The following is a 115,343-nucleotide window of genomic DNA, read 5'->3' as shown; positions in this document are numbered from 1 at the left end:
CGCAGGATGTCATTGGTCAATTAAAGGATCAGAAAAACCCTGAGTTCGAAATTGGAACGGACCTTGCTGTTTATTACTACAATTTAAACACAGAGAAGAAGCCATTTACTAATGTAAAGATTCGAAAGGCATTATCAATGGCAATTGATCGTGAAACGATTGTGGAACATGTGGCTCAAGGTGGTCAAAAAGCTGCATATTCAATAGTACCTCCAGGAATTCCTGATGTATCAGGTGATTACCAAGAAAATACAGGAGAACTATTTGAAGCAAATATTGAAGAAGCGAAAAAGCTGATGGAAGAGGGACTTGCTGAAGAAGGCCTTGATAAGTTTCCTGCTGTAACGTTAACCTACAACACGTCAGACGGACATAAGATGATAGCAGAGGCTGTTCAAGAAATGTGGCGAAAAAATCTTGGAGTGGAAATTACATTGGAAAACGTTGAGTTCCAAGTCAAACTTGATCGGGAAAAAGCTGGAGATTATGAAATTTCCAGAGCGGGTTGGGTTGGTGACTATGTAGACCCGATGACATTCATGGATCTATGGGTAACAGATGGACCATATAACGATGCAAACTGGGGCAATTCTGAATACGATAAGCTAGTGAACTTAGCGAAAACAACAATGAATCAAGAAGAACGAATGAAAGCCATGCATGATGCAGAAAAAATCTTAATGGATGAAATGCCGGTTATCCCAGTTTATTTCTATACAAAACCATTTACTGTAAAACCACATGTAACTGGCATCTTCACACCAATTAATAGTTATCCACAGTTCATTTATGCAGATATAAAAAACTAGGTATCTAGGAAATCGAGGTATGCTGGAATCCAGCATACCCGATTTTTACTTGCAAATGATGTGCTGACGACTACGTTGCCATAGGACATGGCCATTAGTAGTAGACGATCCATTAAAAAAGGGGGATAACATGCTTAAATATATTGGAAAACGGATAGTCCTTGCAGTTGTTACCCTTTGGGTGATTATCACACTAACATTCATCTTAATGCACAGTATTCCTGGGAACCCATTTGCCCAAGAAGGAACAATGCCAGCGGCTGTCTATAATAATCTTCAAAGCTATTATAATTTGGACAAACCTTTACTCGTACAATATGGTCTATATTTACTTTCTATTTTACAGTTTGATTTTGGACCTTCTTACAAATCTTCCACACTTACAGTGAATGACTTGATCGTGAATGGTTTCCCTGTTTCCTTGCATTTAGGTACACAAGCCTTATTGATTGCAATTCCACTAGGATTGCTATTTGGAATCATTGCAGCACTTTATCGTAATAGATGGCCTGATTATTCCTCGATGATTCTAGCAATTATAGGGATTTCTGTACCAAACTTTATTCTGGCTACGTTTCTTATCAATTACTTAGCAGTTGAATTACGTTGGTTTCCAGTTGCAACTTGGAAATCTTGGTCACATACTGTGCTGCCGACTCTTTCACTTGCGATGATGCCAATGGCGTTTATCGCGAGGTTAATGAGATCAAGCATGCTAGAGGTGATGAGTCAGGACTTTATTTTAACTGCAAAAGCCAAGGGACTTAAAAAAGGTGCAATTATTTTGAAACATGCGATTCGAAATGCAATTTTGCCGGTTGTTACAATTGTTGGGATACTAATAGCCAATATAGTAACTGGGAGCTTTATTATTGAAAAAATCTTTGGTATCCCAGGAATGGGAGAAATGTTTGTAACGAGTATTTTTAATCGAGATTATCCAGTCATTCTCGGTTCGACGATTTTTTATTCTGCTATCCTCATTCTTTTTATTCTCATTGTTGATATCGCCTATACGTGGATTGATCCAAGAATTAAAGTAACGGGGGAGAGCAAATGAAAAATCGACCAAATCTTACAGAAGATATGTTTGCACCTGTTGAACAGAAATATGCGGAAGCAGAAAAAATTGCTAGACCTAGCATTTCCTATTGGAGAGATGTGTGGAATCGCCTCAAGGAAAACAAATTAGCCATGCTTGGTCTCATCATCATTCTCATTATTGGAATCTTGGCGATTATCGGACCTTATTTAAACGGATACACGTATTATGAACAGGATTTTACAAAGAAGAATCTCCGTCCGAATGCGGAGCATTGGTTTGGGACAGATGCATCTGGAAGAGATTTGTTTACACGTGCATGGTATGGTGCGAGGATTTCGTTATTTATTGGGCTAATGGCAGCTCTCATTGATTTTGTAGCGGGGATTATTTACGGAGGCATTTCCGGTATTCGTGGAGGTAGAACCGATAATATTATGATGAGAATTGCGGAAGTCCTCTATGCCATCCCATACTTATTAATGGTTATTTTAGTGATGATTGTCCTTGAAAGAGGAATTTGGGCCATTATTATTGCGATGTCAATAACAGGTTGGATTCCGATGGCAAGGCTAGTACGAGGGCAAGTACTCCAGCTGAAGGAATACGAATATGTTCAAGCAGCAAATGCAATGGGAGCAAAAACCTCGTGGATTTTACGCAGACATATGATACCAAATACGATGGGGCCGATTTTAGTCAATGTGACATTAACTGTTCCAACTGCGATTTTTGCAGAAGCGACACTTAGCTTTTTAGGTCTTGGAATCCCAGCTCCACAGGCAAGCTGGGGAACGATGGCAAATGATGCATTAGGTAGTATATTAATCGGGAATTTCTATCAATTATTTTTCCCAGCGTTTCTCATCTCGCTGACAATGTTTGCTTTTAATGTGTTCGGAGATGGATTAAGAGATGCACTCGATCCGAAATTACGGAAATAGATTGACGAAAGGGATGAGTAGTAGATGGAAAATATATTAGATATTAATGATTTGCATGTTTCATTTGACACAAGTGCTGGGAAGGTAAAGGCGGTTAGAGGTGTTTCGTTTTCAGTGGAAAAAGGGGAAGCAATCGCCATTGTGGGGGAATCAGGCTGTGGAAAAAGTGTGACGGCCAAATCAATCATGCGACTTCTTCCATCCCCACAAGCAAAAATTGAAAAAGGCTCGATCATGTTAAATGGGGAAAATATTGTCCAAAAATCAGAAAAAGCGATGGAAAAAATAAGAGGAAATGAGGTAGGAATGATATTTCAGGATCCGATGACATCGTTAAACCCTACCACAAAGATTGGGATTCAAATCGCGGAAGGCATTATTCGGCATAGGAAGATATCAAAAAAGGAAGTGCTTGAGTATGCGATAAAAATGCTTGAATTGGTTGGAATTCCACAACCTGAGAAGCGCATTCATCAATATCCTCATGAATTTTCTGGTGGGATGAGACAGCGAGTTATGATTGCAATAGCTCTTGCTTGTAGGCCGAAACTTTTAATAGCGGATGAACCTACTACTGCACTTGACGTTACCATCCAGGCGCAAATTTTGCAGCTAATGAAGGAACTGCAGGAGAAAACAGATACTTCCATTATTTTAATTACGCATGACCTTGGTGTGGTAGCAGAAATGTGTAGTAAGGTTGTTGTCATGTACGCAGGTGAAATCGTGGAAACAGGTAGTGTTGAAGATATTTTCTCAAAACCGACTCATCCCTATACGAAGGGATTGTTAAAATCAGTACCACGTCTAGATATGGATAAGCATGAAAAACTCTCAACCATCACTGGTACTCCTCCGGATTTACTTGACCCACCAAAGGGCTGCTCATTTTATCCAAGATGTGAGATGGCAATGAAAGTTTGTGCAGAACATAAACCGGAATTTGAGGGAGTTAGCCCGACGCAGTACAGCGCTTGTTGGCTAAATCATCCGATGGCTAAAAACCGGATGCATTTCGTCTAAGGAGGAGGTTTGAAAGTGGCCGTAAAAACACAAAAGTTGATCGAAGTGAAAAATGTAAAGAAATACTTTCCGATTCAAAAGAAACCGCTAAAGGCGGTAGATGATTTAAATTTAATCATAAATAAAGGGGAAACAGTTGGATTGGTAGGTGAAAGTGGCTGCGGAAAATCAACTGCTGGAAAAACCATTATACGCTTAATGGAGCCTACAGCAGGTGAGGTCCTTTTTGAAGGGAAAAATATTTATGAGTTTAATCAAAGGCAAATGAAGGAATTACGCAAGAATATGCAAATTATATTCCAAGATCCATATGCTTCATTAAATCCAAGGATGAAAATTGAGGATATTGTTGGGGAGCCACTTGATATTCATCATCTCGCTAAAGGTAAAAAAAGAAAAGAACGGGTGCATGAACTTTTAAAGTTAGTCGGACTTCGTCCAGAACATGCCAATCGATTCCCGCATGAATTTAGTGGAGGCCAAAGGCAGCGAATAGGAATTGCAAGGGCATTGGCGGTTCATCCAAAATTTATTGTTTGTGATGAACCAATTTCGGCTTTAGATGTATCCATTCAGGCTCAAATCGTTAATCTATTAAAGAGCTTACAGGAAAAAATGGATTTAACCTATTTATTTATTGCCCATGATTTATCAATGGTTAAATATATATCAGACCGAATCCTTGTGATGTACTTAGGAAACATGGTCGAACTTTCTGATAGCGGATCCCTATATGATGAACCACTCCACCCGTACACACAAGCTTTACTATCCGCGGTTCCAATCCCAGATCCATCCGTAAAACGGGAGCGAATTGTACTAGAAGGAGAGGTTCCTACTCCATTATCTCCACCATCAGGTTGTGTGTTTCGAACAAGATGTAAGTATGCAATGGAACGCTGTGCAATTGAAGTTCCAAAATGGCAGGAAGTCAAGCCGGCTCACTTCACAGCGTGCCATATATATGATAAATAATACGTCGGTTTTACAAATATAGGCAGAAAGTGGTATAATATTTACCTAAAGAGATAAATTATATAGTAATACTTATTATAAGGAGTTTCTCAGGGAAACCTAGCGCTTCAAAATGCGCTCATAGAACTACTTTTTATAATAAGTTTTTTTATTATTTAGCTATTATGTTTTTTGTAACGTTTCGTGCCAACCAAAACAAAGGAGATGATTTGAATGGCTTTTGGAAGAAGACCAGTCGAAGAAATTGTTACTGAGGAAACGAAGGTGTGGGAATGCACATCTGAGGAATGTAATGGATGGGTACGAGATAATTTTAAAAGTACTACTGAACCAAACTGCCCATTGTGTGGTTCTGAAATGGAAACAAATACAAGATTATTACAGGTTGTAAATAACCATAATAAAAGCTTTTTAGCATAAGATTATTACTTGTTTTCCTCCATTAAATTTTTTTAAAAAATAGAAACAACTTTTTTGTTATAAAAAGTTTTTTCTATGGACATAATAATTCATGCATTACCTTGCAACAATATTTTTGTTGCATTACATAGGAGGAAACATAATGGCACAAGGAAAAGTAAAATGGTTTAACAGTGAAAAAGGCTTTGGATTTATCGAAGTTGAAGGTGGAGACGATGTATTCGTACACTTTTCAGCAATCCAAGGTGAAGGGTTCAAAACGTTAGAAGAAGGTCAAGAAGTTACTTTTGATATCGAAGAAGGTAGCAGAGGACCACAAGCTGCTAATGTTCAAAAAGCGTAATGAACCAAATATAAACCGATTAAAACAGATTCTATTTTAGAATCTGTTTTTTTGTGATAGTAAGAAGTGACATGAAAAAAACCCCCTGAGCAAAAAGTCAGGGGGTTTTTATTTAATTTGTAGTGGCCTTTACTGGAGCTGCTTTTTCAAGAGTTGGCATACCCTTTCCACTTACATCTACTCGTTTAATAAACAATGCTAAAACTAAAGCAACAATATTAATACCTAATGCCACAAGGAAGGAATAATTGATTCCCGCAAGTAATGCTTGTTGACCAATAAGTGCTTGTGTTGTTTCAGTAATTGTAGTTGGATCCATATTTGCTACTAAACTTTCTCCTTCAGATTTAGCAACACTATTCATAATTGTCACTAATACTGCAGTTCCAATAGAGCCAGAAACTTGTTGAGCAGTATTGTTGATCGCAGTCCCATGTGGATATAGGTGTGCTGGTAGCTGATTTAATCCGTTTGTCATAATCGGCATCATGACCATTGACATTCCAAACATACGAAGAGTGTATGCTGTAATGATGTAGGAGTATGAAGAATCAATCTGTAACTGTGTTAATAAATAGGTGGATACTGCTGTAATGATAAGGCCACAAATTGATAGAATCCGTGGACCAAATTTATCAAATAACTTACCAGTGATAGGTGACATAATTCCCATAACAATGGCGCCAGGGAGCATCATTAACCCAGATTCGAATGGCGATATTCCACGAACACTTTGTACATATGCAGGGGTTAGAATCATTCCAGAGAACATCGCTACCGCGTTCACCATGGCAATCACAGAAGCTAGTGTAAACATTGGGTATTTATAGGCTCTTAAATCGAGAATTGGTTTATCTAATCTTAATTGACGTAAAATAAATAAAATTAACGAAATCCCACCTATAAATAATGATGTCAAAACAAGTGAATCCGTCCATCCATCATTGCTTACAGAACTGAATCCGTATAATAATCCACCAAAACCAAGTGTTGATAGGATAACGGAAAGGTGGTCGATAGTTGCATTTTTATTAATTTCCATCACGTTTTTAGATTTCCAAATTGCAAGTACCAAACTGATTATAGCAAGAGGTAAGATCATTTCAAATAATACGCGCCAATCATAATGTTCGACAATATACCCTGACAAAGTTGGACCGATTGCGGGTGCCGTAATCATAACCAAACCGAAAACACCCATTGCAGTACCACGTTTTTCAAGTGGGAAACTTACCAGCATGATATTCATCAATAGTGGACCCATGACGGAAGAGCCTGCTGCTTGAACCATACGTCCAGCAATTAATACTCCAAAGTTTGGAGCGAAAGCAGCCATAGCAGTCCCAATTGTAAAAATGAGCATGGATGTAATAAATAAGCTTCGGTTCGAAAACCTTGTAATTAAATAAGCAGATGCTGGAATTAACACACCGCTAACAAGCATATACCCTGTTGCAAGCCATTGTACGGTTGAGTAATTTTCAATATGCAAATCAACCATAATAGATGGTAAAGCAACATTTAATAATGAGTTATTTAAAAATGAAACAAATGCCCCAACAAAAAGTAAAGCTAACATCAAATAAGGAGGCTTTTTTTCTTGTAATGTTGAATCCATAAATTTATCCCCTCGGTTTCATACGTTGAATTGTTACTTGAATGATTTTATACCACAAGTTCAATTTGTGCAATATTTTTATACTTAAGGTATAATATTCTTGTGAAAGAAAATAAAATGGTTTCATGGAATATAAAGGAAATTGATGGAGGACATATGAATAACCGTAGGCGACGAGTAGCAGATGTAGCTCTGAAATTATTTGTTGAAAATGGATTTCAACAAACATCAATACAAGATATTATTGAACATGCAAATATTTCAAAAGGTACCTTTTATAATTATTTTTCGAATAAAAATGATTGTATTGCAGAAATATTAGAAGGATTGCGTTATGATGCCAGCCAAATTCGAATGGAGATGCAGGTTGGAAAGGATGAAACAGACCGCGCAGTATTAATAGATCAGATTTCGATATTAACACAATTAAATAAGGAACGGAATCTTAATACTATTTTTGAATCGATATTAAACTCAAACGAAGTTGAGCTTAAAAAAATGGTGATGCATCATCGTATTCATGAATTGGAATGGTTAGCGGGAAGATTTGTAGAAGTCTATGGCGAAGAAGTTCGGGAATATGGGTTTGAACTTTCTATTCTTTTTTACGGAATGATGCATTATATCATCTTTACAATCAAAATTACGAATAGTGAACAATCGATTCATCGCATTGTCGAAGTTGTGTTGACGTATTTAGAAGCAATTATTCCAGTAATGAAGGAAAAGGGAAGTTCCTTGCTTGATCCCACATCACTCCATTTTTTACAAGCGAGAATTGATCGAAAAGTGCTTTCACTTGAAGAGCTTTTAGATTTAGCAAAGAATTTAGAGAAGGAAGCCACATTCACAACAGACCAGCAAGATCTTTATGATACGATTGTGTCAGAATTGCAGCGAGACCGTATTCGCAAGAGTGTGTTGCAGCCCTTAACAAAACCATTTCAGCAATCTTTTGTACAAACAGAAATGGAAACTCAAGTAAATACATTTACCAATTTTCTTTGGTATTTTATAAGAATGCATTAATACTATGAAGTGAAAAGGGGTGTTTATGATTACGAAAAGAGAATTAGGTTGGAACTTTGATAACAGTTATGTACAGTTGCCAACAGAATTATTTGCAAAGACCACTCCAACACCTGTTCGTGATCCAGAGATCGTTATCTTAAATAAACAATTGGCTGAATCACTCGGTTTGGATGTACAGGGGTTACTGGAAGATGGGGTCGAAATCTTCGCTGGAAACCAAACTCCTAATGGTTCTATACCAATTGCCCAGGCCTATGCTGGTCACCAATTTGGACATTTTACGATGCTAGGAGACGGTCGTGCTGTGTTGCTAGGTGAACAGATTACACCGGATGGTGCTCGCTATGATATACAGCTGAAGGGGGCAGGTCGTACACCATATTCACGAGGTGGAGATGGTCGTGCAGCAATTGGACCGATGTTACGTGAGTATATCATTAGTGAAGCTATGCATGGTTTAAGAATTCCGACCACTAGAAGCTTAGCAGTTGTCACGACAGGTGAGCCGATTTATCGGGAAACAGTTTTACCGGGTGCAATCCTAACTCGTGTTGCTTCAAGCCATATTCGGGTAGGCACATTTCAATTTATTTCAGGACTTGGAAAAAAGGATGAACTACGGAAATTGACGGATTATACGATTGAACGTCATTACCCTGAGATTAAGGGGGAGGAACACCGTTATCTTGCATTTTTGCGTGAAGTGATTAAACGTCAAGCAGCCTTAATTGCGAAATGGCAGCTTGTCGGTTTTGTACACGGTGTTATGAATACAGATAATATGGCAATAAGCGGAGAAACCATAGATTATGGACCGTGTGCATTTATCGATACATATGATCCAAAAAAGGTGTTTAGTTCTATTGACACTGGAGGGCGTTATGCCTATGGAAACCAACCATATATCGGTGGTTGGAATCTTGCTCGCTTTGCTGAAAGCTTATTACCTTTACTTCATGAAAATGAGGAAGAAGCACTTCAATTAGCACAGGAAAAAATAACGAAATACAACGGAATGTATCGGGAAAATTGGCTGAACGGAATGAGAGAAAAGCTTGGCTTATTCAATCAAGAGGAAGAGGATAAGGAACTTATTGAAGAAATCCTAGAGTTGATGGAAAAAAGTCAAGCAGATTATACAAATATGTTTATCGCTTTAACCTTCGATAAGCTAGATAGCCTTTCAATTTGTAGCACGGATAGTTTTAAAAATTGGCATCAAAAATGGAAAGAAAGACAAAAACGACAAAAGGAAACAGAAAAAGATATAAAGATTCTTATGATGACATCTAATCCTGCTGTCATACCGAGAAACCATCGCGTTGAAGAAGCACTTGAGAGGGCTGCAGATGGAGACTACAGTGTCATGGAAAAGCTTTTAGAAGTACTAAAAGATCCTTTTGCACACTCTGAGGAGCAGGCGGAATACGCAAAACTACCGGAACCATCAAATACTCCATATCGAACTTTTTGTGGAACGTAATAAAATTTTGAGCATGCCCTGTAAGGGTGTGCTTTTTTGTAGACTAAAAATACCAACTGCATATTTAGGTGAAATCACTTCAAAAACGAACGTTTATTCTGTACAATATAGGTAGAAAATCTGAGGTGATTTTTAATGAAGTTTCGGAAAAATATCCATGAATTAATGGATTTTATAAAAGAAAACCCACAATACGCAAATAACATCGTCCACTGGCATACGATTGAGGCTACTCCCGCCAAAACAATGGACATACCGGAATCTATTGATTATAGATTAAGAGAAGCATTGGATAAAAGGGGGATCCATCAGTTATATACCCATCAGCATTCTGCCTATGAAACAACACAAAGTGGGCAGAATTTCGTTGCCGTAACCCCGACAGCGTCGGGAAAAACACTCTGTTACAATTTGCCTGTCTTACAAACAATCGTTGAAAATGATCAAGCACGTGCACTCTATTTGTTTCCTACAAAAGCATTAGCTCAGGATCAAAAAAGTGAACTGAATGAAATCATTGAGGAAATGGGAGTTGCGATTAACAGCTATACATATGATGGAGACACACCTGCAAACATCCGTCAAAAGGTAAGAAAAGCTGGCCATATTGTCATTACGAACCCAGATATGTTGCATTCGGCTATTCTACCTCATCATACAAAATGGGTATCATTGTTTGAAAATCTAAAATATGTTGTGATTGATGAGCTTCATACATATCGAGGTGTATTCGGAAGTCATGTTGCCAATGTCATAAGACGATTGAAGCGAATATGCGAGTTTTATGGAAGTAGCCCGATTTTTATGTGTACATCAGCGACAATTGCGAACCCCAAGGAACTTGCTGAAAATTTGACCGGAACCAAAATGGAATTAATCGAAAACAACGGTGCACCAACAGGTAGAAAGCATTTTGTTTTTTACAATCCACCAATTGTGAATAAACCGCTTAATATTCGTAGAAGTGCAACACTTGAGGTTAGAAAACTAGCTAGTGAATTTTTAAAGAATAAAATCCAGACGATTATCTTTGCACGAAGCAGGGTGAGAGTGGAAATTATTTTAACCTATTTGCAGGAACTCGTGAAACATAAGCTCGGACCAAAAGCAATCCGAGGTTATCGTGGAGGGTATTTGCCGAAACAACGTCGTGAGATTGAACATGGTCTTCGTAATGGTGATATTTACGGGGTTGTTAGTACAAATGCACTTGAACTAGGTGTTGACATTGGACAACTTCAGGTTTGTATTATGACCGGGTACCCTGGAACGATTGCAAGTAGCTGGCAGCAGGCAGGTCGAGCAGGTCGACGCCAAGGAGAAGCAGTCATCTTCATGGTTGCAAGTTCTAATCCACTTGATCAATATATGATTCAAAACCCAGAGTACTTTTTTAGTAGAAATCCTGAAACAGCTCGAATTAACCCAAATAATCTCGTCATTTTAATTGATCATATTAAGTGTGCAGCTTATGAATTGCCATTTAAAGCGGGGGATACATTTGGTGACCTTAATCTAGAAGATATTTTAGAATTTTTAACAGAGGAGAGGGTCCTTCATCAAAATGGGGATAAATGGTACTGGATGAATGATTCCTTCCCTGCCCACAATATTAGCCTACGCTCAGCTTCACAAGAGAATGTGGTGATTATTGATCAAACGGATGTTGCGGCAGTGAAAGTGATTGGGGAAATGGATCGGTTTAGTGCAATGACATTACTTCATGATGAAGCGATTTACTTGCACCAAGGTGTACAATACCAAGTTGAAAAGTTAGATTGGGAAGAAAAGAAAGCCTTCGTGAGAGAGGTAGATGTTGATTATTTTACAGATGCAAATTTAGCTGTAAATCTTCGGGTTTTAGAGGTAGATAAGGAACGCTCAAATGAATCAATCGAAATTGGCTATGGAGATGTATCTGTTCAAGCGATGGCAACTATATTTAAAAAGATAAAATTTGAAACCCATGAGAACATCGGGTCAGGACCGATTCATCTACCTGAAGAGGAACTTCATACATCCTCTACATGGATAAGTTTAAAAAAATCACAGTTGGAGGGATTGAGTGACGAGCGAATTGAGGAAGGCTTAATAGGTGTTTCGAATGTGTTAAGGCATGTTGCTCCGCTTATGACAATGTGCGACCCATCCGATTTACATGTTGTTCCACAGGTGAAAGCCGTACACAATGAGCAGCCAACAATCTTTTTATACGACCGTTATCCAGGTGGAATTGGCTTAAGTGAAAAAGTCTATGATTCAATGGAAAATCTTCTAAATGAAGCTGAAGAATTAATTCGAAAATGTTCTTGTGAATCAGGATGTCCTTCATGCATTGGGACAGACGTGGTCCAGAATAAAGCAAAAACGGACGCACTAACCTTAATTTCAAAGCTGAAACAGGGAAAGTATGCAATTTAGTAGAGGAGTTTCATTATGTCGATTAAAGGGAAATTAAACCGACTGAAAAAACATATTGTAAAAGAAGATAAAGGTAAATCGGAAATTGTCGAATCTTCAGTTTCTGTAGAAGAAATTCCTTTTCTTGATAAATGGAATGAATTCGGAGCAGAACCCTTTTATTTTGATGGAACATACTGCATGGTACGAAAAGTAGAATTTCCTCTTAATTATCAACATGGTTTATATTCGTTCTCTAAATTAAACGATGTGATCGACATGTGGAATTCATCTTTAATAAAGCACCCATTGTCCTCAAAGGGGCATCAGCTCTCCGACTTGTTTTTCTTTGACACGGAAACAACTGGTTTAGGTGGGGGGACAGGCAATACAATCTTCTTATTAGGACATGCAAGGGTTCAGAATGATAAAGTTATTCTCACTCAACATTTTTTACCCAATCCTGGAGCTGAGGTTGCCCTATACCAAAGTTTTCTGTCAAGTGTTGACTATACAACTCTAGTCACATATAACGGAAAATCATTTGATTGGCCACAGGTGAAAACAAGGCATACATTAATTAGGGATGCACTGCCTAACTTACCTGATTTTGGACATTTTGATTTGTATCATGCAGCTAGAAGGCTTTGGAAAAATAAACTTGATTCTGTCAGATTAGCTAATGTTGAGAAGGAAATTCTTGAGATCAAACGTGAAGGTGATGTCCCGGGATATTTAGCACCGATTCTTTATTTTGATTTTGTGGAAAATCAGGTACCAGATGGAATCTTTGGCATCATGCGGCACAATGAAATTGATATTTTATCGTTATTGACTCTTTATATTCATTTATCAGGTGCTGTGATTTTGAACGAAAAAAACAAGTATATCTCTGATAAATACGAAGTTGCAAGGTGGCTTGAGGCATTAGGGGAGACCAGTAAGGCACAGGAATTGTATCAGCAAGTAGTTGATGTAGATTCGGAAAAGGAAACGAAGGCAAAGCTTGCCCTGGCTTTTCTTTCCAAAAAGGAAAAAAAGCTTGTGGAAGCAATGCGTCTATTTATGGAAGTATATGAAATTGGGGAGGATCAGGATGCGATTGCAGCAAGTATAGAGCTTGCGAAATATTATGAGCATCATGAGAAAGATTTTGAAACTGCATGGGACTTTGCTAATAGTGGATATTGGAGATGGAAAGAATCAAGAATTTCAGGTAATAAGACAAAAAATGCGAAAATAGAGGCTGAGTTTGAGAAGCGAATCGCCAGAATAAGCGGGAAACTTCGGAAAAGTTAAAAAATATTACCCGGGTAAGCGCAAAATTAGCGGTTTTTCGCGTTTTTTATGTCGATTTCATGAAAACTTGAATGCTTCCTTCATTTGTCATTGTAGAACAATGTAATACCATGTAAAATAGTGTTTTGTGTAAAGGAAATATTATTTTAGATGGAGCGAGAATAGAATGTATAAGAAAATCTTATTTCTATACTTTTTTGTTTTAGTATTAATTGTCCTTATATTAACCGGAATTAAAGACGGCTCATATGCCATTTTTTAATAAAAATAGGTGTTTTAAAAGGAGGATGAAGAGGACCGCGTCAACAAAAACGCCACATCCTGTGGCATTGTCGAACTAGCACGTCCTGTTCGTCGAAATTTCAAGGCGGTACAGCTTTGAGTACCGGAGCGAGGCAATTGCTTGAGTTAACATCCTTGCAGCCTTGCGCTGAGGAATTGACATCCTAGAATAAACTGGTAGACGCAAGCGCAGAACCTAGTTATTCACCATGTTCTCGAAGCAATGTTCTTAGAAATTCGATGCGTTATATTCAAAGCATTTTTTAAACATCCACCAAAAAATAGGTGTTTTGATTAGTACATGACTCTACTTTCTTTCATAGGCTATTACTGTAAGAACAGATGAAGGAAAGGAGATAGATAAAATGTATTGTCCAACAAATGTAATGCAACCTATTGTACACCCAACGAATTGCTGTGTTCAACACCACTGCTGTAAAACAATTGTTCCACACATTCATCCTTCACATACGCAACATATAAATCATCATATGTATCAACATATGCATTATTTCCCACACACAGAATCTGTTGCGACTGAAGTAACAAATCAACATTTCAATTGTGGAGCAATGCCACCTGGACCATTTATTGGCCGGTAAATCATTATCTTAATTTAAAAACGTAACAAATAAAACTTACAAAAGCACAACAGGAACTGTAATGGTTCCTGTTTTACATATGGAAATCTGAGGCTAATATCATTAGAAAAAGGAGTCTTGACATGATAAAGGTTGTTGCAATTACGGGCTATAAACCGTTTGAGCTTGGAATTTTTGGACAAGACCATCCTGGAGTCCACTATATCAAACTAGCCCTTAAAAATGCGCTTCTCCCCTTAATTGAGGATGGACTTGAATGGGTCATCATTAGTGGGCAACTAGGTGTCGAACTTTGGGCTGCCGAAATCACATTTGAGCTTCAAGAGGAATACCCAGAGCTTAAGCTTGCAGTCATTACTCCATTCCTGGAGCAAGACGAAAAATGGAACGAAACAAATAGAGAATACTACCAAATGATATTGTCGCAAGCTAATTACGTAAACAGCATTACAAACCGGAAATATGATAATCCATCACAATTTCGATTGAAAAATGCTTTCTTTCTAGACAAAAGTGATGCTTTCATAATACTATATGATGAGGAAAAGGATGGGAGTCCGCGTTATATTTATGCAGATGCGAAAAAAAAGTGCGAAAATGATGATTATCAGCTAATTACAATTAACGCATATGATCTCCAAGTCATCGTTGAAGAAGAACATTACGCCAATAATGGATATTGAAAAATTCTGCTTTTGTAATTTAAATTGACAATACGTGAAATTTTTGAAAAAATAGATTTAGGAATAATGGGGAAAGTGTATCGAGGTGAAACGAATGTTATCTGATAAAATAAAATTAACTACAACACAGATACTTGAAAAAGAATTTAAATCAGCCATGAAAGGCTATAAACAAGAAGAAGTTGATAAATTTTTAGATGTGATCATCAAGGACTATGAAACTTTTTATCAAGAAATTGAAGAACTTCAACAAGAAAACCTTCGATTAAAGCGTCAGCTAGAGGAGTCCTATAAGAAACAACCACAGGCGCAAACGGGTACAACTAATTTTGATATTCTAAAACGATTATCAAACCTTGAAAAACATGTATTTGGTAGTAAGCTGTATGATTGAGGCCCACATGATGTGGCGTTTTTAAACTATCTTGCTTAAATCCAGCTTTCACGGGTATTTAATCCCCACCAAAGTGTAAGTTGAAGAAATTACCAATGCGTTACCACTTGCAATTGTAATGTTTTTTTACTATAATATTTTTTGCACACATTAATAACGTTCGGGTAATCGCTGCAGGGAGACCTGCAGAGGAAAGTCCATGCTCGCACGGGCTGAGATGTCCGTAGTGTTCGTGCCTAGCGAAATGATAAGCTAGGGTAGCGAGGAGTTAATCTTTGCTAACGGCAGGAAAAAAACCTAAGTCCATCTGGATATGGTTTGACTACCTATAAAGTGCCACAGTGACGAAGTCTTGTAAGAAATTACAAGAGTGGAACGAGGTAAACCCCACGAGCGAGAAACCCAAATTATGGTAGGGGCACTTTCTCTCTTGGAAATGAACAAGGAGAAGGACAGACACTTTATCGTCTGTAGATAGATGATTACCACCGGAGTACGAGGTATTCGTTTTACCGATTGAAGTACGATGGAACAAAACATGGCTTACAGAACGTTATTAATTAAACGATACTTACATGATGAATAAAGAAGCAAAGCTCTTCATGATGAAGAGCTTTTTGTTTGCACACAAAACCATTTTAGTTGCAAATCTTGCATTACGAGTTGAGATTCTTTATTCTTTTACTATATAAATGATTGTACATAGTTAGGGTGAACGTGAATGGGTAAAGTAACACTTATTGCTACAGCAGCAATGGGGATTGAATCAATTGTTGCAAAAGAAGTACGAGATTTAGGCTATGAATGTACGGTTGAAAACGGGAAGGTTACGTTTGTTGCTGATGAACAAGCCATCTGCCGTAGTAATCTTTGGCTTAGAACAGCAGACCGTATCAAGCTAAAAGTTGGAGAATTTAAAGCAACAACCTTTGATGAATTATTCGAAAAAACAAAGGCCCTTAATTGGGGTGATTTAATCCCAGAAAATGCAGAGTTTCCGGTTATCGGGAAGTCAGTAAAGTCCAAGCTTTTTAGTGTTTCAGATTGTCAAAGCATTGTAAAAAAAGCAGTTGTTGACAGCCTGAAGAAGCATTACCGCAAAACATCAGGCTGGTTTGAGGAAACGGGTCCATTATTCCGAATAGAGGTAGCTTTACTTAAAGACGTCGTAACTCTCACAATCGACTGTTCAGGAGTCGGACTTCATAAACGAGGGTATCGGGTCGACCAAGGGGAGGCACCTTTAAAAGAAACACTAGCTGCAACTTTAGTCATGCTGACGAACTGGACACCGGAAAGACCTTTTATTGATCCGTTTTGTGGTTCTGGAACGATACCAATAGAAGCTGCTTTAATCGGACAAAATATTGCTCCTGGATTTAACCGTGATTTTGTGTCTGAGGATTGGGAGTGGATCGGTAAAAAGCGTTGGAATGAAGCACGCCAAGAGGTAGAGGATTTAGCCAAGTATGATCAGCCTCTTGATATTAGCGGCTTTGATCTTGACCACCGAATGATTCAAATAGCAAAGAATAATGCCGAGGAAGCAGGTCTTTCAGATTTGATCCAGTTTAAACAAATGCAGGTTCGGGATTTTACAACAACTAAAGAGTATGGTGTAATCGTTGGAAATCCTCCATATGGGGAAAGATTGGGTGAAAAAAAGGCTGTTGAAGAGATGTATCGTGGTATGGGGGAAGCCCTTCGTCCCTATGATACATGGTCAGTCTATATGCTAACCTCACATCCTGAATTTGAACAATTATATGGGAAGCCAGCTACGAAAAAGCGTAAGTTGTTTAACGGATTTATTCGAACCGACTACTATCAGTATTGGGGTAAGAGACCGCCAAGAGAACGTTAATATCATTACAATTTAGGATTTCATGAATAGTTCAACTCCAAAGGTCATATACTTTATTGGTGTCTACAAATTTTCCAGGAGTGAATGAGTAATGAACTACCTAGATTTTAAAAAAATTCAAGATGCGTTGAATGATACATATCGCACTCTTCAAAATGAGATAGGAGAAGAGCTGGATTCGCTTAAATCCATTGTTCAAGCAAAAAATGACCTACTCCATGCAATGTCTCATTCAACTTCCATTGATGTTGATTTTTTACGATATAAAAGTGAATGAACGAATATCACAAGAAAACTCGCTACGGCGGGTTTTCTTGTTTTCGTGTTGACTTAGCTCCTACACTAGTAGATAATTAAAAATTGGCGCATACCTTGGTTTTGGGGGTTTTACAGATGATTGGAGAAGGGTTACCCTTTCAAATATCCAGAAATGAAAATTTCTTTGATAAATTAAATGAATGGATTGGCGATGTGTTTTACGACATCCTTCCGGAAAAAGGCTTTGATCTTCGTGATGAGCAAATATATATGGCATTTCAGCTTGAAAAAGCATTTAAGGAAAAATCAATTGTATTCGCAGAAGCCGGTGTAGGTACTGGTAAAACAATTGTTTATCTGTTGTATGCCATTTGTTATGCGAGATATATGAGAAAGCCAGCGATTATCTCATGTGCAGATGAGTCGTTAATTGAACAACTTGTGAAGCCTGAAGGAGACATTGCAAAAATCGCTGACGCATTAAACTTGAATATTGATGTTCGTCTTGCAAAGGCACAGGATCAATATCTTTGTCTGCAAAAGTTAGATCGTGCTACACGTCGAACAACAAATGAGAAAATTTCACAAATTTATAATGAGTTACCAGATTTTGTTCATAGTCATTCGACTATGCAAACATTCCATCATTACGGGGATCGAAAAACATATTCTGAGCTTACGGATGAGGAATGGAAAAGTGTCGCATGGGATAACTTTCAGGATTGTTTTTCATGTGATTTGCGCCATCGTTGTGGTCTCACGTTATCTAGAGAGCATTATCGTAAGGCTGTTGATTTAATTATCTGCTCTCATGATTTTTATATGGAGCATGTGTGGACAATGGAAGCCAGAAAAAGAGAAGGGCAGCTTCCCTTTTTACCAGAAAGTAGCTGTGTTGTCTTTGATGAAGGTCATTTGCTAGAATTCTCTGCGCAAAAAGCATTAACCTATCGTGTTCAGGAAACGACTTTAGAAGGTCTGTTAACAAGGTTATTAGAAAATGATGTCCGTGAAGAATTTGCTCAATTAATTGAAGATGCAATTGAACAAAATGATCAGTTTTATCGACTTCTTCGAATGAATAGTCATGAAGTTGAAGGGTCTACACGTATGGATATTGTGCCAGATGTGGATTTACTGGCTATTTCAAATAAACTACTTCAGATGATTGTTGAGATTGGCAATAATCTTGTGTTTGAAGCAGAGACGTACACGATTGATCAATACGAATTACATATAGTCGATGAATATTTAGATCAAATGGAATTTTCATTAAAACTTTTCGGTGAAGAAAATAATGCTGTTTGTTGGGGAGAGGCAGATGGTGAAAGCTACACATTAGTCATTATGCCACAAGCAGTGGAAACTATTTTAGCTGAAAAAGTGTTTTCGAAAAGCATCCCGTTTGTATTTTCTTCGGCTACTTTATCTGAAAATAAATCCTTTGATTATATTGCCAAGAGTTTAGGAATCAGGAACTATCAATCGTTTTCGGTTGAATCACCATTTGATTATGAAAATCAAATGAAGATTCAGATGCCTGTGTTTCACACTCGAGAGAATCTGTTTCGTTCAAAATTTGATTTTGCATGGGATGAAATTGAAAAGTCAGAGGGTCGGACACTTCTGTTATTTAAATCGACGGAAGAGCTACAAATGTTTAAAGAGAACTGCAACTCGGGAAAATATCTAATTCTGTTTGAAGGGGATCAAGAAATCAGTGGACTTGTGTCCACGTTCCAAAATGATGAACATAGCATCCTTTGTTCCACTTCTTTATGGGAAGGGCTTGATATTCCTGGACCTTCCTTATCGAATGTCATCATTTGGTCATTGCCATTCCCACCAAATGATCCTGTTTTTCAATCAAAAAGAAAAAGAGCCGAATCACCATTTGAGAAGATCGACCTTCCATATATGTTATTAAGACTAAGGCAAGGCATTGGTCGTTTGATTCGTTCAAGTGAAGATGCAGGAACTGTCATTATTTTTGTAGAAGATAATACAAGTAACCTAGTCATTGACAACATAAAAAATGTTCTACCGACAAAGGTTGATACAAAATAGAGGGGGAGAACGAAAAGTGTCAGAACAACTACAACAAACTGAACAAGCGTTTCTTGATTTAGTTAAGAAGATGACAAGCTATAGTGAGGCAATTGGGGTTATGTATTGGGATTTGCGTACAGGTGCTCCGAAAAAGGGAGTGGAGCAGCGATCGGAAGTAATCGGTATGCTTTCATCAGAGGTTTTTGCTATGTCAACTTCTGCCGAAATGGAGGCCTATTTAAAAGAATTAACGACTCCAGAAGCACAAAAACAGCTTGGTGACATTACGAAAAAAGTCGTGGAAGAATGTAAAAAAGATTTTGAACGAAACAAAAAAATTCCAGCAGATGAATTCCGTGAATATGTCATCTTGCAATCAAAAGCAGAATCCGTTTGGGAAGATGCGAAAGAAAAATCTGATTTTGAAATGTTCCGTCCGTATTTAGAAAAACTTGTCAACTTTACGAAAAAATTTATTGGCTACTGGGGATACGAGGGCAACAAGTACAATACATTGCTTGATATGTACGAACCAGGCGTAACAGTGGAGGTAGTGGACCAAGTATTTGCTCAATTACGAGAAAAAATCGTTCCACTTGTTAAAGCCGTCACTGAGTCACAAAATAAGCCGGAAACGTCATTTTTATTTAAGGAATTTCCAAAGGAAAAGCAACGTGACTTTAGCCTTCAGATTCTTAAGAAAATGGGTTATGACTTTGAGGCTGGTCGCCTAGATGAAACAGTTCACCCATTCGCAACCGGATTAAATCCAGGGGATGTACGTGTAACGACAAATTATGTGGAAAATGACTTCAGAACAGCTGTTTTTGGTACCATTCATGAAGGTGGGCATGCCCTTTATGAGCAAAACATTTCTCCGGATTTGGTTGGGACAAACCTTGCAGAAGGAACTTCAATGGGAATCCATGAATCTCAGTCCTTATTCTATGAAAACATTGTCGGTCGCAGTCTACCTCTTTGGAAAAATAACTTTGAGTTATTGAAAGAATATGCAAGCGGTCAGTTTGATCAAGTTTCAGTTGAAGACTTTTACCGTGCAATCAATGAATCGAAGCCATCATTTATTCGAATCGAGGCGGATGAATTAACCTATCCATTGCATATCATGGTCCGTTATGAAATTGAAAAAAGCCTTTTTAATGATGAGATTGAAGTAAAGGACCTGCCAGAAATTTGGAATGCAAAATATGAAGAGTATTTGGGTATTCGTCCTGATAATGATGCAAAAGGTGTCTTACAAGATGTCCACTGGGCAGGTGGGAGCTTTGGCTATTTCCCGTCTTATGCACTTGGATACATGTATGCCGCTCAATTTAAGATTGCCATGTTAAAGGATATTCCAAATTTTGATGAACTGGTAGAAGAGGGGAACCTAACTCCAATTAAAGAATGGTTAACAAAACATATTCATCAATATGGAAAGCTTAAGAAGCCATTGGAAATCATCCAAGACGTAACAGGTGAGGGATTAAACGCAAACTATTTAATCCAGTACTTAGAAGAAAAATATCGTGCGATTTACAAATTGTAGAATAAAAAAGCTACGCAACATAAGTTGCGTAGCTTTTTTACTTATAGTAAATGTTTAAATGGTTTAGCTCCAGGAGGTGCATTTTGAATCATATCAACAAATGGAATGGTATATGCGATTAAGATTAATACTGCTAGGACACCAACCCAAAGCTTCCAGTTTTCTAGAATCATAGGTGTTTTTTCTGCCTCTTCTGCCACTTCACCTACAGGGAACTCTGTTTCCCCTTTTGGTGCAAAGAAAGCTAAATTAACAAAAATAACAAGGACTAGGATGATACCTATAAAGAGAATAGAACCACCAATTGCTTGTGCAATTTGATATGGTACCCAATCTGCTGCTTGTGCGGAATCTCCATAAGTGGAGAATGCAGAACGTCTAGGTGCACCAAGTAATCCAGCAAAGTGCATAGCTGTTGACATGAATGTCATACCAATTGTCCATACGATTGTTTGAACAACTGCCAGCTTGTTCATCGCTTTTGTCAATACACGTCCAGTTAGATGTGGAATTAACCAGTAGGCAATTCCAAAGAATGTTAACAGAACGGTTGTTGCAACGGTTAAGTGGAAGTGTCCTGTTACCCATATTGTATTATGAATCACTTGGTTCATCTGGTGACTTGCGTTGATAATACCTCCTGCACCAGCAGGGATAAAGAATAACATACCAACGAATGGTGCTAGGAAACGAGCGTCTCCCCAAGGAAGCTTTCTAAACCAACCAAATAATCCTGTTGCTCCTTTTGATCTTCCGTATAGTTCGAACGATGCAAACAATGAGAATGCAGTCATTAATGACGGAATAACAACCATGAAAGTTAAAACAACTTGTAAGTATTTCCAGTTTGGATCAATACCAGGTTCTGTCAACTGATGGTGGAATCCAACCGGTATTGAGAAAAGTAAGAACAAAATAAAAGATAATCTTGCAAGTGCATCAGAAAAGATTTTACCTCCGATAACCTTTGGAATAACAACGTACCATGCCATGTATGCTGGTAATAACCAGAAGTATACAAGCGGGTGGCCGAAATACCAGAATAATGTTCTACTGATAAGGACGTCGATTGTTTCAACCCAACCAAATGACCATGGAATAAATTGAATAAGCACGGATGCAGCAACACCAAGTGTTGCAACCAACCATAAAATCATTGTCATGATAGCCATGAAACTTAATAAAGGTGTAACTTTACCTGGATTTGCTTTTTTCCATTTACCAAAATGGGAGAACATTGCAAATCCACCAATCCAACTACCTACTACTACAAGCGCAAGTCCAATATAAAAGAATGGGTGTGCTTGTAGGGGAGCATAAAATGTATAAAGAACAGATGCTTCACCTAAAAGAATGGTAGTTGCTGTGGAAGCAGTACCGATAGTCATTGTCCAAAAACCAATCCATCCTGCTAAACGGCCCTTTGCTGAAAGGGTGCCTGCTGTTTTACTAATGCTCGCAAATAAGAATCCAATTATAAAAAATGTAGTAAGAACAAGTCCTAATAATACTCCGTGAACAGTTAATAATTGATAATAGCCAATTCCTGCAGGTAATGTAAATTTACCTGAACGTACAAGTGTCTGAAGTAATCCAGCCGTTCCACCTAAAAATAAAGCGATAAAGGCTACATAAAAGTGTGCCATTGCTAGTTTTGCATCTTTTTTGTCTACCTTGACATTTGAATTTACCATTATTCGGTCACCTCAACTTTTGCCATCATTAAGTGGTGCCCAGCTCCACAATATTCATTACATAACACTAAAAATTCGCCTGTTTTAGAAAATGTTTGTGTATAGCTGCTCACATATCCAGGTTCAACCATCATGTTGACGTTTGTACCGGCAATTGCAAATCCGTGAACAACATCTTTTGTTGCTACATTAATTGTTACCTCTGCATCTTTTGGAATTTGGATGGTGTTAGGTGTGTAAGCAAATGCTTCAGCAACAAGGTTTAATTCATATTTGTTTCCTTCAATATGAACGAGTCCAGGATTGTCAAATGGTGCTGTTTCAGAAACCTTTTCTGGATCAATTGTTTTAATGCTACTTGCTGGTTGATGGCCCATTGCGAACGCACCAACACCAACAACTCCTAGAAATACAAATAGGATTCCAATACCAAAAATGAGCCATATTTTTTCATATTTATGCAAATGCATGGCTTCTTCCCCTTTCAAATTTCACATTCTTTTTCTATATTTTTTTCATATAATAGTACAAGTCACTCAAATGAAAGACTTGCCTCGCTTTCTTAGTAGAAAGTGTTATTACACCCGATCTAAGAACAAGAAAAAGACAGCTAGCCAAGATAAAATTAAGAAAAGTCCAAGTAATAATACAGATGCCAATGTCCCTTTTAAAGAAGTTTTTTCATCTTCAATTTTAGTTTTTTGGTTTGTCTTCGTAAGCTCTGTCTTAGCCATTCATCACGACCCCCTTATGCAACGTTTTACATTTTCATCATACAAAACAATTTGTTAAAATCTAGACGATTTTGAGCATTTCACAAATTGTTCATTCCTAATCTAATCACTATATTAATAGTGAAAACTTAGTAAAACAGTGATTTTTATCACATTCGGGTAGGAAAATATTTGAATAATTTGTGACAAACGCAATAACAGTCTTGGAAACGCAAACATATTCTATAGGAAAAAGGATGTGTACAAATGATTAGATACTATTGTTCAAGATGTCATTCCCTCTTACTAAATAACAAAGAAAGATGTTTCAAATGCGGGAATGCAGTAATCACTCAGATCAATATAAATGTACAGAAGAACGATCAGAAGTCCACATAATCATTATTTTTGAATAGTGATATTTTTCTTGGTAATCAAACAGTCATTATATTGCTAAACTAACTTTCTTGGTGACAAAGTGAAAAAAATTTAGATTTGTAATCACATAGATTGCTCCTTCGCCATAGTCTAAAGATAGGCGAATGTCTACAAGGAGGTAAGCAGTTTATATGGCAAAAATAAAAAATTATTATGCAGGTACTAATTCAAGTGTAGGTTTTTTCTCGTTGTATGATGAAGCATTGAAAGGCTTGGAAACTCTTTATATTTTAAAAGGGGGACCAGGTACAGGTAAATCTACCTTCATGAGAAAAATCGGTCTTATATTCATGGATAAAGGCTATGACCTTGAATACTTACATTGTTCTTCAGATAATCACTCTATAGATGGAATTGTGATTCCAGAACGTAAATTAGGATTTGTAGACGGAACGGCACCACATGTTATTGAGCCTAGATACCCCGGAGTTGTCGAAAAGGTAATAGACCTTGGTCAATACCGTAATGATGAATACTTAATGCAATATAAGAATGAAATCATCGAATTAACGGATGATATCTCGCAGAACTTTGAAAATGCTTATAAGACGTTTGCAGAAGCAAAGAAAGTTCATTTAAAGCGTGAGGATATTTATGTCTCTTCCATGAGTTTTAAAAAGGCGGATGCAGTTCTTCAAAATTTAATTGATACAATTTTTAGCAAGCCTTTTGAGGCGGAGGAAAACCCGACTATTCGGAAGCGATTTTTTGGAGCAGCAACACCAAAGGGTGCAGTGAATTTTATCGATAATATTACAGAAGAATATGAAAAACGTTATATCATCAAAGGAAGACCAGGAAGCGGGAAGTCAACATTGATGAAAAAGGTAGGAAAGCATGCCGAACAACATGGTTTATCGGTGGAGTATTTCCATTGTGCATTCGATCCGAAAAGCATTGACATGATTATTATTCCACAACTAAGCGTGTCAATTGTAGATGGGACTGCTCCGCATGTTGTCGACCCATTCCGCGAACATGATGAAGTGGTCGATATGTTTGCATTATGCATGGATCCAAAAATCGAGAACACGTTCAAACAGGAAATTGAAGAGTTAAACCTCGAATATAAAAATAAGATGACAATTGGTACAAATTTTTTAAGTGAAGCGAAACGACTTCACGACAGGCTTGAGGAATACTACAAAGCGGCAATGGATTTCGAAGCAATCGACAACAAACGAGAGGAACTCGTCAAGACATTATTATAGTTTAAGGTTCTCTTTTTAAAAGATTGTTGCTATAGGATAAAACAATACTTTAGATTGAAGCGGAAGGTGGCGACTCCTCGAAAATGCATTCTCATTTCCTTCGTGCGGTGCAAATTCAAGGGAGAATTTTCAAAATGAAGCGGAAATCATTTGTGTCCAAAAACAACAAAGTTTGCGAAACAGCCTAGATTGAAGACTATTGTAAACCAAAATTTTACTAGTGAATGTTTGAAAAATTTGAGTTATACTATTAAGGCACAACAACAAAACAACTCCTTTGAAACGTGAGCTTTCCCGTAAACTGGGAAGGCTTTTTTTACGCCTATTTTTGTTATTGCATACTTATTCTAAAACTGGAAAAAGTAACCTAGAGATGACCTATAGAGAAAGGGTGTGCTCCATGCCTAAAGTGATTTCGATAGGTATATGCAATCCACCAAATAAAATCGATCAAATGAAGACAACTGAATTTATTAGAGACCTCTTTTATGAGCATTTTCCAGATATTGATCGGCTCATTAAGGTATTTGCTAATAGTGAAATTGAGGAGAGATATTTCAGTGAATCATTGGAATGGTATGGGAAAGAGCATAGCTTTGAGGAAAAAAATGATATATATATTGAAAAGGCTATTACATATGGTACAGAAGCAATTCACAACTGTTTATCAAATCAACAGTTGCTTGCGAAAAAGATAAACCCTGAAGAAATTGAAGCCATTTTCTTTATTTCAAGCTCAGGCATTTCAACCCCAAGTATTGAAGCGAGAATCATGAATAAGATGGAATTCCTGCCACATACGAAGCGAATTCCAATTTGGGGGCTAGGGTGTGCTGGAGGAGCATCTGGCTTAGCGAGGGCGTTTGATTATTGTAAAGCATATCCGAAAGCAAAAGTACTTGTACTTGCTGTAGAGCTTTGCAGCTTAACCTTTCAAAAAAATGATTTTTCAAAGAGCAATTTAATCGGGACCTCATTATTTGCGGATGGTACGGCATGTGTTTGTATTGGCGGCGATGAGGTGGAATATCATGGGGCAACTGCTGTTTTTCCGTCCTTTGTTTCCTCCCGATCGACCTTAATGGCAAATTCAGAGGATGTAATGGGCTGGGATATTAAAAATTCAGGACTTCACGTCATTTTTTCAAAAGATATTCCGAGCATTGTGAAGTCATGGTTGAAGGGAAACGTAGACGAATTTTTACATGGTAATCTGCTTAACATAACTGAAATAAAGCATTTTATTGCCCATCCAGGTGGGAAGAAGGTCTTGGATGCATATGAGGCATCCCTTGATATCCCGAGTTCAATGACAGTCATTGCAAGAGAAGTGTTGCGCAGGCAAGGGAATATGTCTTCTGTTACAGTGCTTTATGTCTTAAAGGAGTTTATGGAGAAACAGCTGGGAAAAGAAGGAGATTATGGGCTAGTTACTGCGTTAGGACCTGGGTTTAGCTCTGAATTAGTCCTGTTACAATGGAGGAAATAGAATGGTATTTTGGATTTTTATTGGACTAGTAATTGCTCAGAGACTGATTGAAATGCGGATTGCGAAACGTAATGAAAAATGGATATTATCACAGGGAGGGTATGAGGTTGGTCACGGTCATTATAAATACATTGTCCTCATGCATGTTTTATTTTTTGGGTCTTTGATCGCTGAAGTTGTATATGGAGAAAAAGAATTATCGGTGTTGTATCCGATTTTATTTTTCTTATTTGCATTAACTCAGCTTGGAAGAGTATGGGCGCTTCATTCTCTTGGAATGTATTGGAATACGAAAATTATGATTTTGCAGGGAAGCCAGGTCCAGTCTAAGGGTCCGTATAAATATGTCAAGCACCCGAATTATATCATTGTCGCCCTTGAGTTTATTTTAATACCGATGTTATTTCAGGCATATTTTACCGGTATGCTCTTTTCGATACTTAACTTTGTGATGATGTCTATTCGCATTCCAGTTGAAGAACGAGCATTAAGTGTCCATGAGGAATATCAACAGATAGGAATAACCCGAAGCAGAATTATTCCAAATGTCCTGAAACCAATAAAAAAAGATTGAAAAGAAAGAAAACTGTTGATACACTAAATTGTAGATGAAAATAATTATCACTTTCAGTTGAAAGCTGGTGAAAAGATGCTTACATTATTTGTATCTCTAACAATTGGAATATATGGGTTTATCATGTATCACGTCTTACATCATGTTGCAAACCCAAAGCAAAGCCAACAAAAACATCATCATTCCATTCATGCGACCAGGTGAATACCTGGTTCTTTTTATGCCGAAAAATGGTTTCTTAATATTCTGCTTTGTCAAAAGCCAGGGTGTAGAGTAAAATACATATATATACACTATTATGCATCGCTCAATAAGGGGATTAAAAATGATTCAAACACAACAAACTAATCAGATTACAAAGGAAGACCTAGAAAAACGACTATCTTCCTTATATGATATTTTTGAAAAAAACAATGACCAAGAAAGTCGTTCAAAAATCATTCACCTGCTAAAAAAACTCAATAACAGTGAATATATGATTGGTTTTTCTGGTCATTTCTCAGCCGGGAAATCGAGCATGATTAACGAACTCATTGGGGAGAGTTTACTACCATCAAGCCCAATCCCGACTAGTGCAAACCTTGTAAAAGTAAAGCAGGGGCGTGAATATGCACGCGTCTATTATCGTGACGGAAAAATCATCGAATACCCGCATCCCTATGACTATGACGTAATCAAGTCGTACGCGAAAGACGGGGAAGCAATCGAATCGATTGAAATCAGTCATGACATTAAGAAACTACCAGAGCAAGTCATCATCATGGATACGCCAGGGATTGACTCAACCGATGATGCCCATCGTGTATCAACAGAATCAGCATTACATTTAGCAGATATACTCTTTTACGTGATGGACTATAATCATGTTCTTTCCGAGTTAAATTTTCAATTTACAAAGGAATTGACGGATCGAAATAAGACAGTTTACTTATTTGTAAACCAAGTCGATAAACATAAAGAAACTGAATTACCTTTTGCTTCCTTTAAACAAGGGGTGGAAGAGGCATTCCAAAACTGGAATGTGGCATACTCAGACATTTTTTACACGACATTGAAGGAGCCAGATCACGAGCATAATCAGTTCGAACAAGTTCAGCAGCTTCTTCATGAAAAAATGGCTAATAAAGATCAGCTTTTATTAGAAGGTGTTTTCCATTCAGCAAGACAGATTATTCTTGAGCATATTGCATTTTTAGATGATCAAAATGCCGTGGAACTTGAAGATACAAAAGAAAAGCTTCGTTCATTATCAGCGGCTGAGCGGGATATGATTCCTGATCGAATTGAAGAATTGAACCATCGATTAACCAGTTTTGCTAAGGAACGCGAAAAAATTGAAACTGAGTTTATAGAAGAAATTGAAACGATTTTATCAAATGCTATTCTTATGCCGTTCCAAACGCGTGATCTTGCCAAACGCTTTGTTGAATCTGTTCAAGCGGATTTTAAAGTGGGGTTATTATTTTCCAAAAATAAAACGGAAAAAGAACGTGAGGAGCGATTACAAGCTTTCTTTCATGATGTTAAAGAGAAAATGTCCACTCAATTAGAATGGCATTTGAAGGACTTTGTTGGGAGATATGTTGAAAGTTTACGACTTACGAAACAACCAACTGGCAACGAGCTAGCAACTGAGTTGACTCCCGACGAGCTAAAAAATTTGGTCAAACCAGGTGCACGTGTAACAGGAGAATATATATTAACCTATACAGATGATGTTGGAAATTATATTAAAAGAAAATATAAACAAAAAGCGGTTACACTATTACACGATATTTTCGAACAATTGAAGGCTGGTACTGCCAAAGATGAAACGCATTTAAAAAACGAATTAAAACAATATGAGGTTTATTCGGAGGCATTTGCAACATTAAAGAAATTTGAGGTGAAACGTGTAGAGGCCCAAACGTTACTTGAAAACATCATAGACGGTAAAGTTACAGTCAATAGTTCTGAATCCGTTGAAAACTTACTTTCACGATTTACCGAACGTGTAGAGGTTTCCTCCACGGAAGAAATCCTTCATGAGCTAAAGAATCGAAAGGAAGAAGTGTCCCAGGTTGAAAAAAAACCGGACCAAGAGCAAAAAGAAAAGAAAGGTTCGTCTGACCAGGCGATTCATCATTTAGAAAATGCACATGAACTAATCAAGCCAATCACCGGTCTTTCGGTTCTTGCGAAGGACATTCAGGATAAGGCACATCGTTTAAAGCATAAACATTTTACCGTTGCATTATTTGGTGCGTTTAGTGCTGGGAAGTCGTCATTTGCAAATGCATTAATGGGGAAACACGCGCTTCCCGTTTCACCAAATCCAACGACAGCAACCATTAATAAAATTACGTTCCCAACCGAAGAGCACAAGCATGGGACTGTACTAGTTAAAATTAAATCAACAAAACAATTATTAGACGATATCAACCATTCCTTACACATTTTTGGTGAACAAGCTGAAAACCTAGATGAAAGTTTAGAGAAGATCAACTCATCAATAAGTAATATCGAAAAAATTGATGCGAAAGAAAAACCACATTTTTCATTCTTAAAAGCGGTAGTTGCTGGTTTTGAAAATATATCTGTTCATTTAGATCAAATATTAACAACAGACATGGATGGCTTTAATGAATATGTTGCAAAGGAAGAAAAGGCATGTTTTGTGGAATGGATTGAGCTCTACTATGATTGTCCATTAACACAGCAAGGTATTACATTGGTAGATACACCAGGGGCTGATTCAATTAACGCACGCCACACTGGGGTTGCTTTTGAATATATCAAAAATGCGGATGCAATTCTATTTGTGACATATTATAACCATGCCTTTTCAAAAGCAGACCGTGAGTTTTTAATTCAGCTTGGGCGTGTCAAGGACACCTTCAGTATGGATAAAATGTTCTTCGTTATCAATGCAGCCGATTTGGCGAATACGATTGATGAGTTAGAAGATGTAAAAGAGTATGTAGGGTCACAGCTTATGAGTTACGGCATTCGTTTTCCGCGACTTTATACGGTGTCAAGCCGAGCTGCTTTACTTGAGAAGCTTAATGTAGTTAGTGATAAGGATCTGGGTATCCTTCAATCATCTGGTATTCAACGATTTGAAACGGATTTTCATTCATTTGTCATTGATGAACTAACAGAGGTTGCTGTGAATGAAGGATATGTAGATATCCAGCGTGCAACAGCTATTATTAATTCGTATATTCAGTCCGCGAAGGAAGACAAGGATATTAAGCGTTCTAAGCTAGAGAAAGCGAAAGATCAGCATGCCAAAATGAAGACTATTGTTACGAGTGTTGATTACAACGATGCATTTGGAGTTGTTGAGCAGGAGGTAAAAGAACTGACCTTTTATATAAAGCAAAGAGTCTTTCTTCGTATTTCGGATATGTTCAAGGAAGCGTTTAATCCGTCATCACTTAGAGAGGATGGACGTGATTTAAAAAATGCCCTACAATCTTGTTTAGTGGAATTTTTGGAATCAGTCGGTTTTGATTTGGCCCAAGAAATGCGTGCCACTTCATTAAGAATTGAATCCTTTATTTCAAAGCGACTTCATGGGCAGCTTGGTAGTTTTAATGAGCAAATAAAATCAATAAATTCAAATATGAGTATCTCAGAGTCCGTTAAACTCGATTTTGAATCGATTGAATTTAAAAATGGTCTTGCGAATGAAGAACTCTCTCGTTATAAAAGGGCACTTGGACTGTTTAAAAATCCAAAATCATTTTTCGAGAAAAATGAGAAAAAGCAAATGCAAGATGAACTTGAAGTATTGTTGGATGCGCCTATAAGTTCTTATCTTGAAGAAAATCAGGCAAATCTTGTTGCCTTTTACAAGCAACAATTTAATAATGGGCTACAAGTACTTCAAAAAAATGCTCTAATGGAAATTCACGAATATTTTGATGGGGTCACAAAGATCTTATCTGAAGATATTGATATCGAAAGTTTAGAACAAGTCCATAAAACGTTAAAAGGCTATTATACAGAACATATGGGGTGATCGATTTTGACTGAATCAAAATCAAAGTATCATGCATGTGCAACCTGTATGAATTTCGTTGCTGAACGAAAAGATGGTATAATGACATACAGATGTGTACGCTTAGGCTATGATACAAAACCAGAATATCAATTTAATTGCTGGGAACCTAAACCCCATATTGTAAAACTAATGAAGAGAGAACATCGGAGGAGAAATAATGTCAAACGTCCATGAAGCAATCACTAAACATTCAAATGCACAGCACGAAATCGTGAAAACCTTTGTCGGCCTTGAGCAAAGAAGAGAACTGTTCATTGACGAGGCAGTTGCTTTAGCGAAGCAAAACAAAGAGTTCACTGTAGATAAGATTAATCAAGTGACACTCGAAATGAATAAACTTGCTCAAAAAGGAATCGTTCCACTACGTAAGCTAGTAACAGTTGATATGGTGAAGGAATATGCGTTCCGAAAATAATACATGCATTCTAGGTTAATACTAACCACAATGCTCTTATAAAGGAGATATGCATGTTGAAAAAGGAAAGATCGCGATCTATGAAAAAAAATGGTCGGAAAAAAATGAAACGTCACCGCGTAAATTTCCTTCCTATGCTGAGATAGAAGCTGAAAAAATGAAGAGTAATTAAGAAAAATAAGTCCTCTATTCATGGAGGGCTTTTTCTTTGCTTGGAAGGAAGATACAAACAAATCCATGGTGAATATATGGTATAATTACATTTATGAGGATTTTTAACAGGGAGGATATGCTGATGAAAAATCAGATTATGTTAATAGATGGAATGGCATTATTGTTTCGATCTTTTTACGCTACTGCAATGAGTGGTTATTTTATGGTAAATAGTAAAGGAATTCCGACTAATGGTATTCATGGTTTCGTAAAACATATGATGACAGCAGTCAATACGTACAAGCCTTCGCATGTCATTTGCTGCTGGGATATGGGAAGCTCCACATTTCGGACTGAAATGTACAGTGAATATAAAGGAAATCGCGGTGCACCACCAGAAGAGTTGATTCCCCAATTTGATCTTGTAAAAGATGTAGTTGAATCATTTGACATTCCGAATGTGGGGCTCACTGGTTATGAGGCCGACGATTGTATCGGTACGCTTGCTCAACAATATAGCCAGGACTCTGATGTAATTATTCTGACTGGTGACCAAGACATTCTGCAGCTACTTGATGAGAATATTACAGTTCTAATTATGAAAAAAGGAATCGGAAATTACGCGGAGTACACTAGTGAAAACTTTTTAGAGGAAAAAGGTATCCGCCCGCATCAAATGGTAGATCTTAAAGCTTTAATGGGTGATTCAAGCGATAATTATCCTGGTGTTCGAGGAATCGGTGAGAAAACGGCACTAAAACTTCTTCAGCAATTTGAAACCATTGAAGGTATACTGGAAAATCTTGAGACTTTAACAAAAGGTCAAAAGACCAAGATTAAAGAAGATTTGGACATGCTTCATTTATCTCGAAAATTAGCGAGAATCCATTGTGAAGTTCCGATTAATTGCTCACTTGAGGATGCGCTAATCCAAATTGATCGTGAAAAAGTATATGAAAAGTTTACCGAGCTTGAATTTAAGGGCTTGGATCAATTTATAAGCTAAGGGTACTCGTGTGAGTGCTCTTTTTTTATTAAAGTAATGTTTGGTTTGTAAAATTCAACTTGGTCTATGGTCGTTATTCTCATTCTATGAGCGATAAATATGATCCTATGGCTGTTATTTTATTTCTATGGTCGTTATCAGTACTATTATGGGGCGTAAGGGATGTTATGTAAACTTTAAGTAAAAACAAGGATGCCCCGCAATGACACCGGCACAGGACATCCCAGACAACCATTATATCTTTGTATTCTTTTTCTTTGCTCTGTTTTCTAGCTCGCTTTTTGGTTCCATAGAGAATTCTGTATCTTCATTATAACCTTGTGGATTCACGCCTTTTGGAGCTTTTCCGCGGTTGTTTGCTTTTTTCGCCATGACATGTCACCTCCATTTCGTATTATTTCCATCCTATTTTGGATTATGTCTTTGTATAGAAAAGGGAGAGAACTAAGAAACTAACCATGAGGTGAGAAGCGTGAACAAAGGAATCTTGACCGCATTACTTACAATTGGACTTGCTCAGTTTTTAAAAATCCCAATTAAGAAAGTGAAAACGAATAAATGGGATTGGGGCACTTTTTTTGAAACGGGTGGAATGCCAAGTTCACACTCAGCGGGTGTTTCGTCATTAGCTACCTTTATTGCATTAAAAAGAGGGATTCCCACCATTGATTTTGCGTTATCCACGGTATTTGGTTTAATCGTGATGTATGATGCACAAGGAATTCGCCGGCAATCTGGTGAACTAACAATAAAAGTGAACGAACTAGACGAAGAACTGGAACGATTAGCAGGTCAAAAGGACCATCATTACCACGATCAAAAGGAAAAAAAGTTGAAGGAAAGACTTGGTCATCAGCCAGAAGAAGTAATTGGTGGTGCCTTATTTGGAATGATTACAGGAACAATAGCCCATTTTTTAACAAAAAAGTCATAGAATTTCGACAAAAAATGCGGTACTATTAGATTAGATTCTGTATTTTTTGTTGGGGATGGAGAATATTGTTTAAATTAGAAAATCGTGTGAAAGAATATTTGCAGTTTTTAGCTCAAAAAGGCTTTAATCTAGGAGAAGACGCAGTGGGGTTTATTTCATTTGGGCAGCATTATACGGGAGCAACGGATGAAATTGTAAATGTTGCAATCGAAATAACCTTAAAAGCACAGAAGGAATTTGACGGTAGCTTTTTCATCTCTTTATTAGAGATGTTGAAAGAAAATCAAATTCAAAATCGCAAACAAGCCTATCAATTTGTGGAAGAACGAAATATTATGTCATAAAACCCTTGGAGCTATGTAGTCCAAGGGTTTCCTTCACGCTTCGTTTTTCCTGATAGCCTGTCTTGCTAACTCATCAGCAACCTTATTTTGTGCACTTGGAATCCATTTTAGAAAAAAGAGATCTAATTCTTTTGATAATTGTAATGCCTTTTCGAGCAAGGGTACAAATTTTTTATTTTTCACATATTCCTTTTCAACCGCTCGGTCAACGAGCTGGGAATCCGTTCGAAAGGAAACGACTTTGTAGTCATTTTGGATACAAATTTCTAGCCCCTTAAGTAAGGCGTAATACTCAGCTTCGTGGTTAGTCATGATACCAAGTGGAATCGAATGTTTTTCGACAACACCATTTCCTTTAATAAAAATGCCGGCACCAGATGGACCGGGGTCCCCAGCACTTGCACCATCGATATACACTTCAATCATAAGATGCCTCCAAATAAATGAATAAGTAAATAGTATCACTAAAAAGGCATTACTGTGAAGACGTGAAAAAAGAATGCCTCTCAAGACATCCTTGTTATTTAAATTATGCTTCTTTATTTTTATGAAATGTACGAGCGATATAGATAAAAGGTGTATCTATTAAGGCCACTAACCACTTAATAAAATAAGTCGTTACGAAAATTTGGATCCAAACGTCAAATGGATACACTCCAATAAACGCAATACTTGTGAAGATTAATGTATCTAGTAGCTGACTAATCATTGTACTCCCGTTATTTCGAATCCAAAGTTGGTTATCCTTTGGAAATCGTGCTTTAATTTTTGAGTAAATAATAACATCGGAATATTGACTAATTAGAAATGCAAGCAGACTTCCCAATGCAATCCGTGGAAGCAGTCCAAAAATGGTTTCCAAAGAGCCTTGTGCAAAATCCACTTCGTGCGGATTAAAAGCAAGTACAAATTGCATGATGATTGTCATTGCAATCAGTGTGAAAAAGCCAAGCCACACACCTTTTTTCGCTTCTTCTTTACCGTATTTTTCATTTAAAATATCGGTAATCAAGAAGCTTGTTCCATACATAATATTACCGAGAGTAGCTGTTAGTCCAAATAATTCAACCGTTTTAACAACCTGTAGATTGGCTGCGACCGTTGAAAAACCAATCCAGACAAATAATCCGGGTTTGCCAAAAAGTCGGTAAATCGCCAGGACTAAAATAAAATTGACAATCGCAAAAATAAACCAAAGTACTTCATTATACATAGTATTCCTCCTATAGTTTTGATAACGCGGGAGTTCACGAACCGCGAAAGGGCGCATTAAATTGTCAAAGGTTTATTATAGTACGATGTGAATGAAAGTGGAAGTACCTTAGCAAATGGAAAAAGTGTATAATGAGTAAAAAATTAGGAAAAATGAAGATACGTTCCATAAGAGAGGATGAGCGTGATGAAACTTAAGTTGGAATGGACATATAAAACGCCAAAGAATCAAGTCATCACCTTGATGTCTGATGAGGTTACTGCTGAAGATGCATTACGAATAGCGGAAGACTTTGAGCGAACAGGACGTACGAAGGATCTTGTCTTTTATGATGAGCGACATACAAAGTGGACAAAAAAAGAACTAATCAAGCTGATCAAAGAAATTGAAACTGAACCTCAAGATATTGTGGCTTATTTTGATGGGGGATATGATATACAATCAGGTAAGGCCGGTTTAGGCGCTGCCATTTATTATACGCAAAATAAAAAAACATATCGTGTCAGAGTTAATGAATTGTTTGAAGAGATGGAATCAAATAATGAAGCAGAGTATGCTGCATTTTGGTTGATGCTTAATACTTTGGAGGAATTAGGCGTACACCACACTACAGTGACGTTTAAAGGGGATTCCCAAGTTGTGTTAAATCAACTTTCTGGCGAGTGGCCATGCTTTGAAGAAAACCTGAATAGATGGCTCGATCGAATTGAGGAGAAAATTCAAAGAATAGGGATTGAAGCTAATTACCATCCAATTGGACGTAAGCAAAATACAGAAGCAGATCGACTAGCTACCCAAGCATTAGAAGGGACATTCGTTTCCAGTAAATTTGAAATAAAAGGGTAAGTAATTAAGCCTACCTGTCATACTCATAAAATAAGTGAAACCTGATGGATACTGATGATTGTTAAAATGAAGAGAAGTGAACCTGATTAAAATAGGAGTTGAATGGTATGAAACGGAAAGAACTTATTTTGGAAGTTGGTGAAATGCTTGACACTTATTGCCAAGATTGTTTCGTAAGAGAATATTTTCGGAAGGAATATGGTAAACGGTATGCGCAAAATTTCTGTATAAAAAATTGTACAGTGGGTCAAAAGCTGAAGGAGTATGGGGAAAAATTATCATAATAAAGAAGGGCTCTTTCAGATAAAGAGCCCCAAAAAAGGCTGATAAAAAATCAGCCTTGGTTTCACATTCTTCAAATAAAATGTAAGAATTGAATTATAGCTTTACAACGTTAGCAGCTTGAGGTCCGCGATTTCCTTCTACTACATCAAATGAAACTTCTTGACCTTCTTCTAGAGATTTGTAACCTTCACCTTGGATAGCTGTGAAGTGTACGAATACATCGTCTCCACCTTCAACTTCGATGAAGCCAAATCCTTTTTCGTTGTTAAACCATTTAACTTTACCGTTTTGCATTATGCTTTTCCTCCTAAACCTTCGGCACAACCGTGCAGCGTGAAAATTTTTTATCAGATAGCCACTCATTTATGTATCTTTAACAATAATAATATTATAAAAAAAATACTAAACTTCTAGCTAAATGATGCTTATAATATACAACCAAAATCGTGTTAAGTCAAGGGAATAGAGGGGTTTTTACGTATTCTTGGAAAAAATTTCTGCTAAATATATATGCGCTTACAAAGGTTGGTTAATATTTTTGTATTTTCAAATAATTATTGTGGTATTTCCAGTTTTTGATATAATAATAGAAACAAGGCTTAGTTGGGGAGTCGTACAAAATGAAGAACGATCAAACAAAAATCACTGTTATTCAGCCTGAAGAATTTGATAGTATTATCGATGGTCTTGATAACGGCTACAATGGTGAACTTTCAATTAAACAACCCGTATCAATCATCACTGGGAAGCTAGAGGAAGCGATTGACCAGGTAGAAGATATTTTTTATTTTGTAAAAAGACATACGATGCTACCGCTTGCTGAGATTAAACAGACTGTTATCCCAATTATCCAAACTGCGTCCGAAATTCCGCAATTTTTTTATTTGTTTTACCAGCTTCAATCTGCAGATGATTATACATACCGACATAATATCGGAGTGGGTGTCATTGCGACGTTAATAGGAAAATGGCTTTCATTGTCCGATGAGGATTTATCAGCACTCACCATCGCAGCGACCTTGCACGACATTGGTAAAACAAAAATCCCCACCGAAATCTTAAATAAACCTGGCAAATTAACGAAAGATGAATATGAAATTGTAAAAAAACATACGATGTATGGCTATGAAATTTTAAAAAACACGGATGGAATTAGCCATGAAATAAGCCTAGTTGCCCTCCAGCATCATGAAAGGGAGGATGGGAAAGGATATCCTTTCGGTTTAAAGGGTTCCAAAATCAGTTATTTATCCAAAATTGTAGCAGTAGCAGATGTCTTTCATGCTATGTCATCAAATCGGGTCTATCATGATGCAACACCATTCTATCAGGTCATCAAACAAATGAATGACGATATGTTCGGTAAGCTTGATCCGACCATTTTAGTCCCATTTTTACAGCAAATTATGAATGCATTAATTGGTCATCATGTATTGCTAACAGATGGTCAAATAGGAAAAATTAAGTATATTAATCCATATGATTTATTAAATCCATTAGTTGAGGTATCCAATACGATAATCGATTTATCTGTTCAAAAAACAATTCAAATCGAACGCGTTTTAGCAGATTAGATGGAGGTTATTAAAATGTTCCGATACAATTATAATGGTAAAGAACTCATTATCCGGTTTACCTCACAAACAAAAAATATGAATCTCAATAAGGATGATTTGTATAATAAAATCATTTCCATTTGTGATAAAATTTTGGACGCTGATCATGGAACCTCTTTTATTGTGGAGGATGATGAAGGTCGCTTTGCTGTAGGAACTGTACAGCACGGGGAATTAACGGTCATATCCATCCATCATCTTGTCGAACAAACACAAATGTATTTTCAGAGAAGAGAAGCTAAAAAACCATCATGAATGGTTTTTTAGCCCGTTAAGCTCCTCAATCCAGCTCCATATTCTCCCACAAAATCTTTATTCCACTATACAATTGAATTTTGATACAATTAAATGATTAGTACGATTGAAAAGAGGATAATTATGAAAGTGATAATCGCGGAAAAACCTGATCAAGCGATGAAGCTTGCTGCTCCTTTTAGGAGTAAGAAATCTCAAGGGTTTATTGAGGTTGCACCCAATCCCCTATTTCCAAAAGGGGCTTATTTTACATGGGCAGTCGGCCATATTTGTGAGTTGTTACCCCCAGAAGAATATAATCCTGCGTGGAAAACCTGGCGAATTGAAACCCTCCCTATCATTCCAGACCATTTCTTATATCGGGTCATGAGATCCAAATCTAAGCAATTTACGATTATCAAAAATCTTCTTCGAAAACCAGAAGTTACAGAAATCATTCATGCCGGTGACGCTGGTCGTGAAGGGGAATTGATTATACGAAACATTATCGAGATGGCTAAGGTAACAAAGCCATTGAAGCGTTTATGGATTTCTTCCTTAACGGAAAAGGCAGTGAGGGAAGGTTTTCAAAATCTCTTGTTAGAGCAGGATACAAGAAATCTCTACTATGAAGCAAAAGCACGTGCATGCGCTGATTGGATTGTCGGCATGAATGCTTCAAGAGTTTATACCTTATTGTTAAAACAAAAAGGAATTTCTGACGTATTTTCCGCTGGAAGAGTTCAAACCCCGACGTTGGCGTTAATTGTTAAACGAGAAAAAGAAATTGCAAACTTTAAGTCTCAAGCTTTTTGGGAGGTTTTTGCGGACTTTCAAATCGCTGGCAAACAATTTGAAGGAAAATGGATGAAGGATAACGAGCCACGCGTTTCTACTAAGGAAATGGCAGAGAAAATTGCAGCGTTTTGTAGAAATAAGCCTGCAGAAATAGCTGAAGTGGAAATCGAAAAGAAGGAATATCAACCACCTTTATTGTTTAATTTGTCAAGTCTTCAAGCAACGGCAAACAAGGCATTTAAATTTTCGCCGAAGAAAACATTAGATGTGGCACAAAGTCTTTATACGAAAGGAATTATTTCGTATCCGCGTTCCGATTCGAGCTATATTACAAAAGGAGAGGCTCAAACCATTCCTGATATCTTTTCAAAGCTTCAAAAACTAGAAGATTATCAAGCTTATTTTCCAACTCCAATCACATCCATTTATAATAATTTTCGCTATGTGAATGAGAAGAAGGTAACAGATCACTATGCCATTATTCCAACGGAGCAGGTTCCAGATTCTAATAAGCTATCAGGTGATGAGAAGAAGATTTATGACCTCATTGTAAAGCGTTTAATTGCTGCTCATTATCAGCCGGCCATTTTCAACTATACAACTGTTAAAACGTTGGTGGACAAGCGTGCTGAATTCATTACAAAGGGAAAGGTGATGATCCAGGAAGGGTGGAGAAAAGTCCTATTTGAAGAAGATGGAAAGGACAAGGATGTTATCCTGCCGCCACTTGAAAAAGGTGAATCCGGTGTGGTTGAAAAAAGCTACACAAAAGAGGGCAAAACTCAACCACCAAAGCGATATACAGAAGGGCAACTCATTACACTGATGAAAACGGCTGGTAAGCATATTGAGAATGATGAATTGGAGAAGATTTTGGCCAAAACGGAAGGACTTGGGACAGAAGCAACACGTGCAGGCATTATCACCATGCTAAAAGACCGGAATTACATTAAGGTTGAGAAGAACCAAGTATTTGCAATGGAAAAAGGTATTCTTTTAATTGATGTAATTGGTGATAAAATCCTTGCGTCTCCTGAAATGACAGCAAAATGGGAACAGCGCCTCCATGAAATAGGACAAGGACAAGCTTCACCAGCATCCTTTATGCTTCAGACAAAAAAGCTTTCTCAAAAGATTATCAACGATGCGAAGGAACAAAGTGGAGAATGGGACCTTTCAAATGTGAATGTGGAAAATGTGAGCTCTCCAAAAAGCAAATATAAGAAAAAAGAAATCGGTACAGTGGTAGGAACCTGTAAGAAATGTGGAGGTAATGTGATTAATAAAGGCAAATTCTATGGCTGTGCAAACTATAAAACAAATGGATGCCAATTCACTATTTCAGGGAAGATTTTAGGGAAAACGATTTCGAACACAAATGCCGGAAAGCTTCTTTCAGGGAATAAGACAAATCTCATAAAAGGCTTTAAAAAGGACAATAAAACCTTTGACGCATATTTGAAATGGAATGAGCAAACTCAGAAAATAGAATTTGAGTTTCCGGCAAAAGTGCCAAATGGGAACTAAAGAATATTCAGTCGATAAGTGCATGTCGACTGAATATTTTTAAATTTTCTTGAAATTATTTACTATTAATTATACAATAAAAATGAAATACTGATACGTACACGTACAAGAATGGATGGATGAATGTTGTTATTTGTGACAGAAATGCCAATTGAGGCAAGAGAAAAAATGTTATTTGCGGGATTAAAGCTGTTTACCGAAGCGGGGTACCAAAAGACATCTGTGCTTGAAATTGTGGAAATGGCAAGAGTTTCAAAGACAACCTTCTATCAGCATTTTAAAAGTAAAGAGGATCTTATGGTTGCCTTGTTTGAACAACTGGGCGATGAAATGGCCGAGGAAGTAAAGCATGCCATTTTACAGGAAGAAAGAATGACATACAAGGCATTTGCAGGGATTAATCGCTATATCCAAATTTGCTTTGAAAACAAAAATGTTGCTCAAATTTTACTAGTGGAATCCGTTGGTGTATCGCGGAATGTGGAATTAGTTAGGCAACGGTCACACCAAGTGTTTGCTACTATCATTTTACAGACTGTAGAAACGGAGCTCCCAACAACTGTTACCCAAAAAGAAATGAGAATTGTTGCCCAGGCTATGGTTGGGGCGATCAATGAAGTTATTATGCAGTTCTTTTTTGAAACAAAAGAGGAAGAATTTCATTTTGGAGAAATATCTCGTTTGCTCAACCGCATTGTCATTTCTGCGTTCGTAAATCTGGGATTGCAGGAATAAGATTTTTTTGAATGGCGGATACGATTGCGTACTCGTTTTCTAGATCGTAATTTACTAGGTTTTTAGAGGAGGTTAGCAGTATGATAAATGAAATGGATAATGATAGGTTACCAGAATTAATGGAAAAAATTGAAAAGGTCATTAATCAAAACCCAGGTCCAATTGATGGTGTGAATGTTATTTATCAATTCAATATTACTGGGGATGAAGAAGGGACATTCCAACTCCAACTAGCAGAGGGTAAAGCGAAAGTATCTGAAGAGGTGGAAGGTGCAAATTGTACCTTAGTTTTATCGCTCGAAAACTTTAGAAAATTTTTAGTAGGAAAGCTAAATGGGACTGCAGCTTTCATGACAGGAAAACTAAAAATAAAAGGGGATATTGGCAAAGCCATTAAGTTAGAGGGGATTTTACGCGAATATAATCTAAAAGAATATTTATAAGCATCTTCCTTAAGTATTGCCTCTGGCTTAATTTTGGAAAGGAGTGAAAGTATGAAGCATGTTTTAATGACTGGTTTTCCGGGCTTTTTAGCAACAAGACTGCTACATGCATTGATGCAAAAATACGAAAGTGCTCATTTTGTATTATTGGTTCATCCAAGCCAAGTTGAATTAGCAAATGAGAGAATTAAAGGTTTAGATAAGGTTGAAGTAATACTAGGGGATATCACCGAAGAAACACTTGGTTTTTCTGAGGAGGATAGTGATCTACTTCGTGAAAAATTAACCCATGTTTTTCATCTAGCTGCTATATATGATTTGGCTGTACCACAACTGATCGCGGAAAAAGTAAATGTCGAGGGGACAAAAAATATTAATCAGTTCGTTCAATCATTACAACATTTGGAAAGATATGTGTATTTTAGTACGGCATATGTATCGGGAAACCGTACTGGCCTGATTAGAGAAACTGAACTTCAAATGGGTCAGCAATTTAAAAATCACTATGAAGAAACAAAATACAAGGCAGAGGTACTTGTTCAGGAGCTTAAGGATGTTCCTTATACCATTATTCGACCTGGAATTACAGTAGGAAACTCCGAAACCGGTGAGACGTCGAAATTCGATGGACTTTATTTTATCATGCGGATTTTAGACAGGATCCGCTTTATGCCAATTCCTTACTTAGGGAAGGGGGATGTCTTATTTAATGTTGTACCGTACGACTACCTGATTAATGCTACGGTTCATTTATCAGAGGCAGAAGAAGCAGAAAGGAAAACCTTTCATCTGACAGATCCGAACCCTCATCAAGCACGAGATTTGTACCGAATGATTTGTGAGGAACTACTTGGCAAAAAGCCAACATGGACGATTTCTCCAACACTAGTAGAACTTGGTCTCTCTTTGTCCTTTATGAGGAAATTCTTTGGAGTAGAGAAGGAAGCGGTTGAATATTTTAGATGTCCAACGCAGTATGACGCAAGTGAAGCGAGAAAAGTTCTTGAAAAAGGCGGATTGACCTGCCCTGATTTCAAAGATTATGTAAGAAACATCGTAACGTATTATAAGCAGCACCGTCTTGATCAAAATAAAAAAATACATATTACGTAATCACAATGAGGCTGGTGTCTCATTGTTTTTCTTTGTTATAATGATTGGTAGATATTGGGGAGGGCGGATAGGATGACTAATTTCAAATGGCATGAAGAGGCGGAAAAGCAGTGGGATGATCGTGCGGATTTTTGGAGCAAACAAAGCAAAGCAATGTGGAATTCGGGGAGCCGTTCCACGATTATCCCGTTTTTCACAAAATTCCTTCAGAACGATACTTTACTATTAGATGCGGGATGTGGTGACGGTTTCGGGTCATTTTTACTTGCTGAGCGTGGCTATCAGGTGATAGGTACGGACATTTCAGCTGAAATGATCGAAAAAGCAAATAAACGAAGCACGTCTAACGGTCTTTCATTTGTACAAGGTGATTTAAGTGCACTTCCTTTTGAGGATGGAACTTTTTCAGGGGTTATGGCCATTAACTCAATTGAGTGGACAGAGGATCCACTACAGGCGATTAATGAAATCAAGCGAGTGACAAACCCAGGTGGTATTTTTTGTGCGGGACTGTTGGGTCCAACAGCAGGTCCTCGGCAACATGCTTATTCACGCTTGTACGGTAAAAAAGTCATCCAAAACACGATGATGCCATGGGAATTTGAACAATTGGTTTCAGAAAATGGCTGGACGGTTGTCGATGGTCAACCGGTATATAAAGATGCTGTAAACAAAGAGATGATAAAGGGGCTGCCAAGGGAGCTTAAACAGGCGTTGTCATTTATGTGGGTGTTTATTTTAAAGAAGAAGTAAAAAAGGTATCTCGACCGTGAGATACCTCCAGACTGTTGACAAACGCTCGCATACTTCGTTGCTTGCCTCTCTCGTCCGCTCATGAAGGCAACTTCTATTCGCGTCTTCGACCGGCTGCGCGCCTTGTCTGACAAGCGTTTTCAAGACAGTCTGGGGAGAGTAATTTTCATCTAGATATCCTGTAAAAAAACGTGTAGACAAAGTCAGTACTGACTTTGTCTACACTCTGAAGGTATCTCGACCATGAGATACCTCTTTTTTATTCCCAGTCATATGGTGTTTCCTGATAGACATAATAATTAAGCCAGTTTGCAAATAGCAGGTATGAATGCGATCTCCAGCTATGAACAGGTGGATTGGCCGGGTCATTATTAGGAAAATAATTAACTGGGATTATTACTTTTCCTTTTGCAAGGTCGCGTTCAAATTCCTCTTTTAATGTGTTGACATCATATTCAGGGTGTCCTGTTAGGAAAATTTGCTTGCCATCATTTGAGGTAACTAAACACACTCCTGCCTCATCAGAAACTGACAACAAGGTTAATCCTTCTGTTTTTTTAATTTCTTCAAGTGTAACTTCTGTAAACCGGGAATGTGGGACAAAATAGAAATCATCAAAACCACGAACAAGTTTAACATCCTTATTTACCAAGCGGTGGTGAAATACACCTGTACATTTTTCAGGTAGAGGATATTTCTTAACCCCATAATGATAAAAAAGTCCTGCTTGTGCTCCCCAGCAAATATGTAGGGTCGAAGTCACATTTGTTTTTGTCCATTCCATGATTTCTTTGAGTTCTTCCCAATAATTCACATCCTCAAAAGAAAGGTGCTCGATGGGGGCACCTGTAATGATCATTCCATCAAACTTTCTGTGCTTGATGCTAGAAAATGATGTGTAAAATTTATCAAGATGATTTTTTCCAGTGTTTTTGGCGACATGAGTTTCTGGAAATAAAAGCGTAATATTCAACTGCAATGGGGAATTTCCTAGAAGTCTAAGGAGCTGAGTTTCTGTTCGTTCTTTTTCAGGCATAATGTTTAAGATTACTATATTAAGTGGACGAATATCTTGGCTATAAGCACGGTCTTCATCCATCACAAATATATTTTCAGATTCCAACACTTCTTTTGCTGGAAGGTCTTGAGGTATATTAATTGGCAATCCTATCATCCCCCTATTTCTTGTATATTGTCTAGCTCCAGCGACTAGCCCATCTCTGGTCTAGCCAAGCCGTCAAGAAGGATAAATGGCATCCTTCTCGCCGGCTTTTCTTATGCTTGTCGGACTTGCACAGGACAAGGAAAGCTTCGACAGCCTAATCATCGCACGAAGAAAATGCTTTGCACTTTCGAGGAAGTGCTTACATTGACGTTTACCACAGGACGTGGCAGTAGTTAGTCGATGTTCCTTATTTAAGTCACTTGCGCATTTCTATTATAATTGAAATTTTACAACAATTCGCACATGAATATCAATTAAAATATCTTTATTTGTTTTACGTGATAACGGAAATGGATTAAAATAGAGGTTTTCCTTTCTACTTACATACTGAATAATGTAAGATAGAGTTGATAAGGTAAGATCTATACGAATAAGTCATGGGGGTAATGTACATGGGATTTTCAACGAAGTATAAGTCTGATATAGAAATTGCTCAAGAGGCTGAGTTAAAGCCGATAAAGGAGATTGTGCAGCAACTTGATTTACTTGATGAAGAAGTGGAACCCTATGGTCATTACAAAGCAAAAATTTCGTTGGATGTGATGAAGCGCCTAGAAAAGAAAAAGGATGGCAAAGTCATTCTCGTAACATCAATTAATCCTACACCAGCTGGTGAAGGGAAGTCGACCGTTACGGTTGGACTTGGACAAGGTCTTGCAAAGCTTGGGAAAAATGCGATGATCGCAATGCGAGAACCATCACTCGGGCCAACAATGGGAATTAAAGGTGGAGCAACAGGTGGTGGGTATTCACAGGTAATTCCAATGGAGGAAATTAATCTTCATTTTACCGGTGATTTTCACGCGATTACGACAGCAAATAACACATTGTCCGCCTTACTTGATAACCATATCCACCAAGGAAATGAGCTTCAAATTGATGTAAGACGTGTTACTTGGAAACGAGTTGTAGATTTAAATGACCGTGCTTTACGTAACGTGATTGTTGGGCTTGGCGGTCCGACGCAAGGTGTTCCTCGAGAGGACGGGTTTGATATTACTGTTGCATCTGAGATTATGGCTATTTTCTGCCTTGCAACAGATTTACAGGATCTGAAGAAGAGGTTATCTAAAATAGTAGTAGGCTATGATATACATAAACAACCGGTCACAGCTAGTGACCTTGGTGCAGAAGGGGCACTTACGCTTTTATTAAAGGATGCAATTAAACCGAATTTAGTTCAAACACTTGAACACACACCTGCATTAATCCATGGTGGACCATTCGCCAATATCGCTCACGGCTGTAATTCTGTTATTGCCACTAAAATGGCGGCAAAATTAGCCGATTATGTATTAACAGAGGGTGGATTTGGTGCAGACCTTGGTGCTGAGAAGTTTCTCGACATTAAAGCAAGATATGCAGATATTAAGCCAGAGGCGGTTGTCATTGTTGCGACAAATCGCGCTTTGAAAATGCACGGTGGTGTTGCAAAGGAAAATCTCAAAGAAGAGAATGTCGATGCTTTATCTAAGGGCTTAGAGAACTTGCAAAAGCATATTGAGACAGTTCAGGCTTTTGGTTTGCCGTTTGTAGTCGCAATCAATCGCTTTGTTACTGATACAGAAAAAGAAGTAGAGAAAATTGAAACGTGGTGTGAGGAACATTCATATCCGGTTGCCCTTACAGAGGTTTGGGAAAAGGGTGGTGAAGGTGGAATTGAGCTTGCAAAAAAAGTTCTTGAAGTCATTGAAACAGGAGAAAATCATTTTGCACCGATATATGATCTATCTTCTTCAATTGAAGATAAAGTAAAAACGATTGCAAAGACGGTTTATGGGGCGAAGGATGTGGAGTTTTCTTCTAAGGCGAAAAAGCAAATACTCGATTTCGAGAAATTCGGTTGGGGCAATCTCCCAATCTGTATGGCGAAAACTCAGTATTCACTTTCCGATGACCCAACCTTACTAGGACGTCCAACTGATTTCACCATTACTATCCGTGAATTCCGACCATCTATTGGGGCTGGTTTTATCGTTGCTTTAACCGGTGATGTCATGACCATGCCAGGACTTCCAAAAAAACCAGCTGCCCTCAACATGGGTGTGACTGAAGACGGAAAGGCAGTCGGGTTGTTTTAACTTTTTGCTTTGGGATGAATCTCTAATGCCGGCTGGAAAAATAGCCAAGTCTTTATTTAAGGGGTTCGTCCCGCTTTTTTCGAAAAAGGAAGGTATGCACATGTTTGATCCAACTGTATTTGAAAACTTAAAGGTCGTCATCGAAGGTGCCCTTTATGATTTAGATTTAGAAGGAAAGATCGTGATTATCGATCGTCAAGACCAGGTCGATTTGGCAAAAATGGGAAGGCACTATCACATTGCATTCAAAGACAAAACAATTGACCAAATCCAAGCCTATATGGATTTGACAATGGACCTCGATAATCTAGTTGCTGAACTTAGAAATAAGAATCGAAACCCAGGGTGTGTCCTTGTAATAGGATTTAATTTTAATTTGGAGTCATTGGACGTTTGTCCTTTGGCCCAACAAGTACTTGCCACCATCTGGGGTGAAACAAGAGGGATTCGACAGGAAATTTCGTTCATGTATGGTTCAAAAAATCAATATACGGTCAATAATAAAATTATTTTTCACCGATTAATACATGAAGACCAAATTGATGACTTACTTGAAATGATTGACTATATCATTGATTCCATTCATCAACTTCATAAAGCGATCATATAAGGGGCGAATCATGCCTCTTTTTTCTACGCCAAAAGGATTAAGTTTTCAGATAATTCATCTATTTCTATAATATTGTTTTGTGATATATAGTAAAATAGTTATAGCATATTTACAAGGAGGCGAATTTATGGGTAAAATTGCATGGGTTACTGATAGTACAGCATTTTTAGATGAAGAGCTTTCAAATCATAAGGATATATATGTCATCCCAATGACCATCTTCTTTGATGAGGAAGAATACCTTGATGGGGTTACGATTACGCCGACACAGTTTTTTGAACGGCTAAAAACGGCTAAGACCATTCCAAAGACATCACAGCCTTCCATTGGAAGCTTTGTGGAATTATATAATAGTCTTGAAGATAAATATGATGAAATAATCTCTGTTCATATCTCTGAAAAATTAAGTGGGACCGTTTCGTCTGCAAGACAAGCAGCAGAATTAGTAAATATCCCTGTTACGGTAATCGATTCGAAAATTTTAACCTATCCAATGACAAAATTAATAAAAGAAGGCATGAAGCTTATACAGAATGGTGGAACATCGGCGGAAGTTGAAAAGCTTATTGTCAATTTAGCACAGAAACTAGAAACATATGTGATCATCGGCAGTTTAGAGCAATTGCATCGAAGTGGGCGAATGAACACAGCCCAATATTTTCTTGGCAGTATGCTGCAAATAAAGCCGGTCATACAGATTATGGATGGGGCTCTGTCAGTTAAAGAAAAAGTGCGTTCTGAAAATAAAGCAACGAGTAAAATAGTTGGTTATCTAAAAGATGCAGTCGAGCGTGATCAATTGGATGAGATTTATATTTTATACGGCTTGGACAATTCCAAGACAAAGGAATGGAAAGAAATGATAAGAGAATTTGCACCAGACCATATTTCAATCGAGGCTTACCCACTCGGGGTAGCTATAGGGGTACATGCTGGTGAAAATACAATTGGAATCAGCTGGATGAATAAGTAATCATATCAAATATGAGTTCAAGAAGGAGGATGAAAAGGACCGAGAAGTTCAAGGCGGTGCAGCTTTGAGTACCGGAGCGAGGCAACTGCTTGAGTTAACATCCTTGCAGCCTTGCGCTGAGGAATTGACCTCCCAGAATAAACTAGTAGACGCAAGCGCATAACCCAGATATTCACCATGTTTTCGGAGCAATGTTCGCAGAAATTGATGTGTCATTTTTACCGGACTTATTGAACAATCTATTTAACAAGTACGTATTGCACCTCGTTATGAGACAGGGTAGCAATGGCAGCAATTTTATAGCCAATGCTTAAGAATTGGGAGATTGTTTCCGCGCAATTTGGATGTGGCGGCTCTGTTGGAGCATGAAGACTCTTATAAAGCTGTAAAAATTGATTGGTAACGGGATTACAATAAACCAATACAACATGACGTCCATACCATGCAGTTCCAATTTCCCGATATCTATTATTTGAATGATACATATATATTAACCACCTTTCATCTAAAGTTGGAGTTTCTCCAGCTTTTTTATTTTATGCAAAGGTTTATAGGTACGCGACAGATTAGCGGGGCATTTTATGTTACAATGGATACGATATTGATGTCGGTGGAGGATAAAATGAAGCAGCAACAAATGATTGAAAAAACGACTACTTTTGTTAAACATATTTTGCAGCATGATAGCAGTGGCCATGACTGGTATCATATTGAACGCGTCAGAAAGGCTGCTATACAAATTGCAGAAAAAGAACAAGCAAATGTATTTATCGTCGAAATGGCGGCATTACTACATGATGTCGCAGACGAGAAATTAAATGATTCAGAGGAAGAAGGACTCAGGAAGGTTCGTGATTGGTTAACTTCCTTACCTATATCAGAAATTGAACAAGAAGAGATCATTGAAATTATTTCGACTATGTCCTTTAAGGGAGGCAACCGGCCACCAATGAAAACCATTGAGGGACAGGTTGTCCAGGACGCTGATCGTTTGGACGCAATCGGTGCAATAGGGATTGCGCGAACCTTTGCGTACGCAGGAGCACACGGTGATCTTATCTATGATCCTAATCTACCATATCGGGAAGTCATGACAAAGGAAGAATACCGAAATGGAAAATCAACAGCAGTCAATCATTTTTATGAGAAATTATTAAAATTAAAGGATACTCTTAATACGAATGCAGCAAAAGAAGCAGCCCAAGAACGTCATGATTTCATGACTGCGTTTCTTGATCAATTTTATAAAGAATGGAATGGACAGTTATGAGGCTTTTAACCGTTGAAAATTTATCAAAAAGCTATGCCGAAAAAACATTGTTTGAAGATATCTCCTTTAGCATTACAGATAATGAACGAATTGGCATCATCGGTGTCAATGGAACAGGTAAATCAACGCTTTTAAAAATCATCGCAGGTATGGAAGAGGCTGACCGTGGGGAAATTACTCACTCGAAGGGATACACAATCAGCTATTTACCGCAACAGCCTGATTTTTCAATCGGAAATACCGTCCTCGACCAAGTCTTTCAAGGCAATACACCACTCCTTCGGTTATTAAAAGAATATGAAGAAGCGATGCTTCGAATCGAAAAGGAACCGATGAGCACAACGAATCAGGAAAGACTATATGATCTCCAGCAAAAAATGGATGCAGCAAATGCGTGGGAAGCCAATTCAAACGCAAAGGCAGTCTTATCAAAGCTAGGGATAACGGATTTTTCTCAGGATGTAATGGAACTTTCAGGGGGACAAAAGAAGCGTGTGGCACTAGCCCAAAGCTTAATTGAGGTACCGGACTTACTGATTCTAGATGAGCCGACAAACCATTTGGATTACGACACGATTAAATGGCTTGAGGATTATCTAGCTAAATACAATGGAGCATTATTAGTTGTTACCCATGATCGGTACTTTTTAGACCGAGTGACAAATCGAATTATCGAACTAGATGATGGTAATCTTTATACCTATACAGGAAACTATAGTAGCTTTTTAGAGGCAAAAGCGCTTCGGATTGAGCAGGAGCAGGCCTCTGAATTAAAGCGTCAAAATTTATACAGACGTGAGCTTGCTTGGATTCGTCGTGGGGCTAAGGCCAGAGCAACCAAGCAAAAAGCACGGATTCAACGATTTGAAGAAATTGAGAATGGGAAAAAGACAGTGAATACCGAAACACTGGATATTTCAGTTGGCGGCAGTAGGCTCGGTAAAAAGGTCATTGAGCTAAAAAATGTGTCAAAAAGCTTTAATGGAATGAAAATTTTGGAGGATGTGAATTTGCTCGTTAAGCCAGGTGACCGAATTGGAATTGTGGGTCGAAATGGAAGCGGGAAATCCACATTATTAAATATCATTGCGGGTAGAATTCCAGTGGATGAAGGCGAGATCGAAATTGGACAAACGGTTAAACTTGCCTATTATACACAGGAAAGCATGGATATGGATGTTAATAAACGAATGATTGAATATATCAAAGAAACGGCTGAAATGATTCATACCCTTGATGGAAAAATGATTTCAGCAGCTCAAATGCTAGAGCGTTTCTTATTTCCTATGCACACTCATGGAACACCGATTCGGAAGCTATCTGGTGGAGAAAGAAGACGGCTGTACTTGTTGAAAATCATTATGGGTGAGCCCAATGTATTATTATTGGATGAGCCGACAAATGATTTAGATACTCAAACATTAACCGTGCTTGAGGACTATTTGGAGGAGTTCCCAGGTGTGGTAATCACGGTCTCACATGATCGCTACTTCTTGGATAAGGTAACAGACCAGCTCTTGGTTTTTGGAGAGGGACATAAGATTACAACCTTTTTTGGAGATTACTCGGATTATCTTGAGAAAAATACAGCAGAAGCGGCTCAAGCCGTACAAAAAGTAAAGGTTGAAAAAGCATCATCCCAGGAGGCGCCGAAACCAAAGAAAAAGAAGCTTTCCTACAAGGATCAGCTTGAATGGGATGAGATTGAAGGGAAAATTGAAGCCCAAGAAGAGAAGGTTGCTGCACTGGTGAAAGAAATTGAAGCAGCAGGAAGTGACTACCAAAAAGCTCAGCAGGCAATGGATGAGCATGCGAAGGAATCTGAGGTGCTTGACCAGTTAATGGAAAGATGGGCAGAACTATCAGAAATGGTAAGTGAATAAGGAGAGTGGCCCGGCATATAACCGGGCCTTTTTGCTTTATAGTCGTTTCGCGCCCAAATATCGCGATTGCCAGTAGGAAATCGTCATATCATCAATACTCACACCATCCGTTGAATCTGCGTGAATAAATTTATTGTTTCCGAGGTAAATGCCTGCATGTGATGGGCCAGGCTTATACGTTTGAAAAAAGACAATATCACCAACGCTAGGTGCAGACACACTTGCCCCCTGGCTCCAAATGCCTGGAACTGTTCGTGAGATGTTTACCCCTTTTTGAGCATAAACAAATTGTAAAAAGCCACTGCAATCGAAGCCATTTGGTGAAGTGCCTCCCCAGACATAAGGAACCCCCATATAATTCATTGCTATTGAAATTACACTTGCATCTACAGGTGGCGCATCAATTGGTTCTGCTTGTGCCTCAGTGGTTTCTGGATTGTTTGTCCTTGGCTGAGCCGTCACAACTGTTGCTTTTTTGATAGTGAGACCCCTTACATTTTTGTTTTTCATAATATGGTCTATCGTTTCTTCGGTTGCTAGCCCATTTGCTTCTAAATTAAACTTTTTTTGGTAAGCCTTTACACTTGCCTCGGTGACTGATTCAAATTTCCCATCTATCAAACCGCTATAAAATCGTAGTCTTTGTAATTTGGTTTGTAGCTGTTTTACGGCAGGCCCCTCGTCACCAATTGTGTAGAAAGCTGGCTTTGGCTGTAGGATTACTTCGTTCAGTTTTTCTAGTGTTGTTTCTCCGGCAATTCCATCGGTCTTTAAATCATATAATTCTTGAAATCTTTTAACGGCTTCTTGAGTTGATGCACCATAATGACCATCGATTGTTTCATAGTAAAAATTTAATTTATGTAACTCAAATTGAAGAAAGCGAACTGGGTAACCGGTGTGACCGTAGCGTAATTCCTGTTTTGTATCAAATTGATAGTTTTTGTCTATTAAAGGGTCTAGGTTTTGCTTTTCTGATGCATCTGCTGCAAGTGGGGCGCCAAAGAAAAATCCAGCCGCAAGTGACGTTATGACAATAGCTTCGCGGGTTCCATAGCGTTTTTTCATTGAAGTACCTCCTTGATGTTTGCAAAAAGCAAAAATAATGTAGTTTTCGAAAGGTTTGTTGGATAAAAATGCTATGGAAGAGATGTATACCTTAACTAAAGAAAAGACGTATTGCGTTTTCAATCCTTATCCTAACAAAAGCGAAAACAACTCATACATGAACACAATTTTATATTATTTTGATAAATAAGCTATTATGACAAAAATGCTGATATTTAGTACATAAGCGCTAAAATAAGACAAGTTGGATTATTAGCAAAAACATTGATGTTTCAAGGGGTTATAGGGTTTTAAAGAAATTCAATGAATTCATCAAAAGGGATCTATTAGACTGAACTATCGTAAGCTCTCGTAATGGATAATTGGTAATTGCGTGTGCTACAATTACGGTAGTTGATTTCGTAGGAGAAGGAGCGGTAGATATGAAAATAAAATCAATTGAACCAACACCTAGTCCGAATACAATGAAGATTATATTAGACGAGGAACTACCAAAGGGAAAAAGCAATAATTATAAAAAGGAAAACATTGATCAAGCACCACCACTAATTAAAGAGATTATGGGTATCGAAGGCATTAAAGGTGTTTATCATGTTGCGGACTTTTTAGCAGTTGAAAGAAATGCAAGATATGACTGGCAGGAGCTTTTACCAAATGTACGTAGAGTTTTTGGAGAAGATGTGACAGAAGGGGAAAAAGAAGGACCGAAGCTTGATGAACATTTTGGAGAAGTAAAGGTTTTTGTACAAATGTATAAAGGACTCCCAATGCAGGTTAAGCTTCATGATGGTGAACAAGAGTTCCGTTTTGGATTACCTGACGTGTTCAGGGAAAGCTTGCTACGTGCCCAAGAGGTTTCAGGAAACGTTGTGTTGGAACGCGAATGGAAGGAACAAGGCGTGCGCTATGGCAATCATGATGAAATTGGAAAGGAAGTTGTTGAAGAGCTTGCGGCTGCCTATCCAAAAGAACGACTCGATCGTATTGTAAAGCAAATTTCGGAACAAACATCAGCACCAACTATCCAAAAACGTCAATCCTATAAGGTAACATTGGAGATGTTGGATGATCCTGATTGGACAAACCGCTATGCAAGGTTAGAGCAAATGGATCCGGAAGAAGATGATGTTTCTGTACTTGCGAAAGCCTTAAAAGATGAAAAACCTTCAATCCGTCGGTTAGCAACTGTTTATTTAGGTATGATCGAAAAGCCGCTCGTATTACCATTTTTGTATGAGGCATTAAAGGATAAGTCCGTTACAGTCAGAAGAACAGCAGGAGACTGTTTATCAGATATCGGCGACCCTGCTTCAATTGGTCCGATGTGTGAGGCTTTGAAAGATTCAAGTAAGCTTGTAAGATGGCGTGCTGCTATGTTTTTATACGAGGTTGGCGATGAAACCGCACTTGATGCACTAAAAGCAGCGGAAAACGAGCCTGAATTTGAAGTAAAGATGCAAATCAAGCTGGCCATCGAAAGAATCGAAGGTGGCGAGGAAGCAAAGGGCTCTGTTTGGAAGCAAATGACGGAAAGCAGGAATAATTAAAAGGTTATTGAGTAAATTTTAATTTAAAGAAACGGCATTAGTTGGTGTTTGAAAATTGATTTTGCAAGTTCAAAATAGTATGCTTGTTTTATTGAAATAAGAGGGAGGGATTCAATATGTCAATGGCATATGATGAATATATGAAGCAAATCGTAAAGCCGATGCGCCAAGAGTTAGTAGTAGCGGGCTTTGAAGAGCTTCAAACAGAAGAAGAAGTTGAAAACTTCATGGAGAAAGCGGAAGGTACAACACTTGTTGTTGTGAACTCTGTATGTGGTTGTGCGGCTGGACTTGCAAGACCTGCTGTAACACAAGCAATTCTAAATAACGAGAAAAAGCCGGATCATCTTGTAACTGTATTTGCTGGTCAAGATAAAGATGCAACTGCAAAGATGAGAGAGTATTTTGAGGGCTATGAGCCATCTTCTCCATCAATGGCTTTGTTAAGAGGCAAGGAAGTTGTACACTTCATTCCACGTCATGAAATTGAAACAAATTCAATGGAAGGCATTATGGAAAACATAACTTCTGCATTAAATGAGCATTGCTAAAAGATGTATTTAAAAGTCTGATGAAAAGATGTCAATATGACATCTTTTTTTGTGCAAATAGGTGATTGATATGATTGTATCAACTGCAGGACGAACGAATGATGAAATGGTGAGATTGGCTAAAAATGTTGCGGCTGAACTTTCAGTTCCTTATATTCAAAGAAATAAACAATCGATCCATAAACTTCAAGAACAAGCAGAAGACGATATTCTTGTTGTTGGGAAAAATCGAATTGAAATTCATCCTAGGCAGGGAGCCGAACCACTATTCTTTCATCCGAATTCAGCCATGTTTCGGATGAAGCGAATAGCAAAAGGAGAACATGATCCATTTATTCAGGCTTCAGGTCTGGCGAATGGAAACACTATTTTAGATTGTACACTAGGCTTGGGATCTGACAGTATTGTCGCAAGCTTTGTCGTTGGCAAGTCTGGAAAAGTTGTGTCTTTAGAAGGAAACAAGTATTTGTATTATCTGTTAAAAGGCGGGTTGAAAAGCTGGGATACCGGTTACCCATTGATGAATGAGGCTATGGCCCGGATTGATGTGGAGCATGTGAAATATGAACGTTTTTTAACAAACTGTCCTACAAACAGCTTTGATGTCGTCTATTTTGATCCAATGTTTGAAGAAACAATTGAAGAATCGGAAGGGATCAAAGGGCTTCGCAATTTCGCAATTTATTCCACACTAACTCCTGAAGCTATTGAAGCCGCAAAGCGAGTCGCGAAACAAAAAGTGGTACTTAAGGACCACTGGAAAAGCGAGCAATTTGAGAGATATGGATTCACTGTTCTAAAGCGAAAGACAGCAAAATTCCATTTTGGTGTCATTGATGTAGAGGGTTCCTGATATTTTGCTACACCTTTGGAGATTTTATATAACGGAGGTGATGATCATGGCAAAACGTAAAAAAGATCCTTCAACAGTTGGATTAAGTTCAGCAAATGTAGAAGGGCAAGGAACAACGAATCAAGAAACAGGAAGAATGGCAATGGATTCTTCAAGGAAGAAGAAAAAGAATATGTAACTTGCTACTACAAAAAAAGCCCGCTTCGAAAGCGGGTTTTTATTAATCAGCCACACAACAAAAGATAAAATATACTAATGTTACTACGCTAGCGATACCAAAAATCCAATCCATTTCCCTAGTTCCACCTTTCAGATATGTATAGTACCCCTATTTTATCAAATAATGAAGATTTTATGAACTTTATTTTTTCTAAGTAATTCCTAATGTCGCTTAAATAGCATGGGCATTTATCCTTATTTTTTTATATTTTACTATTTTCATAGTAAAATTTTTTTTGAGATTGTGTTAAAATGGGCATATGGGTAAATGTTTTGAAAGGGCGTTTAGGTTATGAAAAAATGGTTGCGGAAAGCATTAGTTGTTTCATTTTCCATTTTAACGTTTGGATTGGTAGCGCCTCCACCTGCTCTCACAATGGAGCAACCAGATGCGGATAAACCAAGTAAGTTAAATGCGATAAATGAACAAAATGCTGAATCAAAGTTATATTCTGAGTTTGAATCGAATTATGGATATGAAAGTAGAAGCTTTGTTACGTATGCGATGACACAGGCAGAAAGCAAGTCTTTCGAGAAATTTGGAAGCAAAATCGGACCAGTTATTGAGGATGAATTCCGTCTTGAAATTTTGCCTAAAATTGAAACTGTCATTGAATTATTAGCAGAGCAGTACCCAACAGAGCAGCTTGATCAACTTGAAATTTCAGAGCAACCTTCTGGCGGAAATGGGGAAAAGATTTTCCATATATTTGATAAAACAAGTGGGAAGGATATTGTTCGCTTCCATGTGCGCAAAGATCATCCACCACAGGATGGCTATTGGTTTAATTTCCACTACCACACTCATCATGATGGGTTTCAAACTCATCATGCGTTAGGCGATATTTATTGGGATAAAAACACTCCGCCGAAATGGCTTAGTTAATAAAAGAAATAGGTAGTTCAAGGCTGAATTTACGAGCTTTTGGACTGCCTTTTTTGTTTCCTCTTAGTAGAAGTTTCCACTCCTTATCTAGCAGACCCATTTTTAAAAATATGTTATACTATTTTTACAATTTGATAGAAGAGTGCACTTTTGCATCTATGAATCTATTGACATTTTTAGGGAGAGCATTCTTATGAAAAAAATAGGTATTCTTACACTTCTATTCGTTATTGTTGGCTTTACTTATCATCCTGGTGAAGCATCGCCTCATGGAATTCCACTAAAAGATTATCAATCACTGACACTATATACTGAAACATCTAATTTGAAAAACTATGATTCCTTAAAAGAGATTATTTTATTACCAGAGACGAGGTTTAATGAAGCTGCAGCCGCACAAATGATTGAACGTGTTGATCATATTGATGAACTCATTTTACAAGGATTAGTTGATGATGGCGTTGTCCTGATGCTTTTTACAGGTTTATTAACGGACGAGCCCACTGCTGCCTATCTGAAGGGGGAAAAGCCCCGTGGGTATAGTGAAAATGGTCCAACATGGGACGATGTACCTGGAATTGGTGGCTCTGAGGTAGTACTTGCCAAGATTGGGTATAGTGAAAAAGGAAAAGGTCATGGGTCTATCAATTTAGAGTTACATGAGCTAGCCCATTCGATTGATAGTTTTGTGTTAGATTCAATCAGTGAGGATCCGACATTTCTATCCATTTGGAAAAACGAAGTGAACCAATTATTCCCGAATCGTCCTTATTTTAGTGACTATCCCGAAGAATATTTCGCTGAAACCTTCGCGATGTACTATCTATCTGAACAGTCAAGAAATCAATTGAAGTTAGCGGCACCGATGACTTACGAACTTTTTGTCGAATTAGGTGAAACTCAGCAATGAAATAGGCTGTTATTTGTAGTAAGATAATAGCATGAAGTTTAGTAGGGAGTGAATCTATTGAAACATGGAGAAAATGCGTATTTAGGTCTCTTAAAGCATGTACTTGAAAATGGTACGAAAAAAAAGGACCGTACTGGGACAGGGACAGTTTCTGTGTTTGGGTATCAAATGCGTTTTAACTTAAGTGAGGGCTTTCCTTTGCTTACAACGAAAAGAGTTCCTTTCCGCCTCATTGCGAGTGAACTACTTTGGTTTATTAAAGGGGATACGAATATTAGGTATCTTCTAAAGAACAACAATAATATTTGGAATGAATGGGCTTTTAAAAATTGGGTTGAGAGCGATAAATATGATGGACCAGACATGACGGATTTCGGTAATCGAAGTCAGAAGGACCCAGTTTTTAATGAGTTGTATCAAGCTGAAATGGACAAGTTTAAAGAACGAATTTTAGAGGATGATAAGTTTGCTGCTAAATACGGCGAACTTGGTCCGGTTTATGGGAAACAGTGGAGAGCGTGGGAAACATCCCGTGGTGAGACCATTGACCAATTGAAAAATGTCATCCACCAAATTAAAAACAATCCAGATAGCAGACGCCATCTTGTTGTCGGCTACAACCCTGGTGATGTGGAATTCATGGCTTTGCCACCTTGTCACAGCCTGTTCCAGTTTTATGTGGCAGATGGGAAATTGAGTTGCCAGTTGTATCAGAGATCTGGCGATTTATTTTTAGGAATTCCCTTCAACATCGCAAGCTATGCCCTTTTAACCCATTTAATCGCATATGAATGCGGATTAGAAGTAGGGGATTTCATTCATACGATTGGGGATGCCCATATTTACACGAATCACATCGAGCAAGTAAACTTACAGCTAAGTCGTGACCCTCGTCCGTTTCCGACTCTCAAATTAAATCCGGCTGTAGAATCCGTCTTTGACTTTGAAATGGACGACCTTGAAATTGTGGGATATGAACCACACCCTTCGATAAAGGCACCAGTTGCTGTTTAAAGCATTTCTATTTCTAAGATCCTAAGGTATAATCGACCTTAGGATCTTTTTTAGTGAGGATGATAACTATGATTTCATTACTACTAGCAATGGATAAAAACCAACTAATCGGCAAAGACAATGATCTTCCATGGAGATTACCAGCCGATTTAGCTTATTTTAAAAGGGTTACGATGGGTCACCCTATCATCATGGGGAGAAAAACGTATGATTCAATTGGACGACCTCTACCTGGTCGAGAAAATATCATTGTAACCCGTGACACTTCTTACAAAGCAGAAGGCTGTAAAGTGATTCATTCCATTGATGAAATCGTCAAAATGAGTGAAGAAACCGAACAGGAGCTATTTGTGATCGGTGGAGCAGAGATTTTTAAAGAAATTCTTCCATACTCAGACCGTCTATACATAACCGAAATCGATGAGGAATTTGAAGGAGATACCTATTTTCCGGCATTCGATAAAGCAGAGTGGCAGGTCATTTCAAAGGAAAAAGGCATTAAAGACGAAAAAAACCCATATGAGTATACGTTTTTGGTATATGAAAAAATCCCGCAGAACTAAACCTGCGGGTTTTTTCTTTAAGAAATAAACGGTACATCGACGACATAAAATAGCACGGAGAAAAACATCGCAGCACTGCCCGCTAACACGAATAAATGCCAAATCGCATGGTTAAACGGCAGCTTTCTCCAAACATAAAACACAGCGCCAACCGTGTAGAGAATTCCCCCCGTTAGCAACAGCATAAAGCCGTTGAACCCAATACTTTCATATAATGGCTTTATGCCAATTATAATCAGCCAGCCCATGAGGACGTAGCAAACAGTTGAAAGGATCATAAATTTTTCTACAAAAAAGACCTTGAAGACGATACCTATTACAGCTAGACCCCATACAATTCCAAAAATCGTCCAGCCTAGCCAACCTCCAATTGCAACTAAAACAAACGGTGTATAGGTGCCGGCAATCAATAAATAAATCGCTGAATGATCTAAGATTGCAAATACCTTTTTTGCTTTTAAATGTGTGATGCTATGCAAAAGGGTTGAGAATAAATAAAGAAGAAACATCGTTACCCCGAAGATTGAGAAGCTTACCACGTGCCAGACGTCCCCATATTTCACAGCAAATACGATTAACAATACAAGTGCTGGTATGCTTAATAAAACGCCAAGACCATGTGTAATGGCATTTGCAATTTCTTCTTTAACTGTTTCTTGCCGAAATGTCATAATATTCACCTCATACTTCACTTTTCTTCTTCTCATCATACTGCTAACAAATCCATAACACAAATTATACTTTAAATAAAAATGGAAGTGTTTTCATTTTAAAAAAGTAATAAAATATTTTGAAAACTTTACAACAGAAAGGCTAATTCATGTTATAATGAACAAATTAAATCTTCAATACTTCACTGTGTTGTTGTGGAAATACGTGAAAGGGGATATGGGGCTCATGGCACACGAGGTAAAACAAAAACTAGATGGAATCCATGTAGAGGATATCATAAAAGCAAATCAAACATTGAAGGATGTTATAATCCATACACCTTTACAAAGAAATGAATTACTTTCTGAACGTTACGAATGTAACTTATTGATAAAACGAGAGGATTTACAAATTGTTCGGTCTTTTAAAATCAGAGGAGCGTATAATCGTATTAAAAATTTAACTGAAGATGAACTTAAAAATGGAGTCGTTTGTGCAAGTGCTGGAAACCACGCACAAGGGGTGGCTTTTTCCTGTTTTGCGCTAAAAATACAAGGCAAAATCTTTATGCCATCGACTACTCCAAGACAAAAGGTCTCTCAGGTAGAAGCTTTTGGCCGTGAGTATGTTGATATTGTGTTAACTGGTGACACATTTGATGATTCCTATGAAGAAGCAGTCGCATGCTGTGAAAGAGAAAATCGGACGTTCATCCACCCATTTGATGATGCAGATGTGATGGCAGGTCAAGGAACTGTTGCGGTTGAAATTTTAAACGATTGTGCCGAGCCTGTAGATTATGTGTTTGCAGCGATTGGTGGAGGTGGACTCATTTCAGGAATCTCAACTTATATGAAGAGCATTTCTCCAGAGACAAAAGTGATTGGTGTTGAACCAGCGGGCGCTGCAAGCATGAAGACCTCGATTTCGAATGGTGAGGTCACCACCTTGGCGAAAATTGATAAATTCGTTGATGGTGCAGCAGTAAAAACAGTTGGCGAAAAGACATATGAAATAAGTAAAGAGCTTGTGGATGATATTGTTGTGGTCCCTGAGGGGAAGGTTTGTACAACCATTTTGGACTTATATAATGAAAATGCTATCGTTGCGGAACCTGCAGGTGCATTATCACTTGCGGCTCTAGATTTGTACAAAGATAAGTTAAAAGGTAAAACTGTAGTGTGTGTACTTAGTGGAGGAAATAATGACATTAGCCGAATGCAGGAAATCAAAGAACGTTCGATGCTGTATGAAGGCTTACAATGCTATTTTATCGTGAATTTCCCACAAAGAGCGGGCGCATTACGCGAGTTCTTACTTGATGTATTAGGACCAACCGATGACATTACACGATTTGAATACACGAAGAAAAATAATAAGGAAAATGGCCCTGCACTCGTTGGGATTGAGCTTAAGCAAAAAGATGACTACGACGCTTTATTGAACAGAATGATGAAAAAAGGGTTTCCATTCCGTGAACTAAACAAAGAAAATACATTATTTAATTTGTTGATTTAAAATTCAATGTTTTAACATATTTAGACAAAGACGAAAGGCTTGTTCTCATGTATAATATAAGAAACGGGTGAAAAAGGACTGATAGTTTGCTATTCAAAAGCCTAGAGTTCAAAAATTGTTATGGACAGAAGGTTAAAGTAATTGAAATTCCAGTTTTGGAGAAGGGCAACACGTATCACTTTATGCTCGATTTTCGTTTACAGGTATTCTTGTCGAAAATCATGACAAAATCAAGCCCAAAACAAATCTATTCGTTTCGAGAATATTTGAAGACGGTTCTAAAATGGACTGATTATGAACGTATTTTTCAACTTGATATGTTAAAACATAACGCATAGTTTTAGAATGGGCTGATTTTAAAACAATAAAATCGGCTCTTTTTTTGCTTTTAAACATAAAATATGAGCAATTTACCCGTTAAAAAAGGACAAGCTATTACTAATAGATGTATGCTAGTAGGAAGTGAACGTATGACAAAAGTGAAAATCGTAACAGATTCAACAGCAGATCTTTCAGAGGAGCTGGTAAGAGAACTTGGTATCTCAGTTGTCCCACTATCCATTACGATTGATGGGGTAACGTTTCTAGATCGTGTGGATATTACTCCTCATGAATTTTTAACAAAAATGAAGCAATCAGCTGAGTTACCAAAGAGCTCTCAGCCTGCGGTTGGACATTTCGTAGAGCTTTACGATCAATTAGGAAGTGATGGGAGTGAAATTATTTCCATCCACATGACAGGTGGTATGAGTGGGACGGTGACGTCTGCTGAGAATGCAGCTAGAATCAGTGAATCGAAAGTGACTGTGATTGATTCTATGTATATCTCTAGAGCCTTAGCATTTCAGGTTATTGAGGCTGCAAAAATGGCAAATGCTGGACACTCAAAAGAGGAGATAGTAAAAAGGGTTGAGGAAATTAGAGAAAATTCTACTCTATTTGTAACCGTTGACACATTAGAAAACCTTGTAAAAGGTGGCCGAATTGGCAAAGGCAAGGCATTAATTGGCTCTTTATTGAACATTAAACCAATTGCTTCCTTGCAGGATGGAGTCTATACACCAGTTTCCAAGGTAAGAAGCCATGCGAAAATCGTGAAATACTTAAGTGAAAAATTTGCAGAGGATGTAAGAAATAAAACGATAAAAGGTGTAGCAATCGCTCAAGTGGATGCAGTGGAACTTGCAACCAATTTAAAGGATGCGATTAAAAAGCTAACCGGATATACCGATGTTGATATCGTCGAAACTACACCGGTCATCAGCACCCATACTGGCCTAGGTGCAATTGGGTTTATGTATTATGTAGAATAAATCGATTATTAGTACCTTGGAGTGATACTCCAGGGTATTTTTTTCAATAGGAGAAAAGTGACTAAAGATCTTGTAGATTGTTTGATATGGTTTTTGTCGAGGACAAAACATGTAAACTACACCAATTATATGTCTTTGACAGAGAGCTTCAAGGACAAATCGTACAATGTCCCCGAACAAAATGTCTTTGACAGAGAGCCTCAAGGACAAATCGTACAAGGTTACCGAACAAAATGTCTCTGATAGAGCGCTTCAAGGACAAACGTGCAAGGCCACTGGATGAAATGTCTTTGAGTGATGAATCTCATAGGAAATTTTTTGAAGGAACTCGTAGAGCTGTTTACTACAACGCTTCACTCAAATATAATTTGTCGAAAAAGCAAAAAAATGACGTGTGAGTTTTCACACGTCATTTTTTTAGATTTCCGGCATTGGAGTAGGTGTTGGTTTAGCGTACCCCTCTTTATAGGTTTCATCAATCATTGCCCGAATTTCACTTGGAGATTTACCATTTGAATATTCGAACACGGCTGTAGCAGCGATTTCTAAACATACCATACATTTAGTACCGTGATCATCCCAAACGACCGCATCGCCTTTATTATCATGAACAAAGCAATCATAATTATCTCGATGACCTACAGAGTCAGCGCATCCACAGTAGCAGGGCATTGATTCTAGAAGTTCCTGATGCATGGCAGCAGCTTTATAAATTGTCACCATTTCTTCTGACTTACCATCTAGAAAAGATGGCATCACATCGATTGAAGCCGTTTTCTCGCGAATATCTCCAATTACATGTTCTTCGCCATTAGCATCATGAGCATCGTCATTTTGGGAGCATCCAAATAATCCAAACACGAGAATAAGCATGAGAAAAACAACCATTTTTTTCATAAAAACAAACCTTTCATTGTCATTGTAAGCCCATTTTAACATATCCCTTCTTTTCACATAATGAGTTCACCATTTTGTCAAAATAAGAAATGCACTATGATTGCTCCGCGAATTAGACAGCAAAAAAGGATATCGAAACCGATATCCTTACTCACTTTCTGATTCTTCATCCGATAAATCCAGTTTTTCTCCACCAATTGAAATATAAGAGAGTATATCTAGGTCCGGCTTTGCTTTCGCCATTCCTTGGATATACGGAGTGATCGTATCTTTGAAATCCTTACTAACACCCATTTCCTCACAATGTCCATAGACATACATTTTTTTATCATCAAAGAAGAAAGCAATATAGCCAAGTGCCTTTTTATCTTGATTGACAATATTTAAAATTTGGCATTCTTCCTTGATCAACTCTGGGGAAACAAATATTTGCAAGACAATTCCTCCTTTTTACGTAAACTGCAATTTTTTGAACACAGAATCATTTGTTTCCTTGCTCGGGTTTTTCTTTTTCACCCGAATCAATATCATACATAACAGGCCAACGACAAGTGTCAATGAAGCGGTGGTTAAGAACATTCCGGAACGTGACCAGTTCATTAACCAACCGTAGATAGGCGGACCAATTGCCACTCCTAAAAATCGAACTGAACCATAAAGAGAGGTAACGAAACCCCGCTTTTCAGCTGAAACTGAACCGGTGATAAAGCTATTAATACACGGTAGTACAAGACCGGTTCCGATACTACTGATAGCCAACACTGCAATAAACGGAATCAGGCTTTCAAAAAAGACTAACAGTGTAAATGAAACGGTCATGAGAGCTAATCCAATGATGATGAGCTTTTTCATTAATGGCATTTTTTTCCCGATTTTACTCCCGGTAATGTAGGAAGTTGTCGTCATACATAGAAGGGGAATGGCTAAAATAGCTCCTTTAAGAACTCCATCTGTATTATAGGTTTTCTCAAGTACATCAGATAAATAAAAGAGAATACCAAAGAGGGTGAATAAACAAGTTGCGCCAGCCAAATAGGCCGTAAATAACCATCTACCTTCATTTTTAAATACCGAAAACAATCCGTGAACATATTTTTTGAGTGGAGGTGGCTCTTTCTTTTGTTTTTTCTCTTTTACGAAAAAGATCGTGAGAAGCACAGATATTAAACAAAAGATTGGGAAAGCGAAAAAGGCCGCATACCAAAATAACAAGGCGAGTAAAGACCCAATTATCGGCGAAATGACTTTTCCAAAGCCATTTGAGGCTTCAACTAGCCCTAAAACGCGGCTTTGTTTGCCACCTTTAAATAAATCACCTGTAAGTGCCATTGCGATAGGTGCAGTACCTGCTGCTCCTATTCCCTGCATAACCCGACCAGCCATGATCCAAAAATATGGACTAGAAAACCATGCGGATGCAGCCCCAGCGAGTAGTCCACCTGTACCGTATAGAATGAGTGCAGGTATGATGACAGCTTTTCTGGAAAATCGATCTGAGAAATAACCGAGCAATGGGATCGAAATCGCTGCTGCTACAGAGAAAGTAGTAATGACAAGACTCACCTGAAATTGACTAATATCTAATTCTTTTTGCATTTGAGGTAAGACAGGGATGAGCATTGAATTACCAAGTACAAGGATCAGTGGAATTGAACCAATCGCAACAATTGTCATTGCTGAATTTTTTTTGCTGGACAAGTTTTTGCATCTCCTTATATACGGTGTGAAATTTTAATCAATTAATGCCTTACTATTTTTTCAATTTGTGATGATACCTATTCAGTAAGTAGTTTCCAGTTAAAGGAGCAATAGAAAAGCCCATTCTATACACCATTTACCTAATTTTGAATAACATAGCAACTGTAAGAAGATGGGTGTATGTAACAAAATAGAGTTTTAAACGGGTGAATTAGTGCTTGTTGATAAAGGAGGAATTATGCCCTATGGATTTTCTAGATGTTCCATTGCGAACAAAAGGAGAACGAAGCTATGGAATTACATCAATTGCTGATTTTGGTACGCCTGTTGGCGTTTTAGAGGCGTATTTACGTGATTACCATGCTTATATAGATATCGCAAAAATCGGGATTGGCTCCGCTTATGTAACTCCAAACCTACAAGAAAAAATCAATCTTTATAAAAATTATAAGGTCATTCCATATTGTGGCGGAACGCTATTTGAAAAATGCTACGTTCAGGAAAAGCTTGAAGAATATACCGAATGCCTAAAAAAGCTTGGAATAGAATGGATTGAAATTTCAAACGGAACAGTAGATATCCCACTTCATAAAAGGCTTTCACTCATCAAAAAATTAAAAAAAGATTTTAATGTGATTGCGGAAGTGGGTTCGAAGGATCAAGACAAGGAAATGCCGTTATCTGAATGGGAGCATGAAATGAACTTGCTACTAGCAGCGGGCTGTAGATATGTCATAACGGAAGGAAGAGATTCAGGTACCGCTGGTATCTACAACTCTAAAGGGAATGTTAACACAGAGTTAATTGATCGGATTTCAAAAAGTATCGACGTCAATAAGCTTATTTTCGAAGCACCAACACCTAAGCAGCAAATGTTTTTCATCAACCAATTTGGTACTAATGTCAATCTTGGTAACGTCAAAATTAATGATGTACTTGTGTTGGAAGCACAAAGGAAGGGATTACGAAGCGAAACCTTTTTCATGGGGGAGAAAATATGGAACTTACCTTAATCAGGCATCTTCCGACCGCATGGAATGAGAAAGGGGTTCTTCAAGGTATTCGTGACATTCCAATACTAGAAGTTAGTGGGGCTAACAAAGAGGAAATCGAAAAAAACAAAGAACAATTAAAATTTTCTTACTCCTTGGTGTTAACCAGTGCTCTACTCCGAACTCAACAAACCGCGAAAGCTTATGGGTATAACCATTTTGAGATTGAGCCATTGTTGAATGAGCTTCATTTCGGGGAATTTGAGGGGAAAGAAAAACAGCAACTTGTTGAAACTCATAAACATAATTGGTATACAAACCCGCGTGAAATTGTGCTAGGGGAAAAGATTGCGGATTTAGAAACGCGTATCATCACATTTATTGAGAAATACAAGAACTATGAGTCGATTTTAGTATTTGGGCATGGGTCCTGGATCCGAGCTTGCCTATCCTATCATAGATTTGGCAACATCGATCAAATGAATCAACTCGAGATAAAAAATAATCAGTTGCTAACAATCGAGGTTGGAGAGGAGGAACTCAAGATTGGGCGCCATCACATATGAAAATTGGAAAGAGGAAATCGTTTCAGAAGTTGTGAACAACAACAAAGATTATTACGACATTTTAAAGTGGGCATATAGCACATATTCAGCTGAAGATATTGTGTACGCATGTAGTTTTGGGGCGGAGGGAATCGTTTTAATTGACCTCATATCGAAAGTAAATAAAAAGGCAAGAATTGTCTTTTTAGATACAGGGCTCCATTTTAAAGAAACATATGAACTCATTGATAAAATAAAAGCAAAATATCCGACTCTCCATATAGAAATGAAGAAACCGGAATTAAATCTAGGTGAACAGGCTAGAAAATACGGTGATGAGCTGTGGAAGACGAATCCGAATTTATGCTGTCAAATTCGAAAAATTGAACCATTAAATGAGGTGCTTGCTGGAACAAAGGCCTGGATTTCGGGTTTGCGTCGAGAACAGGGACCAACCCGAAAAAATACAGAATATCTAAACAAGGACGAAAAGTTTAAAAACATAAAGATATGTCCGCTTATTCACTGGACGTGGGACGATGTTTGGACCTATATCAAGCTTAATAACCTTCCCTATAATGAATTGCACGACAGAAATTATCCGAGCATTGGCTGTGCACCCTGTACGAACCAAGCGCTAAATGGCGATATGCGTTCAGGCAGATGGGCTAATTCCGATAAAACAGAATGCGGATTACATGTAAATGGAGGTTTTGAAAGTGGTATTAAGTAAACCGCATGGCGGTACACTGGTTAATCGTTATAATCCAACAATTAACCATGAAGAAATCGACAAACAAATTGAACTAAGCAACATGGAGTTAAGTGACCTGGAATTACTTGCGGTAGGAGCCTATAGTCCGCTGGAAGGCTTTGTAGGAAAAGCCGACTACGAATCCATTCTTCAGTCGATGAGACTTGCAAATGGGCTTCCGTGGTCTATTCCCATTACATTAGCAGTAGACAATTCAACAGCAAAGAAGATCGCAATCGGTGAAGAGGTACGATTGGTTCAAAACGGTGAAGTTTACGGAGTTATCGAAGTAACTGAAAAATATATCCCAGATAAAGTGGTGGAAGCTTTTAAGGTATATCGGACAACGGACACCAAGCACCCTGGCGTCAATAAATTATATGATAGGCCTAATGTTTATGTCGCCGGACCGATCCATCTTGTCAAACGTCCAAAGAAAAAGAAGTTTGAGACCTTTTATTTGGATCCAAACGAAACTAGAGCGGTGTTTGAGCACTTAGGCTGGAAAAAGGTAGTCGGATTTCAAACAAGGAATCCTGTTCATCGTGCACATGAGTATATTCAAAAATCTGCTTTAGAAGTAGTCGATGGATTGTTTTTAAACCCGTTAGTTGGCGAAACGAAAGAGGATGATATTCCGAGTGATATTCGAATGGAAAGCTACATGGTTCTGCTAGAAAAATATTATCCGAAAAACAGAGTGTTCCTATCTGTATTTCCAGCTGCGATGCGGTATGCAGGTCCAAGGGAAGCGGTTTTTCATGCATTAGTTCGGAAAAACTATGGCTGTACACATTTTATCGTAGGACGTGACCATGCAGGGGTTGGAAATTATTATGGCACCTATGATTCACAAAATATTTTTAGTCATTTTTCGGAAGAAGAACTAGGAATTCAACCATTATTTTTTGAGCATAGCTTTTTCTGTAAAAAGTGTGGAAATATGGCGTCCGCCAAGACATGTCCGCACAATAAGGAAGATCATGTCATCCTATCAGGAACAAAGGTACGAGAAATGCTAAAAGCGGGAAAAAAACCACCAAAGGAATTTAGCAGACCAGAAGTAGTCGAGGTACTCATTCGAGGCATGGCTGAACAATATTCGAAGATATAAGGTGGGGACTATGGGCGAAGAACAACCTATTATATGGCATCAATCAACAGTAACGAAACAAGATCGACAACAACAAAATCAACATAAAAGCTGTGTGATTTGGTTTACCGGTCTTTCAGGTTCTGGAAAATCATCATTAGCAAATGCCCTTGACCAGATGCTTTTTTCAAAAAATGTGCAAAGTTATGTCCTTGACGGGGATAATATTCGACACGGCTTAAATGCAGGGCTTGGTTTTAGCAAAGAAGATCGTAAAGAAAATATTCGCCGGATTGGTGAGGTTTCCAAGTTATTTGTGGACAGTGGGCAAATCGTCTCAACAGCATTTATTTCACCGTTTCGTGAAGACCGCGAACAGGTGAGAGCATTGTTTCCTGATGGGGAATTTATTGAGGTGTATGTGAAATGCCCAATATCTGTTTGTGAAAATCGTGACCCAAAGGGCTTATATAAAAAAGCAAGAAAAGGAGAGATCTCCGATTTTACCGGAATAAGCTCTCCATATGAAGAACCGGACGATCCAGAACTGGTGATCGAAACAGACCAATTAACCATCTCACAATCAGTTGAATCAATTATTCATTATCTAAAACAAAAGGAAATTCTTTAAAGTAAGAAAGTGAACCTAGCTTTCTTACTTTTTACTTTTTTCTCCAACCTAGCTGGTTTGTTGTGATAAAGGTCGGGGCTCTAAGGTGATAAATAAAATCAATGATATTCGTTGATACCGTTTGACAAAGAATGGCATAAAAGACAATTCGAATATCAATGACAGATGCCGTTAATAAAAAAATAAAAAAGTTCATCCAAAGCATAACTTTGCCTGGTGACCAATCATTATATTTGGCAATCATTAACGTCGGGATGACCATTCCTCCACTTGATGAACCACTTCGGATTAAAAGTCCGACACCGACTCCGAAAGTCACAGCACCGCATAAAAGGTCAAGCCAGAAAAACGGGGTAAGGAATGAGCCAAGGGTTGATACATAACTAACTGTAACAGACGTTATCGTTACAGCAACCATTGTTTTGACAGTCCAAGAAAATCCAAAATATTTTAAAGCTAATATTAAAAAGGAGAAATTGACAATCCAAAGGGACAAGCCTAATGGAAGTTGTACCCAGTGGTTCATTAAAATCGCAAGCCCTGCGGCACCACCGGAAGGTATGTTATGAGGAAACAGAAATAAGGACATACCTAGCCCCTGTAAAAATGCGCCAAGAACAATACAAATATAGGTAATTACAACTTTAGGCATTGATCAACATGACCTTTCTGATAGCAATAATCGAATTTCATAAGCGTAACCTCCTGAAACTCACTCTCCTTGTCCATTTTATGTTGACAGGCTATTCAATATGTTCAAAAATTGTTCACAGCTATATTGGTTGTAAGTTTGTCACATATTCTTTAAAATGAGTTATTGAATGGAAAATTGATGAATGTAGGTGAAAACGTGAAAAAAATAAAATTTTTAATTGTGATAGCACTTATTTTTGTTTTAGCTGCATGCGGTAGTGGAATTCCAAATGCATTAAATTATGAGGTTTCCGATTTCACTTATGTGGATCAGAATGGCGAAGACTTTAGCTTGAAGGATTTAGAGGGGAAAGTTTGGATTGCGGATATGATTTTCACACAATGTGAAACCGTTTGTCCGCCAATGACTGCTCATATGGCCAAGCTTCAAAGCATGGTTAAAGAAGAGGGACTAGATGTTGAATTCGTTTCCTTTTCAGTTGACCCAGAAGTGGATACTCCTGAAATGCTAAAAGAATATGCAGAAGGTTACAGTGATGATTTATCGAACTGGCATTTATTAACCGGCTATAGCATTGATGAGATCACCGTATTTGCAAAAGACAGCTTTAAAGCGTTAGTTGCTAAACCTGAGGGTCAAGATCAAGTTTTGCATGTCATCAAATTTTACTTGGTTGACCAAAATGGTACGGTATTGAAAGAATATGATGGGGTTTCAGACACTCCGTATGATGAAATTATAAAGGATATTAATACAATCCTTTAGGTTGAAAGAGGACTCCCAGGTGGAGTCCTTTTTGCGTGGTTGGGGGGATTTTATTATTTTTGTGCTGTAGCTATTTGCATAAATATCCAAAATCCAACTAATATTCTGCGTTTATGTTATGACCTTTTCCTGAATTATCCAAAAGTCAACGCATATCTTGATTTTATGATATGGTTTTTTCCTAGATTATCCAAAAGTCAACGCATATCTTGAGTTTATGTCATGACTTTTTCCCGAAATTATCCAAAAGTCAAAGTATATCTTGAGTTTATGTTATGGCCTTTTCCTGAATTACCCAAAAGTCAAGGCATATCTTGAGTTTATGTCATTACCTTTTTCCTGAATTATCCAAAAGTAAACTTAAATCCCGCATTTATACCATGAAAATTTCCAAAACTCCCCAAATGTCTATACATAGCAAATTTAATCCGCAAATCCCAAGCTCAATCCTCTGCCAATTCAACCCCATCGACAACAATTGTCTCAAGCTCTTTCCAGAATAGCTCATGGCTAGTGAAGGTTAGACAGCCACTTGAGATTTGCTCTGGGAACTCTTGTTTCGAAACAGATTGATCTTCGCGTTCTTTTTTCATGGGAAATACCTCTTTCGTTTTATTTTTTGATTATAGTTTATAAAAAGAACCAATCTCTCATCCTACCTTACTTTTCCAAAATAAAATTCATGCCAATTAGAGAAAATGAAAAATGAAATAATTGTAAAAGGGGATGCACTGATGCTCGCTAGGATGAAGCTGTGTGTGATTACCATCTGGACCTTTCTTGACCCAATATATTATGCATTTACAAGGCTTACATATGTAGAGGATAGTGAGATACTGCGGGTGAAAGTAACAAAATACAAAGGTCGGTCATGTGTTCTTGCGGATGGAACGGAAATTAAGAAAAACGACTTATTAATCAAAATTCACCTTCATAATGTGATATTGCTAAGGGAGCTCCTTGGTATGAAAGGAGAAACATCAAAGGCTAGACTCATATATAAACAAGTGAAGCAAGCATTGCCAGGGGTTGCTAATTATCTCCATAACCATCCTAAGAAAAATGAAATTAAAGGTCTCGTTGGCATTACAGCATTAAACAAGGGGAGCAAGCGATTGGGTTTTGAATCAATTACGATATCAAATAAATTTTATCTCTGGTTTAAGTTGATTGTGTTCCTCCCGATGTATTGTATGGCTGTCTCAACTATTTCGGGGCAAAGTATTCGTAGACATCCCATGTATTTATTTATGTCTAAACATACACTTTTTGAATTGTATCGATAGGTATCCATTCATTACCACTAACTTTTCAAATTCTAGTAATTATAATGGAAGGAGAAAAGGTGGTGTTTTTTTATGAAATTTTTTATCTTTTTTATTATAATTATGATGGTTTTCTATTTTATTAGGAAAGCAAATAAAAACACATACAATGTAAATGTAAATAAAATTAATGTTACGCCAACAAAGGATTTTGTGAATCCAACACAAATTCATGTTCTTCATCTATCAGACTTACATCTTGAAAATCTATCAATTACTCCCGAAGAATTATATAATAAAGTTAAAGCTGAAAAAGTTGATTTAATTGCGATTACGGGTGACTTTTTAGATCGTAAACGCAGTATACCTAAGCTCGTTCCATATCTTGATGCATTAAATAAGCTAGCCCCTATACATGGAATATATGCAGTGTTTGGTAATCATGATTATTTTTTACGCAAAAAGAATTTTGAAGAATTAAAGCAGCTTTTAGAGGAACACGGAGTTAAAACATTTCAAAATGAAAATGAGACACTCGTCATTCAAGGTCATCACTTGAATATCATTGGAATCGATGATTCTAGTTCGAAACGAAGTAACCTCGAAAAATCTTATGCTTCGTTAAAGGCTGGGTATAATCTTGTGTTAACCCATGATCCAAACCTTGTCCTAGATATGAAGGATTATCATTTTGATTATTTACTATCGGGTCATTTTCATGGTGGACAAATTTGTTATCCAAAGCCCTATCACCTAGTGAAAATGGGAAAACTAGTGAGAATGAAGATGATAAAAGGTCTTCATTTCCATGATGGAAAACCATTTTATATTAATGAAGGACTAGGGCAAACGGGCGTTAATATTCGTGTGCGTAGCAATCCCGAAATTACGATTCATACACTTACACTAGGAGAAGAAAGTGCAAGTCAAGCTGTTTAAAGCAAAGACGTCCATGTAGGCGTCTTTTTAGCATTTATTGTGATTTGGTTTAATTTTCAAGACGAATATAAATATTACAGAGTTTCACAGAAACTGGAATCGTTAAAGGTTTTTTTACGTATGCTATAATACTAAACTTGTAGACAATAGTCACAATGAGAAATGTAGGTGACCAAGATGAGAAATCCATTTTTAGCCATTATTTTCACTAGTTTATTGATGAGTGGATGTTCTGGGGGGATACCGGCAACAACAGGTATAGCAACCAGTGACCATGATACAGGACTCACTCCGAAGCAGGAAATTCCGGATGATTTTATCCCAAAGGATCTTCAAATTGCGTCAATCGGTGATTCTCTTACCAGGGGTGTCGGCGATGAGACAAAGCAAGGGGGTTATACTTCCTTACTAGAGGAAAAGCTACTTGGTGAAAAAGAAGTGAAATCCGTGACGCTTGAGAATTTTGGTGTGAAAGGGCATAAAACAACAGATCTTCTTAATCGATTGCAGAATGAGGAAGTTCAAGTAGGGATTGCCGATGCAGACATTATTATCATTACAATCGGAGGTAATGATATAATGAAAATTGTAAAAGAAAATCTTTTTGATTTATCATTAAATGTGTTTCAAAAAGAACAGACAAAATATGAGGTTCGCCTCCATAAAGTCCTTGAAAATATTCGAAATTATAATAGTGATGCAGAAATTGTATTAGTAGGGCTATATAATCCGTTCGGTTGGTTTATCGATCTTTCAACTGAAATTAATACGATTGTTGACAATTGGAACGAAGGTAGTAAAAACATTCTTTCTGAATTTGAACATACTAAATTTGTAGAAGTGGATGATGTATTTAGCCAGACGAGTGATAATCTTTTGGCAGAAGATGAGTTTCATCCAAACGCAAAAGGGTATGAATTAATGAGTGAAAGAATTTTTGAAGCAATCATGGTAGAGTGATTTCCTTCGTAGAGGAGGTCTTTGATGAAGATAAAAAATAAATGGAAGGTCTTATTTCTAACACTACTTGCGATTAATCTGGTATGTGTGCTCATTTTTTTCGGGTTGCTTTTTACGCCTAATAAAGAAGTGACCCCGAAGGAAAAAGTTGTTTCGAATGATTATGTGAATCTATCCGTCGAAACAAACAAAGAGGATCTAACAAGGGTTATTAATAACTTTTTGAAAAAAGAGGCAAAGGATAATCCTCTAAACTATAAGGTCTTGTTGACAGAGAGGGTAATGCTGCTCGGGACGATTCAAGTCTTTGGTAAAGAGATTGATATGGTAATGACTTTTAAGCCTAAGGTACTTGAGAACGGAGATTTACTTTTACAGCAGGAGGCTTTTACTGTTGGTCAAGTGAGCCTACCGGTTACGTTTGTTCTACGCTATATTAATGACTATTACAATCTACCGGAGTGGGTTCAGATTGATGCAAAAAATCAAGACATTTATGTTTATTTGTCTGAGATGAAAATGAAGAGCGACACGAAGGTTGAAGTCGATACCTTTGATTTAAGTAAGGACGAGTTAAGGTTTAAGTTGCAGGTTCCATTGGACTAGAGCAAATCATAATTGATTTGCTCTTTTTTACTATAAATAAAGGAGTGGAACATGTTTTGTTGAAATTATTAGGATATAAATATAGGTAAAGAGGGTGCTTTTTATGAAAGGGCATTCGGAAAAATGGCTACATACTGTAATCAAAGATGCAGGTTATGAAAGCACTGGTAGTGTAGATCCGGTCAAAGATACTGATTTTTGTTTAGTTTTACGAATTCCTACAAAACGTGGAGATTTATTTTATAAGGAAAATGGCCTGTCTACGAGGCATGAAGCGATCGTAAGTAAGCATTTAGATTTGAGATTACAGGGTAAAACGGCTCGTTTAGTAGCATTAAACGAATCAGAATGCTGGTTTCTGATGGAAGATTTGAAGGGAAAACCACTTCGAAATATAAAGGATAAACAACTCTGGCAGCGAGCCATACAAGAATATGCAGAGTTACAGATTTCTCAAATGGAAGAAGTGGAAAGCCTAATCAAAATGGGTGTTCCTGATCGTAGAATGCCTATTCTTAAACAAGAAATTGAGCAGTATTTAAAAGAAATGTGTGGAACAGGCCTAACAGAGGATGAAACGAAAAAGGTGATGGCACTTCAACCTGAGCTTCTATCAATGTGTGATCAAATTGATTCGATATTGCCAGCTTCAATTGAACACGGTGACCTCCATTCAAACAATATACGAATCATTGATGACAACATCGTGTTTTTTGATTGGGGGGATGCATCCGTTTCCCATCCGTTTTTTAGTACGAGAATATTCTGGCATGCGCTTGATGAACTAATCCATGATGAATCCGAATGGCTCGCAATGGTGAATGAATTTCGCCCTTTCTACCTAGAGCCTTGGACAAAATTTGCAACCATAACGGACTTAGACAATGCGTTGCGCATTTCGGATGAATTGGCATGTGTCCAGCGTGCGCTTAGCTGGCACTTATACTTGACACCTCACAGTAAAAATAAAAGTGAATCCTATGATAGACCAGCGCAATGGCTAAGGCTTTTTCTTGGGCATCGTACATTGGTTGGAAAGTGATATATGAGTGTTAAAGTTCATTGAATCATTAGTAATTTTAAAACGGGTTATGCTAGTATAGAAACATACATATTTTATTGGGGGTATTAAAATGGTTCTACCAAACTTCGAGGAAAATTTACAAAAATATGCAAGGCTTTTGGTAGCTAATGGACTAAATGTGCAAAAAGGTGATTGGGTAAAAGTGACGATCACCGTTGATCAAGCACCACTTGCTCGTCTAGTGACAAAAGAAGCTTATTCATTAGGAGCAGAAAAAGTAATTATAAAATGGTCTGATGATGAAATTACAAAAGAACATTATTTACACCAGCCTGAAGAGGTGTTAACAGATATACCTGAGTACGAAATTCAAGAATCTGAGGATCATGTTCTCAATCACAAGGTTTGTCGTCTATCGATTGTGTCGAGTGATCCAGGCTTTTTAAGTGGAGTAGATCCTGCTAAAATTTCAGCGTTTCAAAACAAAGCAGCTAAAGCTTTCAAGGTGCAACGTATTGCAACACAAAATAATGATTTAAAATGGACAGTTGCAGGTGCAGCTGGGGCAGGTTGGGCTGCAAAAGTATTTCCGAATCTAGCATCGTCAGAGGAACAGGTGGATGCACTTTGGGATCAAATTTTTAAAACATGCCGAGTGTACGAGGACGACCCAGTAGCAGCATGGGAAGAGCATACAAAAATGTTGAATGAAAAGGCAGCAAAATTAAATGAAATTCAGTTTGACATGCTTCATTACAGAGGACCAGGCACAGATTTGAAGCTTGGTTTACCGAAGAATCATATTTGGGAAAGTGCAAGAAGTTATAATCCAAATGAGGAAGAATTTATTGCAAATATGCCGACTGAAGAAGTGTACACGGCTCCTGATACCCGCCGTATGGACGGAGTGGTTCGCAGTACAAAGCCATTAAGCTATGCTGGGACATTAATCGAGGGGATTAAGGTTCATTTTAAAGATGGCAAAATTGTTGACATCTCTGCAGAAACCGGAGATGAGATCATGAAGAAATTAGTATTCGATAATGAAGGTGGAACAGGACTTGGCGAGGTAGCGTTAGTGCCAGACCCATCGCCAATTTCACAATCAGGCATTACTTTCTTCAATACATTATTTGATGAAAATGCATCAAATCACCTTGCGATTGGTGCGGCATATCCAACGAACCTACAAGGTGGCACGAAAATGAATGAAGCTGATTTAAAAGAACATGGCTTGAACGTTTCAACCGTTCATGTTGATTTCATGATTGGCTCAAGTGAAATGGACATTGACGGGATTAAAGAAGATGGTACTGTTGTGCCGGTTTTCCGTAAAGGTGATTGGGCCATATAAGAAAGATGGAGTCCAAGGAAAGGCTTTCGAAAGCTTTTTCATGGGCTTTTTTTGAGAAATTTTGGTTGGGGAAAATCAAGTAGTTACAAACACCGATTTTTCGAGTACAATATTACGGTATTCAAATTTACAAAATGAAGTTGTTTAAATAGGAGGATGAAAAGGACCGAGAAGTTCAAGGCGGCGCAGTTTTGAGTAGCGGAGCGTATGTAGTGAATACGTGAGTAACGGAAAAACAGGCCAACGAAGAAATTCGATGTGTCATTTTCACCGGACTTTTTGAACTTCTTATTAAAAGGAGTTGAATTTTTATGAGTAGTCATTTGTGTAGCGACCCTGATCCCGCGTCGAAAAAAGGGGAGGTCATTAATGAACCACTTTTCGTAAGTTGGAAAACAAATAAGAATTCAACTTTAACTGGTGAAGATTTTTGACTTCCTCGTTGAAAAAGAGGAGGTTATTTTATGTTAAATATTTATCTATCCAATGAGCAGGGGAAGTTACAGGAAACAACGACTATTACAAACGGTTGCTGGATTAACCTAATTGCTCCGACTGAAAAAGAAATCAATGAAATCACAACAACACTCGAAATACCTGTGGAATTCATCAAGGATCCATTGGACGAAGAAGAGCGGTCTAGGATTGAAAAAGACGGGGAAAACATTTTAATCATTGTCAACATTCCGTCGGTGTCCATGGATGAAAATAAGATTCCGATATATGACACCATTCCATTAGGAATCATTATAGCAAAAAATTGTTTTGTGACAGTTTGTTTAAAGGATAATCCGATCTTTCATAATTTCTCTGAGGGGAAAATCAAAAACTTTTTTACCTTTAAAAGAACAAGGTTTGCTTTTCAAATTCTTTATACGATGGCAACCTTATATCTCAGATACTTAAAACAAATAAGTAAGAAAACGGATTTAATTGAGAAAGAACTCCATCAATCGATGAAAAACAAGGAGCTTTTTTCACTCTTAAACTTTGAAAAAAGTTTAGTCTATTTTACAACCTCCTTGAAATCGAATAATATTGTCATGCAGAAAATGTTGAAAAGTAATTATTTGAAAATGTATGAAGATGATCAGGAATTGCTTGAGGATGTCATCATTGAAAATCAGCAGGCGATTGAAATGGCAGAAACACATACCTCTATTTTAAGTGGAATGATGGATGCCTTTGCATCGGTGATCTCCAACAATGTAAATATTGTCATGAAATTTTTAACTTCGATTACAATTATTCTATCGTTGCCAACGATGGTCGCAAGCTTTTACGGAATGAACGTATCGATTCCGTTCCAGGAATACCAATATTCCTTTTTGATTGCGATTACGATTTCGTTTATTTTATCAAGCATTACAGCTTATATCTTTTGGAAGAAACGATTCTTCTAGGGGTTGTGGCGTTGGTCCGGGTAGTGGGATCAACGCTTTTTATTGCTGATTTTTCATTTCTTGCTCTACTAATTCGTCTAATCTGGCAATCATTTTCTTTGCTTTGTCCTCCTCAATTTGACGATAGTGATGGAGACCGTCTTTTTCTTCATCCATCTCATCAGCAAGCTTTGTGATGGCTTGCAGAGGTGTTCGCTTGATAAATCCTTCCTCGATATAGGAATCCGTATGGAATAAGATTGCATAGGCAATCTCCTTGGCATACTTTGGATTTTCTCCTAAACGAATCAGTAATTTATGAGCACGCTCCGCACCTTTAATCGCATGAATATCATTTTCCTTGTACATGCTGTAATCCCATTTTCCGTTTTTATACCACGTGTAGTGTCCCATATCATGAAGCAATGCAGCCTTTGTTGCTAGATCTACTGATACATTTCGCTCCTTCGCCATTTTAAATGCATGATACGCACAAGCAATCGCGTGTGCCTTCCCTGAGCGAGACAGGTACTTTTGGGCAATCCGATGATTAAAAATGTCTGTTAATGTAACATATCTCATTTGTCAGGTCTCCTTTATTGGTAAATTTTTAGAATTTTATCATGTCTGCCAGATATTATCAAGATATAATAATCCAAATGTGTAGGAAATGGGTGGAAGAATAGGACTTGCGTGTTAAAATGGTTGTATCAGATATAGTGTGGTGATTAAGCTTGTTTTTACATAGTGTGAAAGTGTTGGCGGAAAAAATGCATAATGTACGTGAGTATCCTTTTTCTATTCCAAGTATTAGGGGCCTGGAGCAGCTCGATTTTCATAATCGCGTGACGTTTTTTGTGGGTGAGAATGGGTCTGGTAAGTCGACTTTGCTTGAGGCAATCGCCCATCAGTGTGGGTTTAATACTGGAGGTGGCGGAAGAAATAATTTTTATACATTTGAAGATGCGGCCCCCGTTTTAAGTGACTATATTCGGCTTTCATGGATGCCGAAAATTAACCAAGGCTTCTTCTTACGAGCAGAGAGTTTTTTTCAATTTGCGTCATACTTGGACCAATTGGCCGAGGAAGATCCAACTTTTAACTATCAGGGGTATGGTGGTAAGTCGCTGCATGAGCAATCACATGGTGAGTCATTTTTGTCTTTATTTTTAAATCGATTTGGCGCTCAAAGTATCTATCTTTTGGATGAGCCAGAGGCGGCATTATCTCCGGCACGACAGCTTGCGTACTTGCGAGTGATACACGACCTGGCAAGCAGGGGAGATGCGCAGTTTATCATTGCGACACATTCACCGATTTTACTTGGGTACCCAGGTGCTCAGATTTACAATTTTGATGCATCTCCGATTGAGGAGATTGCCTATGAAGAGACAGAGCATTATCAGATCACAATGGGATTCTTAAATCGCCGGGAACGGTATTTGGAGGAGCTGTTTCGTGAGGATGAGGAAGATTAAGTTGATATAGGTTATTTAGTGGATTTTCGTTCTATTTGAATGCAATTCTTGAAGGGGTGAGGGTATGATTAGGCGATAATCATACCGTCATTTTGGTATTTTAGAAGAGTGAGCGTATGATTAAGCGATAATTGTACCATCATTTTGGTATTTACGAAGATTGAGGGTACGATTAAGCGATAATCGTACCACCATTTTTGTAATTTAGAAGAGTGATGGTATGATAAGGCGTTATTCGTACCGTTAATTTAGTATTTTAGATAAAGTCCATATAATTGTGTAAAAAGAAAAAGAGTCAAATTTATTCCTCTTGTCTACAATGTTAACAGCGACGAAAACAATGAGGAGGAATTAATTTGACTCAACTTCAGTTTAACCTAAATATTGAAGATTTAAAAGATGCTGTAATGAATTCTGAAATAGACTCTGTTGTCAAAGCATCGGTGGTCTTGGTCTTAAATACGGTGATGGAAAAAGAACGTGATGAATATTTAAATGCTGGATCTTATGAGCGTACAACTGAACGCCGAGACTATAGAAACGGCTATTATGAACGTGATCTTATTATGAGTATGGGGAGAATTACCCTAAGAGTACCTCGTACACGTAATGGGGATTTTTCGCCGTCTATTTTTGAAAAATATGCACGTTGCGATCAGGCGTTTGTTCTTTCCATGCTTGAAATGGTTGTTAATGGAGTATCCACTAGAAAAGTAACGAATATTGTAAAAGAGTTATGTGGAGAAGGATTTTCAAAGTCATTTGTTTCCTCATTAACAGAAAAGCTGGACCCAATTGTTAATACATGGGCTAATCGGCCACTAAACACAAGATATTATCCTTATATTTTTGCAGACGCTATGTACATTAAGGTAAGGGAGCATAATCGTGTTGTATCTAAAGCTGTATATATTGCAACTGCAATTACTGAAAACAATTGTCGGGAAATCCTCGGTTTAAAAGTCGACCATGCTGAAGATTATGAGGCTTGGAAGGGATTTTTTCAGTACCTAAAATCCCGTGGTCTACAATCACCGAAATTAATCATATCTGATGCCCATAAGGGCTTAAGGAAGGCAATTGCTAAGGAATTTATAGGAACAGCTTGGCAACGCTGCACCGTACATTTCAAACGAAATATCTTTCAACAAATGCCTAAAAAAGGAATGGATGAGCAAAAACTTGGTTTGAAAAGGATCTTTGAAGCTATTGAAGTTGATGATGCAAGGAAATTCAAAGAAGAATTTTTGACTCGTTTTGGCGATAACCCTAAACTAGAAAAAGCTATCGCAGTATTAGAAGAGGGCTTCGAAGATGCAATACAATACTTAAATGAAAAAGGAAAATATCATCAATATATACATACAACTAATTCATTAGAGCGATTGAATCAAGAAGTTAGGCGAAGGGAAAGAGTAATTAGGATTTTTCCCAATACACAATCTGCCTTTAGACTAATAGGAGCTGTATTAATGGATATTGCGGAAACACAGGAAGGTAAGGTACTTCCAATAGGTAAAGGATAGGCACGAAGCGCGAGAATTTTTTTGGTATTGAAGGGGGTACCCCCTTCAATACCAAAAAAATTAATATAATCTGTTTAACAATGTAACATTAGGAAAAAGACTTTTACACAAAATCAAGGGCTTGACTGTATTTTAAAAGAGTGATGGTATGATTAAGCGATAATTGTACCATCATTTTGGTATTTACGAAGATTGAGGTTACGATTAAGCGATAATCGTACAACCATTTTTGTAATTTCCAAGAGTGAGGGTAAGATTAGGCGTTAATCATACCCTCAATTTGATATTTACGGAAAGTGAGGGAACAATTTGGCGATAATCGTACCCTCATTTTGATATTAATGTAGATTGAAGGTAAGATTAAGCGGTAATCTTGCCCAGATATCGGTGTTTTCAAAGAGTTAGCCAAAATTCTTAGCCTACATATTTTATTTTTCAACGAAGAGGTATAAAAAAAAGACTACCAAACTGGTAGTCTAGAACAAACCTATAACGGCTCCACCGATAGCTCCCGTCACAACCACAATCCAAGGCGGCAGCTTCCAATAGACAAGCATGCTGAACAAAACTGCAGCAAATGCAAAATCAATTGGCGCAAATACAGTGCTGGTCCATATTGGGTGATAGAAAGCGGAGATCAAAATCCCAACCACTGCTGCGTTTACCCCCATTAAAGCCCCTTTAATTTTAGGATTGCGTCGGAGAGAATCCCAGAAAGGGAGTGTTCCTAAAATAAGTAAAAACGCTGGAAGGAAAATAGCGACTGTTGCAAGTAGTCCACCTTGCCAACCATTCATCACGGCACCAAGATAAGCAGCAAACGTGAAGAGTGGACCCGGAACAGCTTGTGCTGCACCATATCCGGCTAAAAATGCTTCTTCACTAAGCCATCCTGTTGGTACAAATTCACGCTCCAATAAAGGTAAAACAACATGCCCACCACCAAAAACAAGTGAGCCAGAACGATAAAAACTGTCAAACATCGCAATCCATTCCAAGGAAGTAACTTCCCTTAAAATGGGCAAAACAATCAGCAAACTAAAAAACAATGTCAAACAAATAGCAGCAAACCGACGAGAGATTGGAAACTGTAGATTTGCAGTTTCGTTGTCTGTTTGATTTTTAAATATGACAAATCCTATGATTGCTGCAATGAGAATTATTCCTACCTGTGTAAAGGCTGTTTGCCATAATAGTGTTCCTACTAACGCAAACAGAGCTAGTGATTTTCGGGGTAAATCCGGTGTTAGCTTTTGCGCCATACCAAGGATGGCATGTGCCACGACGGCGATAGCAACTAATTTTAAACCATGAATCCAGTCTGCAGTTCCAACATCTAAACCTTGAAGAATGATGGCGAAAATAATCAGTGCAATCACGGATGGGAGGGTGAATCCAAGAAACGAAACAATACCACCGAGTACACCCGCACGCATGACACCTATGCCGATTCCCACCTGACTGCTTGCTGGCCCGGGTAGAAACTGACACAAAGCAACCAGGTCCGCATACGTTTTTTCATCCATCCATTTTCTTCTGCGGATGTATTCTTCGTGAAAATAGCCTAAATGGGCAACAGGTCCTCCGAAGGATGTTAATCCTAGTCTAGTTGAGACGAAAAGAATCTCTAGTAAATTTTTCATTCTATTCTCCTTTCAAATTAATCCTTAATTTCTTTAAAAAGCTCATAGGCTTTATTTCTTGCTTCGATAAGGATGGAACTTCCTTTTTCAGTGGTTGTATAATATTTTCTAATTTTTCCTTCTACATTTTTTTCCTCTTTTCTTAAAAGTCCATCTGATTCCATACTGTGGAGTATTGGGTAGAGCGTTCCAGAGCTAATGTTATAGCCGTGCTCTCTCAATTCTTCGAGCATCCATGCACCGTAAATGGGGTGCTCCTGTGCATGATGTAATATATGTATTTGAATAAACCCAAGAAAGAGTTTTCGTAATATCTTATCTTCCACTTTATGTACCACCAATCAACTTAATATAGAAAGCCAATATCGAAAACCGATATCGAAATTATAGCATGTAAGTCTGATTTTTTAAAGTCACATAGAGAATGTTTACAAAAGCTTTACATAATGAAACTTTTTACTATTTGAATCGTAAAACAAACTAACGAAAGGATGTGGGTGAAATGAGTAAATATTTGATTGCGGAATTTATTAAAAATACGGAGCAAGAGGACAAAGGGGAAGGTCTATTTGAATTAGAAACTCCAAGAATGCTCGAGGTAAATCTTAATGGCATGGTTTGGGCAAAAGCGGGTTCGATGGTTGCGTATAATGGGAAAATCAAGTATGAACGAGAGGGAATTCTTGAGCATGGTCTAGGAAATATGTTTAAAAAAGCATTGACAGGAGAAGGGGCATCTTTGATGAAAGCGAACGGGCAAGGTAAGCTATACTTGGCCGATAGTGGGAAAAAAATCATCATCCTTCAGCTGCAAAATGAAGCAATTTACGTGAATGGAAATGACCTTTTAGCCTTTGAACCATCCTTAAAGCACGAAATCAAGCTAATGAAACGAGTTGCTGGAATGATGGCAGGTGGATTGTTTAATGTTCGATGTGAGGGAAGTGGAATGTTGGCAATTACAACTCATTACGAGCCTCTCACATTGCGGGTAACCCCAGGGAAACCGGTTGTAACCGACCCGAATGCAACAGTTGCCTGGTCAGGAAATCTTCAGCCAGAGTTCCAAACCGATATCTCATTTAAAACCTTCGTCGGACGTGGAAGTGGGGAGTCAATCCAAATGAGATTTGAAGGAGATGGATTTGTTATCGTTCAGCCGTATGAAGAGGTTTACATGCAGCAATCGAATAGTTGATTCGTATAGTGGAAGCATGAGAAAAGGATCTCATGCTTCTATTTTGTTTACAAACTAGGGTCCCCACAACACATCGACGAGTTCTCGTTTGAATAGATTGGTGTCAATGTTGCAGCTTTTTGATTCAAGACCATATTGCCAACCCCATGCGAGTGAGCCTTCCGGGGCTGATGGGTTAAATTCTGGTGCTTTTGATTCTGCCGTAATCCCTACGCTCGGTGCGGCTGTCCAAATATAGTTTTGTTCGAGGATAGCACCATTGCTTTTTCCAGCTTTTTGATAGGCTTTAAACAAAGCTTGTTCAGGGTCAAACACTCCATAAATTCCAGATTTGTATTTTGAACCTACGATTGTATCAAACCAGCCTTTAATAAACTCTGAATCTACGGGATAGTCCGGTTCAATATCGGCAAAGATGGCGACTCCCTCAGGGACGCCTATTTCACCTGCTAACTTAAGTGCTTCCTTTGCATGTGCTACACCATTATCGTAACCGGTAGCGTCATTAAAGTGATTGTAGATTGGTAGGATAAAATCTCCTTCAGCATGTATGGTTTTCACTTGCTCAGCTGTAAGGCCAACTGAGATTCCATCACGCCCGCCAATGTAACGACCAAACACAACAGGGTCACCGAAGTTTTCTTTTACACAAGCATAAAAATCCTGGGTAGTTTCACTGGCCGAATCGATTCCCCAAACGATTTCGGGCAGATTATCACTAGGTTTTTTCGTTTCATTCTTGTTTTGATCTTGTTGTTCTTGTTTATTGTTTTCATTATTTTGGTCTGTTTGTTGTTGTTTTTCCTGCGCTTTTTGTTTGTCTTCTTCATGTTTTTGATTTTCTTCTGCTGGAGGCTTTTGATTATGATCTATGTTTGCAGGAGGGGGAGTCGGTGGTGATTCTGTGGCAGGAGTCGTTGTTGCAGGATTTGGTTTGTCCTCTGTTACATAGAAATACACCCCACAGCATAAAAGGAAGCCGATGACAGCAGCTATAACCAGATTAAATACTTTTTCTGTCATTTTATCACCTCACTTTGATACTATCTGTATCATATGAAAGGACTGTGTGTACGGTGTGGGTCTGGGCTGGTGTGGTTTCACCAACCTATAAAGTGAGGAGCGTGGCAATGAAAGGTATTGTGAAAAATGGAAAAGGTCAAGTCATAAATGTTATATATGAAAAGGGATTTGGATAAATATAGAAAAACCCATAACATAAACCCATCTATGAATAAAATTTGGAATACATGCTACGGCAAGTATTCTGGTCATACAAAATTTAAACCGCGGCATCTGTGAACGCGGTTTAAATTTATTCCTTAGGTTCTTCGAAAATTGGTCAATTCCATTTAAGTAAGGATGATTTTCTTTACATGTTGTATCTAAATATCGATGTGATCTCAACTAAGTCTTATGGTTATTCATCCTTTTTATTTATAGCTGAGTTGATACCGTGGATGGTGTTTTTGATAAGGTCTTCGGAGATCATGGTTGCTCCTGTGACTAGAATGGCCTGGACAACGGATTGGATAATAAACCCATAGTATAGAAGACAGGCGAAGATCGCGAAGCTTAACTGAATCCATCTATGTGTCCATTCTGGAATGAAGGGTGTTTCTTTTAAAATGAGGCCAATGAAATAGAGAACTGGAATTAAAATAAACGCATCTTGACGAATATATAATTTTAAGTTGAGATCCATTTTTTCACCTACAAGATTCAAATTCTTTAGGATAAAATATTCGTGAAAGACGGGATTGGTCATTAGGAAATTAAACTTTCTGAAAAATGTTGAATGAGTTTTAAACACACAAAAAACGCTAGGTTGATAGCCTAGCGTAATCGTGTCCACCTATTTATTTCTTTGCAAGGAGCTGTTGTTTTACCGTGCGTTTCTGTTGATCAACATTTAAGTATGCTGTCGCTACTGCAACTAGAAGCAATGCGCCTGTTACGGTGAACAGGATTTGTGTTGGAAATAAGCCACCGAGTAAACCACCTAATAGCGGACCAATCATTCCGCCGATTTGGTTTGCTGTTTGGTTTAAGCTGAATGCTCTGCCCCGGAAATCTTCTGGAGTTGATTTGACGACTAATCCGTTTAACGCAGGGAAGACCGCACAGAAGAATACGCCATAGACAAAGCGTATGAAAGAAAAGCCCCAGATTTGGGTAAAGACGATTTGAGCTAAAGTACCGATTGCTGCCCCTAAAAGTCCGATAAATAGGACGCGGTGGAAACCAACCTTATCCGCCCATTTACCCCATATAGGTGCAAAAAGTGCACTTGCTAGACCAGGTAAGGAAATGACAAAACCAGTAAGTAAGGTCGCATGGTTTGTATGGCTTGCAATATCAGCAATGTATAAGGGCAAGATCGGATCGATAATCATCGTAGAACAGCTGACCATAAGCGTCAGAATTAATACAAGCAAGAATGGGCGGTTGTTTATCGCAATGCGAAAGTCTTTGATAACAGAGCCTTTTTCCTTGTTTGCTTTGAAATTTTCCTCTTTTACGAAAAAGATAATTAAAATTGTTGCCAGTAAGACTATGATTCCTGCACTGGCAAACGCCCAGCGATTACCCCAAAGCTCTGCCATTCCTCCTCCTAAAAGAGGACCTAGAATCATCCCTGTTGCTGCCGCAGATGAAATCATCGAAAGGGCATAACCCACCTTTTTCGTTGGAGTGTTAGTACCTACAAGGGCAATGGAGCCAGGTATAAATCCACTTAGTAAACCTTGCATTAACCGTAGACCTAATATTTGATAAGCATTTGTCACGAAAGCCATTAACGTGTAAACAAGAAAAAGGGCAAATCCTGCCCGAACGATCATTGGTTTGCGTCCGTATTTGTCGGCAATTCTTCCCCAAAACGGAGTCGCAAATGCACCCGCAAAAAAGGCGGCCCCGTAGATTAGTCCAGACCATAATTCAGTGTGGTCGTGCACCCCGATTTCCAATAGGAAAATTGGTAAAAATGGAATAACCATCGAAAAACCGGAAGCCGTAAAAAAGACACCAATCCAGAGAACCCATAAATTTCGTTGCCAAGTCGGCATATCTTTTTCCATCTCCTAAACTTTTCTTCATATACTAGTAGACTAATAATATCACAATTGGAGATTATTTTCATTATCGAAACTTTCGGATTCAGAAATATTCTAATTGAATAGTTGGTTGAAAATTACAAAAGTAATCTTTTTGGATTTGGAAAAATATGTTATCCTAATTGATGGGAGGTGCAAGCATGACCAAACTTATTCGTATGTTCATTTTGTTTGTATTTGTCAAGTTAACTTTTACATTGTTTTTGAAAGGATTAGAGCTCTGGTCCCTTGGGACAAATGTGAATGGCGATGGTATTTGGGTTCATTTTTTAGGATTGGAAATTGATGATCGTGTACCGGAAAAAATCATACCGGTATATTCAATCTGCTTTTTTATTGCAAGTTTACTGACATTATTGATTACCTTCATCCTTGCACCCAAAACATATTTTAGAAGGTTTGGTTAGAGTGGGCTCCATTTTGAAGAGGACAATAAGAGTATTAATTTTAATGTTTATTGTGATTTGCTTGTTCGCGGGCGGACAGTATTTTTATATAAAGAATTTATATTTGAACCCTCATCATGTTGTTGAGCAAATACTTGAAGAGGCAAGGAATGACAAAGAGAGCAGTTCATACATAGTTGAGGAAAGCCAGTGGGATTCGAATAAGGCAGATTCAGTTTTTAAAAATGTAAGAGAACCCATTAATTGGCATGAATTTAAGGGTTTTGTACAACAATGTAAGTTTGAGTTGACCTATGATAATGGAGAGGCAACTTATGAAATAATGAAGGAACTATACAAAGATAAACATCGTTATGTGGGGGTTGTTTGTTTTAAATATGATCCGGAAAATGGACAGGAATTAGGAGTAAGGGACTCGTATACACTTCTCGTTGAGTACATTGACAGTTCCTGGACAGTGGTTGGGGTAGGCAAAAAAGCGGAGGAAACAAAATGAGATATATAAGAATCTATTTACTGATATTTATTATTCTCTTAATTAGTGGTGCTTGTCATGACCGTTCGCCTGCTACTCCTATTCCTGCGGATTTTTTAGTTAATGAGAATGCAGATATTTTTATGTTGGATGGGATTGTCTATTCAAATGTGCAGGATGTTGATTGGCTACAAGGACTTGAGTATACAATTGGGGAGCAGGTGGGTGAGATTAAAAAGCAGTCAAATAAGACATTTGGTTTTAGTGACGGAACAGCGAATGTCCTACCTGTTGGAACGAAAATATATGAAACAGATACACCAGTATATATTGCCATTGAGGATGGAAAAGAAATCCGTTATATACAAATGCTAGAAGGATAAAAAGAAATACTCAGCGGATTGATCTGAGTATTTTTTTAATGGGGAAAATAAATCTGAAGGGACTCGCTTACATTAGCCAGTTGAAAAAAGTCACGAAAATCTGGGAGGATTTCAATTGTTTCATAGTTTGCGAGCGGGACTTTTTGTTTCACGATTTGGTCTTTCATAAAAATCAGTAAACCATCCTCAATTTGTATATGAGAAAAAAAGAAACCGTCACGAGCAATTAATTGCTCGTCCTCGTACCAATTACGACCACTTGTTGGTTTCCATAGGTTAATAGTTTTTGTACCAATTCTTTATTTTTTCCAGACGCGTAAAACATAGCCACCACACCCACATTGATCAATGAATTTATAGGTCACATCAGAATCATATTTTCGACTTATGGCTTCTGCAAAATAATGAACCGGGTTGCCAAAGCTTGCCGGAGTGACAAGATTGACATAACAGCCACTTACCGTTTCCTCGATTGCCATTAACCCATCCTCGATAACTAGAGCTCGGTTATGCTGATAATCCCCATGTTCTAAATCTATCGACCAATCCTTTTCCATACCATCACCTCAAGTTCATTATAGAGCTGATTATGGTAAAAGTAGATGATATGAATCACAGGGGAAAAGTTGTTACAGTTTGTTTCAATTTGATTAAGATTTTTCAGTATAATTACAAACGGGTCTTAGTCTTTAAAAAGATATTTACAAATCAAAGACATCGGAATAAAATACCTTCCTGCGATGCTATAATACGATAACAATAGTATGGAGGTTTTATGATGGCTGCTAAGCGAGAGTATTATTTTGATAACGCAAAGTTTATCCTAATATTCCTTGTTGTCTTTGGACATTTTATCCAGCCTTTTATAGATGATCATAAAATCATCATGACAATTTACCACTTTGTCTATTCCTTTCACATGCCTGCATTCATTTTGGTATCGGGATATTTTGCAAAGGGATTTAAGAAGGAAGGCTACATTAAAAAGACAGCGAAAAAGTTGTTAATTCCGTATTTAATTTTTCAACTAATTTATACGATTTATTACTACTTCCTATATAATGGGCAGTCGCTCTTATTCGAACCATTTAATCCGCAATGGTCACTTTGGTTCCTCATTAGTTTATTCTGTTGGAATGTGATGCTTTATGGCTATACGAAGCTACCGATGAAATGGTCGTTAGCACTTGCGGTTATTGTTGGGGTAGGAGTAGGTTATATTCCATTTGTGGAGAATTATTTAAGTTTATCACGGACATTTGTCTTTTTCCCTTTATTCTTATTAGGGTTCTATTGTAAAAAAGAGCATTTTATTGCATTAAAACGTCCGGCGGTCCAGGTAGGATCAGCGATACTCCTGTTGGCGATTTTTATTGGATATTATTTTGTTCCGGATTTCAATACAGGTTGGCTGTTGGGGTCAAAGTCGTATGAGACACTTTCACAGGAAAATCTAGGCGGGCTCATAAGACTAGCAGTTTATGCAATATCAATTGTTATGACAATTGCATTTTACTCCTTATTACCGAAAAATAAATATTTCTTCACAAGCTGGGGAACACATACATTGTATGTCTATCTACTTCATGGCTTTGTGATTAAATATTTCCGAAACAGCGAATGGCTTGATGTGATTAATGATAGTGGGAATTTTGCAATACTGGTGATCGCATCCCTAATATTAACATTGCTACTATCATCCAAAACAATCCGTGCAATTACCCAGCCACTCATCGAACTCCGAATCTCCATTATCAAGCGATTCTTCCGTGTAAAACAGGAAGGGTATTAAGGAACCATAGGGACGGTTCTCTTGGTCCAGTTGATTACTGGTAACCCAAGGGAATGGTCCCTTTTGTGTGTTTTGGGGGAACCACAAGAACCGTCCCTGTGGCACCCGTGGCCACTTATCCTTTATAGTTTTGGGCTCTTTTGACGAAGGATTGTTCGTCTTCGATAAGGCCACATACGCCGCATTGTACTTTGATTTCTGGACCGCGGTATGGGACATGGAACGGGTCAAGGTTTGCTGTGTATTCTTCAACAATTTCTCCACTTTGAGGGTCCATTTTAACCGACTTTGGCACTTGTTCAATAATATTAAATCTTGAGCGATTGGTTTTACAATTAGGACATAAGTAAGGACTACTCATTTTTGCACCTCCTATTTTTTACTTTTTCCTTTTCTGCAATAAATATGAGCGTATTTTTTTGAACACGCGCTAGAAGTGATATAATGAAACCAAACAAAAGGAGAAAGGAAGAGGGCAAATGGAAAATACACATGAAAAAGTAGAAAAAGCAACCTTCGCAGGCGGCTGCTTCTGGTGTATGGTAAAGCCGTTTGATACGCAGCCAGGAATTATTGAGGTTGTTTCAGGTTACACAGGGGGAACGAAAGAGAACCCTACGTATGAAGAGGTATGTTCTGATACAACAGGACACTACGAAGCCGTTCAAATTACATATAATCCAGACATCTTTCCTTATGAAAAACTAGTTGAACTTTATTGGCAGCAAATCGACCCAACTGATGCGGGTGGACAATTTTACGATCGTGGAGATTCCTATCGCACAGCGATTTTCTATCATACAGAGGATCAGAAAGAAATTGCGGAGGAATCGAAACAAAAGCTTGCTGAAAGCGGGATTTTCTCAAAACCGATCGTTACTCCAGTTCTTCCGGCAAAGGAATTTTACCGTGCGGAAGAGTATCATCAGGATTATTATAAGAAGAAACCGGAACATTACAATCGTTATCGCAAGGGCTCTGGAAGGGATACATTTATTAGAAAGCATTGGGCTGCAAAGGAATTTGAAGAGGCGAAGAAAAACCTGACAGACATGCAGTACTATGTGACACAAGAACAAGGTACAGAGCCACCGTTTCAAAATGAGTTTTGGAACAATACAAATGAAGGCATTTATGTCGATATTGTTTCAGGCAAGCCATTGTTCAGTTCGTTGGATCAATATGATGCAGGCTGTGGATGGCCCAGCTTTACAAAGGCGATTGATGCAAAAGAAATCGTAGAAGAGCTTGATACATCTCATGGTATGATTCGTACGGAGGTTAGAAGCAATACAGCAGACTCACATTTAGGTCATTTGTTTTATGATGGTCCTGGTCCAACTCGTATGCGTTATTGCATCAACTCCGCAGCTCTACGTTTTATACCGAAAGAAGATCTTGAAAAAGAAGGCTACGGAGAATACGCGAAGCTTTTTCATTAAAAAGCATGTCTATACACCAACTGTGAAAAAATGACTATTTTCATAATTGTTAGTTGACTCTGGTAAGCTAGAATGCTATGATGAAATAGACCATTTTGTTGCGTTATATAAGTTTAAAGAAAGAAAGAACGTTAATTTCGGCTTATCTTCTGAAGTTATATGTGAATTTGTTTTAGATTTATGTAAGTGTACAATGGTTAAATTTTTCGATGCACAAATGCTTTGTGTGTTCATTTTTAGGAGGCATATTTCATGCAAAATGGTAAAGTAAAATGGTTTAACAGCGAAAAAGGATTCGGTTTCATCGAAGTACAAGGTGGAGACGATGTTTTCGTACACTTCTCAGCAATCCAAGGCGATGGCTTCAAAACTTTAGAAGAAGGTCAAGAAGTTTCTTTCGAAATCGTTGAAGGTAACCGTGGACCTCAAGCATCTAACGTAGTTAAATTATAATTTAACCTATAAATAAGAACTCAAAAACAGTCCTACACTTGTGGGGCTGTTTTTTTATTGGGTTTTGGATCGGTAGAACAGGAACGGTGTACCAGATAGGGGGCATGAGAGGAAGTTTTTGCATGTGTTTCATGAGTGGTTTATGATCGAAGGTATGAATACTGGTTAATCATACCCTCACTGGTAGTAATGTAAATGACAGAAGGTATGAATACTGGCTAATCATCCCCTCACATGTTGTAATGTAAGATAAAGTCCATATAATTGTGTAAAAAGAAAAAGAGTCAAATTTATTCCTCTTGTCTACAATGTTAACAGCGACGAAAACAATGAGGAGGAATTAATTTGACTCAACTTCAGTTTAACCTAAATATTGAAGATTTAAAAGATGCTGTAATGAATTCTGAAATAGACTCTGTTGTCAAAGCATCGGTGGTCTTGGTCTTAAATACGGTGATGGAAAAAGAACGTGATGAATATTTAAATGCTGGATCTTATGAGCGTACAACTGAACGCCGAGACTATAGAAACGGCTATTATGAACGTGATCTTATTATGAGTATGGGGAGAATTACCCTAAGAGTACCTCGTACACGTAATGGGGATTTTTCGCCGTCTATTTTTGAAAAATATGCACGTTGCGATCAGGCGTTTGTTCTTTCCATGCTTGAAATGGTTGTTAATGGAGTATCCACTAGAAAAGTAACGAATATTGTAAAAGAGTTATGTGGAGAAGGATTTTCAAAGTCATTTGTTTCCTCATTAACAGAAAAGCTGGACCCAATTGTTAATACATGGGCTAATCGGCCACTAAACACAAGATATTATCCTTATATTTTTGCAGACGCTATGTACATTAAGGTAAGGGAGCATAATCGTGTTGTATCTAAAGCTGTATATATTGCAACTGCAATTACTGAAAACAATTGTCGGGAAATCCTCGGTTTAAAAGTCGACCATGCTGAAGATTATGAGGCTTGGAAGGGATTTTTTCAGTACCTAAAATCCCGTGGTCTACAATCACCGAAATTAATCATATCTGATGCCCATAAGGGCTTAAGGAAGGCAATTGCTAAGGAATTTATAGGAACAGCTTGGCAACGCTGCACCGTACATTTCAAACGAAATATCTTTCAACAAATGCCTAAAAAAGGAATGGATGAGCAAAAACTTGGTTTGAAAAGGATCTTTGAAGCTATTGAAGTTGATGATGCAAGGAAATTCAAAGAAGAATTTTTGACTCGTTTTGGCGATAACCCTAAACTAGAAAAAGCTATCGCAGTATTAGAAGAGGGCTTCGAAGATGCAATACAATACTTAAATGAAAAAGGAAAATATCATCAATATATACATACAACTAATTCATTAGAGCGATTGAATCAAGAAGTTAGGCGAAGGGAAAGAGTAATTAGGATTTTTCCCAATACACAATCTGCCTTTAGACTAATAGGAGCTGTATTAATGGATATTGCGGAAACACAGGAAGGTAAGGTACTTCCAATAGGTAAAGGATAGGCACGAAGCGCGAGAATTTTTTTGGTATTGAAGGGGGTACCCCCTTCAATACCAAAAAAATTAATATAATCTGTTTAACAATGTAACATTAGGAAAAAGACTTTTACACAAAATCAAGGGCTTGACTTAATGTGTAAATGACAGAAGGTACGAATAGTGGCTAATCATCCCCTCACTGGTAGTAATGCAAAGACAGAAGGTACGAATACTGGCTAATCATCCCCTCAAAGGTTGTAATGTAAATGACAGAAGGTACGAATAGTGGCTAATCATCCCCTCACAGGCAGTAATGCAAATGACAGAAGGTACGAATAGTGGCTAATCATCCCCTCACTGGTAGTAATGCAAACGACAGAAGGTACGAATAAGGGTTAATTTTACGAACGCTGGTGTAATAATTAAGATAATTCCTTTTTTACCAACGCAATAAAGTTCTTAGCTGGAGTTGAGACATAGTGATGCTCAAGCCAAATCATTCCTAATGAGGAATACATCGTTGTATCTTTTATCGGAGCAGAATATAGATCTCCATCTCCATACACATCCAATACGGATTTAGGCACGATCGTTGCTCCCATTCCACCTTTAACCATTTCCATTAATACATGCATATCTGAGCACTCCGCAATACTCGTAAATTGGAGTTTTTGTTTTGAGAAGGCTTCGTGAATGATGTTATAGCTCCCCAAACCTTCAGTACTCGGAATAATAAGTGGCACTTGTGAGATCGTTTCAAGCGAAACCATATCCGTTTTCGTTTTACTCACAAAAACAAATGGCTCGCTAAGAAGGTGTTCATATATGAAACCTCGATGCTCAAGCGGAAGGCGTACGAATGCCATTTCAATCGCCCGTGATTTAACCATTTCCGCTAGATAATAAGAGTCATTCTGAACGACTTTCAATGTCACAAGCGGATATTTTTTATGGAAGGCTTGAATCATGCCGGAAAAACCCGAAACAGATAATGTGTTTATTCCCACAGCCAGAACACCTTTTGTTCCTTCTTCTGTTTCATGAATTTCATGTTTAATTTCCTCAACACTGTTCACGAGATGTAATGCACGTTGATAAAGAATAGCGCCTTTATCGGTTAACTCCATGCTTTTGCCATTTCGCTCAAATAATTTAACACCAAGCTCTTCCTCCAACTGTTTTAGCTGCATACTTAATGGAGGTTGTGACATATGAAGCCGGTTTGCAGCTGCTGTTATATTCTTTTCCTCCGCTATGGCGATGAAATAACGTAATTGTTTTATGTCCATTTATTTCTCCTTCTATACGAAAAAAGTATGGTTTCTATATAAATTATATATTTTTCATATGGTGTAAGTCCATGTTATGATAAGAATCGTTTTCACGGATAGAAAGGTGATATAAATGGAGCGATTTTTTAACTTAAAACATCATGGAACTACAATTGGAAAAGAATTCTCTGCAGGATTCATTTCATATATAACGGTAGTCTACATTATTATTGTCAATGCAACGATTCTAGCAGCAGCGGGAATTCCAATGGAGGCAGGAATCATTGCAACGATCTTAACTAGTTTTTTTGGATGTGTAATTATCGGGTTATGGAGTAACACTCCAATTCTCCTCATTCCTGGAATGGGTCTAAATGCGATGTTTACTTATACAATCGTGCAATCTGGGGGATTCACTTGGCAGGAAGCGCTGGCGATGGTCTTCGTTTCAGGACTAATCTTTGTGGTGATTGCTTTTACCCAGATGGCAAAGGTAATTACTTCCTCCATCCCCAATTCTTTAAAAGAAGCGATAACGATTGGGATTGGAGTACTATTGATTTTAATCGGGTTTGACAATGCGGGGATTATTACAAGCTCTGAGCACACGTTACTTGCTATAGGAGATTTAAGTAGCCCTTCAGTACTCGTCACTTTTATTGGTTTAATTATCACAGTCTTATTATTTATTAAAAATGTACCTGGAAACCTGTTATTAAGTATTTTAATTACATCGGTGTTATCAATTTTGTTTGGTGGAGCCAAGCATGAAAGTATTTCCTTCTCAACACCAAATATTCATGAGTACTTGGGGGTCTTTGGCCAATTATCATGGGCAGAAGCAGGGAATCTTGTTTTCTGGTTAACTTCCATTTCATTAGCAATGGTGCTCGTCTTTGAAAACATTGGTTTGATTCATGGACATAGCAATATGCTAAAACGACCGGAAAGTAGTAAAAAATCTCTTCAAGCAACTGCGGTGTCTGTTTTATCTTCAGGAGTCTTTGGAACAAGTCCCACAGTCGCATCTGTGGAAACAGCTGCTGGAATCACAGCTGGGGGAAGAACAGGACTAACCAGTATTGTTACGGGGGTTATGTTCTTACTTTCCATGTTATTTATACCTGTTATTAAAATGGTCCCGGCAAGCGCGGTTTCACCGATTTTAATCTTAATCGGCGTTCTTATGTTGCAAAACATCGTAAACATTTCGACGGATGATTTTACAGAGAGTTTTCCAGCACTTCTTATCATTGTGCTGATTCCATTAACATATAGCATTGCAGATGGTATGGCGATTGGCTTTATTTTATATCCTGTAATGAAGCTGTTAATGGGAAAAGGAAAGGAAATTCATCCTGCACTTTATATGATAGCACTTTTATTTATTAGTAATTTTGTGATTCAGTATATATATTAAAAAAAGCAGTCCTTTGGGGGGCTGCTTTCATTTTTAGAACATCCCATTTTCATTGGGAGAGTTCTCTGGGATGAGTTGTCCAATATCCCATAATTCAACAACTTTGTCGTCTTTGAAACGAAAGATATGTACAACAGCTGCTCCAAGGTCATCGGGATTTTGCCTAACGTGCGAGTATACTGTAACCATTTCTCCTTCTTGAATGGCAAGCTTTACCTCAAAAATTTTGTGAGGATTTTGGACTTCGTTTTCTTCCATGGCTAGCATGAGGCTTTCTGCATCGCTACGAAAAAAGGGATTGTGGTGGGAAAAATCAGCACCTACATATCTCTCATATGCTTCTCGGATTTTTCCTGAAACGATTAGATTTAAAAACGATATGGCTGTTTCTTTGAGTGAAGGGTGTAGTGATTGTTGATCTGTTGTCATTTGTACCATCCTTTTTTCTCCGAAGTCTACTGTATAAAAGAGCCTATGTCAATTGAATGAATCTAAAAGTCTAAATGACTTTGAATATTATTTATTATTTTTTCCGATAATGAAAAAGGTGTTTCAAGACTAAGGTAGAATTTACATAGTGTGGAAAAATTTGTGGATGGGCTGGTGGATATGATGGGAAGATTAATTCATTTTGAAATTCATGTAGACGACATGGAACGAGCAAAAACGTTTTATGGCGAAGTATTTGGTTGGAAGTTTGAGGATTGGAGCGATTATGCTGGGATGCCTTATTTCGGAGCGGTGACGGGGGATGAAAATGAACTTGGTATAAACGGAGCGTTGATGCAACGGCAAAGTCCTCCTCCAGGAGCGAATCAACCTTTGAATGGCTATGCTTGTACAATGGGTGTAGAAGATTACGATACGACTGAGCAAAAAATTATGGCGAGTGGTGGAAAGGTAGCAATGCCAAAGTACGCGCTTCCTGGAATGGCTTGGCAGGGTTACTTTGTGGATACAGAGGGAAATATCTTTGGGATCCATCAGCCGGATGAGAATGCGAAATAAATTTTTAAAGTTCCGAACGAATAATAAGGTCTTTTGTCCCTACAAGGGGTGAAAGGCCTTATATTTGTATTATGATTCTCGATATACAAAGTAACAAGAAAGTCGGTATATAAGCTCGCATCTATCGGGCTTCTTTTTTTATAGGAATATACTTAATTTTTTATAAACTCAAGCAATATAATTGACAGGTACAATCACTTCTTATTAATATTATGTTATATAAACGAAGGTTAGCAAAACGTAATGTGTGTTTTTAAATAGGGGGAGTGAGAGGTTTGAGGCTTAGAGCAAAACGTAGTGATCTAGTGGAAGTAGCAAAAGGGAATATACCTGCCGATCTATATATTAAAGGTGGGACTGTTATCAATGTGTATTCAGGCGAATTTTTAAAGTTAAATGTGGCTGTGTATAAGGATAGTATTGCATATGTTGGCGAAAGTGAAGCGATGGTTGGCGAACACACGAAGGTCATACATGCGGAAGGAAAGTATGTATCACCAGGGTTTATCGAGGCGCATTCCCACCCATGGGTTGTTTATAATCCAATCAGCATCACGAGCAAGGTGTTGCCACTTGGTACAACTACATCTGTTAATGATAATTTATTTTTCTATTTACATATGGGTGCTAAAGGTTTCAAGGACATGGTTCTTGATTTAAAATCGTTACCTGGAAATTTCCTTTGGCTTGTTCGACTTGTTTCTCAGGCGGATTATCCTGGAGAACGTGACTGGTATAACCATCAGGATATTCAGGAACTACTTGCAATGGAAGAGATTGTTGGCTCAGCAGAAGTCACACGCTGGCCGCTCCTTTATAATGGTGATCCATTTTTACTTGATACAATGGATTATGTAAAAGAAATCGGTAAAGTATCTGACGGGCATACATCTGGCTGTTCGTATGAAAAATTAAATGCAATTGTAGCATCAGGGGTAACAGCATGCCATGAAGCAATCACAGCAAAGGAGGCACTAGATCGATTACGCTTAGGAATGTGGACGACATTGCGAAACAGTTCACTCAGACCAGATCTTGAAGAAGTGATTAAAATGATTACTGAAGGAAACGTGAACACAAGCCGAATTGTGATGACAACAGATGGACCACATCCAGGATTCATTGAAAGGGAAGGCTTTGTTGATGGACTTGTGCGCAAAGCGGTTGAACTCGGTGTCCCTGTAATGGATGCGATTCAGATGGTCACAGTTAATGCAGCGACTTATCTACGCTTGGAGGATTATATCGGTGGTATTGGTCCGGGTAGAAAGGCAGATATTCTCTTACTTCCGGATCTAGTTGACTTCCGACCTGAAAGAGTTATCGCGAGCGGTGAAGTCGTGGCAGAGGATGGCCAATTATTAGCATCGATGCCAGAGATAGATTGGAGAAAATACGTTGTTCGTGAAGCTTTTGAATTTCCAAAATCGGTTCTAGAGAACCCGGAACTCTATCTATACCCACATCCAGATGATAATAAACCATTACCCGTTTCCTATTTTAAAAGTAATGTAATCACTGCGAGGAAGGATACAATGATTCCTTCAGTTAATGGATTTGCGGATCTGTCTAATCACGAAGGCCTTATGTATTCAGCATTAATTGATCGTCGAGGAAATTGGGTGAGTAAGGCCGTCTTAGAACGATTTGCTGTGACGCTAGATGGAATGGCCTCGACCTATAATACGACGACAGAATTGTTAACAGTCGGAAGAAATCCGCAAGCCATGGCAATAGCGGCTACAAGGGTTCATGAGATTGGTGGGGGAATTGTCATTGTTGATGGTGATGAAATCATCCTTGAAATTCGGCTTCCTCTTACAGGTATGATGACAACAAATCCTTCATTTGAAAAAGCTGTAGAGTATCATGATAAACTACTTAAAACTTTACAGGATCGAGGCTTCCCATTCCATGATATTCTGTACACATTGTTATTCCTAACTTGCGATTTCTTACCGGGATTACGCTTAGTTCCATATGGATTGTATGAAGTGAAGCGGGATGAAATTTTATTGAAGGCTGAAGCTCTTGGATCGGGAGTAACGAAGTAGTATAAATAAAAAACCTACAAACACTAAAATAGTGATATTTGTAGGTTTCTTTGTTTTTGGAAACTATATTTTTAACTCAGTATATATTTTCATAAAATTCCTCACCGAGAAACTTTAACAAAGCCCGGACCGCGAAGGATTGGTACCTGTCTTTTTTCGTAATGACTACAAGCTCCCACATCGGGGGAGAGTCTAGTGGAATCTTGTTAATTTGGGTCCCATCCATTTTAGAATAGATGGATTTTGGTAGTAGAGTAATCCCGAGTTGGGCAATAACCAATTCTGTAATCAAGTCCCATTGTGAACTTACATAAGCGATTTTAGGGGAAAATCCGGCGTGTTGACAATGTTGAATAATCAAGTTATGTAAGGCGAATTCTTGATTAAAGAGAATAAAAGATTCATTTTCAAGTTGTTCTAGTTTAACAGTTTTCTCATTCGATAATAAATGCATGGGATGAGTGAAAAGCGTAAATTCTTCCTTGATGAATGGGTGAACCATAAACTTATTGTGATCTGTTGGATTTACGACAATGCCCACATCAACTTGCCCCTCATCGACTAAATGTTCAATCCGTTTGGCTCCAAGTTCGATCAATTCTAACGATACCTGAGAATGCTGCATGCCGTATTTTTGGGCGATCGTTGGAAAGAAAAGTGTGCCAATTAAGGGAGGAATCCCTATTTTAATATTTCCAGTTGGCAGGTTCATTAAATCATCTAATAAGGTATGAAGTTCATGGGTGGCACCTAGGATCTTAGATGCTTGCTTATACACTATTTCACCGGCATCCGTTAATATCAGTTTTCTAGTTGAGCGTTCGAATAGTTCAACCTTAAGATCCGTTTCTAATTTTTTGACGGATTTACTCAAGGTAGGTTGCGAAATATAGGTGTTAACCGCTGCTTTGGTAAAACTTCCGTAATCGACAACTTCCATAAAGTAGCGTAAATCTTTTAATTCCATTGGTCCTCCTTATATTCCAATTCGTAATAAAGTTTATTCTTATTATTCATTTTACGGATAAATCGGACTGTTGTAAAATTTTATTAAGAAGATAATGAAAATTTAGAAACGAATAAAGCTAAAGGACAAATTGTCTCATTTTTATATAACAGGAGGGGTAGAAAATGAAAACAATCTTTACAAGCTTTGAAGAAGCTGTAAGCGGTATCAAAGACGGAATGACACTGATGGTAGGTGGATTCGGTCTTGTTGGAATTCCAGAAAATCTAATACTTGGCCTTCGTAAAACAAACGTAAAAGATTTAACTGTTATATCCAACAACTGTGGAGTGGATGATTGGGGCCTTGGGATCCTTCTACAAAATAAGCAAATCAAAAAAATGATCTCCTCATATGTGGGGGAAAACAAAGAGTTTGAAAGGCAGGTTTTAAGCGGAGAATTAGAGGTTCAACTCGTACCACAAGGATCTCTAGCGGAGAAAATTCGTGCAGGTGGTGCGGGGATTCCTGCATTCTACACGCCAGCAGGAGTAGGAACTCCAATTGCAGAGGGACGCGAAACAAGAGAGTTTAACGGAAAAGAATATTTACTGGAAGAAGGATTAACAGCGGATTTTAGTCTAGTAAAGGCATGGAAAGCGGATAAATTAGGAAATTTAGTTTATCGTAAAACAGCACAAAACTTTAATCCTATGATGGCAGCTGCGGGGAAGGTCACCATTGCCGAGGTAGAAGAGATTGTTGAGGTTGGCGAACTGGATCCAAATGAAATTCACACACCAAGTATCTATGTTCAAGGACTGATTGTAGGGAAGCATGAAAAACGAATTGAGCGTCTGACTGTTAGAGATTAAGGGAGGTAATTAAATGTCTAATAATGTGAGAGTGAAAATTGCACAAAGGGCGGAGCAGGAAATTCAAGACGGTAATTATGTGAATCTGGGAATTGGCATGCCGACGATGGTAGCAAATTATATTTCTGACAATAAACATGTGGTTTTACAATCGGAAAATGGTTTATTGGGAATTGGTCCATATCCTACGAAAGAAGAGGTCGACCCCGACTTGATTAATGCCGGTAAAGAGACAGTCACAGCGATGACAGGTGCAAGCTTTTTTAGCAGTGCCGAATCCTTTGCGATGATTCGCGGAGGACATATCGATATTGCTATTTTAGGCGGGATGGAAGTGGATGAGAAAGGGGATTTGGCCAACTGGATGATTCCGGGAAAGATGATTAAAGGCATGGGCGGTGCGATGGATTTAGTTCACGGTGCGAAAAAGACGATTGTCATCATGGAGCATGTGAATAAGCACGGACAGCCCAAAATTCTAAAAAAATGTAGCCTTCCACTCACAGGTCAAAAAGTAGTCGATCGAATTATTACGGACAGAGCTGTTATTGATGTAACTCAGGATGGGTTGGAATTAGTTGAGGTGGCAAAAGGGTATAGTGTTCAGGATGTAGTGGAATCAACTGAAGCGGAATTGATTGTTTCTGACGACGTAAAAATTGAAGCATATTAATTTAACGGTGAAAACCTCCAATCATTTGGCTTTGGAGGTTTTTCTGTACAAAAGATTAGAGAAAAATAGTTATATATGGTTAAATAATGGCTATGTCCGCTAATTGTCGATTGAGCCCAACATAAAGTGGGTCTAAACTTGCTACTGGACGTGGCAATCATTTTAAAATAGCTATTCCACAATCATTATTATCGGTGGCTTATTTAAGTATTGAAATAGATTTGGACCGTCTGCTTCCGCTTCTTTTGCTTCTGTGCTTGAAAAGGCTTCAGTTAGTTTTTCTATATTCTCAAACTCTAAAACAGTTATTAGATATGGGTTTAAATCCGTATTTTGAGAATCAACTATACGATGCACGGAATCTTTTAGAATGTTTGGGATTTTACGACCTAATGGAACATGAACATTATAGTAATGTTTGTCAAAAGCCTCTTTGTCCTTTGGTTCCTCATACATGATGATCATTTTCGCCAAATCTTTCACTCCTTATGTTCTATTTCTAGTAAAATATATTCTTTATTCGGCAGAATATTCTTTGGTTGTTCTTTATTAAGAATATAAAAAATACAAAAATAGATAAGGGCGAACCCTTATCCTTTCACTTAACGGCATCCATATTATACGGTCGGTCATAGCCCGCATATCCAGGGATTGACCAAATCCCAGTCTTGGACGCTTTTGCTTGCTCCATTGCGGCCCTATAGTCATCTAGATATTTTTGATCATCGTAGATATACCTGACTGTTAGTAGACCTTCTTCAAGCATCATTTCCTGAATGTTTTCACCAGAGGGAAGGAACCCATATACGAGCAGGCGATCATACTTATCGCGACTATCGCCTTTGCCTAAGTCAAGTACAATTTCTTTTCCTTTTACCAATTCATTTAAAAAGTCCCGGGCTTCTTCTGCATACGGCATTGGCCCACCTTTGATTTCGCTAGAATCTACTAATAAAAAACGAAGTGATTCTTTTTGTCCGTTCACAAACGCTTTACAAGTATCACCGTCATAACAAGATTCAATTTGTGCGGTTACAATTTTATCTTCATTCACCTCATCGGGTAACTGTGTGAGCACCTCAGTAAGGTTTTCAATTTCTCCAGCGAATTCAGCAGCATTTCCAACCGCATCACTTATTTGTTCTAGTTCTTGGGAACCAACGATTTCGCTTGCTTGTTCCACTTTGTCAGCCAGTTCCTGAATTCCTTTTACATTAACGGATTCCGCACAAGCTGAAAGAAATGTGATACACAGTAATAGCAATGATGTTTTAAATAAATTCTTCATTTTTTCTCCTTTACTAACTTATCAATAGTACTAATCAATCATATTTAATCCCACAATAAATTCAAGTGATTTTGTTAAAAATGATTCCATAGTAACAGTCTGGAAGTAATATGTAAAATACATATTTTAAAAGCTATGAAAATGCTACAATAACAATATTACGAAAATTATGGAGGACAATGATGAGCAAAGTCTTTGAGAAGTTAAAGCCTTTTTTACCAGTAAAAGCATATGAAAAAGCCTCGAATTTTGATGAAGATTGTTTTGACATTTTTGAAGTAGGAACAGATGAACGAATCGGAAGTTATTCATTAAATGAGAATGGGGAACTTATAGGGTTTTCGTTAATCGAAGATGCGTCTGAGGGTAATCATTCAAAAGAACTAATGGCAGCGAATGCGCAAAAGTTCGTTGATACCTTCTATCCGGGGCAGAAGGAATATGAACTCTCGGGAATCTTAGATTTAGATAATCCGTACATGATCACATATGAAAAAAGGGATGAAAAATACGGTAAGTTTTTGCATAGTACGGGTTTTACAGTGTCAATTTCGACTTCCGGACAAATCACAAGTTTTTATTGTGCAGACGAAGAATATGAGGTTCGTTATACGAATTTCGTTGTTTCGGAAGAGGAGGCTTTGGAAACATACATGGAAGGATTAGACCTTGAGTTGATTATTAAGCAATTTGATCAGGAAGTGTATAAGAATGGAGATAACCTGTACCATCTGGCTTATAGCGTGATTGAACAAGTGATGGATATTCCTATTGATGGCTCTGACACGTCGAGTATTCATGAAGGATATGATCTGGAAGCGGGAATTCAAAAGAGAAAGAGTCCGATTCAACCCATATATGACTTAGTGGGTGTAACGGCTGAATTCAAGCTTTTGGATAAACAAGTATCGGAAGGTAGGCGTATCGAAATCTGGTCTACGCTTAAGAATGTTGCCGAATATTCCTTTGATATAGAAGAAACCGATGACCATGTTATTAAGCTTTGTTTTGATGAAAAAACAAATCTGCTCCTAGAGGTTTTAAGTGGTGAGGAGCATAAAAATGATGGAGTGGAAATGGGGTTAGAAACTGCAAGGGAGAGGGCGTTAGACGTTCTGTTCAAGCTTATTCCCGACACGCATGAAAGGTTCCGCTTAGAGGTTCCAGAATATGAGAATGAAGATTGTGAGGACAATTTCGATGAGTTCGAGGAGGAAGATTATGAAGAAGATGAATTCATAGAAGAATTTGATGACGATGATTTTGACGAAAATGATTGGGAAGAAGATTTTGTAGAACACGAAGATAGCTACACATTTTATTTCCATTTGCACCATCAAGGAATTCTTGTTGATCAGCATGTGTCACTTCTTTCAGTAGGGAAGTACACGGGGAAAATAACACATTTGAGCTTGGACGTTCCACCAGGGCACCACTATGCCAAGCTAGCTACAAAAGCCGTTATTTCTAAAAGTGAAGCAAAAGATATCTATAAAAAGCATGTGAAAATGGAGCTAATGTTCATTCGCGAATACGATGAAGACGGGATGTCCATTTATACGCTTGCTTATGTTCCAGATTTTCCTGATACAGTAGGAAGTGTAAGAGCCATTGACGCGGTCACTGGTAAGGCGATGTATGTTGATGTGGGAGATGCGACATTTTTAAAATAATTGGATAGTGTGGGGCGACGGACTGCAGTAGTAGTCCATTTTTGTTTGTTTTTTCACCCCGCTTTAGTTCCCAGATAATCCCTTAGCATTCTTACTCATAACTTGGTGAATCTAGTAGTAGGAGGGATTGAATTTGGGAATTCGACTATTGATACTACTAACTCTCATCTTTTGTCATTTTTCAATGAAAGCAAATGCAGAAGTTCCACTATCAGCTGCATTTATCCGTGATCATCAGTTGTGGATCAAAACAAGCAATCAAGAAATCCAAATCACAAAGGACCGGTACGTGTATTCTCCAAAGTGGTCATTTGATGGTCGTTTTATTGGATTTATTGATGGTGATGAAAAGGGAGAAAAATCGGATTTATACATTTACGATACAAAGGAAAACGAGATTTACCAACCTTACGTAAGGGTGGTGACATCTGATTTTAAATGGTCCCCAATAAAAAATCAGCTGGCTTACACTGATCACGGGCTTTTAAATGTCACCAAAATGAAAAATGGTCGCCCGCAAGGATTTGAAAATGTCTCACTAGGTGTTGGCGGTTTTGAGTGGTTCCCTAATGGGAAAGAATTTATCGTTTCTTCACAATCTAACTTACTTCCTACAGGGTGGAGCCCTATCCCGCTTTTTAGAATTCCAGTAGATGCAAATCTTGCGAAAGAAAAAATGAAGCATTTTTATACGATTCAAACGAAAGAACCTGATTTGTTTGGGATTGATGCTGATTATTTTAAATGGAGTTCAGATGGAAAATGGATAAGTTTTTTATTGATACCTACAGCTTCCTGGTCTATGGATAGCAACACATTATGTGTCCTATCATCACAAGGAGAACAATTTCAAGCAGTAGGAAAAATGTTGGGGTTTAATGATTGGTTTAAGTGGGCTCCAAAAAGTGATCAATTAGCCTATATTTCAGGAGAAGGAAGATTTTTTGTTGAGAACAAAAAAGTGAAAGTTGCCGATATCCCCATTATTAAACAGCAGAAGGAGTACACGCCTAAAGGATTTGTAGATCTTGATTTGGAATGGTTCTCCAAAGATGTGGTAATAGTGAATCGTGCGAAAGAAAATAAGGAGTGGAAAGAAGGACCTGTGCCAACAATGTTTACTTCACTTTACGCGATCAATATAAAAACAGGAGAGCAGGAGCAAGTTTCTTTTCCTAAGGAGAACGAACTTGATAAAAATCCTCAAGTGGTTGACTCCTATCTTTCATGGTTTCGTAAGTTGCCAGATCAAAATAATGGGAATGTATGGGTGAAAAATGGTGTAAATGGGCTAGAGCAAATCTGGCTTAAAAATGTGGATTCTGCTCCAACGTTTTTTTCTTGGAAGCAAAATCCTTAACAAAGGGAGTTCGTGTTATAAACACTAACTCCCTTTATCGTGGGACAAGGGGGCAGGTACATTGACCCTAAACTAAAACTGGATAAAACTAACAATTTAACTGTATTCAATGAATCACCTTTCATTTATACTTGATATAAATGAATCTGTATGTGGAAGTGTGATAGAATGAATGCTTATTTAATGTCAGATTGTACGAATTGTTTCGGTCTATGTTGTGTAGCTTTACCTTTTGCCAAATCAGCAGATTTTCCATTGAGTAAAGACGGTGGAGAACCATGCCGAAATTTATGTTCCGATAATCGTTGTAAGATACATGATCATTTGAGAGAAAAAGGGTTTCGTGGATGTGTTTCCTATGAGTGCTTTGGGGCAGGCCAACATGTATCACAGGTGATCTATAAGGGGAATGATTGGAGAAATAATTCAGAGCGTGCAAGCGAAATGTTTACGGTATTTCCACTCATTCAACAACTTCATGAAATGCTTTGGTATCTTGAACAAGCCCTCAGTCTTAAGGAAACACATTCATTTCATTCAAGTCTTCAAGACATGTATTATGAAACGCTAAGATTAACTGAAAAAGCGCCTGAAGAAATTTTAGAATTAGATATCGGTGCACATCGAAGTAAGGTAATCCAGCTGTTATTGAAAACTAGTGAGGTGTATCGCAAGAATCACCCTAAAAAAAGAAACAAACGTGTTGATTACGTCGGAGCAAATTTAAAAGGAGCAGATCTACGAGGGTTTAGTTTTCGAGGAACACTTATGATTGCTGCTGATTTAAGTCATGCAGATTTAAAAAAGGCGGATTTTATTGGGGCAGACCTCAGAGATGCGGACTTAAGCAATGCGAACCTGACAGGTGCTCTTTTTCTAACACAATCACAATTAAATTCAGCAAAAGGAAATGCTTATACAAAAATACCTGACTACTTAAAAAGTCCAGATCATTGGGGATAAGTGTGGGAAGCGGGACAATCTACCTGTCCCATTGACCCACCTATTTTTTAATCACGGGCTTCACCACTGATTCAGCCCGATTATATCTAATAATCTCAAGGAGTTGCTCTGCCATGAAGTGGGGGCTGTACTTAAATCCGCTATTGATCCATTCAATTACCATTCCTAAGATTGCATATGCTTGATAATTGGCATGAATTTCCCTATCAATTTTAGGATCGTTGAGTGGGTTATGTAAATCTGATAAAGCGAGCTCCTTTAATACTGAACAGAACTTATTCTGAAATCCTGTTAAGGTGCTAGTTTTGACGATATGTGAATAAAAGTTGGCGTATTTATAGACATGGTCAAATATTTTCACTGCTGACGTAGAGAGCTTTTTAATCTCAAAAATTTCAACCCCTTTGTATGGTTCTCGATAGGATTGAATCAAATCATCAATAACCTCATCCATGATTTCATGCAGAATGTCTTCCTTATATTGATAATGCTTATAAAATGTACCCCGATTTAGGTCTGCTTCGCGTACAATATCCGAAATCGAAATCTCCTTAAAATCCTTTTCATTCATTAACGCTAAAAGTGCATCCTTCATGGCTCGCTTCGACTTCACAATTCTCCGATCAAGATAGTTATTATTAATAGACATAATCGACCTCCGGCTTATGATATTTAAAGAAATTGAACAATTTTATATGCTTTTGTTTATTAGTATACGTTTAAGCCTGTATTTGCTGATTGAAAACGCTCTATTAAGCTTATTATACTAGAGGTAGTTGTTGATTAGTAAACAATTGTTTATTAAAATGCATTCTATCATTATTGGAGGAATGAACATGAAACTTGAGAATAAAGTATCGGTTGTTACAGGTGCTGCTTCTGGTATGGGGAAAGCTATTGCGATTCTTTATGCAAAAGAAGGTGCGAAAGTAGTCGTTTCCGATATCAACATTGAGGCCGCAAAAGCAACAGTTGAAGAAATCAAGGCAATCGGTGGAGACGCTATTGCGGTTATGACGAATGTGGCTAAGGAAGAAGACATTCAAAACTTAATTAATACAGCTGTGAATACGTATGGCACAGTAGATATTTTAGTAAATAATGCAGGAATTATGGACAACTTTGAACCAGCAGGGGAAATCATCGATCAAAACTGGGAAAGAATTTTCGCGGTTAATACAACTAGCGTGATGCGTGCAACTCGAAAAGTGCTGCCAATCTTTTTTAGAGAAAAACGCTGGGGTTATTATCAACGTAGCTTCTGCAGGTGGACTTCAAGGTGCAAGAGCGGGTGCTGCTTATACAGCTTCTAAGCATGCGGTAGTTGGATTCACAAAAAACACTGGGTTTATGTATGCGCAAAGTGGTATTCGTTGCAACGCAATCGCACCAGGGGGCGTTGAAACAAACATCAGCGCATCAATGACAGGTCGAAGCGATTTTGGAATGGGTCGCATTATGCCAGGTTTGGCCCTAAATCCACGTAATGGAAAACCAGAAGAAATCGCCAAAATTGCTCTATTCCTAGCAACAGACGATGCAAGCTTCGTAAATGGAACAGTTATCACTGGAGATGCTGGGTGGACGGCGTATTAATAGATGAAAAAATGCTTGGGTCAACGTAAAGTGGATCCAAGCATTTTTGGTATAGGGGGACAGGTACAGTGCCCCAAGAAATTGCTATTTATTTTTTATTATTCTCATGTACTTCTGCAGTATGTTTCACCACTTTTTTAGAATCTTTTTGGTTATTTTTGATATGTCCTTTTGCATCTACTTTTGAATCCCTTAACATTTTATCACCCTCCTAAAATCAATGCATATTACCTTTATTTTCCCAAGAAAGGCCTCTATTATTCTAATGAAAGATAAATAAAGCAAACGCCAAAAGATTGGTGTTTCTTCTATCTTTTGGCGTAAGAGAACGATTTTAACAATGAGTAATACAAACAATTCGTCATTAATGGGGGTGGTAAACAGTTTTTGTTAGATAGTAATGGATGGAAGTAGAAAGGGGAGTGTTCTTGAATTTTTGTGATTTTATTTTTATATTAGAGAAAGTCAGACGACGGTGCTGACTTTCTCTACTCATTTTCTAAAAAACAAAGAATGTTAAAATTTAATTGCCATTCTTGCTCTTATCTATCTTTTTCCAAAACTCTTTTGCGATGATTTGATATCCTTCGGTACTTAGGTGGATATTCGTTGGATTTGGAAGAAAAGTTTCATAGTCTTTGGCAATAGCTTTACTTGTCGGAATAAATGTATCATTATTCAATACAGCAACCGTTTCGATTACTTGATTTAGTCTATCTAATAAAGGAATCAATACTTGTTGTTGTTCTTCTGGTAAATGTGGGAATGGGAAGTAATAGCCCATGACATATACTTTAGCACTTGGATTTAATCGTTCAATAGCACCTAAAATACCAAACAAATTCGCACTTACTTCGTCTAATGCCTGTGGAATTTTATCTGGAGTATTCAAGAGTCGTAAAATATCATTCGCACCGATATCAATGGTTACGTATTCAGCTTCACGAATTTTTGCTTGAACTTCAAACTTCGTCATATCATGTAAGACATTTGTTGAGGTATAACCAGGAACACCAAAATTTATAAAATCAACTGTGTATTGGGATTGTACAAAACGCTCAACTAAAAAATCGGCGTAGCCTTTATCAATTTCATTATATGGTGTTGTACCAGCAGCTAATGAATCCCCTAAAGCTACATAATCAATGTTCTTTTTTGCAGGTCCTTTCGCAAAAGCCGAGACTGGTATGGAAAGGAATAATGCAAACAAAATCAGACTAAATAGAATTTTCTTTAGCACGTTATCTCCTCCTCTTCGTTCTTAATTAAGAACTATTATAACAATTTCTTTACTTATTTGTAAATGTGTTAGAGCTAAGACTCTTAATAAGTTTTTATTACCAAAAAGATATTTAACCTTATTAACGAGAGACAGGGGTTATTGGATGACAACATGACCAAATTATCGGATTGCAGTCGCGGTACCTGTCCCTCTGACCCAGTATGCAGTATACTAGTATAGTATTTTTAGATAGTTAGAGGAGCATGCAGGTATGAATGAGGAATTTCTTTATATTATGATGATTATTGCACTAGGGTATGTTTTGAAACGGATTCACGTGTTGAAAGAGGAGGATGGAGGGGTAATCTCAAAGATTATTTTTAAAATTACGCTTCCAGCACTTGTGCTTGTGACGTTCGATCGGATTGAAATCGAAACAAACCTCATTTTAATCCCCATTATTGTACTTATCTATGGGATTGTTGTTTCATTATTGGGCTTGCTTATTTTTAAAAACGAGGAAAGAGAGCTTAAGGGCTCTTTTTTAATGATGTCTTCTGGGTTTAATGTCGGTTTGTTCGCATTTCCGCTTGTTTACGCAATTTGGGGAATGAGTGGATTGACATATTTTAGTATGTTTGATGTGGGAACCTCTGTCATTGTCTTTGGGATCGCCTATATTTTGGGGAGCTACTTTTCGAATGAAGGGTTAAGTTTAAAACCTTTGGAGATTGGAAAAAAACTTTTGAAATCCATCCCGTTAATGTCCTACGTGATTGCAAGTATATTAAATCTCAATCACATTAAATTACCAGATATGGTGATTGAGGTGGCGGGTACTATTTCAGCAGCAAATATGCCATTAAGCTTACTATTATTGGGTCTTTACTTGAATTTCAAATTTGAAAAACAATTTGAAAAACCGATGCTGAAATTTTTAACATTCCGATACGGTGTAGGCTTGCTTGTTGGGATTACATTATTATTTCTGCTTCCGTACGATGATAGGTTTCGCTACACGATCTTATTAGGTCTGTTACTTCCAGTGGCTTCATCGTCAATTCCATTTGCGGTTGAGTTTAAATATAGTAACGAAAGCATTCGACTAATCGCTAATGCAACGAATATTACAATTTTAGTGAGTATAGTAATCTTATATGCGTTTGCGAATTTTATCTAAAAAAGACCTGCCTTTGGGCAAAAAAACAGGACTGAGTTTGTGCCACTCAGTCCTGTTTTTTTGCTTGTTTTTTCATATCAAACATACCTGTTGAAATCTCATTTAGTTTATTAAGGAAGCGATTAAAGCCAAATCCAACAAAAAAAGCCACACTGACTTGAGCATATGGACCATCAATATTATCAGCGAAGTCAATCATTAAAATACCACTTTGGATAAGGTTAACGGCGATGACAGCCGTTCCTGTTGCAAACAGTGGAAAGAAAATATACATTATCCAGTGCCTCGGATCAATAAATTGGTCATTCATATAATGGGAACAAAACATATATAGATGCCTTAGCGATCCGCCAATGGCGCCAGCGAAAAAATAATACAAAAAGGGTTCAATTTCTGCTAACTTGGGATATGTTTCTTCAAACACACCAATCCACAATACACCTACAGCTAAAAAACTCCCGAAAAATAAAATGGAAAGGTACGCTAAAATCAGGATCTTAACCCATCTTTTCATAAGAACACCTCATTTTCACCATTTTATGGGCGTTTATGGAAAATGGTGCATAGATTTAGGTGGCAAATAGATAGGCAAGTTCGTTGTTGCATGTCTTGATTCAAAAAGATTTAATAGAACAGTATCCACATGTGTTAACGATTAGTAGAGATGAGGATTAAAAGGTTATGATATAAAGAGGAAATATAGGACAATGTATATACCGTGTAACTTTTTTAAATTTCGTTCGTACGTATGGGATAGAGTTTTTATGGAGGAGTTTCAATAATGAAAAATAAAGATAATGGGTTGAAGCCGTTTTTTCGGTTGATTTTATCGACGAATATACCAAAGGCAGCCTTAACGATTGGGTTAATCGGAAGTATTATCACGACATTTGTAGGATTGTCGATTCCGTTATTAACTCGGGAACTTGTTGATGGGTTTTCGGGGATTTCCGTCAATGCCACACTTGTTGCAGTGATTGCAGCCGTGTTTATTTTACAGGCTGTTATTGACGGGGTATCGACGTACATGCTTGCTGCAGTTGGGCAACGCATTGTAGCACGCCTTCGTGAAAAAATGTGGGAAAAGCTTATCCGTTTGCCAGTCAGTTATTTTGATAAGCAACAAAGCGGGGAATCTGTGAGCCGAGTCGTAAATGATACAGGCATTGTAAAGGATTTAATCTCGCAACATTTTCCGCAATTTATCACCGGGGTCATTTCGATTATTGGTGCAATTATTATTCTTCTCATCATGGACTGGAAAATGACGATTTTTATGCTCATATCAGTACCACTTACCATGATTATTATGATGCCACTTGGTCAAAAAATGGCGAAAATATCACGAGGGTTGCAGGATGAAACTGCGACATTTTCAGGTAAAATTCAACAAACCATAAGTGAAATTCGCTTAATGAAATCATCAACAGCTGAAGGTTTTGAAGAAGAAAAAGGAATAAGCGGGGTTCGAAATCTACTTACCTATGGTTTAAGAGAAGCGAGGATTTTCGCGCTAATCGGTCCGATTATGTACACAATTGTCATGATTGTTATTGTGGTCATCATCGGATATGGGGGAATCCGTGTCGCAAATGGGACTATGACAACAGGATCTCTCGTTGCATTCTTACTATATCTGTTTCAAATCATTTTTCCTATCACTTCATTTGCGATGTTCTTCACTCAGCTTCAAAAAGCAAAAGGTGCGACAGAGCGAATTATTGATATCATTGAACTTCCATTAGAGGAAGGGCAAAAAGGAAAAAACCTCGACATTTCAAATTTACCAATTCATGTGGAACATGTTTCTTTCGCGTACAGTGAAGAAGAACCGGTTATCCAAGATGTTTCATTTGAAGCGAAGCCTGGTCAAATGATCGCATTTGCTGGACCAAGTGGTGGAGGTAAAACAACGATGTTTGGTTTACTGGAACGTTATTACGAGCCTACTTCAGGCGAAATTCGAATCGGGAACACACCAATCCATGAGCTTTCGTTAGAATCGTGGCGAAGTCAAATTGGCTATGTCTCCCAGGAAAGTGCGATGATGGCGGGAACCATTCGGGAAAATTTATGCTATGGCTTGAAAAATGCGGAACAAATATCAGATGACCGACTATGGGAAGTTGCAAAAATGGCCTATGCCGATGAATTTATTCGTGCATTTTCAAATGGATTAGATACAGAAGTAGGCGAGCGTGGAGTCAAATTATCAGGTGGTCAGAGACAGCGAATCGCAATCGCGAGGGCGTTCCTTCGTGATCCGAAAATTCTCATGATGGACGAAGCTACTGCAAGCCTTGATAGCCAGTCCGAAAGCATTGTTCAAGAGGCGCTATCACGACTCATGGAAGGACGCACCACCTTTATTATTGCTCATCGATTGTCGACAATCGTTGATGCCGATCAAATCATTTTCATTGAAAAAGGGATGGTGACAGGAAAAGGAACACACCAAGAGTTGATTGAGGCACATGAGTTGTACCGAAGCTTTGCAGAACAGCAGCTGACATAAATTGATCCATGAATTCATAAATGATTTAAGTAAAAAAGTGAAAGGCAATATTATCAAATGAGATTACAAAGGTATTAGGTTAAAGATCCGAATACCAGGCATAATAAATGCAAGTTGGTAAGTTCCCTCCCTCCATTTAGGAGGTTTTTTTAACTTTAACTAATGAAGGCTTTACACGAAATATAACAGTCTCCTTATAAAAGAATGTTTGGTTCATCAATAATTAGGCAAACTATATTTATCCTAATAAATGAATCATTTTTCTATTGAGCAAAGGAGTGTTTTTAGTTGAAAGAGAGCGCAGAACAAAGATATTGTACAAATTGCCAAAAGGAGACTACACATAAATTTAGGGAGGATGCTCTAGAAATAGAGTGTATCTGTACAGAATGTAATAAACAAGAAGACATTGTTAAGACCTTTTTCTAAATTAGCCACTTATTGAGTAGTGGCTTTTTTTATTTAATTAATTTTAATTTACGATTTCCTCATCTTTATAAGCAAAACCTATTAAAAAGAAAAAATATGGCTATACGGATTACGGATTTTCAAACATGTTCATATACTATTTAGTCTTTTATATGTATAGACTTTTAATAAGTAGTTATTATAGGAGGGGTTGTATGGATGTTCATGAAGCGATAAGGACACGTCGAAGCTTTGGGCTAGTGAAAGATGTAGAAGTGGAAATAGAAAAAATAGAAAAAATCTTAGAAGCAGGGACTTGGGCTCCCTGCCACTTTAGAACTGAACCTTGGCGGTTTTTTGTCTTTCAAGGAGAGGGAAGGAACCACCTAAGTGAGGTGTTACTTAAAATTGCCAAGAAGAATGGTGAAACTGAGGAGAAAAAGCTTGAAAAGATTCAAGCTAAACCATTTCGGGCACCTGTGATTATTGCGGTTGCTGTTGAACCAAGTGAAAATCCGAAGACAATAAAAATAGAAGAATATGGTGCAACATACGCTTGTATTCAAAATATGTTACTGGAAGCACATAGCTTAGGAATCGCAGGATTCTGGCGAACAGGAAAGCCAACCTATGATCCATTAATGAAAGAATTTTTCGGTCTATCTGAGAATGGTGAAGTTCTTGGTTTCCTCTACTTTGGTTATCCATTACGGAGTTTACCAGAAGGAAAGAGAAGGTCATTCGAACCACTTACAAAATGGATAGGATAGATTTTATTTTAAAAATCGGATATTACCAATCAAATAATATGCTTGATTAAAAAGTAGTTGAATATAGGTATCTGTTATAAATATTATTATGGAATAATTTGGACGTTGATAGAACGGAGGTGAGATGCTATTATAAATTTTGTTGTTTCGTTTTGAAAAATGCGAGATTGACACACGTTAATCATTATGTTAATATACTAAAGTTGAGTTTGCGAATTGAGAAAAATGATAAACTCAAAAAGATATTGACATTAGAATTTAGAAATGATATATTAGTATAACTTCCTTATGAGGAGTTATTAACAAAAGTTCTTTGAAAACTGAACACAATACAAGCGTCAACGTTAATTCTAAGTAACAAACTTATT

Annotated in this window: 118 protein-coding genes, 1 other RNA gene and 1 pseudogene (1 of these 120 running past the window's edge); 87 read left to right on the top strand and 33 right to left on the bottom strand. The window is 37.8% G+C overall.

What is annotated here, in order from left to right; translation table 11 throughout:
• From RGU12_RS14215 to RGU12_RS14185, 7 genes are all read left to right on the top strand, one after another.
• Positions 1 to 809: the end of a peptide ABC transporter substrate-binding protein gene (locus tag RGU12_RS14215; RefSeq protein ID WP_309536680.1), read on the top strand. It extends 877 nt beyond the left edge of the window; only the last 809 of its 1,686 coding nucleotides appear in the window; the start codon falls outside the window, past its left edge; its stop codon occupies positions 807 to 809.
• 130 nt (positions 810 to 939) lie between these two features.
• Positions 940 to 1,869 (top strand): ABC transporter permease, encoded by a 930-nt coding sequence (locus tag RGU12_RS14210; RefSeq protein ID WP_309536679.1) that lies wholly within the window; start codon positions 940 to 942, stop codon positions 1,867 to 1,869.
• Positions 1,866 to 2,795, top strand: a complete 930-nt coding sequence (locus RGU12_RS14205; RefSeq protein WP_309536678.1) for an ABC transporter permease — start codon at positions 1,866 to 1,868, stop codon at positions 2,793 to 2,795. Before RGU12_RS14210 ends, RGU12_RS14205 begins: the two co-directional genes overlap by 4 nt.
• 24 nt (positions 2,796 to 2,819) lie before the next feature.
• Positions 2,820 to 3,818, top strand: a complete 999-nt coding sequence (locus RGU12_RS14200; protein WP_309536677.1) for an ABC transporter ATP-binding protein — start codon at positions 2,820 to 2,822, stop codon at positions 3,816 to 3,818.
• Between the two features lie 15 nt (positions 3,819 to 3,833).
• Positions 3,834 to 4,793, top strand: coding sequence for an ABC transporter ATP-binding protein (locus RGU12_RS14195; protein ID WP_309536676.1), 960 nt, complete (start codon positions 3,834 to 3,836; stop codon positions 4,791 to 4,793).
• 213 nt (positions 4,794 to 5,006) lie between these two features.
• Positions 5,007 to 5,213, top strand: coding sequence for a cold-shock protein (locus tag RGU12_RS14190; protein ID WP_116352318.1), 207 nt, complete (start codon positions 5,007 to 5,009; stop codon positions 5,211 to 5,213).
• Between the two features lie 142 nt (positions 5,214 to 5,355).
• Positions 5,356 to 5,556 (top strand): cold-shock protein, encoded by a 201-nt coding sequence (locus RGU12_RS14185; protein WP_116352317.1) that lies wholly within the window; start codon positions 5,356 to 5,358, stop codon positions 5,554 to 5,556.
• Between the two features lie 112 nt (positions 5,557 to 5,668).
• Here the strand turns inward: RGU12_RS14185 and RGU12_RS14180 are convergent, their stop codons facing one another.
• Positions 5,669 to 7,174 carry an MDR family MFS transporter gene (locus tag RGU12_RS14180; RefSeq protein WP_309536675.1) on the bottom strand — a complete coding sequence of 502 codons (1,506 nt, stop codon included), beginning with the start codon at positions 7,172 to 7,174 and terminating at the stop codon, positions 5,669 to 5,671.
• A 102-nt stretch (positions 7,175 to 7,276) separates the two neighbouring features.
• Here RGU12_RS14180 and RGU12_RS14175 point away from each other — a divergent pair, with 102 nt between their 5' ends.
• The 12 genes from RGU12_RS14175 to RGU12_RS14120 all read left to right on the top strand — a co-directional run bounded on the left by RGU12_RS14175 (position 7,277) and on the right by RGU12_RS14120 (position 21,072).
• Complete coding sequence (locus tag RGU12_RS14175) at positions 7,277 to 8,203, top strand: TetR/AcrR family transcriptional regulator (RefSeq protein ID WP_309536674.1); 927 nt, start codon at positions 7,277 to 7,279, stop codon at positions 8,201 to 8,203.
• Positions 8,204 to 8,228: 25 nt separating this feature from the next.
• Entirely contained in the window at positions 8,229 to 9,689 is a 1,461-nt protein-coding gene (locus tag RGU12_RS14170; protein WP_309536673.1) for a protein adenylyltransferase SelO, read from the top strand.
• Positions 9,690 to 9,824: 135 nt separating this feature from the next.
• The gene (locus RGU12_RS14165) at positions 9,825 to 12,110 is read left to right on the top strand and encodes a DEAD/DEAH box helicase (RefSeq protein WP_309536672.1); all 2,286 of its coding nucleotides are present in this window, start codon (positions 9,825 to 9,827) and stop codon (positions 12,108 to 12,110) included.
• 15 nt (positions 12,111 to 12,125) lie between these two features.
• Positions 12,126 to 13,388, top strand: a complete 1,263-nt coding sequence (locus RGU12_RS14160; protein ID WP_309536671.1) for a ribonuclease H-like domain-containing protein — start codon at positions 12,126 to 12,128, stop codon at positions 13,386 to 13,388.
• Positions 13,389 to 14,035: 647 nt separating this feature from the next.
• Entirely contained in the window at positions 14,036 to 14,272 is a 237-nt protein-coding gene (locus RGU12_RS14155) for a CotD family spore coat protein (protein WP_309536670.1), read from the top strand.
• Positions 14,273 to 14,397: 125 nt separating this feature from the next.
• Complete coding sequence (locus tag RGU12_RS14150; RefSeq protein WP_309538258.1) at positions 14,398 to 14,955, top strand: SLOG family protein; 558 nt, start codon at positions 14,398 to 14,400, stop codon at positions 14,953 to 14,955.
• A gap of 94 nt (positions 14,956 to 15,049) precedes the next feature.
• Positions 15,050 to 15,349: a cell division regulator GpsB gene (gene gpsB, locus RGU12_RS14145; RefSeq protein ID WP_116352311.1), complete on the top strand. Its 300-nt coding sequence runs from the start codon at positions 15,050 to 15,052 to the stop codon at positions 15,347 to 15,349.
• Positions 15,350 to 15,505: 156 nt separating this feature from the next.
• An RNA gene (rnpB, locus tag RGU12_RS14140) (RNase P RNA component class B) lies at positions 15,506 to 15,900 on the top strand.
• Between the two features lie 170 nt (positions 15,901 to 16,070).
• Positions 16,071 to 17,213, top strand: coding sequence for a THUMP domain-containing class I SAM-dependent RNA methyltransferase (locus RGU12_RS14135; RefSeq protein ID WP_309536669.1), 1,143 nt, complete (start codon positions 16,071 to 16,073; stop codon positions 17,211 to 17,213).
• A 91-nt stretch (positions 17,214 to 17,304) separates the two neighbouring features.
• Positions 17,305 to 17,490, top strand: coding sequence for a hypothetical protein (locus RGU12_RS14130; RefSeq protein ID WP_309536668.1), 186 nt, complete (start codon positions 17,305 to 17,307; stop codon positions 17,488 to 17,490).
• A gap of 116 nt (positions 17,491 to 17,606) precedes the next feature.
• Complete coding sequence (locus RGU12_RS14125; RefSeq protein ID WP_309536667.1) at positions 17,607 to 19,538, top strand: ATP-dependent DNA helicase; 1,932 nt, start codon at positions 17,607 to 17,609, stop codon at positions 19,536 to 19,538.
• Positions 19,539 to 19,554: 16 nt separating this feature from the next.
• Positions 19,555 to 21,072 (top strand): carboxypeptidase M32, encoded by a 1,518-nt coding sequence (locus tag RGU12_RS14120; protein ID WP_309536666.1) that lies wholly within the window; start codon positions 19,555 to 19,557, stop codon positions 21,070 to 21,072.
• 41 nt (positions 21,073 to 21,113) lie between these two features.
• Here RGU12_RS14120 and RGU12_RS14115 read toward each other — a convergent pair whose 3' ends face one another.
• The 3 genes from RGU12_RS14115 to RGU12_RS14105 all read right to left on the bottom strand — a co-directional run bounded on the left by RGU12_RS14115 (position 21,114) and on the right by RGU12_RS14105 (position 23,500).
• On the bottom strand, positions 21,114 to 22,766 hold the full coding sequence (locus tag RGU12_RS14115) for a b(o/a)3-type cytochrome-c oxidase subunit 1 (protein ID WP_309536665.1): 1,653 nt from the start codon (positions 22,764 to 22,766) through the stop codon (positions 21,114 to 21,116).
• Positions 22,766 to 23,236 (bottom strand): cytochrome c oxidase subunit II, encoded by a 471-nt coding sequence (locus RGU12_RS14110; protein WP_116352305.1) that lies wholly within the window; start codon positions 23,234 to 23,236, stop codon positions 22,766 to 22,768. Before RGU12_RS14110 ends, RGU12_RS14115 begins: the two co-directional genes overlap by 1 nt.
• A gap of 108 nt (positions 23,237 to 23,344) precedes the next feature.
• Positions 23,345 to 23,500, bottom strand: coding sequence for a cytochrome c oxidase subunit 2A (locus RGU12_RS14105; protein WP_309536664.1), 156 nt, complete (start codon positions 23,498 to 23,500; stop codon positions 23,345 to 23,347).
• 548 nt (positions 23,501 to 24,048) lie between these two features.
• On the opposite strand from RGU12_RS14105, the gene RGU12_RS14100 reads away from it, so the two are divergent.
• From RGU12_RS14100 to RGU12_RS14075, 6 genes are all read left to right on the top strand, one after another.
• Positions 24,049 to 25,128 carry a PRK06851 family protein gene (locus tag RGU12_RS14100; RefSeq protein ID WP_309536663.1) on the top strand — a complete coding sequence of 360 codons (1,080 nt, stop codon included), beginning with the start codon at positions 24,049 to 24,051 and terminating at the stop codon, positions 25,126 to 25,128.
• A gap of 400 nt (positions 25,129 to 25,528) precedes the next feature.
• Positions 25,529 to 26,617 (top strand): type III polyketide synthase, encoded by a 1,089-nt coding sequence (locus RGU12_RS14095; RefSeq protein WP_309536662.1) that lies wholly within the window; start codon positions 25,529 to 25,531, stop codon positions 26,615 to 26,617.
• A gap of 1 nt (position 26,618) precedes the next feature.
• Entirely contained in the window at positions 26,619 to 27,191 is a 573-nt protein-coding gene (locus tag RGU12_RS14090) for an isoprenylcysteine carboxyl methyltransferase family protein (RefSeq protein WP_309536661.1), read from the top strand.
• 325 nt (positions 27,192 to 27,516) lie between these two features.
• On the top strand, positions 27,517 to 31,197 hold the full coding sequence (locus tag RGU12_RS14085; RefSeq protein ID WP_309536660.1) for a dynamin family protein: 3,681 nt from the start codon (positions 27,517 to 27,519) through the stop codon (positions 31,195 to 31,197).
• Between the two features lie 199 nt (positions 31,198 to 31,396).
• Positions 31,397 to 31,654: a YpbS family protein gene (locus RGU12_RS14080; protein WP_116352298.1), complete on the top strand. Its 258-nt coding sequence runs from the start codon at positions 31,397 to 31,399 to the stop codon at positions 31,652 to 31,654.
• A 295-nt stretch (positions 31,655 to 31,949) separates the two neighbouring features.
• The gene (locus RGU12_RS14075) at positions 31,950 to 32,813 is read left to right on the top strand and encodes a 5'-3' exonuclease (RefSeq protein WP_309536659.1); all 864 of its coding nucleotides are present in this window, start codon (positions 31,950 to 31,952) and stop codon (positions 32,811 to 32,813) included.
• A gap of 234 nt (positions 32,814 to 33,047) precedes the next feature.
• On the opposite strand, the gene sspL is transcribed toward RGU12_RS14075, so the two are convergent.
• A complete protein-coding gene (sspL, locus tag RGU12_RS14070; RefSeq protein WP_116352296.1) occupies positions 33,048 to 33,185 on the bottom strand; it encodes a small, acid-soluble spore protein L in 138 nt (45 codons plus the stop codon).
• 100 nt (positions 33,186 to 33,285) lie between these two features.
• Here sspL and RGU12_RS14065 point away from each other — a divergent pair, with 100 nt between their 5' ends.
• On the top strand, positions 33,286 to 33,747 hold the full coding sequence (locus RGU12_RS14065) for a divergent PAP2 family protein (RefSeq protein WP_309536658.1): 462 nt from the start codon (positions 33,286 to 33,288) through the stop codon (positions 33,745 to 33,747).
• A 65-nt stretch (positions 33,748 to 33,812) separates the two neighbouring features.
• Positions 33,813 to 34,091, top strand: a complete 279-nt coding sequence (locus RGU12_RS14060) for a DUF6123 family protein (RefSeq protein ID WP_116352294.1) — start codon at positions 33,813 to 33,815, stop codon at positions 34,089 to 34,091.
• Between the two features lie 33 nt (positions 34,092 to 34,124).
• Here the strand turns inward: RGU12_RS14060 and RGU12_RS14055 are convergent, their stop codons facing one another.
• Together RGU12_RS14055 and RGU12_RS14050 are read right to left on the bottom strand one after the other, a co-directional pair.
• A complete protein-coding gene (locus tag RGU12_RS14055) occupies positions 34,125 to 34,517 on the bottom strand; it encodes a reverse transcriptase-like protein (RefSeq protein WP_309536657.1) in 393 nt (130 codons plus the stop codon).
• Between the two features lie 103 nt (positions 34,518 to 34,620).
• Positions 34,621 to 35,304: a queuosine precursor transporter gene (locus RGU12_RS14050; protein ID WP_309536656.1), complete on the bottom strand. Its 684-nt coding sequence runs from the start codon at positions 35,302 to 35,304 to the stop codon at positions 34,621 to 34,623.
• Positions 35,305 to 35,490: 186 nt separating this feature from the next.
• Between RGU12_RS14050 and RGU12_RS14045 the strand changes: the two genes are divergently transcribed.
• On the top strand, positions 35,491 to 36,150 hold the full coding sequence (locus RGU12_RS14045) for a ribonuclease H family protein (RefSeq protein ID WP_309536655.1): 660 nt from the start codon (positions 35,491 to 35,493) through the stop codon (positions 36,148 to 36,150).
• Positions 36,151 to 36,257: 107 nt separating this feature from the next.
• Positions 36,258 to 36,434 (top strand): zinc-finger domain-containing protein, encoded by a 177-nt coding sequence (locus tag RGU12_RS14040; RefSeq protein WP_116352290.1) that lies wholly within the window; start codon positions 36,258 to 36,260, stop codon positions 36,432 to 36,434.
• Positions 36,435 to 36,528: 94 nt separating this feature from the next.
• Here the strand turns inward: RGU12_RS14040 and cspD (RGU12_RS14035) are convergent, their stop codons facing one another.
• Entirely contained in the window at positions 36,529 to 36,729 is a 201-nt protein-coding gene (gene cspD / locus RGU12_RS14035) for a cold-shock protein CspD (RefSeq protein ID WP_309536654.1), read from the bottom strand.
• Positions 36,730 to 37,055: 326 nt separating this feature from the next.
• On the opposite strand from cspD (RGU12_RS14035), the gene RGU12_RS14030 reads away from it, so the two are divergent.
• From RGU12_RS14030 to RGU12_RS14000, 7 genes are all read left to right on the top strand, one after another.
• Entirely contained in the window at positions 37,056 to 38,009 is a 954-nt protein-coding gene (locus RGU12_RS14030) for an HD-GYP domain-containing protein (RefSeq protein ID WP_309536653.1), read from the top strand.
• 15 nt (positions 38,010 to 38,024) lie between these two features.
• A complete protein-coding gene (locus RGU12_RS14025) occupies positions 38,025 to 38,306 on the top strand; it encodes a hypothetical protein (protein ID WP_309536652.1) in 282 nt (93 codons plus the stop codon).
• A 123-nt stretch (positions 38,307 to 38,429) separates the two neighbouring features.
• On the top strand, positions 38,430 to 40,610 hold the full coding sequence (locus RGU12_RS14020; RefSeq protein ID WP_309536651.1) for a DNA topoisomerase III: 2,181 nt from the start codon (positions 38,430 to 38,432) through the stop codon (positions 40,608 to 40,610).
• A gap of 123 nt (positions 40,611 to 40,733) precedes the next feature.
• On the top strand, positions 40,734 to 41,345 hold the full coding sequence (locus RGU12_RS14015) for a TetR/AcrR family transcriptional regulator (RefSeq protein WP_309536650.1): 612 nt from the start codon (positions 40,734 to 40,736) through the stop codon (positions 41,343 to 41,345).
• An 80-nt stretch (positions 41,346 to 41,425) separates the two neighbouring features.
• A complete protein-coding gene (locus RGU12_RS14010; RefSeq protein WP_309536649.1) occupies positions 41,426 to 41,788 on the top strand; it encodes an SCP2 sterol-binding domain-containing protein in 363 nt (120 codons plus the stop codon).
• Positions 41,789 to 41,839: 51 nt separating this feature from the next.
• Complete coding sequence (locus RGU12_RS14005; RefSeq protein WP_309536648.1) at positions 41,840 to 42,901, top strand: SDR family oxidoreductase; 1,062 nt, start codon at positions 41,840 to 41,842, stop codon at positions 42,899 to 42,901.
• A 72-nt stretch (positions 42,902 to 42,973) separates the two neighbouring features.
• Positions 42,974 to 43,654: a class I SAM-dependent methyltransferase gene (locus RGU12_RS14000; protein ID WP_309536647.1), complete on the top strand. Its 681-nt coding sequence runs from the start codon at positions 42,974 to 42,976 to the stop codon at positions 43,652 to 43,654.
• Between the two features lie 259 nt (positions 43,655 to 43,913).
• Here RGU12_RS14000 and metA read toward each other — a convergent pair whose 3' ends face one another.
• Complete coding sequence (gene metA, locus RGU12_RS13995; RefSeq protein WP_309536646.1) at positions 43,914 to 44,819, bottom strand: homoserine O-acetyltransferase MetA; 906 nt, start codon at positions 44,817 to 44,819, stop codon at positions 43,914 to 43,916.
• A 452-nt stretch (positions 44,820 to 45,271) separates the two neighbouring features.
• Between metA and RGU12_RS13990 the strand changes: the two genes are divergently transcribed.
• The 3 genes from RGU12_RS13990 to RGU12_RS13980 all read left to right on the top strand — a co-directional run bounded on the left by RGU12_RS13990 (position 45,272) and on the right by RGU12_RS13980 (position 48,543).
• Positions 45,272 to 46,960 (top strand): formate--tetrahydrofolate ligase, encoded by a 1,689-nt coding sequence (locus RGU12_RS13990; RefSeq protein WP_309536645.1) that lies wholly within the window; start codon positions 45,272 to 45,274, stop codon positions 46,958 to 46,960.
• A 100-nt stretch (positions 46,961 to 47,060) separates the two neighbouring features.
• Positions 47,061 to 47,570: a hypothetical protein gene (locus RGU12_RS13985; RefSeq protein ID WP_309536644.1), complete on the top strand. Its 510-nt coding sequence runs from the start codon at positions 47,061 to 47,063 to the stop codon at positions 47,568 to 47,570.
• Positions 47,571 to 47,697: 127 nt separating this feature from the next.
• A complete protein-coding gene (locus RGU12_RS13980) occupies positions 47,698 to 48,543 on the top strand; it encodes a DegV family protein (protein WP_309536643.1) in 846 nt (281 codons plus the stop codon).
• A 239-nt stretch (positions 48,544 to 48,782) separates the two neighbouring features.
• Here the strand turns inward: RGU12_RS13980 and RGU12_RS13975 are convergent, their stop codons facing one another.
• Positions 48,783 to 49,028: a hypothetical protein gene (locus RGU12_RS13975; protein WP_116352278.1), complete on the bottom strand. Its 246-nt coding sequence runs from the start codon at positions 49,026 to 49,028 to the stop codon at positions 48,783 to 48,785.
• 137 nt (positions 49,029 to 49,165) lie between these two features.
• Between RGU12_RS13975 and RGU12_RS13970 the strand changes: the two genes are divergently transcribed.
• Both RGU12_RS13970 and RGU12_RS13965 read left to right on the top strand, forming a co-directional pair.
• The gene (locus tag RGU12_RS13970) at positions 49,166 to 49,813 is read left to right on the top strand and encodes an HD domain-containing protein (protein ID WP_309536642.1); all 648 of its coding nucleotides are present in this window, start codon (positions 49,166 to 49,168) and stop codon (positions 49,811 to 49,813) included.
• On the top strand, positions 49,810 to 51,696 hold the full coding sequence (locus RGU12_RS13965) for an ABC-F family ATP-binding cassette domain-containing protein (protein WP_309536641.1): 1,887 nt from the start codon (positions 49,810 to 49,812) through the stop codon (positions 51,694 to 51,696). Before RGU12_RS13970 ends, RGU12_RS13965 begins: the two co-directional genes overlap by 4 nt.
• Before the next feature lie 36 nt (positions 51,697 to 51,732).
• Here the strand turns inward: RGU12_RS13965 and RGU12_RS13960 are convergent, their stop codons facing one another.
• Positions 51,733 to 52,764, bottom strand: coding sequence for a C40 family peptidase (locus tag RGU12_RS13960; RefSeq protein WP_309536640.1), 1,032 nt, complete (start codon positions 52,762 to 52,764; stop codon positions 51,733 to 51,735).
• Positions 52,765 to 53,186: 422 nt separating this feature from the next.
• Here RGU12_RS13960 and RGU12_RS13955 point away from each other — a divergent pair, with 422 nt between their 5' ends.
• From RGU12_RS13955 to RGU12_RS13920, 8 genes are all read left to right on the top strand, one after another.
• Positions 53,187 to 54,311 (top strand): conserved virulence factor C family protein, encoded by a 1,125-nt coding sequence (locus RGU12_RS13955; protein ID WP_309536639.1) that lies wholly within the window; start codon positions 53,187 to 53,189, stop codon positions 54,309 to 54,311.
• 116 nt (positions 54,312 to 54,427) lie between these two features.
• Positions 54,428 to 54,862 (top strand): BrxA/BrxB family bacilliredoxin, encoded by a 435-nt coding sequence (locus RGU12_RS13950; RefSeq protein WP_309536638.1) that lies wholly within the window; start codon positions 54,428 to 54,430, stop codon positions 54,860 to 54,862.
• Between the two features lie 70 nt (positions 54,863 to 54,932).
• On the top strand, positions 54,933 to 55,715 hold the full coding sequence (locus RGU12_RS13945) for a class I SAM-dependent methyltransferase (protein WP_309536637.1): 783 nt from the start codon (positions 54,933 to 54,935) through the stop codon (positions 55,713 to 55,715).
• 46 nt (positions 55,716 to 55,761) lie between these two features.
• Positions 55,762 to 55,893 (top strand): YuzL family protein, encoded by a 132-nt coding sequence (locus RGU12_RS13940; RefSeq protein WP_116352272.1) that lies wholly within the window; start codon positions 55,762 to 55,764, stop codon positions 55,891 to 55,893.
• 333 nt (positions 55,894 to 56,226) lie between these two features.
• Positions 56,227 to 56,820 (top strand): YpjP family protein, encoded by a 594-nt coding sequence (locus RGU12_RS13935; protein ID WP_309536636.1) that lies wholly within the window; start codon positions 56,227 to 56,229, stop codon positions 56,818 to 56,820.
• Positions 56,821 to 57,013: 193 nt separating this feature from the next.
• A complete protein-coding gene (locus RGU12_RS13930; protein ID WP_309536635.1) occupies positions 57,014 to 57,730 on the top strand; it encodes an anthrax toxin lethal factor-related metalloendopeptidase in 717 nt (238 codons plus the stop codon).
• Positions 57,731 to 57,787: 57 nt separating this feature from the next.
• A complete protein-coding gene (locus RGU12_RS13925) occupies positions 57,788 to 58,744 on the top strand; it encodes a thymidylate synthase (protein ID WP_309536634.1) in 957 nt (318 codons plus the stop codon).
• A gap of 68 nt (positions 58,745 to 58,812) precedes the next feature.
• Entirely contained in the window at positions 58,813 to 59,307 is a 495-nt protein-coding gene (locus tag RGU12_RS13920; RefSeq protein ID WP_309536633.1) for a dihydrofolate reductase, read from the top strand.
• Positions 59,308 to 59,324: 17 nt separating this feature from the next.
• Here the strand turns inward: RGU12_RS13920 and trhA are convergent, their stop codons facing one another.
• Positions 59,325 to 59,978, bottom strand: coding sequence for a PAQR family membrane homeostasis protein TrhA (gene trhA / locus RGU12_RS13915; protein WP_309536632.1), 654 nt, complete (start codon positions 59,976 to 59,978; stop codon positions 59,325 to 59,327).
• Between the two features lie 226 nt (positions 59,979 to 60,204).
• Here trhA and ilvA point away from each other — a divergent pair, with 226 nt between their 5' ends.
• The 3 genes from ilvA (at position 60,205) to RGU12_RS13900 (ending at position 62,789) form a co-directional block, all read left to right on the top strand.
• The gene (ilvA, locus tag RGU12_RS13910; RefSeq protein ID WP_309536631.1) at positions 60,205 to 61,476 is read left to right on the top strand and encodes a threonine ammonia-lyase IlvA; all 1,272 of its coding nucleotides are present in this window, start codon (positions 60,205 to 60,207) and stop codon (positions 61,474 to 61,476) included.
• An 86-nt stretch (positions 61,477 to 61,562) separates the two neighbouring features.
• A complete protein-coding gene (locus tag RGU12_RS13905; RefSeq protein WP_309536630.1) occupies positions 61,563 to 61,814 on the top strand; it encodes a DUF2535 family protein in 252 nt (83 codons plus the stop codon).
• Positions 61,815 to 61,946: 132 nt separating this feature from the next.
• Positions 61,947 to 62,789 carry a DegV family protein gene (locus RGU12_RS13900; protein WP_309536629.1) on the top strand — a complete coding sequence of 281 codons (843 nt, stop codon included), beginning with the start codon at positions 61,947 to 61,949 and terminating at the stop codon, positions 62,787 to 62,789.
• Positions 62,790 to 63,206: 417 nt separating this feature from the next.
• Here RGU12_RS13900 and RGU12_RS13895 read toward each other — a convergent pair whose 3' ends face one another.
• The 3 genes from RGU12_RS13895 to RGU12_RS13885 all read right to left on the bottom strand — a co-directional run bounded on the left by RGU12_RS13895 (position 63,207) and on the right by RGU12_RS13885 (position 65,360).
• Positions 63,207 to 63,686, bottom strand: coding sequence for a PCYCGC motif-containing (lipo)protein (locus RGU12_RS13895; protein ID WP_309536628.1), 480 nt, complete (start codon positions 63,684 to 63,686; stop codon positions 63,207 to 63,209).
• A 147-nt stretch (positions 63,687 to 63,833) separates the two neighbouring features.
• Entirely contained in the window at positions 63,834 to 64,121 is a 288-nt protein-coding gene (locus tag RGU12_RS13890; RefSeq protein ID WP_116352262.1) for a hypothetical protein, read from the bottom strand.
• A 15-nt stretch (positions 64,122 to 64,136) separates the two neighbouring features.
• The gene (locus RGU12_RS13885) at positions 64,137 to 65,360 is read right to left on the bottom strand and encodes an MFS transporter (RefSeq protein WP_309538257.1); all 1,224 of its coding nucleotides are present in this window, start codon (positions 65,358 to 65,360) and stop codon (positions 64,137 to 64,139) included.
• A 269-nt stretch (positions 65,361 to 65,629) separates the two neighbouring features.
• On the opposite strand from RGU12_RS13885, the gene RGU12_RS13880 reads away from it, so the two are divergent.
• From RGU12_RS13880 to cysC, 5 genes are read left to right on the top strand one after another with little or no spacing between them, the layout of a single operon-like run.
• Entirely contained in the window at positions 65,630 to 66,397 is a 768-nt protein-coding gene (locus RGU12_RS13880; protein ID WP_309536627.1) for a phosphosulfolactate synthase, read from the top strand.
• Complete coding sequence (locus RGU12_RS13875; protein ID WP_309536626.1) at positions 66,382 to 66,942, top strand: histidine phosphatase family protein; 561 nt, start codon at positions 66,382 to 66,384, stop codon at positions 66,940 to 66,942. Before RGU12_RS13880 ends, RGU12_RS13875 begins: the two co-directional genes overlap by 16 nt.
• Positions 66,923 to 67,654: a phosphoadenylyl-sulfate reductase gene (locus tag RGU12_RS13870; protein ID WP_396232358.1), complete on the top strand. Its 732-nt coding sequence runs from the start codon at positions 66,923 to 66,925 to the stop codon at positions 67,652 to 67,654. Before RGU12_RS13875 ends, RGU12_RS13870 begins: the two co-directional genes overlap by 20 nt.
• Positions 67,641 to 68,789: a sulfate adenylyltransferase gene (gene sat / locus RGU12_RS13865; RefSeq protein ID WP_309536625.1), complete on the top strand. Its 1,149-nt coding sequence runs from the start codon at positions 67,641 to 67,643 to the stop codon at positions 68,787 to 68,789. Before RGU12_RS13870 ends, sat begins: the two co-directional genes overlap by 14 nt.
• Before the next feature lie 10 nt (positions 68,790 to 68,799).
• Positions 68,800 to 69,399 carry an adenylyl-sulfate kinase gene (gene cysC, locus RGU12_RS13860; RefSeq protein ID WP_309536624.1) on the top strand — a complete coding sequence of 200 codons (600 nt, stop codon included), beginning with the start codon at positions 68,800 to 68,802 and terminating at the stop codon, positions 69,397 to 69,399.
• 31 nt (positions 69,400 to 69,430) lie between these two features.
• Here the strand turns inward: cysC and RGU12_RS13855 are convergent, their stop codons facing one another.
• Positions 69,431 to 70,051: a YitT family protein gene (locus RGU12_RS13855; protein WP_309536623.1), complete on the bottom strand. Its 621-nt coding sequence runs from the start codon at positions 70,049 to 70,051 to the stop codon at positions 69,431 to 69,433.
• A gap of 180 nt (positions 70,052 to 70,231) precedes the next feature.
• Between RGU12_RS13855 and RGU12_RS13850 the strand changes: the two genes are divergently transcribed.
• The gene (locus tag RGU12_RS13850; RefSeq protein ID WP_309536622.1) at positions 70,232 to 70,819 is read left to right on the top strand and encodes an SCO family protein; all 588 of its coding nucleotides are present in this window, start codon (positions 70,232 to 70,234) and stop codon (positions 70,817 to 70,819) included.
• Positions 70,820 to 71,262: 443 nt separating this feature from the next.
• Here RGU12_RS13850 and RGU12_RS13845 read toward each other — a convergent pair whose 3' ends face one another.
• Positions 71,263 to 71,412 carry a hypothetical protein gene (locus RGU12_RS13845; protein ID WP_309536621.1) on the bottom strand — a complete coding sequence of 50 codons (150 nt, stop codon included), beginning with the start codon at positions 71,410 to 71,412 and terminating at the stop codon, positions 71,263 to 71,265.
• Positions 71,413 to 71,553: 141 nt separating this feature from the next.
• Between RGU12_RS13845 and RGU12_RS13840 the strand changes: the two genes are divergently transcribed.
• The 7 genes from RGU12_RS13840 to RGU12_RS13810 all read left to right on the top strand — a co-directional run bounded on the left by RGU12_RS13840 (position 71,554) and on the right by RGU12_RS13810 (position 78,370).
• Positions 71,554 to 72,105, top strand: a complete 552-nt coding sequence (locus tag RGU12_RS13840; RefSeq protein WP_309536620.1) for a YkoP family protein — start codon at positions 71,554 to 71,556, stop codon at positions 72,103 to 72,105.
• 72 nt (positions 72,106 to 72,177) lie between these two features.
• Positions 72,178 to 73,023 carry a metallophosphoesterase gene (locus RGU12_RS13835; RefSeq protein ID WP_309536619.1) on the top strand — a complete coding sequence of 282 codons (846 nt, stop codon included), beginning with the start codon at positions 72,178 to 72,180 and terminating at the stop codon, positions 73,021 to 73,023.
• Between the two features lie 177 nt (positions 73,024 to 73,200).
• Entirely contained in the window at positions 73,201 to 73,983 is a 783-nt protein-coding gene (locus tag RGU12_RS13830; RefSeq protein ID WP_309536618.1) for a GDSL-type esterase/lipase family protein, read from the top strand.
• Between the two features lie 24 nt (positions 73,984 to 74,007).
• Positions 74,008 to 74,589 (top strand): YpmS family protein, encoded by a 582-nt coding sequence (locus RGU12_RS13825; protein WP_309536617.1) that lies wholly within the window; start codon positions 74,008 to 74,010, stop codon positions 74,587 to 74,589.
• Positions 74,590 to 74,692: 103 nt separating this feature from the next.
• Complete coding sequence (locus tag RGU12_RS13820; protein ID WP_309536616.1) at positions 74,693 to 75,631, top strand: aminoglycoside phosphotransferase family protein; 939 nt, start codon at positions 74,693 to 74,695, stop codon at positions 75,629 to 75,631.
• 91 nt (positions 75,632 to 75,722) lie between these two features.
• Positions 75,723 to 76,967 carry an aminopeptidase gene (locus RGU12_RS13815; protein WP_309536615.1) on the top strand — a complete coding sequence of 415 codons (1,245 nt, stop codon included), beginning with the start codon at positions 75,723 to 75,725 and terminating at the stop codon, positions 76,965 to 76,967.
• 464 nt (positions 76,968 to 77,431) lie between these two features.
• Positions 77,432 to 78,370 (top strand): magnesium transporter CorA family protein, encoded by a 939-nt coding sequence (locus RGU12_RS13810; protein ID WP_309536614.1) that lies wholly within the window; start codon positions 77,432 to 77,434, stop codon positions 78,368 to 78,370.
• Between the two features lie 39 nt (positions 78,371 to 78,409).
• Here RGU12_RS13810 and RGU12_RS13805 read toward each other — a convergent pair whose 3' ends face one another.
• Positions 78,410 to 78,931, bottom strand: a complete 522-nt coding sequence (locus RGU12_RS13805; RefSeq protein WP_309536613.1) for an HD domain-containing protein — start codon at positions 78,929 to 78,931, stop codon at positions 78,410 to 78,412.
• A gap of 152 nt (positions 78,932 to 79,083) precedes the next feature.
• Between RGU12_RS13805 and RGU12_RS13800 the strand changes: the two genes are divergently transcribed.
• Positions 79,084 to 79,827 (top strand): AAA family ATPase, encoded by a 744-nt coding sequence (locus RGU12_RS13800; protein ID WP_309536612.1) that lies wholly within the window; start codon positions 79,084 to 79,086, stop codon positions 79,825 to 79,827.
• 356 nt (positions 79,828 to 80,183) lie between these two features.
• Complete coding sequence (locus tag RGU12_RS13795; protein WP_309535743.1) at positions 80,184 to 81,353, top strand: IS256 family transposase; 1,170 nt, start codon at positions 80,184 to 80,186, stop codon at positions 81,351 to 81,353.
• Between the two features lie 476 nt (positions 81,354 to 81,829).
• Here the strand turns inward: RGU12_RS13795 and RGU12_RS13790 are convergent, their stop codons facing one another.
• Positions 81,830 to 82,996, bottom strand: coding sequence for a chromate transporter (locus tag RGU12_RS13790; protein ID WP_309536611.1), 1,167 nt, complete (start codon positions 82,994 to 82,996; stop codon positions 81,830 to 81,832).
• Between the two features lie 17 nt (positions 82,997 to 83,013).
• Complete coding sequence (locus tag RGU12_RS13785; protein WP_309536610.1) at positions 83,014 to 83,322, bottom strand: PadR family transcriptional regulator; 309 nt, start codon at positions 83,320 to 83,322, stop codon at positions 83,014 to 83,016.
• A gap of 176 nt (positions 83,323 to 83,498) precedes the next feature.
• Between RGU12_RS13785 and RGU12_RS13780 the strand changes: the two genes are divergently transcribed.
• Positions 83,499 to 84,194 carry an AIM24 family protein gene (locus RGU12_RS13780; RefSeq protein WP_309536609.1) on the top strand — a complete coding sequence of 232 codons (696 nt, stop codon included), beginning with the start codon at positions 83,499 to 83,501 and terminating at the stop codon, positions 84,192 to 84,194.
• A 54-nt stretch (positions 84,195 to 84,248) separates the two neighbouring features.
• Here RGU12_RS13780 and RGU12_RS13775 read toward each other — a convergent pair whose 3' ends face one another.
• From RGU12_RS13775 to RGU12_RS13765, 3 genes are all read right to left on the bottom strand, one after another.
• A complete protein-coding gene (locus RGU12_RS13775; protein ID WP_309536608.1) occupies positions 84,249 to 85,217 on the bottom strand; it encodes a glycoside hydrolase domain-containing protein in 969 nt (322 codons plus the stop codon).
• Between the two features lie 397 nt (positions 85,218 to 85,614).
• A complete protein-coding gene (locus RGU12_RS13770) occupies positions 85,615 to 85,899 on the bottom strand; it encodes a phage holin family protein (RefSeq protein WP_309536607.1) in 285 nt (94 codons plus the stop codon).
• A 154-nt stretch (positions 85,900 to 86,053) separates the two neighbouring features.
• Positions 86,054 to 87,262: an MFS transporter gene (locus RGU12_RS13765; protein WP_309536606.1), complete on the bottom strand. Its 1,209-nt coding sequence runs from the start codon at positions 87,260 to 87,262 to the stop codon at positions 86,054 to 86,056.
• Between the two features lie 188 nt (positions 87,263 to 87,450).
• On the opposite strand from RGU12_RS13765, the gene RGU12_RS13760 reads away from it, so the two are divergent.
• From RGU12_RS13760 to RGU12_RS13750, 3 genes are read left to right on the top strand one after another with little or no spacing between them, the layout of a single operon-like run.
• The gene (locus RGU12_RS13760; RefSeq protein ID WP_309536605.1) at positions 87,451 to 87,717 is read left to right on the top strand and encodes a hypothetical protein; all 267 of its coding nucleotides are present in this window, start codon (positions 87,451 to 87,453) and stop codon (positions 87,715 to 87,717) included.
• A gap of 13 nt (positions 87,718 to 87,730) precedes the next feature.
• Positions 87,731 to 88,213, top strand: coding sequence for a hypothetical protein (locus RGU12_RS13755; protein WP_309536604.1), 483 nt, complete (start codon positions 87,731 to 87,733; stop codon positions 88,211 to 88,213).
• Positions 88,210 to 88,575, top strand: coding sequence for a hypothetical protein (locus RGU12_RS13750; RefSeq protein WP_309536603.1), 366 nt, complete (start codon positions 88,210 to 88,212; stop codon positions 88,573 to 88,575). Before RGU12_RS13755 ends, RGU12_RS13750 begins: the two co-directional genes overlap by 4 nt.
• 299 nt (positions 88,576 to 88,874) lie before the next feature.
• Here RGU12_RS13750 and RGU12_RS13745 read toward each other — a convergent pair whose 3' ends face one another.
• Positions 88,875 to 89,132: a CGCGG family putative rSAM-modified RiPP protein gene (locus RGU12_RS13745; RefSeq protein WP_309536602.1), complete on the bottom strand. Its 258-nt coding sequence runs from the start codon at positions 89,130 to 89,132 to the stop codon at positions 88,875 to 88,877.
• Between the two features lie 221 nt (positions 89,133 to 89,353).
• On the opposite strand from RGU12_RS13745, the gene RGU12_RS13740 reads away from it, so the two are divergent.
• Complete coding sequence (locus RGU12_RS13740) at positions 89,354 to 90,367, top strand: acyltransferase family protein (RefSeq protein WP_309536601.1); 1,014 nt, start codon at positions 89,354 to 89,356, stop codon at positions 90,365 to 90,367.
• Positions 90,368 to 90,482: 115 nt separating this feature from the next.
• On the opposite strand, the gene RGU12_RS13735 is transcribed toward RGU12_RS13740, so the two are convergent.
• Positions 90,483 to 90,728, bottom strand: coding sequence for a DNA alkylation repair protein (locus tag RGU12_RS13735; protein WP_116352232.1), 246 nt, complete (start codon positions 90,726 to 90,728; stop codon positions 90,483 to 90,485).
• 118 nt (positions 90,729 to 90,846) lie between these two features.
• On the opposite strand from RGU12_RS13735, the gene msrA reads away from it, so the two are divergent.
• From msrA to RGU12_RS13720, 3 genes are all read left to right on the top strand, one after another.
• Positions 90,847 to 91,809, top strand: a complete 963-nt coding sequence (gene msrA, locus RGU12_RS13730) for a peptide-methionine (S)-S-oxide reductase MsrA (RefSeq protein WP_309536600.1) — start codon at positions 90,847 to 90,849, stop codon at positions 91,807 to 91,809.
• Between the two features lie 252 nt (positions 91,810 to 92,061).
• On the top strand, positions 92,062 to 92,262 hold the full coding sequence (gene cspD, locus RGU12_RS13725; RefSeq protein ID WP_077618477.1) for a cold-shock protein CspD: 201 nt from the start codon (positions 92,062 to 92,064) through the stop codon (positions 92,260 to 92,262).
• 345 nt (positions 92,263 to 92,607) lie between these two features.
• The gene (locus RGU12_RS13720) at positions 92,608 to 93,777 is read left to right on the top strand and encodes an IS256 family transposase (RefSeq protein WP_309535743.1); all 1,170 of its coding nucleotides are present in this window, start codon (positions 92,608 to 92,610) and stop codon (positions 93,775 to 93,777) included.
• A 398-nt stretch (positions 93,778 to 94,175) separates the two neighbouring features.
• On the opposite strand, the gene RGU12_RS13715 is transcribed toward RGU12_RS13720, so the two are convergent.
• Positions 94,176 to 95,042 carry a LysR family transcriptional regulator gene (locus tag RGU12_RS13715; protein ID WP_309536599.1) on the bottom strand — a complete coding sequence of 289 codons (867 nt, stop codon included), beginning with the start codon at positions 95,040 to 95,042 and terminating at the stop codon, positions 94,176 to 94,178.
• Positions 95,043 to 95,157: 115 nt separating this feature from the next.
• Between RGU12_RS13715 and RGU12_RS13710 the strand changes: the two genes are divergently transcribed.
• Positions 95,158 to 96,444 (top strand): NCS2 family permease, encoded by a 1,287-nt coding sequence (locus RGU12_RS13710; protein WP_309536598.1) that lies wholly within the window; start codon positions 95,158 to 95,160, stop codon positions 96,442 to 96,444.
• A gap of 33 nt (positions 96,445 to 96,477) precedes the next feature.
• Here RGU12_RS13710 and RGU12_RS13705 read toward each other — a convergent pair whose 3' ends face one another.
• A complete protein-coding gene (locus tag RGU12_RS13705; protein ID WP_309536597.1) occupies positions 96,478 to 96,873 on the bottom strand; it encodes a nuclear transport factor 2 family protein in 396 nt (131 codons plus the stop codon).
• Positions 96,874 to 97,056: 183 nt separating this feature from the next.
• Between RGU12_RS13705 and RGU12_RS13700 the strand changes: the two genes are divergently transcribed.
• Both RGU12_RS13700 and RGU12_RS13695 read left to right on the top strand, forming a co-directional pair.
• The gene (locus RGU12_RS13700; RefSeq protein WP_309536596.1) at positions 97,057 to 97,452 is read left to right on the top strand and encodes a VOC family protein; all 396 of its coding nucleotides are present in this window, start codon (positions 97,057 to 97,059) and stop codon (positions 97,450 to 97,452) included.
• Positions 97,453 to 97,727: 275 nt separating this feature from the next.
• Positions 97,728 to 99,506, top strand: coding sequence for an adenine deaminase C-terminal domain-containing protein (locus RGU12_RS13695; RefSeq protein WP_309536595.1), 1,779 nt, complete (start codon positions 97,728 to 97,730; stop codon positions 99,504 to 99,506).
• 76 nt (positions 99,507 to 99,582) lie between these two features.
• On the opposite strand, the gene RGU12_RS13690 is transcribed toward RGU12_RS13695, so the two are convergent.
• Positions 99,583 to 100,473, bottom strand: a complete 891-nt coding sequence (locus RGU12_RS13690; RefSeq protein ID WP_309536594.1) for a LysR family transcriptional regulator — start codon at positions 100,471 to 100,473, stop codon at positions 99,583 to 99,585.
• Positions 100,474 to 100,637: 164 nt separating this feature from the next.
• Between RGU12_RS13690 and RGU12_RS13685 the strand changes: the two genes are divergently transcribed.
• Together RGU12_RS13685 and RGU12_RS13680 are read left to right on the top strand one after the other, a co-directional pair.
• Positions 100,638 to 101,327, top strand: a complete 690-nt coding sequence (locus RGU12_RS13685) for a CoA transferase subunit A (RefSeq protein WP_309536593.1) — start codon at positions 100,638 to 100,640, stop codon at positions 101,325 to 101,327.
• Between the two features lie 13 nt (positions 101,328 to 101,340).
• Complete coding sequence (locus RGU12_RS13680) at positions 101,341 to 102,000, top strand: CoA transferase subunit B (protein WP_309536592.1); 660 nt, start codon at positions 101,341 to 101,343, stop codon at positions 101,998 to 102,000.
• A gap of 171 nt (positions 102,001 to 102,171) precedes the next feature.
• On the opposite strand, the gene RGU12_RS13675 is transcribed toward RGU12_RS13680, so the two are convergent.
• Both RGU12_RS13675 and RGU12_RS13670 read right to left on the bottom strand, forming a co-directional pair.
• On the bottom strand, positions 102,172 to 102,465 hold the full coding sequence (locus RGU12_RS13675) for an EthD family reductase (RefSeq protein WP_309538255.1): 294 nt from the start codon (positions 102,463 to 102,465) through the stop codon (positions 102,172 to 102,174).
• A gap of 133 nt (positions 102,466 to 102,598) precedes the next feature.
• Positions 102,599 to 103,288, bottom strand: a complete 690-nt coding sequence (locus RGU12_RS13670) for a thermonuclease family protein (protein WP_309536591.1) — start codon at positions 103,286 to 103,288, stop codon at positions 102,599 to 102,601.
• Positions 103,289 to 103,470: 182 nt separating this feature from the next.
• Here RGU12_RS13670 and RGU12_RS13665 point away from each other — a divergent pair, with 182 nt between their 5' ends.
• From RGU12_RS13665 to RGU12_RS13655, 3 genes are all read left to right on the top strand, one after another.
• The gene (locus tag RGU12_RS13665) at positions 103,471 to 104,961 is read left to right on the top strand and encodes a YcdB/YcdC domain-containing protein (protein ID WP_309536590.1); all 1,491 of its coding nucleotides are present in this window, start codon (positions 103,471 to 103,473) and stop codon (positions 104,959 to 104,961) included.
• Between the two features lie 184 nt (positions 104,962 to 105,145).
• Positions 105,146 to 106,321 (top strand): translocation protein TolB, encoded by a 1,176-nt coding sequence (locus RGU12_RS13660; RefSeq protein ID WP_309538254.1) that lies wholly within the window; start codon positions 105,146 to 105,148, stop codon positions 106,319 to 106,321.
• A gap of 168 nt (positions 106,322 to 106,489) precedes the next feature.
• On the top strand, positions 106,490 to 107,284 hold the full coding sequence (locus RGU12_RS13655; RefSeq protein ID WP_309536589.1) for a pentapeptide repeat-containing protein: 795 nt from the start codon (positions 106,490 to 106,492) through the stop codon (positions 107,282 to 107,284).
• 40 nt (positions 107,285 to 107,324) lie between these two features.
• Here the strand turns inward: RGU12_RS13655 and RGU12_RS13650 are convergent, their stop codons facing one another.
• Positions 107,325 to 107,933 carry a TetR/AcrR family transcriptional regulator gene (locus tag RGU12_RS13650; protein WP_309536588.1) on the bottom strand — a complete coding sequence of 203 codons (609 nt, stop codon included), beginning with the start codon at positions 107,931 to 107,933 and terminating at the stop codon, positions 107,325 to 107,327.
• Positions 107,934 to 108,090: 157 nt separating this feature from the next.
• On the opposite strand from RGU12_RS13650, the pseudogene RGU12_RS13645 reads away from it, so the two are divergent.
• A pseudogene (locus RGU12_RS13645) lies at positions 108,091 to 108,880 on the top strand (SDR family oxidoreductase).
• Between the two features lie 523 nt (positions 108,881 to 109,403).
• Here RGU12_RS13645 and RGU12_RS13640 read toward each other — a convergent pair.
• The gene (locus RGU12_RS13640; protein ID WP_309536587.1) at positions 109,404 to 110,120 is read right to left on the bottom strand and encodes an SGNH/GDSL hydrolase family protein; all 717 of its coding nucleotides are present in this window, start codon (positions 110,118 to 110,120) and stop codon (positions 109,404 to 109,406) included.
• 253 nt (positions 110,121 to 110,373) lie between these two features.
• On the opposite strand from RGU12_RS13640, the gene RGU12_RS13635 reads away from it, so the two are divergent.
• The gene (locus tag RGU12_RS13635) at positions 110,374 to 111,282 is read left to right on the top strand and encodes an AEC family transporter (RefSeq protein ID WP_309536586.1); all 909 of its coding nucleotides are present in this window, start codon (positions 110,374 to 110,376) and stop codon (positions 111,280 to 111,282) included.
• Between the two features lie 46 nt (positions 111,283 to 111,328).
• Here RGU12_RS13635 and RGU12_RS13630 read toward each other — a convergent pair whose 3' ends face one another.
• Positions 111,329 to 111,796, bottom strand: coding sequence for a hypothetical protein (locus tag RGU12_RS13630; RefSeq protein ID WP_116352213.1), 468 nt, complete (start codon positions 111,794 to 111,796; stop codon positions 111,329 to 111,331).
• A gap of 267 nt (positions 111,797 to 112,063) precedes the next feature.
• Here RGU12_RS13630 and RGU12_RS13625 point away from each other — a divergent pair, with 267 nt between their 5' ends.
• Positions 112,064 to 113,797 (top strand): ABC transporter ATP-binding protein, encoded by a 1,734-nt coding sequence (locus tag RGU12_RS13625; RefSeq protein WP_309536585.1) that lies wholly within the window; start codon positions 112,064 to 112,066, stop codon positions 113,795 to 113,797.
• Between the two features lie 623 nt (positions 113,798 to 114,420).
• The gene (locus RGU12_RS13620; RefSeq protein WP_309536584.1) at positions 114,421 to 114,975 is read left to right on the top strand and encodes a nitroreductase family protein; all 555 of its coding nucleotides are present in this window, start codon (positions 114,421 to 114,423) and stop codon (positions 114,973 to 114,975) included.
• The last annotated feature ends 368 nt before the right edge of the window (positions 114,976 to 115,343 follow it).

Source organism: Ferdinandcohnia sp. QZ13 (assembly GCF_031324165.1).
In the GTDB taxonomy this organism is placed as follows: domain Bacteria; phylum Bacillota; class Bacilli; order Bacillales; family Bacillaceae_L; genus Ferdinandcohnia.
Note: the sequence above shows the minus strand (reverse complement) of the source record. Positions and strands in the feature narration are given on the sequence as shown.

Coding starts and splice junctions, on each gene's coding strand:
- RGU12_RS13690 (WP_309536594.1), bottom strand. CDS start 100,473: ATGGAATTAAAAGATTTACGCTACTTTATGGAAGTTGTCGATTACGGA.
- RGU12_RS14045 (WP_309536655.1), top strand. CDS start 35,491: ATGAAACTTAAGTTGGAATGGACATATAAAACGCCAAAGAATCAAGTC.
- RGU12_RS13670 (WP_309536591.1), bottom strand. CDS start 103,288: ATGAAGAATTTATTTAAAACATCATTGCTATTACTGTGTATCACATTT.
- RGU12_RS13875 (WP_309536626.1), top strand. CDS start 66,382: ATGGAACTTACCTTAATCAGGCATCTTCCGACCGCATGGAATGAGAAA.
- RGU12_RS13780 (WP_309536609.1), top strand. CDS start 83,499: ATGAGTAAATATTTGATTGCGGAATTTATTAAAAATACGGAGCAAGAG.
- RGU12_RS14020 (WP_309536651.1), top strand. CDS start 38,430: ATGAAAGTGATAATCGCGGAAAAACCTGATCAAGCGATGAAGCTTGCT.
- RGU12_RS13990 (WP_309536645.1), top strand. CDS start 45,272: ATGGGATTTTCAACGAAGTATAAGTCTGATATAGAAATTGCTCAAGAG.
- RGU12_RS13745 (WP_309536602.1), bottom strand. CDS start 89,132: ATGGAAAAGGATTGGTCGATAGATTTAGAACATGGGGATTATCAGCAT.
- RGU12_RS13650 (WP_309536588.1), bottom strand. CDS start 107,933: ATGTCTATTAATAATAACTATCTTGATCGGAGAATTGTGAAGTCGAAG.
- RGU12_RS13750 (WP_309536603.1), top strand. CDS start 88,210: ATGAGATATATAAGAATCTATTTACTGATATTTATTATTCTCTTAATT.
- msrA (WP_309536600.1), top strand. CDS start 90,847: ATGGAAAATACACATGAAAAAGTAGAAAAAGCAACCTTCGCAGGCGGC.
- RGU12_RS14180 (WP_309536675.1), bottom strand. CDS start 7,174: ATGGATTCAACATTACAAGAAAAAAAGCCTCCTTATTTGATGTTAGCT.
- trhA (WP_309536632.1), bottom strand. CDS start 59,978: ATGACATTTCGGCAAGAAACAGTTAAAGAAGAAATTGCAAATGCCATT.
- RGU12_RS14000 (WP_309536647.1), top strand. CDS start 42,974: ATGACTAATTTCAAATGGCATGAAGAGGCGGAAAAGCAGTGGGATGAT.
- RGU12_RS13950 (WP_309536638.1), top strand. CDS start 54,428: ATGTCAATGGCATATGATGAATATATGAAGCAAATCGTAAAGCCGATG.
- RGU12_RS13850 (WP_309536622.1), top strand. CDS start 70,232: ATGAATGTAGGTGAAAACGTGAAAAAAATAAAATTTTTAATTGTGATA.
- RGU12_RS13625 (WP_309536585.1), top strand. CDS start 112,064: ATGAAAAATAAAGATAATGGGTTGAAGCCGTTTTTTCGGTTGATTTTA.
- RGU12_RS13900 (WP_309536629.1), top strand. CDS start 61,947: ATGACAAAAGTGAAAATCGTAACAGATTCAACAGCAGATCTTTCAGAG.
- RGU12_RS13815 (WP_309536615.1), top strand. CDS start 75,723: ATGGTTCTACCAAACTTCGAGGAAAATTTACAAAAATATGCAAGGCTT.
- RGU12_RS13835 (WP_309536619.1), top strand. CDS start 72,178: ATGAAATTTTTTATCTTTTTTATTATAATTATGATGGTTTTCTATTTT.
- RGU12_RS13930 (WP_309536635.1), top strand. CDS start 57,014: ATGAAAAAAATAGGTATTCTTACACTTCTATTCGTTATTGTTGGCTTT.
- RGU12_RS14185 (WP_116352317.1), top strand. CDS start 5,356: ATGGCACAAGGAAAAGTAAAATGGTTTAACAGTGAAAAAGGCTTTGGA.
- RGU12_RS14080 (WP_116352298.1), top strand. CDS start 31,397: ATGTCAAACGTCCATGAAGCAATCACTAAACATTCAAATGCACAGCAC.
- RGU12_RS14030 (WP_309536653.1), top strand. CDS start 37,056: ATGAAGAACGATCAAACAAAAATCACTGTTATTCAGCCTGAAGAATTT.
- RGU12_RS13895 (WP_309536628.1), bottom strand. CDS start 63,686: ATGAAAAAAATGGTTGTTTTTCTCATGCTTATTCTCGTGTTTGGATTA.
- RGU12_RS14165 (WP_309536672.1), top strand. CDS start 9,825: ATGAAGTTTCGGAAAAATATCCATGAATTAATGGATTTTATAAAAGAA.
- RGU12_RS14085 (WP_309536660.1), top strand. CDS start 27,517: ATGATTCAAACACAACAAACTAATCAGATTACAAAGGAAGACCTAGAA.
- RGU12_RS13975 (WP_116352278.1), bottom strand. CDS start 49,028: ATGTATCATTCAAATAATAGATATCGGGAAATTGGAACTGCATGGTAT.
- RGU12_RS13735 (WP_116352232.1), bottom strand. CDS start 90,728: ATGAGTAGTCCTTACTTATGTCCTAATTGTAAAACCAATCGCTCAAGA.
- RGU12_RS13655 (WP_309536589.1), top strand. CDS start 106,490: ATGAATGCTTATTTAATGTCAGATTGTACGAATTGTTTCGGTCTATGT.
- RGU12_RS13675 (WP_309538255.1), bottom strand. CDS start 102,465: ATGATCATCATGTATGAGGAACCAAAGGACAAAGAGGCTTTTGACAAA.
- RGU12_RS14005 (WP_309536648.1), top strand. CDS start 41,840: ATGAAGCATGTTTTAATGACTGGTTTTCCGGGCTTTTTAGCAACAAGA.
- RGU12_RS13810 (WP_309536614.1), top strand. CDS start 77,432: ATGTTAAATATTTATCTATCCAATGAGCAGGGGAAGTTACAGGAAACA.
- cspD (WP_309536654.1), bottom strand. CDS start 36,729: ATGCAAAACGGTAAAGTTAAATGGTTTAACAACGAAAAAGGATTTGGC.
- RGU12_RS13920 (WP_309536633.1), top strand. CDS start 58,813: ATGATTTCATTACTACTAGCAATGGATAAAAACCAACTAATCGGCAAA.
- RGU12_RS14010 (WP_309536649.1), top strand. CDS start 41,426: ATGATAAATGAAATGGATAATGATAGGTTACCAGAATTAATGGAAAAA.
- RGU12_RS14095 (WP_309536662.1), top strand. CDS start 25,529: ATGCCTAAAGTGATTTCGATAGGTATATGCAATCCACCAAATAAAATC.
- RGU12_RS14100 (WP_309536663.1), top strand. CDS start 24,049: ATGGCAAAAATAAAAAATTATTATGCAGGTACTAATTCAAGTGTAGGT.
- RGU12_RS13880 (WP_309536627.1), top strand. CDS start 65,630: ATGGATTTTCTAGATGTTCCATTGCGAACAAAAGGAGAACGAAGCTAT.
- RGU12_RS13845 (WP_309536621.1), bottom strand. CDS start 71,412: ATGAAAAAAGAACGCGAAGATCAATCTGTTTCGAAACAAGAGTTCCCA.
- RGU12_RS13955 (WP_309536639.1), top strand. CDS start 53,187: ATGAAAATAAAATCAATTGAACCAACACCTAGTCCGAATACAATGAAG.
- RGU12_RS14110 (WP_116352305.1), bottom strand. CDS start 23,236: ATGCATTTGCATAAATATGAAAAAATATGGCTCATTTTTGGTATTGGA.
- RGU12_RS13715 (WP_309536599.1), bottom strand. CDS start 95,042: ATGGACATAAAACAATTACGTTATTTCATCGCCATAGCGGAGGAAAAG.
- RGU12_RS13935 (WP_309536636.1), top strand. CDS start 56,227: ATGAAAAAATGGTTGCGGAAAGCATTAGTTGTTTCATTTTCCATTTTA.
- RGU12_RS13620 (WP_309536584.1), top strand. CDS start 114,421: ATGGATGTTCATGAAGCGATAAGGACACGTCGAAGCTTTGGGCTAGTG.
- RGU12_RS13965 (WP_309536641.1), top strand. CDS start 49,810: ATGAGGCTTTTAACCGTTGAAAATTTATCAAAAAGCTATGCCGAAAAA.
- RGU12_RS13680 (WP_309536592.1), top strand. CDS start 101,341: ATGTCTAATAATGTGAGAGTGAAAATTGCACAAAGGGCGGAGCAGGAA.
- RGU12_RS14155 (WP_309536670.1), top strand. CDS start 14,036: ATGTATTGTCCAACAAATGTAATGCAACCTATTGTACACCCAACGAAT.
- RGU12_RS14115 (WP_309536665.1), bottom strand. CDS start 22,766: ATGGTAAATTCAAATGTCAAGGTAGACAAAAAAGATGCAAAACTAGCA.
- RGU12_RS13970 (WP_309536642.1), top strand. CDS start 49,166: ATGAAGCAGCAACAAATGATTGAAAAAACGACTACTTTTGTTAAACAT.
- RGU12_RS14105 (WP_309536664.1), bottom strand. CDS start 23,500: ATGGCTAAGACAGAGCTTACGAAGACAAACCAAAAAACTAAAATTGAA.
- RGU12_RS13765 (WP_309536606.1), bottom strand. CDS start 87,262: ATGCCGACTTGGCAACGAAATTTATGGGTTCTCTGGATTGGTGTCTTT.
- RGU12_RS13710 (WP_309536598.1), top strand. CDS start 95,158: ATGGAGCGATTTTTTAACTTAAAACATCATGGAACTACAATTGGAAAA.
- RGU12_RS13960 (WP_309536640.1), bottom strand. CDS start 52,764: ATGAAAAAACGCTATGGAACCCGCGAAGCTATTGTCATAACGTCACTT.
- RGU12_RS13820 (WP_309536616.1), top strand. CDS start 74,693: ATGAAAGGGCATTCGGAAAAATGGCTACATACTGTAATCAAAGATGCA.
- RGU12_RS14210 (WP_309536679.1), top strand. CDS start 940: ATGCTTAAATATATTGGAAAACGGATAGTCCTTGCAGTTGTTACCCTT.
- RGU12_RS13840 (WP_309536620.1), top strand. CDS start 71,554: ATGCTCGCTAGGATGAAGCTGTGTGTGATTACCATCTGGACCTTTCTT.
- RGU12_RS14050 (WP_309536656.1), bottom strand. CDS start 35,304: ATGTATAATGAAGTACTTTGGTTTATTTTTGCGATTGTCAATTTTATT.
- cysC (WP_309536624.1), top strand. CDS start 68,800: ATGGGCGAAGAACAACCTATTATATGGCATCAATCAACAGTAACGAAA.
- RGU12_RS13805 (WP_309536613.1), bottom strand. CDS start 78,931: ATGAGATATGTTACATTAACAGACATTTTTAATCATCGGATTGCCCAA.
- RGU12_RS13855 (WP_309536623.1), bottom strand. CDS start 70,051: ATGCCTAAAGTTGTAATTACCTATATTTGTATTGTTCTTGGCGCATTT.
- RGU12_RS13985 (WP_309536644.1), top strand. CDS start 47,061: ATGTTTGATCCAACTGTATTTGAAAACTTAAAGGTCGTCATCGAAGGT.
- RGU12_RS13830 (WP_309536618.1), top strand. CDS start 73,201: ATGAGAAATCCATTTTTAGCCATTATTTTCACTAGTTTATTGATGAGT.
- RGU12_RS13660 (WP_309538254.1), top strand. CDS start 105,146: ATGAAAGCAAATGCAGAAGTTCCACTATCAGCTGCATTTATCCGTGAT.
- RGU12_RS14055 (WP_309536657.1), bottom strand. CDS start 34,517: ATGATTGAAGTGTATATCGATGGTGCAAGTGCTGGGGACCCCGGTCCA.
- RGU12_RS13665 (WP_309536590.1), top strand. CDS start 103,471: ATGAGCAAAGTCTTTGAGAAGTTAAAGCCTTTTTTACCAGTAAAAGCA.
- RGU12_RS14090 (WP_309536661.1), top strand. CDS start 26,619: ATGGTATTTTGGATTTTTATTGGACTAGTAATTGCTCAGAGACTGATT.
- RGU12_RS13885 (WP_309538257.1), bottom strand. CDS start 65,360: ATGACAATTGTTGCGATTGGTTCAATTCCACTGATCCTTGTACTTGGT.
- RGU12_RS13980 (WP_309536643.1), top strand. CDS start 47,698: ATGGGTAAAATTGCATGGGTTACTGATAGTACAGCATTTTTAGATGAA.
- RGU12_RS14025 (WP_309536652.1), top strand. CDS start 38,025: ATGTTCCGATACAATTATAATGGTAAAGAACTCATTATCCGGTTTACC.
- RGU12_RS14160 (WP_309536671.1), top strand. CDS start 12,126: ATGTCGATTAAAGGGAAATTAAACCGACTGAAAAAACATATTGTAAAA.
- cspD (WP_077618477.1), top strand. CDS start 92,062: ATGCAAAATGGTAAAGTAAAATGGTTTAACAGCGAAAAAGGATTCGGT.
- sspL (WP_116352296.1), bottom strand. CDS start 33,185: ATGGCGAAAAAAGCAAACAACCGCGGAAAAGCTCCAAAAGGCGTGAAT.
- RGU12_RS13705 (WP_309536597.1), bottom strand. CDS start 96,873: ATGACAACAGATCAACAATCACTACACCCTTCACTCAAAGAAACAGCC.
- RGU12_RS13775 (WP_309536608.1), bottom strand. CDS start 85,217: ATGACAGAAAAAGTATTTAATCTGGTTATAGCTGCTGTCATCGGCTTC.
- RGU12_RS14170 (WP_309536673.1), top strand. CDS start 8,229: ATGATTACGAAAAGAGAATTAGGTTGGAACTTTGATAACAGTTATGTA.
- RGU12_RS13790 (WP_309536611.1), bottom strand. CDS start 82,996: ATGAAAAATTTACTAGAGATTCTTTTCGTCTCAACTAGACTAGGATTA.
- RGU12_RS13700 (WP_309536596.1), top strand. CDS start 97,057: ATGGGAAGATTAATTCATTTTGAAATTCATGTAGACGACATGGAACGA.
- RGU12_RS14015 (WP_309536650.1), top strand. CDS start 40,734: ATGTTGTTATTTGTGACAGAAATGCCAATTGAGGCAAGAGAAAAAATG.
- gpsB (WP_116352311.1), top strand. CDS start 15,050: ATGTTATCTGATAAAATAAAATTAACTACAACACAGATACTTGAAAAA.
- RGU12_RS14125 (WP_309536667.1), top strand. CDS start 17,607: ATGATTGGAGAAGGGTTACCCTTTCAAATATCCAGAAATGAAAATTTC.
- RGU12_RS13940 (WP_116352272.1), top strand. CDS start 55,762: ATGGCAAAACGTAAAAAAGATCCTTCAACAGTTGGATTAAGTTCAGCA.
- RGU12_RS14135 (WP_309536669.1), top strand. CDS start 16,071: ATGGGTAAAGTAACACTTATTGCTACAGCAGCAATGGGGATTGAATCA.
- RGU12_RS13825 (WP_309536617.1), top strand. CDS start 74,008: ATGAAGATAAAAAATAAATGGAAGGTCTTATTTCTAACACTACTTGCG.
- RGU12_RS14075 (WP_309536659.1), top strand. CDS start 31,950: ATGAAAAATCAGATTATGTTAATAGATGGAATGGCATTATTGTTTCGA.
- RGU12_RS13685 (WP_309536593.1), top strand. CDS start 100,638: ATGAAAACAATCTTTACAAGCTTTGAAGAAGCTGTAAGCGGTATCAAA.
- RGU12_RS13635 (WP_309536586.1), top strand. CDS start 110,374: ATGAATGAGGAATTTCTTTATATTATGATGATTATTGCACTAGGGTAT.
- RGU12_RS13770 (WP_309536607.1), bottom strand. CDS start 85,899: ATGGATCTCAACTTAAAATTATATATTCGTCAAGATGCGTTTATTTTA.
- RGU12_RS14190 (WP_116352318.1), top strand. CDS start 5,007: ATGGCTTTTGGAAGAAGACCAGTCGAAGAAATTGTTACTGAGGAAACG.
- RGU12_RS14040 (WP_116352290.1), top strand. CDS start 36,258: ATGAAACGGAAAGAACTTATTTTGGAAGTTGGTGAAATGCTTGACACT.
- RGU12_RS14200 (WP_309536677.1), top strand. CDS start 2,820: ATGGAAAATATATTAGATATTAATGATTTGCATGTTTCATTTGACACA.
- ilvA (WP_309536631.1), top strand. CDS start 60,205: ATGGCACACGAGGTAAAACAAAAACTAGATGGAATCCATGTAGAGGAT.
- RGU12_RS13760 (WP_309536605.1), top strand. CDS start 87,451: ATGACCAAACTTATTCGTATGTTCATTTTGTTTGTATTTGTCAAGTTA.
- RGU12_RS13630 (WP_116352213.1), bottom strand. CDS start 111,796: ATGAAAAGATGGGTTAAGATCCTGATTTTAGCGTACCTTTCCATTTTA.
- RGU12_RS14205 (WP_309536678.1), top strand. CDS start 1,866: ATGAAAAATCGACCAAATCTTACAGAAGATATGTTTGCACCTGTTGAA.
- RGU12_RS13945 (WP_309536637.1), top strand. CDS start 54,933: ATGATTGTATCAACTGCAGGACGAACGAATGATGAAATGGTGAGATTG.
- RGU12_RS13740 (WP_309536601.1), top strand. CDS start 89,354: ATGGCTGCTAAGCGAGAGTATTATTTTGATAACGCAAAGTTTATCCTA.
- RGU12_RS14130 (WP_309536668.1), top strand. CDS start 17,305: ATGAACTACCTAGATTTTAAAAAAATTCAAGATGCGTTGAATGATACA.